Annotated in this window: 98 protein-coding genes, 3 rRNA genes and 2 riboswitches (2 of these 103 running past the window's edge); of the genes, 53 read left to right on the forward strand and 48 right to left on the reverse strand. The window is 69.1% G+C overall.

Features of this window, described 5'->3' with window-relative positions; genetic code table 11:
- Positions 1–289: the final stretch of an aldo/keto reductase gene (locus ACTWNK_RS39665; protein ID WP_474310075.1), read on the forward strand. The gene continues 680 nt to the left of window position 1, outside the view; 289 of the gene's 969 nt are visible here — the last part of the coding sequence; its start codon lies off the left edge, out of view; its stop codon occupies positions 287–289.
- Positions 290–390: 101 nt separating this feature from the next.
- On the opposite strand, the gene thpR is transcribed toward ACTWNK_RS39665, so the two are convergent.
- The 4 genes from thpR to ACTWNK_RS39685 all read right to left on the reverse strand — a co-directional run bounded on the left by thpR (position 391) and on the right by ACTWNK_RS39685 (position 4,412).
- On the reverse strand, positions 391–951 hold the full coding sequence (gene thpR / locus ACTWNK_RS39670) for an RNA 2',3'-cyclic phosphodiesterase (protein WP_474310076.1): 561 nt from the start codon (positions 949–951) through the stop codon (positions 391–393).
- Positions 952–1,031: 80 nt separating this feature from the next.
- Positions 1,032–2,273 (reverse strand): MFS transporter, encoded by a 1,242-nt coding sequence (locus tag ACTWNK_RS39675; protein WP_474310077.1) that lies wholly within the window; start codon positions 2,271–2,273, stop codon positions 1,032–1,034.
- Positions 2,274–2,335: 62 nt separating this feature from the next.
- Entirely contained in the window at positions 2,336–2,776 is a 441-nt protein-coding gene (locus ACTWNK_RS39680) for a MarR family winged helix-turn-helix transcriptional regulator (RefSeq protein WP_474310078.1), read from the reverse strand.
- Between the two features lie 166 nt (positions 2,777–2,942).
- Complete coding sequence (locus ACTWNK_RS39685) at positions 2,943–4,412, reverse strand: NCS2 family permease (RefSeq protein WP_474310079.1); 1,470 nt, start codon at positions 4,410–4,412, stop codon at positions 2,943–2,945.
- Between the two features lie 107 nt (positions 4,413–4,519).
- Between ACTWNK_RS39685 and ACTWNK_RS39690 the strand changes: the two genes are divergently transcribed.
- Entirely contained in the window at positions 4,520–4,798 is a 279-nt protein-coding gene (locus ACTWNK_RS39690; protein ID WP_474310080.1) for a DUF2530 domain-containing protein, read from the forward strand.
- Between the two features lie 133 nt (positions 4,799–4,931).
- Here the strand turns inward: ACTWNK_RS39690 and ACTWNK_RS39695 are convergent, their stop codons facing one another.
- Both ACTWNK_RS39695 and ACTWNK_RS39700 read right to left on the reverse strand, forming a co-directional pair.
- Positions 4,932–7,982, reverse strand: coding sequence for a sacsin N-terminal ATP-binding-like domain-containing protein (locus ACTWNK_RS39695; RefSeq protein WP_474310081.1), 3,051 nt, complete (start codon positions 7,980–7,982; stop codon positions 4,932–4,934).
- Positions 7,983–8,752: 770 nt separating this feature from the next.
- Entirely contained in the window at positions 8,753–9,517 is a 765-nt protein-coding gene (locus ACTWNK_RS39700; RefSeq protein WP_474310082.1) for a DUF3027 domain-containing protein, read from the reverse strand.
- Positions 9,518–9,639: 122 nt separating this feature from the next.
- Between ACTWNK_RS39700 and ACTWNK_RS39705 the strand changes: the two genes are divergently transcribed.
- The gene (locus tag ACTWNK_RS39705; protein ID WP_474310083.1) at positions 9,640–11,232 is read left to right on the forward strand and encodes an MFS transporter; all 1,593 of its coding nucleotides are present in this window, start codon (positions 9,640–9,642) and stop codon (positions 11,230–11,232) included.
- A 91-nt stretch (positions 11,233–11,323) separates the two neighbouring features.
- On the opposite strand, the gene ACTWNK_RS39710 is transcribed toward ACTWNK_RS39705, so the two are convergent.
- Positions 11,324–11,719, reverse strand: a complete 396-nt coding sequence (locus ACTWNK_RS39710; RefSeq protein WP_474310084.1) for a cold-shock protein — start codon at positions 11,717–11,719, stop codon at positions 11,324–11,326.
- Between the two features lie 140 nt (positions 11,720–11,859).
- Positions 11,860–12,480, reverse strand: a complete 621-nt coding sequence (locus ACTWNK_RS39715) for an HAD family hydrolase (protein WP_474310085.1) — start codon at positions 12,478–12,480, stop codon at positions 11,860–11,862.
- 101 nt (positions 12,481–12,581) lie between these two features.
- Here ACTWNK_RS39715 and ACTWNK_RS39720 point away from each other — a divergent pair, with 101 nt between their 5' ends.
- From ACTWNK_RS39720 to ACTWNK_RS39745, 6 genes are all read left to right on the forward strand, one after another.
- On the forward strand, positions 12,582–12,935 hold the full coding sequence (locus tag ACTWNK_RS39720; RefSeq protein WP_474310086.1) for a hypothetical protein: 354 nt from the start codon (positions 12,582–12,584) through the stop codon (positions 12,933–12,935).
- A 44-nt stretch (positions 12,936–12,979) separates the two neighbouring features.
- Complete coding sequence (locus tag ACTWNK_RS39725; protein ID WP_474310087.1) at positions 12,980–13,597, forward strand: TetR/AcrR family transcriptional regulator; 618 nt, start codon at positions 12,980–12,982, stop codon at positions 13,595–13,597.
- Positions 13,598–13,637: 40 nt separating this feature from the next.
- Complete coding sequence (locus ACTWNK_RS39730; protein ID WP_474310088.1) at positions 13,638–15,992, forward strand: helicase-associated domain-containing protein; 2,355 nt, start codon at positions 13,638–13,640, stop codon at positions 15,990–15,992.
- A gap of 50 nt (positions 15,993–16,042) precedes the next feature.
- Positions 16,043–17,521: an AMP-binding protein gene (locus ACTWNK_RS39735; protein WP_474310089.1), complete on the forward strand. Its 1,479-nt coding sequence runs from the start codon at positions 16,043–16,045 to the stop codon at positions 17,519–17,521.
- A 41-nt stretch (positions 17,522–17,562) separates the two neighbouring features.
- Positions 17,563–18,156: an MgtC/SapB family protein gene (locus ACTWNK_RS39740; protein WP_474310090.1), complete on the forward strand. Its 594-nt coding sequence runs from the start codon at positions 17,563–17,565 to the stop codon at positions 18,154–18,156.
- A 71-nt stretch (positions 18,157–18,227) separates the two neighbouring features.
- Positions 18,228–19,874, forward strand: coding sequence for a DNA repair helicase XPB (locus ACTWNK_RS39745; protein ID WP_474310091.1), 1,647 nt, complete (start codon positions 18,228–18,230; stop codon positions 19,872–19,874).
- A gap of 21 nt (positions 19,875–19,895) precedes the next feature.
- Here ACTWNK_RS39745 and ACTWNK_RS39750 read toward each other — a convergent pair whose 3' ends face one another.
- Positions 19,896–20,594: a DUF4097 family beta strand repeat-containing protein gene (locus ACTWNK_RS39750; RefSeq protein ID WP_474310092.1), complete on the reverse strand. Its 699-nt coding sequence runs from the start codon at positions 20,592–20,594 to the stop codon at positions 19,896–19,898.
- Positions 20,595–20,970: 376 nt separating this feature from the next.
- On the reverse strand, positions 20,971–21,372 hold the full coding sequence (locus ACTWNK_RS39755) for a hypothetical protein (protein ID WP_474310093.1): 402 nt from the start codon (positions 21,370–21,372) through the stop codon (positions 20,971–20,973).
- A 28-nt stretch (positions 21,373–21,400) separates the two neighbouring features.
- Between ACTWNK_RS39755 and ACTWNK_RS39760 the strand changes: the two genes are divergently transcribed.
- Positions 21,401–23,428: a HelD family protein gene (locus ACTWNK_RS39760; protein ID WP_474310094.1), complete on the forward strand. Its 2,028-nt coding sequence runs from the start codon at positions 21,401–21,403 to the stop codon at positions 23,426–23,428.
- Here the strand turns inward: ACTWNK_RS39760 and ACTWNK_RS39765 are convergent.
- From ACTWNK_RS39765 to ACTWNK_RS39790, 6 genes are all read right to left on the reverse strand, one after another.
- On the reverse strand, positions 23,399–24,820 hold the full coding sequence (locus tag ACTWNK_RS39765; RefSeq protein WP_474310095.1) for an FAD-dependent oxidoreductase: 1,422 nt from the start codon (positions 24,818–24,820) through the stop codon (positions 23,399–23,401). The two genes, ACTWNK_RS39760 and ACTWNK_RS39765, sit on opposite strands and share 30 nt — an antisense overlap.
- An 83-nt stretch (positions 24,821–24,903) precedes the next feature.
- Positions 24,904–26,529 (reverse strand): chaperonin GroEL, encoded by a 1,626-nt coding sequence (gene groL, locus ACTWNK_RS39770; protein WP_474310096.1) that lies wholly within the window; start codon positions 26,527–26,529, stop codon positions 24,904–24,906.
- Between the two features lie 374 nt (positions 26,530–26,903).
- Positions 26,904–27,104 (reverse strand): cold-shock protein, encoded by a 201-nt coding sequence (locus tag ACTWNK_RS39775; RefSeq protein WP_012895270.1) that lies wholly within the window; start codon positions 27,102–27,104, stop codon positions 26,904–26,906.
- A gap of 299 nt (positions 27,105–27,403) precedes the next feature.
- Positions 27,404–27,679: a MoaD/ThiS family protein gene (locus tag ACTWNK_RS39780; RefSeq protein WP_474310098.1), complete on the reverse strand. Its 276-nt coding sequence runs from the start codon at positions 27,677–27,679 to the stop codon at positions 27,404–27,406.
- Between the two features lie 30 nt (positions 27,680–27,709).
- Positions 27,710–28,963, reverse strand: a complete 1,254-nt coding sequence (thrC, locus tag ACTWNK_RS39785) for a threonine synthase (protein WP_474310099.1) — start codon at positions 28,961–28,963, stop codon at positions 27,710–27,712.
- A gap of 15 nt (positions 28,964–28,978) precedes the next feature.
- Positions 28,979–29,118: riboswitch (SAM riboswitch) on the reverse strand.
- An 84-nt stretch (positions 29,119–29,202) separates the two neighbouring features.
- Positions 29,203–29,757, reverse strand: coding sequence for an RNA polymerase sigma factor (locus ACTWNK_RS39790; RefSeq protein ID WP_474310100.1), 555 nt, complete (start codon positions 29,755–29,757; stop codon positions 29,203–29,205).
- Between the two features lie 58 nt (positions 29,758–29,815).
- Between ACTWNK_RS39790 and ACTWNK_RS39795 the strand changes: the two genes are divergently transcribed.
- Both ACTWNK_RS39795 and ACTWNK_RS39800 read left to right on the forward strand, forming a co-directional pair.
- Positions 29,816–31,249, forward strand: coding sequence for an alpha,alpha-trehalose-phosphate synthase (UDP-forming) (locus ACTWNK_RS39795; protein WP_474310101.1), 1,434 nt, complete (start codon positions 29,816–29,818; stop codon positions 31,247–31,249).
- 26 nt (positions 31,250–31,275) lie between these two features.
- On the forward strand, positions 31,276–32,439 hold the full coding sequence (locus tag ACTWNK_RS39800) for an MFS transporter (protein WP_474310102.1): 1,164 nt from the start codon (positions 31,276–31,278) through the stop codon (positions 32,437–32,439).
- On the opposite strand, the gene ACTWNK_RS39805 is transcribed toward ACTWNK_RS39800, so the two are convergent.
- From ACTWNK_RS39805 to ACTWNK_RS39815, 3 genes are read right to left on the reverse strand one after another with little or no spacing between them, the layout of a single operon-like run.
- A complete protein-coding gene (locus ACTWNK_RS39805) occupies positions 32,417–32,995 on the reverse strand; it encodes a hypothetical protein (protein WP_474310103.1) in 579 nt (192 codons plus the stop codon). The two genes, ACTWNK_RS39800 and ACTWNK_RS39805, sit on opposite strands and share 23 nt — an antisense overlap.
- Positions 32,996–33,030: 35 nt before the next feature.
- A complete protein-coding gene (gene otsB, locus ACTWNK_RS39810) occupies positions 33,031–33,858 on the reverse strand; it encodes a trehalose-phosphatase (RefSeq protein WP_474310104.1) in 828 nt (275 codons plus the stop codon).
- A complete protein-coding gene (locus tag ACTWNK_RS39815) occupies positions 33,855–34,172 on the reverse strand; it encodes a DUF3263 domain-containing protein (RefSeq protein ID WP_474310105.1) in 318 nt (105 codons plus the stop codon). The genes otsB and ACTWNK_RS39815 overlap by 4 nt, the downstream gene beginning before the upstream one ends.
- Before the next feature lie 117 nt (positions 34,173–34,289).
- Between ACTWNK_RS39815 and ACTWNK_RS39820 the strand changes: the two genes are divergently transcribed.
- From ACTWNK_RS39820 to ACTWNK_RS39835, 4 genes are all read left to right on the forward strand, one after another.
- On the forward strand, positions 34,290–35,096 hold the full coding sequence (locus tag ACTWNK_RS39820; RefSeq protein WP_474310106.1) for an SAM hydrolase/SAM-dependent halogenase family protein: 807 nt from the start codon (positions 34,290–34,292) through the stop codon (positions 35,094–35,096).
- 140 nt (positions 35,097–35,236) lie between these two features.
- A complete protein-coding gene (locus ACTWNK_RS39825; RefSeq protein WP_474310107.1) occupies positions 35,237–35,812 on the forward strand; it encodes a hypothetical protein in 576 nt (191 codons plus the stop codon).
- Positions 35,809–37,014 (forward strand): S8 family serine peptidase, encoded by a 1,206-nt coding sequence (locus tag ACTWNK_RS39830; protein WP_474310108.1) that lies wholly within the window; start codon positions 35,809–35,811, stop codon positions 37,012–37,014. The genes ACTWNK_RS39825 and ACTWNK_RS39830 overlap by 4 nt, the downstream gene beginning before the upstream one ends.
- 216 nt (positions 37,015–37,230) lie before the next feature.
- Positions 37,231–37,575 (forward strand): hypothetical protein, encoded by a 345-nt coding sequence (locus ACTWNK_RS39835; protein ID WP_474310109.1) that lies wholly within the window; start codon positions 37,231–37,233, stop codon positions 37,573–37,575.
- Positions 37,576–37,665: 90 nt separating this feature from the next.
- Here ACTWNK_RS39835 and ACTWNK_RS39840 read toward each other — a convergent pair whose 3' ends face one another.
- From ACTWNK_RS39840 to ACTWNK_RS39860, 5 genes are all read right to left on the reverse strand, one after another.
- Entirely contained in the window at positions 37,666–38,688 is a 1,023-nt protein-coding gene (locus tag ACTWNK_RS39840) for an ABC transporter ATP-binding protein (RefSeq protein ID WP_474310110.1), read from the reverse strand.
- Positions 38,672–39,709, reverse strand: a complete 1,038-nt coding sequence (locus ACTWNK_RS39845; RefSeq protein ID WP_474310111.1) for an ABC transporter ATP-binding protein — start codon at positions 39,707–39,709, stop codon at positions 38,672–38,674. The genes ACTWNK_RS39840 and ACTWNK_RS39845 overlap by 17 nt, the downstream gene beginning before the upstream one ends.
- 12 nt (positions 39,710–39,721) lie before the next feature.
- A complete protein-coding gene (locus ACTWNK_RS39850; protein WP_474310112.1) occupies positions 39,722–40,702 on the reverse strand; it encodes an ABC transporter permease in 981 nt (326 codons plus the stop codon).
- Positions 40,695–41,639 (reverse strand): ABC transporter permease, encoded by a 945-nt coding sequence (locus ACTWNK_RS39855; RefSeq protein WP_474310113.1) that lies wholly within the window; start codon positions 41,637–41,639, stop codon positions 40,695–40,697. Before ACTWNK_RS39855 ends, ACTWNK_RS39850 begins: the two co-directional genes overlap by 8 nt.
- Positions 41,640–41,763: 124 nt before the next feature.
- The gene (locus tag ACTWNK_RS39860) at positions 41,764–43,407 is read right to left on the reverse strand and encodes a peptide ABC transporter substrate-binding protein (protein ID WP_474310114.1); all 1,644 of its coding nucleotides are present in this window, start codon (positions 43,405–43,407) and stop codon (positions 41,764–41,766) included.
- A gap of 470 nt (positions 43,408–43,877) precedes the next feature.
- Here ACTWNK_RS39860 and ACTWNK_RS39865 point away from each other — a divergent pair, with 470 nt between their 5' ends.
- The 4 genes from ACTWNK_RS39865 to ACTWNK_RS39880 all read left to right on the forward strand — a co-directional run bounded on the left by ACTWNK_RS39865 (position 43,878) and on the right by ACTWNK_RS39880 (position 46,831).
- Positions 43,878–44,795, forward strand: a complete 918-nt coding sequence (locus ACTWNK_RS39865; protein ID WP_474310115.1) for an ABC transporter permease — start codon at positions 43,878–43,880, stop codon at positions 44,793–44,795.
- Complete coding sequence (locus tag ACTWNK_RS39870) at positions 44,788–45,642, forward strand: ABC transporter ATP-binding protein (RefSeq protein ID WP_474310116.1); 855 nt, start codon at positions 44,788–44,790, stop codon at positions 45,640–45,642. Before ACTWNK_RS39865 ends, ACTWNK_RS39870 begins: the two co-directional genes overlap by 8 nt.
- A gap of 412 nt (positions 45,643–46,054) precedes the next feature.
- On the forward strand, positions 46,055–46,576 hold the full coding sequence (locus ACTWNK_RS39875; RefSeq protein WP_474310117.1) for a YbhB/YbcL family Raf kinase inhibitor-like protein: 522 nt from the start codon (positions 46,055–46,057) through the stop codon (positions 46,574–46,576).
- 99 nt (positions 46,577–46,675) lie between these two features.
- Entirely contained in the window at positions 46,676–46,831 is a 156-nt protein-coding gene (locus ACTWNK_RS39880) for a hypothetical protein (RefSeq protein ID WP_474310118.1), read from the forward strand.
- 1,031 nt (positions 46,832–47,862) lie between these two features.
- On the opposite strand, the gene ACTWNK_RS39885 is transcribed toward ACTWNK_RS39880, so the two are convergent.
- Together ACTWNK_RS39885 and ACTWNK_RS39890 are read right to left on the reverse strand one after the other, a co-directional pair.
- Positions 47,863–48,909 (reverse strand): hypothetical protein, encoded by a 1,047-nt coding sequence (locus ACTWNK_RS39885; RefSeq protein WP_474310120.1) that lies wholly within the window; start codon positions 48,907–48,909, stop codon positions 47,863–47,865.
- A 438-nt stretch (positions 48,910–49,347) separates the two neighbouring features.
- Positions 49,348–50,670: a KamA family radical SAM protein gene (locus tag ACTWNK_RS39890; RefSeq protein WP_474310121.1), complete on the reverse strand. Its 1,323-nt coding sequence runs from the start codon at positions 50,668–50,670 to the stop codon at positions 49,348–49,350.
- A 208-nt stretch (positions 50,671–50,878) separates the two neighbouring features.
- On the opposite strand from ACTWNK_RS39890, the gene ACTWNK_RS39895 reads away from it, so the two are divergent.
- The 5 genes from ACTWNK_RS39895 (at position 50,879) to ACTWNK_RS39915 (ending at position 58,131) form a co-directional block, all read left to right on the forward strand.
- A complete protein-coding gene (locus ACTWNK_RS39895; protein ID WP_474310122.1) occupies positions 50,879–51,439 on the forward strand; it encodes a DUF1707 SHOCT-like domain-containing protein in 561 nt (186 codons plus the stop codon).
- A 140-nt stretch (positions 51,440–51,579) separates the two neighbouring features.
- Complete coding sequence (plsX, locus tag ACTWNK_RS39900; protein ID WP_474310123.1) at positions 51,580–52,611, forward strand: phosphate acyltransferase PlsX; 1,032 nt, start codon at positions 51,580–51,582, stop codon at positions 52,609–52,611.
- A gap of 62 nt (positions 52,612–52,673) precedes the next feature.
- The gene (locus tag ACTWNK_RS39905; protein ID WP_474310124.1) at positions 52,674–54,977 is read left to right on the forward strand and encodes an HAD-IC family P-type ATPase; all 2,304 of its coding nucleotides are present in this window, start codon (positions 52,674–52,676) and stop codon (positions 54,975–54,977) included.
- Positions 54,974–56,701 carry an arginine--tRNA ligase gene (argS, locus tag ACTWNK_RS39910; protein WP_474310125.1) on the forward strand — a complete coding sequence of 576 codons (1,728 nt, stop codon included), beginning with the start codon at positions 54,974–54,976 and terminating at the stop codon, positions 56,699–56,701. The genes ACTWNK_RS39905 and argS overlap by 4 nt, the downstream gene beginning before the upstream one ends.
- A gap of 101 nt (positions 56,702–56,802) precedes the next feature.
- A complete protein-coding gene (locus tag ACTWNK_RS39915) occupies positions 56,803–58,131 on the forward strand; it encodes a hypothetical protein (RefSeq protein ID WP_474310126.1) in 1,329 nt (442 codons plus the stop codon).
- A 608-nt stretch (positions 58,132–58,739) separates the two neighbouring features.
- Here the strand turns inward: ACTWNK_RS39915 and ACTWNK_RS39920 are convergent.
- Positions 58,740–59,123: a cell division protein SepF gene (locus ACTWNK_RS39920; RefSeq protein ID WP_474310127.1), complete on the reverse strand. Its 384-nt coding sequence runs from the start codon at positions 59,121–59,123 to the stop codon at positions 58,740–58,742.
- A gap of 167 nt (positions 59,124–59,290) precedes the next feature.
- Here ACTWNK_RS39920 and ACTWNK_RS39925 point away from each other — a divergent pair, with 167 nt between their 5' ends.
- Together ACTWNK_RS39925 and ACTWNK_RS39930 are read left to right on the forward strand one after the other, a co-directional pair.
- On the forward strand, positions 59,291–60,055 hold the full coding sequence (locus ACTWNK_RS39925; RefSeq protein WP_474310128.1) for a PhzF family phenazine biosynthesis protein: 765 nt from the start codon (positions 59,291–59,293) through the stop codon (positions 60,053–60,055).
- Positions 60,056–61,016: 961 nt separating this feature from the next.
- Positions 61,017–61,301, forward strand: coding sequence for a putative quinol monooxygenase (locus ACTWNK_RS39930; protein WP_474310129.1), 285 nt, complete (start codon positions 61,017–61,019; stop codon positions 61,299–61,301).
- A 250-nt stretch (positions 61,302–61,551) separates the two neighbouring features.
- On the opposite strand, the gene rrf is transcribed toward ACTWNK_RS39930, so the two are convergent.
- The 3 genes from rrf to ACTWNK_RS39945 form a co-directional block, all read right to left on the reverse strand.
- Positions 61,552–61,668 (reverse strand): 5S ribosomal RNA (rrf, locus tag ACTWNK_RS39935).
- Positions 61,669–61,742: 74 nt separating this feature from the next.
- A 23S ribosomal RNA gene (locus ACTWNK_RS39940) occupies positions 61,743–64,846 on the reverse strand.
- A 384-nt stretch (positions 64,847–65,230) separates the two neighbouring features.
- Positions 65,231–66,750 (reverse strand): 16S ribosomal RNA (locus tag ACTWNK_RS39945).
- Together the 16S, 23S and 5S rRNA genes form the textbook arrangement of a ribosomal RNA operon.
- Positions 66,751–67,249: 499 nt before the next feature.
- Here ACTWNK_RS39945 and ACTWNK_RS39950 point away from each other — a divergent pair.
- The gene (locus ACTWNK_RS39950; protein ID WP_474310130.1) at positions 67,250–69,307 is read left to right on the forward strand and encodes a S9 family peptidase; all 2,058 of its coding nucleotides are present in this window, start codon (positions 67,250–67,252) and stop codon (positions 69,305–69,307) included.
- Positions 69,304–70,290, forward strand: a complete 987-nt coding sequence (locus tag ACTWNK_RS39955; RefSeq protein WP_474310131.1) for an aldo/keto reductase — start codon at positions 69,304–69,306, stop codon at positions 70,288–70,290. Before ACTWNK_RS39950 ends, ACTWNK_RS39955 begins: the two co-directional genes overlap by 4 nt.
- Positions 70,291–70,293: 3 nt before the next feature.
- Here the strand turns inward: ACTWNK_RS39955 and ACTWNK_RS39960 are convergent, their stop codons facing one another.
- The gene (locus ACTWNK_RS39960; protein ID WP_474310132.1) at positions 70,294–72,759 is read right to left on the reverse strand and encodes a lysylphosphatidylglycerol synthase transmembrane domain-containing protein; all 2,466 of its coding nucleotides are present in this window, start codon (positions 72,757–72,759) and stop codon (positions 70,294–70,296) included.
- A gap of 165 nt (positions 72,760–72,924) precedes the next feature.
- On the opposite strand from ACTWNK_RS39960, the gene ACTWNK_RS39965 reads away from it, so the two are divergent.
- Together ACTWNK_RS39965 and ACTWNK_RS39970 are read left to right on the forward strand one after the other, a co-directional pair.
- Positions 72,925–74,208: a M28 family peptidase gene (locus ACTWNK_RS39965; protein ID WP_474310133.1), complete on the forward strand. Its 1,284-nt coding sequence runs from the start codon at positions 72,925–72,927 to the stop codon at positions 74,206–74,208.
- Positions 74,209–74,217: 9 nt separating this feature from the next.
- Entirely contained in the window at positions 74,218–76,212 is a 1,995-nt protein-coding gene (locus tag ACTWNK_RS39970) for a molybdopterin-containing oxidoreductase family protein (protein WP_474310134.1), read from the forward strand.
- On the opposite strand, the gene ACTWNK_RS39975 is transcribed toward ACTWNK_RS39970, so the two are convergent.
- Positions 76,199–77,131, reverse strand: a complete 933-nt coding sequence (locus ACTWNK_RS39975) for an N-acetyltransferase family protein (protein ID WP_474310135.1) — start codon at positions 77,129–77,131, stop codon at positions 76,199–76,201. The genes ACTWNK_RS39970 and ACTWNK_RS39975 overlap by 14 nt on opposite strands.
- A gap of 132 nt (positions 77,132–77,263) precedes the next feature.
- On the opposite strand from ACTWNK_RS39975, the gene ACTWNK_RS39980 reads away from it, so the two are divergent.
- Positions 77,264–77,710 (forward strand): hypothetical protein, encoded by a 447-nt coding sequence (locus ACTWNK_RS39980; protein ID WP_474310136.1) that lies wholly within the window; start codon positions 77,264–77,266, stop codon positions 77,708–77,710.
- A gap of 4 nt (positions 77,711–77,714) precedes the next feature.
- On the opposite strand, the gene ACTWNK_RS39985 is transcribed toward ACTWNK_RS39980, so the two are convergent.
- From ACTWNK_RS39985 to ACTWNK_RS40000, 4 genes are all read right to left on the reverse strand, one after another.
- On the reverse strand, positions 77,715–78,179 hold the full coding sequence (locus ACTWNK_RS39985) for an SRPBCC family protein (RefSeq protein ID WP_474310137.1): 465 nt from the start codon (positions 78,177–78,179) through the stop codon (positions 77,715–77,717).
- Positions 78,180–78,224: 45 nt separating this feature from the next.
- Positions 78,225–78,599: a VOC family protein gene (locus ACTWNK_RS39990; protein ID WP_474310138.1), complete on the reverse strand. Its 375-nt coding sequence runs from the start codon at positions 78,597–78,599 to the stop codon at positions 78,225–78,227.
- 27 nt (positions 78,600–78,626) lie between these two features.
- On the reverse strand, positions 78,627–78,950 hold the full coding sequence (locus ACTWNK_RS39995) for a DMT family transporter (protein ID WP_474310139.1): 324 nt from the start codon (positions 78,948–78,950) through the stop codon (positions 78,627–78,629).
- Between the two features lie 32 nt (positions 78,951–78,982).
- Positions 78,983–79,044: riboswitch (guanidine-III (ykkC-III) riboswitch) on the reverse strand.
- 23 nt (positions 79,045–79,067) lie between these two features.
- Positions 79,068–79,886: a class I SAM-dependent methyltransferase gene (locus ACTWNK_RS40000; RefSeq protein ID WP_474310140.1), complete on the reverse strand. Its 819-nt coding sequence runs from the start codon at positions 79,884–79,886 to the stop codon at positions 79,068–79,070.
- A 112-nt stretch (positions 79,887–79,998) separates the two neighbouring features.
- On the opposite strand from ACTWNK_RS40000, the gene ACTWNK_RS40005 reads away from it, so the two are divergent.
- Together ACTWNK_RS40005 and ACTWNK_RS40010 are read left to right on the forward strand one after the other, a co-directional pair.
- Positions 79,999–81,816: an acyl-CoA dehydrogenase gene (locus tag ACTWNK_RS40005; RefSeq protein ID WP_474310141.1), complete on the forward strand. Its 1,818-nt coding sequence runs from the start codon at positions 79,999–80,001 to the stop codon at positions 81,814–81,816.
- A 118-nt stretch (positions 81,817–81,934) separates the two neighbouring features.
- The gene (locus ACTWNK_RS40010) at positions 81,935–82,186 is read left to right on the forward strand and encodes a hypothetical protein (RefSeq protein ID WP_474310142.1); all 252 of its coding nucleotides are present in this window, start codon (positions 81,935–81,937) and stop codon (positions 82,184–82,186) included.
- Between the two features lie 12 nt (positions 82,187–82,198).
- Here the strand turns inward: ACTWNK_RS40010 and ACTWNK_RS40015 are convergent, their stop codons facing one another.
- From ACTWNK_RS40015 to pdhA, 5 genes are all read right to left on the reverse strand, one after another.
- The gene (locus ACTWNK_RS40015) at positions 82,199–82,492 is read right to left on the reverse strand and encodes a Dabb family protein (protein WP_474310143.1); all 294 of its coding nucleotides are present in this window, start codon (positions 82,490–82,492) and stop codon (positions 82,199–82,201) included.
- A 33-nt stretch (positions 82,493–82,525) separates the two neighbouring features.
- The gene (locus ACTWNK_RS40020) at positions 82,526–82,981 is read right to left on the reverse strand and encodes a hypothetical protein (RefSeq protein WP_474310144.1); all 456 of its coding nucleotides are present in this window, start codon (positions 82,979–82,981) and stop codon (positions 82,526–82,528) included.
- A gap of 182 nt (positions 82,982–83,163) precedes the next feature.
- A complete protein-coding gene (locus ACTWNK_RS40025) occupies positions 83,164–84,633 on the reverse strand; it encodes a dihydrolipoamide acetyltransferase family protein (protein ID WP_474310145.1) in 1,470 nt (489 codons plus the stop codon).
- An 11-nt stretch (positions 84,634–84,644) separates the two neighbouring features.
- Positions 84,645–85,622 carry an alpha-ketoacid dehydrogenase subunit beta gene (locus tag ACTWNK_RS40030; protein ID WP_474310146.1) on the reverse strand — a complete coding sequence of 326 codons (978 nt, stop codon included), beginning with the start codon at positions 85,620–85,622 and terminating at the stop codon, positions 84,645–84,647.
- Positions 85,619–86,710: a pyruvate dehydrogenase (acetyl-transferring) E1 component subunit alpha gene (pdhA, locus tag ACTWNK_RS40035; protein WP_474310147.1), complete on the reverse strand. Its 1,092-nt coding sequence runs from the start codon at positions 86,708–86,710 to the stop codon at positions 85,619–85,621. Before pdhA ends, ACTWNK_RS40030 begins: the two co-directional genes overlap by 4 nt.
- Before the next feature lie 419 nt (positions 86,711–87,129).
- Between pdhA and purS the strand changes: the two genes are divergently transcribed.
- From purS to ACTWNK_RS40070, 7 genes are all read left to right on the forward strand, one after another.
- A complete protein-coding gene (gene purS, locus ACTWNK_RS40040; RefSeq protein ID WP_474311128.1) occupies positions 87,130–87,375 on the forward strand; it encodes a phosphoribosylformylglycinamidine synthase subunit PurS in 246 nt (81 codons plus the stop codon).
- 171 nt (positions 87,376–87,546) lie between these two features.
- Positions 87,547–87,984: an ATP-binding protein gene (locus ACTWNK_RS40045; RefSeq protein WP_474310148.1), complete on the forward strand. Its 438-nt coding sequence runs from the start codon at positions 87,547–87,549 to the stop codon at positions 87,982–87,984.
- 146 nt (positions 87,985–88,130) lie between these two features.
- Positions 88,131–88,814 carry a phosphoribosylformylglycinamidine synthase subunit PurQ gene (gene purQ, locus ACTWNK_RS40050; RefSeq protein ID WP_474310149.1) on the forward strand — a complete coding sequence of 228 codons (684 nt, stop codon included), beginning with the start codon at positions 88,131–88,133 and terminating at the stop codon, positions 88,812–88,814.
- Positions 88,811–91,069, forward strand: coding sequence for a phosphoribosylformylglycinamidine synthase subunit PurL (purL, locus tag ACTWNK_RS40055; protein ID WP_474310150.1), 2,259 nt, complete (start codon positions 88,811–88,813; stop codon positions 91,067–91,069). Before purQ ends, purL begins: the two co-directional genes overlap by 4 nt.
- 107 nt (positions 91,070–91,176) lie before the next feature.
- Positions 91,177–93,204: an adenylate/guanylate cyclase domain-containing protein gene (locus ACTWNK_RS40060; RefSeq protein WP_474310151.1), complete on the forward strand. Its 2,028-nt coding sequence runs from the start codon at positions 91,177–91,179 to the stop codon at positions 93,202–93,204.
- 8 nt (positions 93,205–93,212) lie between these two features.
- Positions 93,213–93,875 (forward strand): Crp/Fnr family transcriptional regulator, encoded by a 663-nt coding sequence (locus tag ACTWNK_RS40065; RefSeq protein ID WP_474310152.1) that lies wholly within the window; start codon positions 93,213–93,215, stop codon positions 93,873–93,875.
- 34 nt (positions 93,876–93,909) lie between these two features.
- A complete protein-coding gene (locus ACTWNK_RS40070; protein ID WP_474310153.1) occupies positions 93,910–95,370 on the forward strand; it encodes an MFS transporter in 1,461 nt (486 codons plus the stop codon).
- Here ACTWNK_RS40070 and ACTWNK_RS40075 read toward each other — a convergent pair.
- Positions 95,330–95,902 carry a TetR/AcrR family transcriptional regulator C-terminal domain-containing protein gene (locus ACTWNK_RS40075; protein WP_474310154.1) on the reverse strand — a complete coding sequence of 191 codons (573 nt, stop codon included), beginning with the start codon at positions 95,900–95,902 and terminating at the stop codon, positions 95,330–95,332. The two genes, ACTWNK_RS40070 and ACTWNK_RS40075, sit on opposite strands and share 41 nt — an antisense overlap.
- A 174-nt stretch (positions 95,903–96,076) precedes the next feature.
- Between ACTWNK_RS40075 and ACTWNK_RS40080 the strand changes: the two genes are divergently transcribed.
- Positions 96,077–96,514 (forward strand): hypothetical protein, encoded by a 438-nt coding sequence (locus tag ACTWNK_RS40080; RefSeq protein WP_474310155.1) that lies wholly within the window; start codon positions 96,077–96,079, stop codon positions 96,512–96,514.
- Here the strand turns inward: ACTWNK_RS40080 and ACTWNK_RS40085 are convergent.
- Together ACTWNK_RS40085 and ACTWNK_RS40090 are read right to left on the reverse strand one after the other, a co-directional pair.
- Positions 96,511–98,391 carry an ABC transporter ATP-binding protein gene (locus tag ACTWNK_RS40085; RefSeq protein WP_474310156.1) on the reverse strand — a complete coding sequence of 627 codons (1,881 nt, stop codon included), beginning with the start codon at positions 98,389–98,391 and terminating at the stop codon, positions 96,511–96,513. The two genes, ACTWNK_RS40080 and ACTWNK_RS40085, sit on opposite strands and share 4 nt — an antisense overlap.
- Before the next feature lie 50 nt (positions 98,392–98,441).
- A complete protein-coding gene (locus ACTWNK_RS40090) occupies positions 98,442–100,520 on the reverse strand; it encodes a PhoX family protein (RefSeq protein WP_474310157.1) in 2,079 nt (692 codons plus the stop codon).
- A gap of 137 nt (positions 100,521–100,657) precedes the next feature.
- Here ACTWNK_RS40090 and ACTWNK_RS40095 point away from each other — a divergent pair, with 137 nt between their 5' ends.
- Positions 100,658–101,098 carry a sterol carrier family protein gene (locus ACTWNK_RS40095; RefSeq protein ID WP_474310158.1) on the forward strand — a complete coding sequence of 147 codons (441 nt, stop codon included), beginning with the start codon at positions 100,658–100,660 and terminating at the stop codon, positions 101,096–101,098.
- Here ACTWNK_RS40095 and ACTWNK_RS40100 read toward each other — a convergent pair.
- Positions 101,095–102,951, reverse strand: a complete 1,857-nt coding sequence (locus tag ACTWNK_RS40100; RefSeq protein ID WP_474310159.1) for a DUF4190 domain-containing protein — start codon at positions 102,949–102,951, stop codon at positions 101,095–101,097. The two genes, ACTWNK_RS40095 and ACTWNK_RS40100, sit on opposite strands and share 4 nt — an antisense overlap.
- 140 nt (positions 102,952–103,091) lie before the next feature.
- Here ACTWNK_RS40100 and ACTWNK_RS40105 point away from each other — a divergent pair, with 140 nt between their 5' ends.
- From ACTWNK_RS40105 to purM, 4 genes are all read left to right on the forward strand, one after another.
- Positions 103,092–103,499: a MarR family winged helix-turn-helix transcriptional regulator gene (locus ACTWNK_RS40105; protein ID WP_474310160.1), complete on the forward strand. Its 408-nt coding sequence runs from the start codon at positions 103,092–103,094 to the stop codon at positions 103,497–103,499.
- A gap of 131 nt (positions 103,500–103,630) precedes the next feature.
- Positions 103,631–104,374 carry an SDR family NAD(P)-dependent oxidoreductase gene (locus ACTWNK_RS40110; RefSeq protein ID WP_474310161.1) on the forward strand — a complete coding sequence of 248 codons (744 nt, stop codon included), beginning with the start codon at positions 103,631–103,633 and terminating at the stop codon, positions 104,372–104,374.
- Positions 104,375–104,425: 51 nt separating this feature from the next.
- On the forward strand, positions 104,426–105,859 hold the full coding sequence (gene purF, locus ACTWNK_RS40115; RefSeq protein ID WP_474310162.1) for an amidophosphoribosyltransferase: 1,434 nt from the start codon (positions 104,426–104,428) through the stop codon (positions 105,857–105,859).
- A gap of 40 nt (positions 105,860–105,899) precedes the next feature.
- Positions 105,900–106,925, forward strand: a complete 1,026-nt coding sequence (purM, locus tag ACTWNK_RS40120) for a phosphoribosylformylglycinamidine cyclo-ligase (RefSeq protein ID WP_474310163.1) — start codon at positions 105,900–105,902, stop codon at positions 106,923–106,925.
- Positions 106,926–107,213: 288 nt separating this feature from the next.
- Here purM and ACTWNK_RS40125 read toward each other — a convergent pair whose 3' ends face one another.
- The gene (locus ACTWNK_RS40125) at positions 107,214–107,444 is read right to left on the reverse strand and encodes a DUF3073 domain-containing protein (RefSeq protein WP_474310164.1); all 231 of its coding nucleotides are present in this window, start codon (positions 107,442–107,444) and stop codon (positions 107,214–107,216) included.
- Between the two features lie 149 nt (positions 107,445–107,593).
- The gene (locus ACTWNK_RS40130; RefSeq protein WP_474310165.1) at positions 107,594–108,691 is read right to left on the reverse strand and encodes a Glu/Leu/Phe/Val family dehydrogenase; all 1,098 of its coding nucleotides are present in this window, start codon (positions 108,689–108,691) and stop codon (positions 107,594–107,596) included.
- Between the two features lie 106 nt (positions 108,692–108,797).
- Between ACTWNK_RS40130 and ACTWNK_RS40135 the strand changes: the two genes are divergently transcribed.
- A complete protein-coding gene (locus ACTWNK_RS40135) occupies positions 108,798–109,655 on the forward strand; it encodes a DUF8083 family protein (RefSeq protein ID WP_474310166.1) in 858 nt (285 codons plus the stop codon).
- A gap of 322 nt (positions 109,656–109,977) precedes the next feature.
- Complete coding sequence (gene bldC / locus ACTWNK_RS40140) at positions 109,978–110,181, forward strand: developmental transcriptional regulator BldC (RefSeq protein ID WP_013133571.1); 204 nt, start codon at positions 109,978–109,980, stop codon at positions 110,179–110,181.
- Between the two features lie 178 nt (positions 110,182–110,359).
- Here bldC and ACTWNK_RS40145 read toward each other — a convergent pair whose 3' ends face one another.
- Positions 110,360–111,028 carry a TetR/AcrR family transcriptional regulator gene (locus ACTWNK_RS40145; RefSeq protein ID WP_474310167.1) on the reverse strand — a complete coding sequence of 223 codons (669 nt, stop codon included), beginning with the start codon at positions 111,026–111,028 and terminating at the stop codon, positions 110,360–110,362.
- Positions 111,029–111,173: 145 nt separating this feature from the next.
- Here ACTWNK_RS40145 and ACTWNK_RS40150 point away from each other — a divergent pair, with 145 nt between their 5' ends.
- The 4 genes from ACTWNK_RS40150 to ACTWNK_RS40165 all read left to right on the forward strand — a co-directional run.
- Positions 111,174–112,223, forward strand: a complete 1,050-nt coding sequence (locus ACTWNK_RS40150; protein ID WP_474310168.1) for a LacI family DNA-binding transcriptional regulator — start codon at positions 111,174–111,176, stop codon at positions 112,221–112,223.
- A gap of 325 nt (positions 112,224–112,548) precedes the next feature.
- Positions 112,549–112,797, forward strand: coding sequence for a hypothetical protein (locus tag ACTWNK_RS40155; protein WP_474310169.1), 249 nt, complete (start codon positions 112,549–112,551; stop codon positions 112,795–112,797).
- Positions 112,798–112,970: 173 nt separating this feature from the next.
- Positions 112,971–113,822, forward strand: a complete 852-nt coding sequence (locus ACTWNK_RS40160; protein ID WP_474310170.1) for an N-acetylmuramoyl-L-alanine amidase — start codon at positions 112,971–112,973, stop codon at positions 113,820–113,822.
- Between the two features lie 41 nt (positions 113,823–113,863).
- Positions 113,864–115,343, forward strand: partial view of a beta-N-acetylhexosaminidase gene (locus ACTWNK_RS40165; RefSeq protein WP_474310171.1) — the 5' portion only. The gene runs 134 nt beyond the window's last position; only the first 1,480 of its 1,614 coding nucleotides appear in the window; the start codon lies at positions 113,864–113,866; the stop codon falls past the right edge of the window.

Consider the following 115,343-nt stretch of genomic DNA (forward strand, 5'->3'; position numbering starts at 1 on the left):
GGGCCGTTCCGCCTCCGAGCGCATGGTCAAGGAGCTCGACAAGCACCGCGACAAGATCGAGCAGTACGAGGCGTTCTGCGACGAGCTCGGCGAGGACCCCGCCTTCGTGGCACTCGCCTGGCTGCTGGCCCAGCCGGCCGTCACCGCACCGATCATCGGCCCCAGGACCATCGAGCAGCTCGACGGCACGCTCAAGACCCTGGAGATCACTCTCGACGACAAGGCCCTGGCCCGCCTCGACGAGATCTTCCCCGGCCACCGGACGGCGCCGGAGGACTACTCCTGGTAGTAGACGATCAGCCGAGCAGCGCACCCACCACGACAATCACAAGAAGCAGGCCTAGTACGGCGGGCAACAGCCAGAAACGAGGACGATCCACGTCCTGGAGCCTAACCCGCCCCACGGTGTGACAGCGCCCACTGGCGCACCGACTCGTATCCGGGCTCGGCCCCCAGATGGCTGCGGACCAGATGCACGGCCTGCGCCCGCCACTCCGATCCGCTGAACTCCGCCAGCGCTTCGACCAGCGGGCGCAGGTCGTGCGGCCGTTGTGTCCTGGCCAGGGTGAGATGCGGCCTGAAGCTCCTGCCGTCCGGCTCGACGCCCGCCCTGCGTCCCGCCGACACCAGGGATCCGGCCAGCCAGGTCAGCTCCTTGATGTCGCCGCGCAGGCCGCTCCACAGCACGCGGCCCCGCCCGGCGTCGGGGAAGGCGCCCGCGCCGGTGAGGGCGAGGTCGAGCTCGGCGTGTCTGTCGACCGCCCTGGCCAGCCGTACCTGGAGGCCGGGGACCGCCTGGTCGGGGACCTCGCCGAAGAAGGCCAGCGTCACGTGCCAGCTCGCCCGTTCCGGCCAGCGCAGCGCGGGGTCGCGCTCCCTGAGCGGGGTCAGCGCCCGGTCGACCTGGTCGAGCACGTCATCGGGCGGCACGAGCGCCGCGAACAGCCTCATGCCCCCGATTGTGCCCTGCGCCCCCTCGCTCCCCGCCTCTTCGGACGGCGGCGAGTCGCAGCCTTGCCGTACGCGCTGCTTCAAGCGGCGGCGAGTCGCAGCCGTGCCGTACGCGCGCCGATCACCTTGGTGAGCAGGAGGGCCAGGCCCGTGCCCGCGATGACCAGCAGGCCCGACAGCATCAGCCCCACCCTGGGCCCGCCGAGCTCGGACAGCCAGCCGATCAGCGGTGCGCCGATCGGGGCGCCGCCGGTGAAGACCAGCAGGTAGATGCCCATGACCCGGCCGCGCATCTCGGGCGAGGTGGCCAGCTGCACACTGGCGTTCGCCGCCGTGTTGACGGTGATCATGGCGATTCCGGTCGGGATGAGTAGCAGCAGATACAGCGGGTAGAAGGGCGTCAGACCGGACAGCACCTGCAACACGCCGAAGCTGATCGCCCCCGCGACCAGCAGCCGCTTGGTCGGCCTGGCCCGTCGTGCGGCCAGCAGCCCGCCGCCGAGCGCGCCGACCGCGAACACACTGGAGGCCACCCCGAACGACGAGGCTCCCGCCCCGAACACCTCACGGGCCATCAGCGCGATGGACATCGAGAACGACTGCGCGAACATCGAGACGAAGCCGACCAGCAGCACGGGCATCAGCAGCTCCGGACGGCTCACGACATAGCGCACGCCCTCCCGCAGCTGCCCCTTGGCCCTCGGCACCAGCTCCGCCGGGCGCAGTTCGCCCTTGCGCATGAAGATCAGGCTGGCGATGACACCGCCGAACGTGATCGCGTTGATCAGGAAGATCGGTCCGGTGCCGCCGACCGCGAAGATCGCCACACCGGCGACGGCGGGGCCGATCACACGGGCCAGGTTGAAGATCGAGCTGTTGAGCGCGATGGCGTTGGTCAGGTCCTTCTTGCCGACCATCTCCACCACGAACGCCTGCCTGGTCGGCACCTCGACGCACGAGATGACACCCAGCGTGAACGCCATGACGTACACGTGCCAGACGTGGGCCGCACCGGTCACGATGAGCACGCCCATCGCCAGCGACAGCGCCGCCATGATGGACTGCGCCACGATCAGCAGCTTGCGCTTGGGGTAGCGGTCGGCCAGCATGCCGCCGAACAGACCGAACAGCAGCATCGGCAGGAACTGCAGCGCGGTCGTCAGCCCGAGCGCCGCCGCGCTGCCCGTGGGGTTGACGGCGCTCTTGGTCAGGTCGAGCACCAGCCAGTCCTGGGCGGTGCGCTGCATCCAGGAGCCGACGTTCGACACCACACCACCGGCCGCGAACAGCCGGTAGTTGTGCACACGCAGGGATCGGAACATACCGGTCCTCTGTGAAGCGGCCGCTTCGGCTTCCGCCTTGGCGGCCCGGCGTTCGTCAGGCTCTAGATCTTGCTGAGCTTCTCCAGGATCGGAGCCGCCTGCCGCAGCACCGTCCGCTCCTCCGGCGACAGCTCCTTGAGGCGTTGCGTGAGCCACGCCTCCTTGCTGCGCCGCTCCTGGCTCAAGAGTGTCGACGCGGCCGCCGTCACGCTCACGCTCACCTGCCGCCGATCGCTCGGATGCGGCGTGCGGGCGAGCAACCCGCGCTCCACGAGAGCGGCGATCACCCGAGTCATCGAGGGCGGTTGCACCTTCTCGAGCTCGGCCAATTCGCCGGGGGTTATCCCTGAATGCCGTTCCACGGCGGCGAGCGTCGCGAACTGGGTGGCCGTCAGGGTGTGTGCCGCTGCTTGTCGTCGAAGGCGCCTGGTCAGCCGTGCCAGCGACACGCGCAGGGCTGAGGCCAGGCCTGCGTCGCTGCGCAGGTCCGTCTTGGGAATCATTGCCATAGCTCATTACTCTTGCTAACTATATGGCAAGCCATGGCATTCCTTCCACGTGGCTGTTTCTTTAGGCTTTCGTACCAGGATGCGTGACCCGCCGACGTGCTCCACGCCCCCGCCCATGCGAAAGGCCGCCCTTCGGGAAGAAGGACGGCCTCCCGTACGGCTAGACGCCCAGCAGCGACCGGATCGGCCCGAGAGCGAAGTACACCACGAACAGCGCCGTGACCACCCACAACAGCGGATGCACCTCACGACTTCTGCCCTTGGCCGCCTTGATCAACACGTACGTGACGAAGCCCGCGCCGATGCCGTTGGAGATCGAGTACGTGAACGGCATGAGGACGATCGTCAGGAAGGCCGGAATCGCGATCTCGTAGTCGCCGAAGTCGATCTCCTTGATCGCGGTCATCATGAGGAAGCCGACCACGACCAGCGCCGGTGCCGCCGCCTCGTAGGGCACCACGACCACCAGCGGTGCGAAGAACATCGCCAGCAGGAACAGCACACCGGTCACCACGCTGGCCAGACCCGTGCGCGCCCCCTCGGCCACGCCCGACGCCGACTCGATGTAGGTGGTGTTCGACGAGACCGAGCCCGCGCCGCCCGCCGCCGCGCCGATCGAGTCGACCAGCAGGATCTCGCGCGTCCTCGGCAGCCGCCCCTCCTCGTCCACCAGATCGGCCTGCCTGCCCACGCCCACGATCGTGCCCATGGTGTCGAAGAAGTCGGTCACCATCAGCGAGAACACCAGCAGCACCGCCAGGATCACCGAGACCCTGGAGAAGGCGCCGAACGGATCGAACTCGGTGAACAACGTCAACGGGTTGTGGAAGCCGACGACATCCTTGGGCAGCGTCGGCACGTTCAGCATCCAGCCGCCGCGGTTGGTGTCGGAGTAGCCGCCCGTCTTGGTGAGCGCCTCCACCACCATCGCCAGCACCGTGGTGCCGACGATGCCGATGAGGATCGCGCCCTTCACCTTGCGGGCCACCAGGACGACCGTGACCAGCAGGCCGATGACGAAGACCAGGATCGGCCACGACGTCAGCGCGCCCCCGATGCCCATCTCCAGCGGCGGCCCCGCCACCACCCTGCGGACGAACCCGGCGTCCACGAAGCCGATCAGTGCGATGAACAGGCCGATGCCGACACTGATCGCGGTCTTCAGCTGCGAGGGGATGGCGTTGAACACCGCGACCCTGAAGCCGGTCAGCACCAGGATGGCGATGATCACGCCTTCCAGGAAGACCAGGCCCATGGCCTCCTCCCAGCTCATCTGGGAGGCGATGCCGAACGTCACGAAGGCGTTGAGCCCGAGTCCTGCCGCCATGGCGAACGGCACCCGGCCGACGACGCCCATGAGAATGGTCAGCAGTCCGGCCACGAACGCGGTGCCCGAGGCGATGAGCGGCACGTTCGCGGCGAGGCCGTCGCCGATGAACTGCCCTTCGACGTCCTTGCCGTTGGCGATGATGATGGGGTTCAGCACGACGATGTACGCCATGGTGAAGAACGTGGCCAGACCGCCACGAACCTCACGGGAGATCGTCGAGCCGCGATCGGTGATGGAGAAGAATCGGTCGAGCGCGGTGCGCCCTGCGGGGGATGGTGCGGAGGGGGTTGTATCACTCACGCGCGTAGGGTGACAGCCTTTGCACGCAGCGAAAAGATCCGGTGATCCGATCGAGATACGATTGCCGCCATATCGCGTAAAACCGCACGTCGACTACGCTGGATCACGTGAAACAGCCTCGCCGTCCGGATCCTGAGCCGCTCAAGACCAACGACGCCGCCGCGGTGCTCACCGGCATCGCGATGTGGGCCGTCGCGCTCGTCGTCCTGCTGATCGTCCGTCCGGGCGCCGACCACACCTGGTGGATCTGGACCTGTGTGGCGGGCATCCTGTTCGGCTTCTTCGGCCTGTGGTTCGTCACCCGCATGCGCCGCCGCCGCCGCCCGCCCGCCACCGAGGCACCCGTCGAACCCGCCCTCTCCCCCGACATCGCCACCAAGGACTGACCGCCTCCGCCGATCAGTCGAGATCAGCCTCGGCCCACAGCAACGGCACAGCCTGGGGATCGCGCGGCAGCGCGGCCACCGCGAGCCGGTCGTACCGCTGCGAAGACCGAGCACCTCCGCCGATGAGGCCAGATCAGGCCAGATCAGCCTCGGCCAACAGCAGCGGCACAGCCTCAGGATCACGCAACAACGCAGCCACCGCGAGCCGGTCGTTCCACTGCCCTGACGCCCAGGCCAGTCCTCTGGCCAGGCCTTCGACGCCGGTGCAGTGCACCTGGCCCTCGAAGAAGCGCCACCCGCACGCCACCCCGTCGACCAGCAGCTTGTCGTGCTCGACATAGGTCTGCGGCACGATCGCCAGCAGCGAGCGCACCTGCGCCGGAACCTCACGCACCTCACCGGACGAGGTCACCTCGCCGCCCGTCAGCTCACCGGCCAGCGGCAGGTCGAGCAGCTCCGACAGCGCCTCCGCCAGGTCGAACGGCGCCAGCACCTGGGCCCGGTCGGCCACCAGCGGCAGCAGGTCGGGCGCCTCCACCACCACGGCGTCCTCGGCCGAGGCGACCACGATCTCGCCGTCGAGCACGGCACGCACCGACGAGGGCGGCGCCACCCGCTCCGGGTCGACCGCGGCCAGCGCCATCCACAGCGCCCGTAGTTGCGCCCGGTCCAGCTCGATCGCCGGATCGGCCATCAGCTCCAGCAGCTCTTCGGGGCCGCCGTGCCCGGCCAGCAGGTCGGTCAGCGTCGTGCGTACGCCGATCATCGACAGCGCGACCTCGTCCAGCCCGGCGGGCGCCTCCGCGTACAGGCCGTGCAGGAGCGGGTCGCCGCCCGGCAGGCGCAGCCGCGACGGCTTGCCGCCGCCGAGCACGGGGTGACGCGACAACCACCACGCCGTGTACGACGGCACCTCGACGCTCTCGCCGCCCGCGAGCACCCGCAGCGGCTGCAGCGCCGCACGCAGCGGCGGCCTGGTGAGCAGGGCGAGCGCGGCGGGCCAGTCGGAGACCAGCTCCAGGTCGCGGATCGCGGCGAACTCCGGCACCACCGGCGGCACGTCCAGCTCGGGCAGCAGGTCCAGCACCGCGTCGAGCCAGGCGTCCTCGTCGTCGAGGTCGTGGTCGCACTCGTCGGGGTCGAGCAGCACGTCGGCATCGTTGACCACGGCGAACCCGTCGAGCACGCCCGCCGCGGCCAGCACCCTGGGCCCGTAGGCGTCGACGAGGTCCTGCGCGGCCACACCGAAGTGCGAGTCGTCCTCGATGAGCCCGGCCAGCACGCCTCCGGCCAGCAGGAGTTCGCCGGCCGGATACACCTCGCCGTCGGCGCCACGCAGCGCCAGCTCCGACAGCCAGGGCGCCTCCCCCGCCGTCAGGCCCGCCGCCTCGACCAGGGCGAGCACGGCCCTGGCCACGGGCTCCGGGTCGGCACTGTCCAGCGACTCGGCCACCGCGGCCTTGGTCAGCGGGTCTTCGAGCACCGTGCGCGGCGTCGCCTCGGCCGCGCCCAGCCTGAGCAGCAGCGGATGCGCGGCGTCCGGATGCACGATGCGCAGCCCCAGCGGGGCCAGGTCGAGCGCCGCGTTGAGCACCAGCGTGCCCCTCGGCCCCCTGACCACCCTGCCGTCGGCCAGCGGCACCGGCAGTGCGCCCAGCGCCTCGGGGTCGTCGCCAGGCAGCACGGCGTAGAGCGCACGCCACCAGGCGGGGTCGCGCCCGTCGTCCGCGCCGCCCGCCAGCAGGTCGACCACCTCGGCCAGCTCCACCCGCCGCACGCCGAGCGCCGCCATCGCCGGATGCCTGGCGGGCCAGCCCGCGGGCAGCAGCCCCGGCACCACACCCGCAAGCACGTCGAGCAGCTCGGCCGAAGCGGCCACCACCGAAGCCGAACGCCCACTCACCAGGTACGGCCACGCCGAACCCTCCGGCGCCCGGCCCGCCTCGGGGTCGGCCTGGGCCGTGCGCGGGCGGTCGGGGTCGAGCAGCAGGGCGTCGCCGTCGGCGAAGGGGTCCTTCGCGACCGGCGCGGGCGCCGACAGCGCGGGCAGCAGCGGGGCGTCGGGCAGCAGGCGCAGGATCGCCCGCCTGATCCTGGCGTCGAGCTCGCCCTTGCCCATCATCGCGGGCACCAGGTCGAGCAGGCCGGGAGTACGCGGCAGCTCGCCCAGCAGCCGGACATACAGCTCGGCCACCCGGTCGACCAGGAAGTCGGTCAGCGGCCCCGCCGCCACGTGCCGCCGGTCGGTGGCCAGCGGGAACGACGCGATCAGCAGCGCGGGCAGGTCCAGCGGCTCCTCGCTCGGCGTCGGCGCGTGCACCACGGCGGGCACACTCTTCGGCGGGCGCTGCGGCTCACCGTCCGCCGACACGGGAACGGCCCAGCGCACCGACCAGTACGGCCTGGCACGCTCCTCCGTCGGGCGGTCGGCGTAGAGCGCGGCCACCTCGGCCGGGGTGAACTCCCCCGACTCCGACACCACGTGCCAGCCGTCTGCCGTGACCGTGCGGGACTCGCCCTCCACGTCGATCTCGATCGCGGTCAGCGCGGGCATGCCGAGCAGCAGGGCCGGGCTCGTCTCGCCGAGCATCCGGCGCACGGCCTCGACCGACGCCCGGTCGCGCAGCGGCAGCCTGACCATCGTGTCGAACCCCGCCGGGATGTCGAAAGGCTCACCCGCGAACGGCAGCCGCAGCAGCGGCACATGTCCGTCCCTGTCGGCCAGCTCGACCGCCAGCGCGGGCTCGGCGGCCACCAGGGCCGTCGTCTCGGCCCGCGACCAGCGCACCGTGCCGCTCTCGCGCGACCCCACGGAGGGCGCATCGCATACCGACACGACTGCGGCGAATCCCACGCCGAACCGTCCGACCGCTCCCGCGTCGTCCCGCTTGGCCGACACCCGCAACGTCGACAGGCCCTCGACGCCCGCCGCGTCCAACGGCGCTCCCGTGTTCGCCGCGGTCAGCACGCCGTCCCGCAACGTCAGCCGCAACCTCCCGCCCACTCCGGCCCGCAAGGCCGCATCGGCGGCATTCTGCGCCAGCTCGACGATCAGCCGATCCCGGTAGCCGCCCAGCGCGAAGTCCTCCTCCGCGTTGGCATCCTCACGAAACCTGGCCGGCGAGGCCATCCACGCGGCCATGACGGCCGCTCGCATCCGGTCGGTGCCAAAGGTGTCGATCATCGCTCGATTCCAGTGTACGAAGGGGCCACCGTAGGGTAGCGGGCTCCGCCGACAATCCCTGCCCCGTTGGGGGACGGGGGGTGGGTGTCGGGGATGTCTTGGCAGGTCTCGCCACGCGTTTCGGGCTTGGGCTGGGGTGTGGGCAAGCATGTTGGGAGGGCCGGGCATGATCACCCGGATGCCCAGGCAGGGCTTGCCCCGGGGCAGGACCTGCCTGGGCGTTTCTAGGTTGGGCTGGGGCGTCGGCAAGGACGTTGCGAGAGCCGAAGGCGAGAGCCGAAGGCGAGAGCCCCCGATGTCCAGGTCGGGAGCATGCATGGACGTTCCGCGTTCGGGCCGAGGCGTCGGCAAGCATGGCCTGAGAGCCAGGCATGGGGACCAGGCGTGGGGACCAGGCGTGGGGACCAGGCATGAGCACCCAGGTGCCCGGGGAAGGCCGCCCCGGTATCGGGAGCTCCGTCCCGCGCGCTCAATGCCCTCCAGGAGCCCCCGAACGCCTCCCAGGCAGGCCATCCCGCCCACCAGCACAAACCGGGAAAGGCGACACACCCCGCCCCGCTACGACGACGACAGGCTTGCCCAGCCCTTCGCATGCCCGGCGGAGTCACGCGCCTCCTACGACGACGACAGGCCCCACACCCTGACGCCCCCGCGTCTCGACGTAACGGTCTGGGCCGAAGTCGGCTGGAGGGGCGGCGGCCGGTGGGGCCCGGCCATGTGCACCACAGGGGAGCAGTGGCGGGGCCTGCCGTAGAGGGATAAGGAGAAGGTCAGGGGGTGGGGTCGTCGTCGCTGAGGTCGTAGTCGAGGTCGTCGAGGATGGGGGTGGAGGGCTCGGCGGTGGGTGGGGTGACGGCGGCTTCGGAGTGGGCGCCGCAGCCGTGGTCGGTGGCGACGACCTTGCCGTCGTCGGGGGCGTACTCGTTGGCGCAGACGCCGAACTTCAGCCGCAGGCCCCCCGCGAGCGGCCAGTAGAAGCCGCACGTGGAGCACTGGGCGGGTGCGGCGTGCGCGATGGGGGTGTGCGGGCCGTGCTCGCCGGAGTGCCAGCGGCGCGCGGCCTGGTCGCGGCCGATCGCGGACAGGACACGGGCACGACCGAGGCCGTACTCGAAGATCATCTGGTGGTCGATCTCTTCGTCGGCCTCGGTGAAGCCGGGCACGAGACGGTCGTCGTCGTCGGCCGTGGGCAGCAGGTCGCCGACGCCGAGGTCGCCCGCGCGCACGCGCTCGCTCCACGGCAGCCATTCGGGGGCGAGCAGGGCGCCGGTGCCGGGCAGCAGGACGACCTCGCTGACCGTGACGTTCTTGGCGCGCGAGGCGCGGGTCACGGTGACGGCCCATCGCCAGCCTCGGTAGGCCCGGTCCAGGCAGGCGAAGTAGTGGGTGACGATGCGGTCGCCCTCGCCCTCGTAGCCGAGGTGCTCGCCGGCCTCGCCAGGGGCAGCGATGTCGGCCGCCGCCGATCGAGCCAGCTCCACGGCGGCAACGCAGGCCTGGTCAGGCGCGGAAACGCGTGCACGAGTGCGGGTCATCGGACCGCCTCTGCCGAAAGGTGCTGTTCGCTCACACTTCATTCTCGCCCATGAGCGGACCCCACGGCACCCATGTCGCACCGAGAGGCGCGTGGGACTGGATTCGGGTAAGACTTGTAGGCGTGGCGGGAGGCTGGCAGCAAGCACGTGAGTTCTTACGCCGCGCCGGGCGTGGCGCGGCCGATGCCGGACGCGCCACGGCGAGAGCGAGCCGATCGGCCGCATCGGGCAGTGTCAAGGCGGGACAGGCCACGGCCAAGGGCACCAAGATCGCGGGCCGGGCGGCGGCGAGCGGCACCCGCAAGGTGGGCAGGGCCGCGCGCAGGCTGACCCACGCCCAGGGCGCGGGCCGCACCGGCCTCGGCCATCTCATCGAACTGACGTCCGGCCACAGCGCGGGCGACACGCTGGTGACCGTGGCGCTGGCCGGCACGGTCTTCTTCGGCCTGCCGCTCAACGAGGCCAGAGGCCCGGTCGCGCTCTACCTGCTGATCACGATGATCCCGTTCGCCGTGGTGGCTCCGTTCGTCGGCCCGGTGCTCGACAGGTTCAGGTCGGGACGGCGTTACGTGATGGCGGGCACGCTGTTCGGCAGGGGCCTGCTGTGTTTCGCGATGGCCGCGGCCGTGGGTCCGAGCGACGTGCTGACGTTGTTCCCCGCGGCGCTCGGCGTGCTGGTGCTGTCCAAGGCCTACAACGTGTCGAGGGCGACCATCGGCCCCAGCGTCCTGCCCGCCGACATCACCATGGTCACCGCCAATGCGCGCAACGCGCTGTTCTCGCTGCTCGCCGCCGGTCTGACGGTGCCGGTCGCGGCGGGCCTGACCGCCTGGCTCGGCGCGGCGTGGGTGCTCAGGATCGCGATGGTCGTCTTCTTCGCACTCGGCGTCTATGCCGTACGGCTGCCGCGCCACATCGACTCGCCCGACATGGAGGAGGAGGCGGGGGCGGCCGAGCGCGGCAAGGGCCGATGGCGCACGTTGTTCAGCCTCGGGGCCGCCGTGTCGGAGGCGATGCGGGCCAATGCGGCGATCAGGCTGCTGGCCGGGTTCCTGGTGTTCTTCCTGCTGTTCCTGGTGCAGGACGCCGTGCTCGACGAGATGGAGCCGCAGTTCACCATCGCCCTGCTGGCCGCCGCGGCCGGGATCGGCGGTGTGGCCGGGGCGGGGGTGGCCTCGTGGGCGCGCACGCATTCGCCGCAGCTCATCGTGCTCGGCACGCTCGCCCTCTCAGCGGTGACGGCCGGGGCGACGGCGTTCTACTTCACGGTGTGGACGGCGGTCGCGGTGGCGTTCGTCTCGGCGTTCGCGCAGGGGCTGGGCAAGCTGGCCCTCGACGCGATCGTGCAGCGGGAGATCGGCGAGGAGGTGCGCTCGTCGACGTTCGGCGTGGTCGAGGCGCTGCTGCAGCTCGCCTGGGTGTTCGGCGGCCTGCTCGGGCTGCTGGCCTCGGGCCTGGGCGACAGCCGGATATGGCTGGGCGTGATGGCCGTGATCCTGGCCGGGGTGCTGGTGTGGCTGCTGGTCATGCGCAGGGGCCGGGTCCGCGCCCGCGCACACGCCGCCGCCACCACCGCTGCCACCGCCGCCGAGGCGAAGGCAGCCACGGCCGAGGACGCCGATGTCGATGTCGATGTCGAGCCTCGCCCGTCCGCCGCACCGGCGGCGCTGGAGGCGATCACCCGCACCAAGCCCCTGACAAATCCCCGGACCTGACCACCCCGCGAACGCCGGACGGCACACCGCCGAACGCCGGACGGCACACCGCGCCCAAACACGATGTGCCGTCCGATGCCCGAAATGCGAGTCAGCCCTCCAGGTCGTCGGCGACGGCCCTCAGTACGGACGCGATCTTCTTGGCGTGAGAGGCGTCCGGGTGCTTGCCGCGCTGGAACGACGTCGAGACGTCGTCGAGGAGTTTGATCAGGTCCTCGACGATGACGACCATCTCGTCGGGCTTCTTCTTCTTGCCCTTGGGCTTGGCCTTGGCGAGAGTGGGTGGCTGTTCCAGGACCCTGACAGAAAGGGCCTGCTGCCCACGCCGCCCTTCGGCGACTCCGAACTCCACCTTCTGGCCGGGCTTGAGTGACTCCACGCCTGTGGGAAGCGCAGAGGAATGCACGAAGACCTCACCGCCGTCGTCGCGGGTGAGGAAGCCGAATCCCTTATCGGCGTCGTACCACTTGACCTTGCCGCTCGGCACAGGGGGACCTCGTTCATGCTGGAGTTTGCCAATGAATGGAAGTAGGTTATGCCCACACGGAGCCGGGAGCGACCGTCGAGAAGCACTCGAATTACACGAGTGGGCCGCGTTTCACGATTCAGGCGTCCCGCGCCGCCCTCTCAGACGAGCAGGTCCGCCGAGCGCCAGTCGCCGAACCACGACGCGAACTCCGTCAGGTCCGACAGGACCACGTCCGCTCCGTGCTCACGCAGCTCTCCTACGCTGAAAGGACCCGTCGCGACCGTCACGCTGACGGTGCCTCCCGCTCGCGCTGCCTCGATGTCGGCGACATGGTCACCAACATATGCGGCGGCGCCGAACTCCGCGAGCGCATATCCTTTCGCGGCCCCGAACACCGATCCGACGACGTCGTCCACCACGAATCCCAGCGACTCCACCGTGCTACGGGCGTCGCGCACGTTCTTTCCCGTGACGACGATGACCCGGCCGCCGTCGGCGCGCACCGAGGCGATGGCGTCGTGCGCTCCCGCCATCGCCGTGTGCACGGGCACGCCGAGTTCGGGGTAGATCTCGCGGAACAGTTCCACCGCCCTCGGCACCTGTCCTTCGGGCAGCCAGTTGGCCAGTTCCCGCTCCAGCGGCGGCCCGAGCCGCTCGATGATCGCCGCGCTGTCGATCGGCACGCCGAGGCGCACCGCCAGCTCGTCGTAGACGGCCGCGATGCCCGAGCGCGTGTCGGCCAACGTCATATCCAGATCGAACCCCACCGATTTCCCCACGGAAGCAGCATGCCAAAGACCGGGGCTTTACCCGTAACGGGCCCGGTTATGGGACCGTGTGATGAGGAGAAAGCAATCACTTATCGATCGAGGGAGCGGCGATGGAAAAGACCTCCGAGACGGGCGGCCTCCGCACGCGTCCCGCCCCCGCCAAGGCCCCTGTCCTCAGGCGACGCGCCGTGATCGCCCTGTCGGCGACCGTACGGATCGGCACGAGGCTGGCCGCCCTGATTCTGGTGATGTATGTCATCTTCACCGTCTTCCGGGCCAATCCCGGCAATGCCCTGGTGCGTTCGACCGAGTCGCTCGCCGCCTCGCTCTCCCTCGGCCTCGACGACCTTTTCCTCCTGGAGGACCGGCGTTGGCAGGTGCTCGTCGACTTCGGGCTCGCCGCTCTGGTGTGGCTGGCGGGCGGGTCGGCCGCGGCCGGCCTGATCCGGCGCGCCGCGCCGTGACGGCGATCCGGGCCGTTAAGGTCTTTACGGAGGCAAAGCGAGAAATGACCAGATCGACACGCGAGCGGATCATCGACGAGGCGCTCCGGCTCTTCGCCGAACGCGGCTACTCCGCCACCTCGGTGGCCGAGATCGAGGCCGCATCGGGTCTCTCCCCCGGCGCGGGCGGGCTGTATCGCCACTTCAGGTCGAAGTACGAAGTGCTCGCCGCCGCCATGCACGAGCACGCCGCACGCACCCGCTCGCAGGTCGCCGACAGTCTGGCCGAGCTCACCGCGATGGAGTCCTCCTCCGACCTGGAGGGCCGCCTGGCCCACGTGTGCAGGGCCGGTCTGGCCAAGGTGCGCGAGGAGAACGAGCTGACGCGGGTGTTCTTCCGCGACCTCAGCCAGTTCCCCGAACTCGTCGCGGTCGTGCGCGAGGGCCTGCTGCAGCCGATGTTCGACGCGATCACCGGCTGGTTCCGCGCCCAGCCCGAGTACGCCGGCGCCGACCTCGACTGGAACGGCATCGCCACCGTGCTCGGCGGCGCGGTCGTGCACTACCGCCTGTTCGAGGAGACCGTCGGCGAGACGCCCGGCCAGACGGAGAAGGAGCGTTTCGTCGGCGCCTGGGTGCGGCTGGCCGTCGGCCTGGTGCCCTCCCCGGCCCCCGTCCGCTGACCCCCTCGAACGATCCGGACGGCGCTCTACCATGGAACAGATGAGCGGGAAGTTCACCGAGTGGATCAGAGACCGCACCGACGAGCAGTTGGGTGCGCTCGTCGCCGCGCGTCCCGAGTTGGTCACGCCGGTCCCCGCCCATCTCGAAGGCCTGGTCGTCAGGGCGAGCAGCCCCTCGGCCATCGGCAGGGCGCTCGACCGGCTCGACAGGTTCACCCTGGCCGTCGTCGAGACGATGGCCGTTCAGCCCGAGCCCATGACGCTCAAGACGTTGCGCACCCTGACGAGTCGCGCCCTGCCCTCGGGCGAGTCCCAGCCGGGCTCGGCCGAGGCCGCCGTCGGACGGCTGCGCACACTCGCCCTCATCCACGGCTCCGACCGGGCGCTGCGCCTGGCGCCTGGCGTGCGCAAGGCGCTCGACGACCCGGCGGGGCTCGGCCCTCCGGCAGCCGACGTCTTCAGGCATCACCCGCCCGAGCGGCTCGACGAGATCGCCGACGAGATCGCACCCGGCACCCGGGGCACCGGCAAGGAGCGCATCACCGCCGCGCTCACCGACCCCTCGGCCCTGCTCGACTCGGTCTCCCCGCAGGCCAGGGCCGCACTCGACGCACTCGCCTGGGGCCCGGCCACCGGCAGCGTGCCCAACGCCAGACGTGAGGTGCGCATCGGCTCGGCGCGCTCGCCGATCGAGGAGCTGCTGGCCAGGGCCCTGCTGGGCGCGACCGGCGAGGAGACGGTCGCACTGCCGCGCGAGGTCGGCCTGTTCCTGCGCGAAGGCCGTGTGCACCGCGACCTTTCGCCCGTGCCGCCGCCGCTGACCGGCAGCGCGCGCGACCGGCGCCTGGCCGACCGCACCGCCGCGGGCCAGGCGTTCGCCTTCGTCCGCGCGGTCGAGGAGCTGTGCGAGCGGTGGGGCTTCGACCCGCCGGGCGTGCTGCGCACCGGCGGTCTCGGCGTGCGCGACCTCAAGCGCACGGCCGCGTTCCTCGACCTGCCCGAGTGGGCCGCCGCACTGGTCATCGAGGTGGCACACGCGGCCGGACTGGTGGCGGGCGGCGGCTCGGTCGACGGCGAGTGGCTGCCGACGGCCGGATACGACGCCTGGCGGGTCAAGGCGACGGAGGAGCGCTGGGCGGCGCTCGCCCTGACCTGGCTGCGCACCGACCGGGTGCCCGGCATCGTCGGCGAGCGCGACGAACGCGACCGCCTGCTCAACGTGCTGCACACCGACCTGCGCAGGGCCTCGGCGCCCGAGGTGCGGATCGCGGTGCTGCGCGTGCTGGGCGCGGCGCCCGGCCTCGCGCCCACCGCCGATTCGGTGCGCGAGCGGCTCTCCTGGGAGCAGCCACGCCGCCAGGGGCCGCTGCGCGAGCAGCTGATGGAGTTCACCCTGCGCGAGGCCGAGCAGATCGGCGTCACCGGGCTCGGCGCGCTCTCGGCGCACGGCGAGGCGCTGCTGACCGAGCCCGGCCAGGCGCCCGCCGTGCTCGCTCCCCTGCTGCCGGAGCCGGTCGACCACGTGCTGCTGCAGGCCGACCTCACCGCGGTCGCGCCGGGCCCGCTGACCAGCGACCTGGCCCGGTGGATGACGATGACCGCCGACCTGGAGTCCAAGGGCGGCGGCGGTGTGTTCCGCTTCAGCGAGACCTCGATCAGGCGTGCGCTCGACGCCGGGCAGGGCGCCGAGGAGCTGCTGGCCATGCTGGAGCACCATTCGGCCACGCCGGTGCCGCAGCCGCTGGCCTACCTGGTCACCGATGTGGCCCGCAGGCACGGCCGGATCAGGGTCGGCACCGCGTCGGCCTACATCCGGTGCGACGATCCCGCGATGCTCGACCAGATCACCGCCGACCGCCGATCGGGCGCGTTGCGCCTGCGCCGCCTGGCCCCGACCGTCATCGCCTCCCGTACTCCGAGGGCCACGCTGGTCGACTCGCTGCGGGCGATGGGCTACGCGCCGGTGGCCGAGTCGCTCGACGGCGACGTGCTGATCAGCCAGCTCGACTCCAGGCGGGCCGAGGGGCAGCCGGTCGCCAGGGCGGTGTCGTCGTTCAACGGCCTGGAGCCCGACGTGATCGCCGCCGCCGTGCGGGCCATGCGGGCGGGCGACGCGGCCCACCTGCGACGCGGCGCCCCGGTGGCCGCGCCTGACGGGCAGGTGCCGCGCGGCGCCGCGACCGCGACCATCTCGGCGTTGCAGGACGCGATCCGGACGGGCACCCGCGTGTGGATCGGCTATCTCGACTCCCAGGGCAACGCCACCAGCCGCATCCTGGAGCCCGCCAGGATGGAGGGCGGCTATCTGACCGCCTATGACGAGACCCGCGCCGCCGTGCACCGCTTCGCCCTGCATCGCATCACCGGCGTGACCGACCTGGCCAAGACCCCCTGACCGACCCGCCGCCCATTGACGCGAGCGCCGCCGCCGCTCACCTTGACGGCATGGAGCACACACTGGGCCACCTGGCCGAGCGGTCGTGGGAAAGGTACGGCGAGCGCGACGCCCTGTACTTCGAGGGCGCATGGCATCCGGCGCCCGCTCTGGCGACGCGGGCGCGCAAGCTCTGCGGAGGCCTGATCGAGCTCGGCGTCACACCGGGCGACAGGGTCGTGGTGATGATGGCGACCTGTCCCGAGGTCGTCCTCGTCTACCAGGCGATCTGGGCCGCGGGCGCGGTCGTCACGCCCGTGGTGCCCGCGATCGGCCCGGCGGAGCTGGCCCACGTCCTGCGCGACAGCGGCGCCGTCGCCGTGGTGACCTCGAAGCACGCGCGTGCCACCGTCGAGGCGTCCGGCGGCGCCGTACCCGTCGTGGTGGTGGGTGAGGCCTCGTTCGACGCGCTGGAGGAGGCGGCCGAGCACGGGCCGGTGCCCAGGCGTGCGGGCGACCTGGCCGCGCTGATGTACACAGGGGGCACAACGGGACCGGCCAAGGGCGTCATGCTGAGTCACGGCGGGCTGTGGCAGGTGGCGGGGCAGGCGGCGAGCCTGTCGTTGCGGGCCGGGCTGAGCAGGGCCGTCGTGGCGGTGCCGCTGTCGCACTCCTACGGCCTGCTCGTCACGGTGGCGGGCATGCGGGCGGCCGAGCCGCAGCAGTGGGTGCTGATGCGCGCGTTCGAGCCGGAGGCCTTCCTCAGGCTGGCCGCCGAACAGCGCGCGCAGTACGGCGTGGTCGTGCCCGCCATGATCGGCATGCTGCTGGAGCAGCCGCTCGCACCGCTGCCCGACCTGGCCTTCCTCACCTGCGGAGCGGCTCCGCTCACCCGGGCGGCACTGCTGGAGTTCGAACGCCGTATGCCCGGCACGCAGATACTCGAAGGCTACGGCCTGACCGAGACCAGCGCCGTGACCAGCTTCAACCCGCCGGGCCGCAGGCGCGTGGGCAGCGTCGGCCTGCCCCTGCCCGGCTACCAGGTCCTGGTACGCGACGAGGACGGCCAGGAGGCCGAGCCCGGCGACGTGGGCGAGGTGTGCGTGCGCGGCGAGGCGCTGATGCTCGGCTACTGGGGCGACCCGCCGGGCGCCGACACCTCCCTGACCGACGGCGAACTGCGCACCGGCGACCTCGGCTGCCTCGACGAGGACGGCTACCTCTACATCGTCGACCGCAAGAAGGACCTCATCGTCAGGGGCGGCTTCCACGTCTTCCCGCGCGAGGTGGAGGAGGCGCTCGACGCCCATCCTGACGTCGTGCGCTCGGGCGTCGTGGGCCGCCACGACCCACGGCTCGGCGCGGAGGTGGTCGCCTTCGTGCAGCTGCACCCGGGCGCCAGGGCACGCGCCGAGGAGCTGATCGCCTGGACCCGCGAGCGGGTGGGCCGGGTGAGGTACCCCAGGGAGGTTCACTTCGTCGACACCGTGCCGGTGACCAGCGTGCTCAAGCTTGACCGCAAGGCCTTACGGGCTCGTCTATCCTCGTGACACCTGGGAGTTGTACTGAGATTTCATGAAAAGGTGAAACTGTGACCAGCGGCCCTCCTGAGAACCCGTACGGCCAGCAGCCCTACGGCCATCAACCGTCGGGCGAGCAGCCCCCCGTCCAGCCGTACGGCCAGCAGCCCTCCGGAGACCAGCCCTACGGCCAGCCCGGATACGCCCAGCCCGGCTACGAACAGCCTGGATACGGGCAGCCTGGATACGGGCAGCCTGGATACGGGCAGGGCTACAGCCCCGAGTACGCCCAGGGCTACGGCCAGCCGGGCTATGGGCAGCCCGGATACGAACAGCCCGGATACGGACAGCCTGGCTACGGCAACCCCTACGGCCAGCCCGGCTACGGCTACGCGCCGCCGCGTCCTGGCGGCGACGGCCCGCGCACGCATGCCATCGTGGCCTTGGTCATCAGCATCATCCTGGCGATGAGCTGCTACGTCACCCCGGGCGGCCTGGCCGCGGCGATCCTGTCCGGCATCGCGATGAGCAAGGTGGACTTCGAGCCCGCCCGCGCCCGCAATCTGCTGAAGTGGGCCTGGATCAGCATCGGCATCAATGTCGTCCTGCTCATCATCGGCCTCGGCATCATCATCACCCTGGGCGTCAGCGGAAACCTCAGCTGACCCGAACGAGGACTAACACGAGGCCCCGGGGTGTTGGATAGGGGTCAGCCGCACAATCCCCGGGGGTGCACGTGAACGACGGACCGCTCATCGTTCAGTCCGACAAGACACTGCTGCTCGAAGTGGACCACGAGCGCGCCGATGAGTGCCGCAAGGCCATCGCGCCCTTCGCCGAGCTGGAGCGTGCCCCCGAGCACGTCCACACCTACCGGGTGACACCGCTCGCCCTGTGGAACGCCAGGGCGGCCGGCCACGACGCCGAGCAGGTCGTCGACGCCCTGATCGGCTTCAGCCGCTACCCCGTCCCGCACGCGCTGCTGGTCGACGTGGCCGAGACCATGGCCAGGTACGGCAGGCTCAAGCTGGAGAAGGACCCCGTGCACGGCCTGGTGCTGACCTCGACCGACCGGGCGGTCCTGGAGGAGGTGCTGCGCTCCAGGAAGATCCAGCCGATGCTCGGCGAGCGCATCGGGGCCGACGGCGTCGCCGTGCACCCGAGTGAGCGCGGCAACATCAAGCAGGCGCTGCTCAAGCTGGGCTGGCCCGCCGAGGACCTGGCCGGATACGTCGACGGCGAGGCGCACCCGATCACACTGCGTCAGGACGGCTGGGAGCTGCGCCCCTACCAGAAGGAGGCGGCGGACGCCTTCTGGCACGGCGGCTCGGGCGTCGTGGTGCTGCCCTGCGGGGCGGGCAAGACGATCGTGGGCGCCGCGGCCATGGCACACGCCCAGGCGACGACGCTGATCCTGGTGACCAACACGGTGAGCGTGCACCAGTGGAAGCAGGAGCTGATCAAGCGCACGTCGCTGACCGAGGACGAGATCGGCGAGTACACCGGCTCCAAGAAGGAGATCCGGCCCGTCACCATCGCCACGTACCAGGTGATGACCTCCAAGCGGCAGGGCGTCTACCGCCATCTCGAGCTGTTCGACGCCCGCGACTGGGGCCTGGTCGTCTACGACGAGGTGCACCTGCTGCCCGCGCCCATCTTCAGGATGACCGCCGATCTTCAGGCGCGCAGGCGGGTCGGGCTGACCGCCACGCTGGTGCGCGAGGACGGCCGCGAGGGCGACGTGTTCTCGCTGATCGGCCCCAAGCGCTACGACGCGCCCTGGAAGGAGATGGAGAACCAGGGCTGGATCGCGCCCGCCGACTGTGTGGAGGTCAGGGTCACGCTGACCGACGACGAGCGGCTCACCTACGCGATGTCGGAGGCCGAGGAGCGCTACCGTTTCTGTGCGACCACACCGTCCAAGACCAGGACCACCGAGGCCCTCGTCAGACGGCATCTGGGCGAGCAGGTGCTGGTCATCGGCCAGTACATCGACCAGCTCGACGAGCTCGGTGAGCACCTCAACGCCCCCGTCATCAAGGGCGAGACGAAGATCAAGGAGCGGGAGCGGCTGTTCCAGGCCTTCCGCGACAAGGAGATCCAGGTGCTCGTGGTGTCCAAGGTGGCCAACTTCTCGATCGACCTGCCGGAGGCGGCCGTGGCGATCCAGGTGTCGGGCACGTTCGGGTCCCGGCAGGAGGAGGCCCAGCGGCTCGGCCGTGTGCTGCGGCCCAAGGCGGACGGCGGCGGCGCCAGGTTCTACACCGTGGTCAGCCGAGACACCGTCGACCAGGACTTCGCCGCGCACCGCCAGCGCTTTCTCGCCGAGCAGGGCTACGCCTACCAGATCATCGACGCCGACGACGTGCTCGGCGGGGTCTGAGGCAGGTGACGGGGCCGGGGGTCAGGCGGCGCGCAGGACGCTGATGTCGCCGACGGCCGAGGAGACGGAGATCTTGCGCTGCGAGGCGGGGTCGTCGACGACCTTGACCTTGGTGTCGCCCGCCGTCGAGCCGGTGGAGACGTCGTAGCTGCTCTCGGGCACGGTCACGGCGGCGTCGCCCGCGGCGGTCTCGACCTCGACGTTGTCCGGGATCTGGGTGTAGGCGAGCCGCACATTGCCGGCGCCGCTCTCGGCGATCAGGCGCTTGCCCGCGAGCCCGGTCGCGGTGACGTCACCGGCGCCGCTCTTGACGTCCACCTCGCCGGTCAGCGCCTCCAGCGTGACGTCGCCGGCACCGCTGTCAATCTTGACGAGCAGGCCCTTCGGTACCTCCACGCGGTAGTCAACGCTGCAGTTGCTGAGGGTCTCCTCGCAGGCGTAGGTGACAACAAGGGAGTCGCCCCGCACATCGTGGCTCGCCTGGGGGCGCTTGCTCTGCCAGCGGTGGGTCTCGGTGACCCGGATACGGGTCCCGGTGGTCTCGGCGACCACGACGTCACCCGCTCCCGACCTCACGTCGAGCTTGGCGACGGCATCGGTGACGTCGTAGGAGACGACCTCCTTCGACGTCGGCTTGCCCACGTCCTGAAGGCCACAAGCGGTCAGGGAGAGGGCGGTGAGCAGCAGCGCCCCGGCGGCGACAACGTTCTTCTTCGTCATGTGTGCCAGCGTGTCACCGGTGTGGCCGCACCACATCCGGGTCCGTCCCTGAGGCCGCCCCTGGGACGACCCTTGATCACCCTGGGGTCGGCGGCGGTGGCACTGAGGGGGTGTGAGCTCGCGCGTCAGGGGTGACCTTGGACGCGCGAGCCGCTCCTCCCACGGCAGGTAGGGCCGAGGGACCTAGGTCCACGAAACTCCGCGGGCCGTCGACAATCGAACCACCCCCTCGCGCATACGTGCTCGGGCTTCTCCTCTGCGTGCAACCCACTAGCCCGAGGCCAGTTGCGACATACCCCCATGATCCGTCGAAAGCACTAGAAATGCCCGGCTTTTTCGGTATTTTTCGCTAAGTTGACGCAAAGTACGCCCGCGGCTACTCGGCGAATATTCCGCCCACGAAAAGCACACCCTCAGCGACGATCCACATGCCCACAGCGACGAAAAGCAACGACTCGTACCGCCGGGGCAACAGCCAGGTAGCCACCATGCAACAAGCCGCCACAAAAGCGAAGATCGCCGACAAAGTGGCGATCATTTCCAGGCGATTCGCACACCTGATCGGAGACTCTCCATCGGTGCAGAATGCCGCCAGTCCCCATCCGGCAAAGACCGAAAATCCCCACAACGCCGCAAGAAGAAGGCAGGCGACCGTCGGAAGAGCCGGGGGTATTCCCATCCGCGCACGCGTCACCCCCGTCCCGTACCCCGGGTAAATGCTTTGGAAGCGTTCCGCCAAGGCGATTAGGATGGTCGATTCGCTGCCCAGGACCACCACCTCCGTTCAGAATGGGAGGCGCTTTCGCGTGCCCGGACAACCACTCGCCCCCGACATACCCACCGACGTTCTCAGCGCCGAACAGGCCCACCTGGCCGATTCGCGCGCCGCGCTGACGGCCATGCGCCGGCACGCCCAGTCCCTGTCCGCCGACGCCGCGGGCGACTGGGTCTCACGACAGGTCCTTCAGGGCCTGCTCGACCAGCGGGTGGCCGCACTGGCCGACCACCCCGACACCCCGCTGTTCTTCGGCCGCCTCGACAGGGACGGCTCCGACGACCTGCCCGGCGTCATCTACGTCGGCCGCCGCCACATCCACGACGAGGGCAGCCGCCCCCTGGTCATCGACTGGCGCGCCCCGGTCTCCCGCGCCTTCTACCAGGCCAGCCCCGCCGACCCCATGAATGTCGTACGGCGCCGCCGCTTCGGCTACCACGGCGGCAGGCTGACCGCGTTCGAGGACGAGCCGCTGGCCCAGGGCGGCGAGATCGGCCCCTCCCGTATCCTGACCGACGAGATCGAGCGCCCCCGCACCGGCCCGATGCGCGACATCGTCGCCACCATCCAGCCGGACCAGGACGAGATCGTGCGCTCGGCCCTCGCCCAGACCGTGTGCGTGCAGGGCGCGCCCGGCACCGGCAAGACGGCCGTCGGCCTGCACCGCGCCGCCTACCTGCTGTTCACCCACCGCGAGCGGCTGGCCAGGTCGGGTGTGATGATCGTCGGCCCCAACCGCGCCTTCCTGTCCTACATCTCCTCCGTGCTGCCCGCGCTCGGCGAGGTCAAGGTGGACCAGACGACGGTCCCCGGCCTGCTCGGCGAGCACCACGCGGCCGAGCCGCCCGCCGTGAGCGCCCTCAAGGGCGACGCCCGGATGGCCGCCGTGCTCGAACGCGCCCTGTGGCTGCACATCGTCAAGCCCACCGAAGGCGTGGTCGTCTCCAAGGGCGCCTTCAGGCATCGGGTGCCCGACCACGAGGTACGCGAGATCGTCGCCTCCCTGCGCGGCACCACGCGCTACGGCCCCGGCCGCGCCGCACTCGCCCAGCGTCTCGCGCATGCCGTACTTGTCCGGATGGAACAGCGCGGCGAGTCGCCTGACGACCGGGTGCAGGACTCGGTGGCCAGGTCGAAGCCGGTCAAGCAGCTCGTCGACCAGGTCTGGCCGCGCGTGACACCCGAGCAGGTGCTGTTCAGGCTGCTGTCGGACGCCGAGTTCCTGGCCAAGGCCGCCAAGAGCGACCTCTCCCCCGACGAGCAGGTCCTGCTGGCCTGGCCCAAGCCGCCCAGGAGCTGGAAGTCGGCCAAGTGGGCCCCGGCCGACGCCGCGCTCCTCGACGAGCTGGCCGATCTCATCGAGCGCCGGCCCTCGATCGGCCATCTGGTCGTCGACGAGGCGCAGGACCTGTCGGAGATGCAGCTGCGGGCGCTCGGCCGCCGCTGCCGCAACGGCTCGGCCACCGTGCTCGGCGACCTCGCCCAGGGCACCACTCCCTGGTCGACCAGCTCGTGGACGACCGTGCTCAGGCATCTGGGCCAGCCGGAAGGCGAGGTCACCGAGCTGACACTCGGCTTCCGCGTGCCGCGCGAGGTCCTCGACTACGCCGCCAGGCTGCTGCCGTCCATCGCGCCGGACCTGGCCGCTCCCCGTTCGCTGCGGCCCGGCGCCGGGTCGCTCTCGGTGCGGCGCGGGGTGGCGATCCGGGACGCGATCAGCGAGGTGCTGGCCAGGGAGGGTTCGATCGGCGTGATCGTGCCCGACGCCGCCGTCGCCGAGGTCGACGCGGCACTCGACGGTGTGCCGCACGGCGTGCTCGGTCCCGACTCGACCGATGAGCACCGCCTGCTCGTCATCCCCGCCACGCTGGCCAAGGGCCTGGAGTACGACCATGTGGTGGTCGTCGAGCCGGCCGACATCGTCGCCGCCGAGGAGCGAGGCCTGGCCAGGCTGTATGTCGTGCTCACCCGAGCCGTCACCTCGCTGACCGTGCTGCACGACAGGGACCTGCCCGAGCAGCTCACCGGGTCAGTCCGGCCTGCCGAACCAGCGCTGTAGCGCGGCTTCCAGCGGTTCGGCGCCCGGCTCCCACGCCACGTAGCCGTCCGGCCTGATCAGCATGGCGGCGGGCGCGGGCTCCGCCGTCTTGGCCGTGGTCAGCAGGACGCGTCCTCGCCAGGGCGCGGCGGCGGCGCGCAGGGCGGGATCGTCGGCCAGGTCGAGCAGCACGCCCCTGCCGGGGTGCAGCAGCTCGGCCAGCCGCCGCTCGCCCTGCGCCGTCACCAGATCGCGATCGGCGGCGAAGCCGAGCGTGCCGGGATAGGTGATGTCGACGCCGGACAGCATCCGCGACAGATAGGTGTTGACCTGCTCAAGCCCCATCAGGTCGGTGAACAGCTCGCGCAGCGCGTCCACCGACGGGTCCGGGGCGGCCAGTGCGGTCTGCGCCCTGACGTTCCACAGCACGCGCTCGGCGACCGGGTGCCGCTCGGCGTGGTAGGTGTCGAGCAGCCCTTCGGGCGCACGGCCCGCGACGGTGGCGGCGAGCTTCCAGCCGAGGTTCATCGCGTCCTGCAGTCCGGTGTTGACGCCCTGCCCACCCCAGGGGAAGTGCACGTGCGCGGCGTCGCCCGCCAGCAGGACACGGCCGGCCCGGTAGTGCCTGGCCTGCAGGTTGGCATCGCCGAACCTGGTCAGCCAGCGCGCCTGCCGCATCGGGATCGGCTGTCCGGCGATGTGCTCGGCCTTGGCCCTGAGCTCCTCCAGTGTGAGCGGGGCCCGCCTGTCGGGATGCGGTCCGGTGAACTCGTAGGTGATGATCCGGCTGAGCCCCGCCGGGTTGAGGAATGTCATGATCCAGCCGCGTGGCGTGCGATGCCAGCCCGTCGGCGCCTCGTGCGGCCGTTCCAGCACGACGTCGCCCATGGAGGCGGCGATGGTGGGCCCGTGCCCGTCGAAGGCGATCCCGGCCGCCTTCCTGACCACACTGTGCGCGCCGTCGGCCCCGACCACGTAGGAGGCCGTGATCGGCGTGGGGCCCGCCAGCCGTACGTGGTCGTCGTGCTGGGTCAGGCCGGTGACCTCGTGGCCGCGCAGCACGGTCGCGCCGAGGTGGGCGGCCAGTTCGGCGAACACGTGCTCGGCCCAGGCCTGGGGTGAGGAGACGATCGCCGGGCCCTCCTCGACGACCACGCCGAGGTCGAGTTCGAACAGGCCGGAGAAGTGGAAGGCGAAGCCGCCGACGCCCGCCCTGTCGCCGTTGACGGCCTCAAGCAGCCCCCTGCGCTCCAGCGACTGGGCGGTACGCGCGTGCAGGGTGCCCGCCTTCGACCGGCCCGTCGGCTCGGCCAGGGCTTCGAGCACGACCGTCCTGACCCCCTGCAGGGCCAGCTCGTAGGCCGTCAGCATGCCGACCGGACCGCCGCCCACCACCGCCACGTCATAGTGCATGGTTCGATAGTACGGGATATACGTACGACGACGGCAAAGAAAGGGCCGGTCCCGCGAAGGGACCGGCCACTTCAGAGATGGACTTAGAAGTCCATGTCACCGCCGCCCGGCATCGCCGGAGCAGCACCAGCCTTCTCGGGCTTCTCAGCGATGACGGCCTCGGTGGTGAGGAAGAGCGCCGCGATGGAAGCGGCGTTCTGCAGCGCGGAGCGCGTCACCTTGGCCGGGTCGATGATGCCCGAGTCGAACATGTTGACGTACTCGCCGGTGGCGGCGTTGAGGCCCTCGCCGGGGGTCAGGTTGCGCACCTTCTCCACGACGACACCACCTTCGAGGCCGGCGTTGATCGCGATCTGCTTCAGCGGCTCCTCAAGAGCCTTCTTCACGATCGCGGCACCGGTAGCCTCGTCGCCCGACAGCTCCAGCTTGTCGAACGCCTTGGCGCCCGCCTGCAGCAGCGCCACGCCACCGCCGGGGACGATGCCCTCCTCGACGGCCGCCTTCGCGTTGCGAACGGCGTCCTCGATGCGGTGCTTGCGCTCCTTGAGCTCGACCTCGGTCGCGGCGCCGGCCTTGATGACGGCGACGCCACCGGCGAGCTTGGCCAGGCGCTCCTGGAGCTTCTCGCGGTCGTAGTCGGAGTCGGTGCGGTCGATCTCGGCGCGGATCTCGTTGACCCGGCCCGCGATCTGCTCGGCGTCACCGGCGCCGTCGACGATGGTGGTCTCGTCCTTGGTCACCACGACCTTGCGGGCGCGGCCCAGCAGGTCGAGGGTGGCGGTCTCGAGCTTGAGGCCGACCTCCTCGGAGATGACCTGACCACCGGCGAGGATGGCGATGTCGTTGAGCATGGCCTTGCGGCGGTCACCGAAGCCGGGAGCCTTCACCGCGACCGAGCGGAACAGGCCACGGATCTTGTTGACGACCAGGGTGGCCAGGGCCTCGCCCTCGACGTCCTCGGCGATGATGACCAGCGGCTTGCCGGCCTGCACGACCTTGTCGAGCAGCGGCAGCAGGTCCTTGTTGGCCGAGATCTTGGAGTTGACGATGAGGATGTAGGGGTCCTCGAACACCGCCTCCATGCGCTCGGGGTCGGTCACGAAGTAACCGGAGTTGTAGCCCTTGTCGAAGCGCATGCCCTCGGTGAGCTCGAGCTCGAGACCGAAGGTGTTGCTCTCCTCGACGGTGATGACGCCTTCCTTGCCGACCTTGTCCATCGCCTCGGCGATGAGCGCCCCGATCTCGGGGTCGGCGGCGGAGATGGAGGCGGTCGAAGCGATCTGCTCCTTGGTCTCCACGTCCTTGGCGAGCTTGGAGAGCTCCTCGCTGACGCGCTCGACGGCGGCCTCGATGCCCTTCTTCAGCGACATCGGGTTGGCGCCGGCGGCAACGTTGCGCAGACCCTCGCGAACCAGGGCCTGGGCGAGCACGGTGGCGGTGGTGGTGCCGTCACCCGCGACGTCGTCCGTCTTCTTGGCGACTTCCTTGACCAGCTCGGCGCCGATCTTCTCCCACGGGTCCTCGAGCTCGATCTCCTTGGCGATGGACACACCATCGTTGGTGATCGTGGGAGCGCCCCACTTCTTCTCCAGCACGACGTTGCGGCCCTTGGGACCGAGCGTCACCTTGACGGCGTCGGCGAGCTGGTTCATACCGCGCTCGAGACCGCGCCGCGCGTCCTCGTCAAACGCGATCATCTTGGCTGCCATAAGGCTAGACCTCCCAGATAACAGGGTGGCTTGCAGCGGATCGAGCCGACGCCCGCGACGGCATGGTGGGCCCGCACATCCGTTCGGCAGGCCCCATCGCCTCGATCCCCGTGTTGGCACTCGCCTGTAGAGAGTGCCAACGAACTGTTTAGCACTCTACCTGGTCGAGTGCAAGCCAGCGACCTGTCACCCCAGGTCAGATGGAGGCCGGGCAGACCAGACATTTGGGTCGTGACGCACACGCGGGCCCGATCCCCAGGGGACCGGGCCCGAGCACTAGAGCTGACAAGGAACACATGAGCCGATCAGGACCGGATACGGATCGACACGGACTGCGTTGCCGTGTGAGCCGCCGATGCCGGCCTGACGGATGCTCAGACCGCCCTGACGGATTCCGCCTGGGGGCCCTTCTGGCCCTGCGTGATCTCGAACTCGACCCGCTGGCCCTGCTCGAGAGCGCGGTAGCCGTCCATCATGATTGCTGAGTAATGGACGAAAACATCCTTACCACCGTCTACCGCAATGAAGCCGTATCCCTTGTCCGCGTTGAACCATTTGACGGTGCCCTGCGCCACTTTCCGACTCCTCTTACTGGGCTCCGAACCCCGCCCATTCCTCCGCGAGATCCGCGATCGTCCCGACTTATGGGGAAATCGCCAAGACGATCGTCCTCGACCATACCTGTGGCATGCCGTAGGGCAACAGAGTCAACAAGAAAACTACTTCTCCAGACATTTCCTTTGGTCTTTTGGTTAGTTCAAAATAAAACACTTCAGCGCCAGAAAACACAGAAGACCTCACCGGCTACACGGCGAGGTCTTCCAGGTCGGATCAGTGGGGAGGGCCGGCCGCACGCGACCGGAGCACCTCGGCGTCAGCCGCCCGCGACCGCGGGAATGATGGAAATCTGCACGTTGTCCGGCGTCGCGGTCTCCAGACCGTCGGCGAAACGGACATCCTCATCCCCGACGTAGACGTTGACAAAACGACGGATCTTGCCCGATTCATCCAGAATGCGGGCGCCGATCCCCGGGTAGTCGACGTCGAGCTTGCGCAGAACCTCGCTCAGCGTCGCGCCCTCGCCGCTCACCTCGGAGCTGCCATCGGTGTAGGTGCGCAGAATGGTGGGGATCCGCACGGAAACGCTCATGATTGTTACTCCTAAGGTTCTACAGAGGTCTTACAGAGCGGCGCGGAAGGCGTCGAGCGAGGGCCTGATCACCGCGCTGGGACCCGCGGAGACCGCGTCGAGCGTCTTGAGCCCGTCGCCGGTGTTGAGCACGACGGTCTCGGCGTCGGGGTCGAGCTGACCGGTCTCGACCAGCTTCTTCAGCACGCCGACCGTCACACCGCCCGCCGTCTCGGCGAAGATGCCCTCGGTGGTGGCCAGCAGCCTGATCGCCTCGACGACCTCGGCGTCGCTCACGTCCTCGACCGCACCGCCGGTGCGCCTGGCGATGTCGAGCACGTAAGGCCCGTCGGCCGGGTTGCCGATGGCCAGCGACTTGGCGATCGTGTCCGGCTTGACCGGCTGCACCACGTCGTGCCCGGCCTTGTACGCGGTGGCGACCGGCGAGCACCCGGTGGCCTGGGCCGCATAGATCTTGTACGGCTTGTCGTCGACCAGACCGAGCGCGATGAGCTCCTTGAACGCCTTGTCGATCTTCGTCAGCTGCGAGCCTGACGCCACCGGAATAACGATCTGGTCCGGGATGCGCCATCCGAGCTGCTCGGCGATCTCGTAGGCCAGCGTCTTGGACCCCTCGGCGTAGTACGGCCTGAGGTTGACGTTGACGAAGCCCCACTTGTCGCCCAGCGGGTCGCCGATCAGCTCCGAGCAGAAGCGGTTGACCTCGTCGTAGGTGCCGTCGATGCCGACGAGCTTGCCGCCGAACACGCGGGCCATGGTGATCTTGGCCTCTTCGAGGTCGGCGGGGATGAACACGCACGACTCGAGCCCGGCGCGGGCGGCCGCGGCGGTCACGGCTCCGGCCAGGTTGCCGGTGGACGAGCACGACAGCGTGTGGAAGCCGAAGTTGCGCGCCGCCTCGACGGCGATGGCGACCACGCGGTCCTTGAAGGAGTGGGTGGGGTTGCCCGAGTCGTCCTTGACGTGCAGCGAGCGAAGGCCGAGCGCGCGGGCCAGGTTGTCGGCCTTGACGAGCTTGGTCCAGCCGGGGTTCATGTTGGGCTTGGTCGCCACGTCGACGGGGACGGGCAGCAGCGAACGGTATCGCCAGATGTTGGCCGGTCCCGACTCGATCTGGGAGCGGGTCACGTCACCGAAGGAGTAGGCCACCTCGAGTGGCCCGAAACACTCCAGACAGGCGAAGCTCGGACCGAGGTCGTAGCGCGTGCCGCATTCGCGACAGGAGAGCGCGGCGGCGGGGCCGAAGTCGACCGTGGTGGGGGCTGACGTGGTTGCGAGCGCCATGGAAGCGAGGCCTTTCCCTCATCTTCGCCTGCGACCACCCTGATCACAGGCCGGAATTGGCACCTCGTCCCGGTCGGCCTCGTCACGTCACGAGATCAGTCCGGGAGGTTGCCGGGGCTTCGCAGGGCCGGTCCCTCCACCCCTCTGGATGAGCAATATGAAGTTGTCGAGCTGTCCAGCACTCTACCTGGCCGAACCCGTGAACTGACCATGCGTCTCACTGCATGAGACAAGTCATCTCATTGATAGGCCTCGCCGAGCGCCTGCTGCACGTACTTGCGTGCTTGGTGGATGCGCGACTTCGCCGTGCCGAGCGGGATTCCGAGCTGTTCGGCGACCTCGTTGTAGTCCAGTTGCACGATGTCGCGCAGCACCAGGGCCTGGGCCAGATCGGGCTTGTCGGCCTCCAGCGCCTCCATCACGTCGAGCAGGTCGAGCCGCGATCCGGCGATCACACTGACCCGCCTCGGGTCCGGCTTCTGCTGCAGGACGTCGTCCGAGGACTGCTCGGCCGCGCGCCGCTTGAGCGTGCGGTAGGTGGTGCGCGCGCAGTTGGCCGTCACGATGTGCAGCCAGGTGCTGAACCTGGCCCGCCCCTCGAACCGCGCGATGTTGCGCGCGACGGCCAGCAGCGTGTCCTGGCAGGCCTCCTCGGCGTCCTGCTGGTAGGGCAGGATGCGCGCGCAGTGCCGCAGCACGTCGGGTTCGATCCTCCGCAGCAGCTCGCCGAGCGCCCGGTGGTCGCCACCGGCGGCTGTGCGGGCGAGTTCCTCGGTTAGCTCATCAAGCGCCATAGCTGGGATCCTATGGTCGGGGGTCATGATTGGTTAACCTTCGTCAAAGGTGTGGTCCATGAACAGCGTGCTCGTCGCCTCCAACCGGGGCCCGGTCTCCTTCACCGTCTCCGACGAGGGCGAGCTGACCATGAGACGCGGCGCGGGCGGCCTGGTCTCCGCGCTGTCGGGCGTCGCCGGGCGCGACGGCGTGCTGTGGATCTGCGCCGCGCTCTCCGACGGCGACCGCGTCGCCGTACGGCAGGCCGAGGGTGGGCGGCTGGACGAGGCGGGATACGACACGGGGCCGCTGCGCATGCTGGACATCCCGCCCACGACCTTTCACCGGGCCTACAACGCCGTGGCCAACTCCACCCTGTGGTTCGTCAACCACCTGCTCTACGACATCCCCAACGCGCCGCACTTCGATGCGCGTTTCCGGCGTGAATGGGAGTCATACCGCGACTACAACGGCGCCTTCGCACTGGCGCTGGCCGAGGAGGCGGGGCACGGGGCGCGGGTCATGGTGCAGGACTACCACCTGACGCTGACCCCGGCGATGGTGCGCACCGAGCGGCCCGACCTTCGCATCGCGCACTTCTCGCACACGCCGTGGGCCCCGCCCGAGTACTTCTCGCTGCTGCCCGACGACGTGGCACGCGAGGTGCTCGAAGGCGTGCTGGGCGCCGACCACGCGGGTTTCCTCACCGCGCGCTGGGCGGGCGCCTTCATGGACTGCTGCGCCGCCCTGCTCGGCGCCCGGGTCGACAAGGTCGACGGCACCGTCACGCACGAGGGCCGCACGACGCGTGTCGGCGTGCACGCCCTGGGCGTCGACGGAGACGCGCTGAGCGAGCGGGCCGCCGAGCCGGACGTGGAGCTGCACGTGAGCGCGCTGCGCGAGCAGGTGGGCGAGCGCAGGCTGATCGTGCGCATCGACAGGACCGAGCTGTCGAAGAACATCGTGCGCGGCCTGGCCGCCTATCGCGAGTTCCTCGCCTCGCATCCGGAGTGGCACGGCAAGGTGGTGCATCTGGCCTTCGCCTACCCCTCGCGCCACGACCTGCCCGAGTACCGCGAGTACACCGCCGCCGTGCAGCGCTGCGCCAAGGAGATCGAGGACGAGTTCGCCACCGAGGACTGGACCCCGCTGCACCTGAACGTGCACGACGACTACCCGCGCTCGCTGGCCGCCTACCGCCTGGCCGACGTGCTGCTGGTCAATCCGATCCGCGACGGGATGAACCTGGTCGCCAAGGAGGGGCCGATCCTGTCGCCCGAGTGCGCCCTGGTGCTCTCCCGCGAGGCGGGCGCGGCGGCCGAGCTCGGTCCGCACGCGCTGGTGGTCAACCCCTACGACGTGTGCGAGACGGCGCTGGCGCTGCACGAGGCGCTGACGATGCCGAGGGCCGAGCGGGCACGCCGGGGGGCGGCGTTGCGGGCGGCTGCGACGGCGCTGCCGCCGCGACGGTGGCTGGCCGAGCAGCTTTCCGCCCTGAATGATACTTTTTAGGGGGAATTTTACCGAAGGGTGGCCGGGTGAGCGCGATCCAGACACTCCGCCTCACCCGCGATCGGCCCACCTGGCTGATCTACCTCCAGCTGTCCTGCTTCGCCACCTACATCTACGGCCTGAGCGCCGCCGTACCCCTGATCAGGATCGAGCAGGGCCTGACGAAGGCCGTGGCGGGCCTGCACGGCACCGCGATGGCCGTCGGGGCCGTCGCCGCCGGGCTCGCGCTGCCGTACCTCACCAGGAGGTTCGGGCGCAGGGTGACGATCTGGCTGGGGCTGGCCGGGATGTGCGCGGGGATGGGGCTCGTGCTGGTCCCCGGGCTGCCCGCGACCCTGCTCGGGTACGGCCTGGCCAGCGGGTTCGGGTCGGCCGCGCTCTACGCGATGATGGCGGCGCTGAGCGACCTGCACGGGCCCGCCGGACCGGCCGCGATCAGCGAGGCCAACGCCGTGGGCGTCACCGTCGGGGTGGCCGCCTCCTTCCTGCTCAGCGCCGCCGCCTCCAGCGCGCTCGGCTGGCGTGCCGCACTCCTGCTCACCCCCGTCGGCGTCGTCGCCCTGGCCCTGGCGATGGGCAGGGTGGCGCTGCCCGTCGCCGTCGAACCCGCGCCCTCACCCGGCGGCCCCACACCCTCCGGCGGGTACGGCTGGCGCTTCCATGTCGCCGGTGGCGTGCTGTTCGCCATCGTGGCGCTGGAGTTCTGCTTCAACCTGTGGGCGGCCGAGCTGTTCGCCGCCCGCACGGGGCTGAGCGCGGCCACGGCGGCGACCGGGCTGACGGCGTTCACGGCGGGGATGGCGGCGGGCAGGTTCGGCGGGGCCAGACTGGCCCTGCGGATGCGGCCGGCGCCGCTGCTCATCGGCGCGCTGGCGGTGACCGGCGTGGGGTGGGCGGTGTTCTGGACGGCCGTGCACCCCGTGCTCGGCTACGCCGGGCTGGTCGTCAGCGGGATCGGCGTGGCACTGCACTTCCCGCTGGCCCTGTCCGGCGTGATCGCGAACTCGGGGGGCAGGCCCGACCGCGCCTCGGCCGCCTCCTCGCTCTGGGCGGGCGCGGCGATGGCGATCGGGCCCTTCCTGCTCGGCGCGCTGGCCGACGGGTTCGGCACGCACACGGCGTTCCTCATCATCCCCGTCATCATCGCCCTGGCCGTGGGCGGCGTGCTCAGCGCCAGACGGCCGTCCTGAGCACCTTCGCCAGGCCCGGCGTGTTCCACTGGTCGACCACGAGGACCTTGCTGACGGGCAGGAACCACTCCCGCTGGGTGAAGCCGCCCGACTTGCGGCCGTTCGCCATCGACATGCACACGCCCTTCCAGGCCCGGTAGTCCGCCGTGTGCCCGGCGCCGAACGCACGGTGGCCCTTGGCGATCCGGCCGTCGAAGGTCTGGCCGAGCCTGCGGTTGGTCGGGCACGGCTGCACATCGCTGGCCGGGTAGTACGGCCTGGACGGTTCGTATGCGGTGAAGCCCTCGTGGCCGGTCCTGATGGCCTTGGGGCCGAACACCCAGAAGCTGTCGCAGTGCGGCTGGAAGAAGTTCTTCGACTTCGGCTTGGCGCAGGCGCCCGTCGTGACGCGGATCCAGTCGGTGCCGCGCCCGCTGACCTGCCACGAGGCGGGCAGGTTCAGCACCAGCCCCTTCCTGACCTCCAGGGGCCTGGTGGCCGAGGCGTCGGCGGAGGCGGGAGCGGCGAAGGCGGACACGGTCAGCGCGGCGGCTGCGGCGATAGCGGTGATCGTCATGCGGCGACGGTAACGGGCGCCGCTTGCAACCTGCTTCACCGCCGCCGAAGGGCCTCGGCCAGGCCGTCGAGCAGCTCCACGACCCCGTCGGGCCCGCGCACCACGAGGTCGGCCCGCTTGGCCAGCTCGCCCACCTCATCCGACGAGCTGCACACGGTCAGCCCCCCGATCCCGGAGGCGCGCAACGACTCGACCGCGTCGAAGGCGGGCAGGTCGCCGAGGTCGTCCCCGGCGAACAGCACCGACCTCCCGCCGCGTGCCGAGACGAAGCCGGTCAGCGCCACGCCCTTGTCCATGCCAGGAGGGCGCAGCTCGATGACGTAGCGACCGGGCTCGACCAGCAGGCCCTCGCGGGCGGCGAGCTCGGTCAGCGGTTCCTTGAGCCGGTCGAAGGCGGCTGCCGGGTCGGCGGCCCTGCGTGTGTGCACGGCCAGGGCGTTGCCCTTGTCCTCGACGAAGACGCCGGGCCCGAGGTCGCTCCGTGACAGCTCGGCCCGCACCTCGATCACACCGGGATGCGGGGGCGGCGCGGTCAGCGTGCCCGCCTCCCAGCGCTCGGCGCCGTAGTGGCCGAGCACCACGAGGCCGGGGACGTCGGCCAGGCCTGGCCCGCCCGGCGCGGCGCCGTACTCGACGGCGGTCGCGGCGGGGCGGCCGGTGACGATGACGACGGCGCCGACGAGGGAGCCGAGTGCGACCAGGGCGGCGGGCGCGGCCGGATGGATGCGCGCGGACCCGGGGTCGGCGACGATCGGCGCCAGTGTGCCGTCGAAGTCGAGCCCGACGATCGCGCCCGCGGGGTCGGCCAGGATCATGTCCAGGCCGGCCCTTCCCGCACCGGTGACAGGCGTATGCAGGCTCAAGGACGCATCCCCAGCTTGCGGGCGGCACGCTCGCGCTGGCGGGTGGCGCGCAGTCTGCGCAACCTCTTGACCAGCATCGGGTCCACTTCGAGTGCTTCCGGTCTGTCGATCAGCTCGCCGAGCAGCTGATAATAACGGGTCGCGGAGAATCCGAAACTCTCACGGATGGCCTGCTCCTTGGCGCCCGCGTAGCGCCACCACTGGCGCTCGAAGGCGAGGAGCTCCGTCTCTCTCGCGGTGAGGGGATGAGCGGTCCGGGCGGCTTCGTCGGGGTCCTGGGCAGCACTGTCACCGCTGACCGGTGCAGTGTCCATGGTCTTCCTCCTCAGCTCCGGCGCGCGACGCCTCGTCACGCGCACGCGGCCCGAAGCCATCGTAATGTGCCTTGTGCGGGTGTTCACGGCGGATGCTGAGACGTACAGTCACCTGATGTGACCCCAGTCATCACGCTAATCACCGACTACGGGCTGGACGACGGGTTCGTGGCAGCATGCCACGGCGTGATCGCGGGCCTCGCCCCCTCCGCGCGTGTCATCGACGTCAGCCACCAGGTCCCTTCGGGCGACGTACGGCGCGGCGCGGCGATCCTGGCGCAGACGATCCCCTACCTGCCCCGCGGCGTGCACATCGGCGCCGTGGACCCCGGCGCGGGCACCAGGCGCAGGGCGGTGGTCGTCCTGGCGGGCGGCCGGGTGTTCGTCGGGCCCGACAACGGCCTGCTGTCGTGGGCCGTGCACGCCTGTGGGGGCCCGGACGCCGCCTACGAGATCCTCAACGAGGAGTTCTTTCTCACACCCGTCTCGCCCACCTTCCACGGCCGCGACGTCTATTCGCCGGTGGCCGCGCGCCTGGCGACCGGGTGCAAGCCGCAGGACGTGGGCCCCGAGCTTCCGCTCGAACGGCTGGTCTCGCTCCCGGCCCCGACCTCGACGGTGCGCGAGGGCGTGATCGAGGGCGAGGTGCTCTCGGTCGACGGGTTCGGCAACATCCAGCTGTCGATCGCCACGGCCGATCTGGCCGCGCTCGGCGTCAGGGCGGGCGACAAGCTGGACGTCTGGCTGGGGCGGCGCAGGCTGTCGTTGCCGTTCAGGCAGACGTTCGCGGCGGTGCCGCCCGGCGATCTGGTGGTGTTCACCGACTCGGCCGGGCTGATCGCCATCGCGGTCAACTCGGGCGACGCGGCCCAGCGGCTGGGACTGCCTCCCGGGGCGCACGTGCGGCTGTCGCCGGTGCTTTAGAACTGGACTAATGAGGCGCATGCTTCACAAAGGTTGATTACCCCGCGTATCGGTCTGTTTACCGAAGCGTCGGATTGGGTGGGCAGTCGCGTGCCAGAATGCACCGACCCGAGCGTCCCTCCCCCCTTCATGAGGCCGACGTGATCCGACTGTCCCTGGCATTCGCCGGAATACTCGCCTTCGGGCCGCTGGTCTGGCCAACCAGCGATCCGTCCCTACCCGACCGATGGCGGTCCTGGCCGGTGAGCCAGGTGTTCCCCGCCGAGCTCCCCGGCAGCAGCCCGTCAGGAGCGCACGTCAGCTACCTCCTGGAAGGCGTCGCCCCCGAGGCGCCGTGCGCCCTCGCCCTGCAGCCCAAGGCGGCGGCGAGGCTGCCCGGCTGTATGACCGCCCTGCGCGCCACCTACACCGACAGCACGCGCACGTTCGTCGCGACGGCCGCCATCGCCGTACTGTCGCGCCCGCGCACCCCGGCACGCGTCCAGGCGAGCCTGCGCCCGCCCACGTCGCTGCCGGTCGCCTTCCCGGGGGCCGCCGAACGATTCGGTCCCGACCAGTACGCCGCGGGCTCGGTGCAGGCGGGCAAAGGCCGCTACATCGTGCTCACCGCCGCCGGATACAGCGACGGCAGGCCCTACCTCGGTCAGGTCAGCCCCCGCCTTGCCACGTTCGCCGTCGAACTGGCCAAGGGTCTGTACGGCCGGCTCGTCCGGTGACGCGCCTGCTGGCCGCCCTGCTGCCCGTCACCCTGGCCGCCGGGCTGCTCACGCTCGGCCCCTCCCGCTCCGACTGCGACGGCCTGGCGCACTCGTTCGTGTGCGCGCAGGCCGGGCGCGACGAGGACACCGGGCTCGGCGTCAGGCAACAGCAGTGGCAGCTCAAGCGGCTGCGCGTGCCCGAGGCCTGGCAGATCAGCCGAGGGGCGGGCATCACCGTCGCCGTGCTCGACACCGGCGTCGACTCCCGCCACCCCGACCTCTCGGGAGCCGTCAGGCACGGCCCCGACCTCACCGGCTCCCAGGGCATCAGCACCCGATGGGGCCACCACGGCACCGCTATGGCCAGCATCATCGCCGGACGCGGCCACGGCTCGGCACGCGAGCGCGGTGTGATCGGCGTAGCGCCCGAGGCGACGATCCTGTCGATCAGGGTCACGCTGGAGAACGACGACCCCCTGCGCGAGAAGCGCCGCAGCGGCGGCGACGCCCTGGCCAAGGGCATTCGCTACGCCGCCGACCACGGCGCCCATGTGATCAGCATGTCGCTTGGCGGCGGCAGTGGCTCCTGGGAGGGCTCGGCCGCCGAGGAGGAGGCCGTGCAGTACGCCCTGGACAAGGGGGCCGTGCTGGTCGCCTCGTCGGGCAACGACGGCGGGCAGAACAATCGCAAGAACTTTCCCGCCGCCTATCCCGGTGTGATCGCCGTAGGCGCGGTGAACGAACGGCTGGCCGTCACGTCGTTCTCCAACCGGCAGGAGTACCTCTCGGTCGTGGCGCCGGGCACCAAGGTGGTCAGCGCCGACGGCTCCGACGCCTACACGATCGGCGACGGCACGAGTTCGGCCGCCGCCATGGTGGCGGGCATCGCCGCGCTGATCCGTTCGGCGCATCCCGGCCTGACGCCCCTTGAGGTACGCCGGGCGATCGAGAGCGGCACCGTGCGCAGGCCTTCGGCCGGGCACAGCAGGGCCTATGGGCACGGGGTCGCCAGCGCGCTGCTGGCCCTGCGTCAGGCGGGCAGGCAGGCGGGACACACGCCGCTGAAGGCGTCGAGCCCGGCCTCGCTGTTCGGCGGCACGCCGTACCAGCCGCCGGTGTCGCGCTTCCTCGTCGTGCTGGCCCTGCTGGCGCTGGCCTTCGGGATGTCGGCCAAGGTGTTCATGACACACGGGCGCAGGGGGCGTGGGGCCGTTCCCTAGTGGTCGCCTGTCAAGCGGGACACGCCCGAATCGTGCCTGCTGTCGGCCAAGGAGTGTTTGGTCATGGCTCGACGGACATCGCCACGAAGTGTGGGGGTGTTAGACGTTTGACCTGCGGGTAGAGATACTGCGACTACAGAACGTAGCCATCCGGATGCGGAGTGTGATCGCACTTCGAACGCTCCGCCCGGTGCTTCCTTTCGGGGGGAATATCCAATGATCCGCCGCATTCTCGTCTCGTCCGCCATCGTCGGTGTCGCCTTCTTCGGTGCCGCCGGTGTCGCCAACGCCGAGGTCGAGACCGCAACTCCGACCGCGCAGCAGTGCCTGCTGGGCCTGGAGAACCTGCCGATTCTCAACCAGCTCTGCTCCTCGGTCCCCGGCCTCAGCTCGCTCACGGGCCTCGCCGGTGGCATTCCCGGCCTCGGTTCGCTGACCGGTGGCGGCCTGCCCGGCCTCGGCTCGCTGACCGGTGCCGTCGCCCCGGTGACCGACGCGGTCGCGCCGGTCACCGACGCGGTCGCCGCGGTGGCCCCGGCCGCCGCGCCGGTCGCCCCGTAGCGGTAGTCGCACGAACCGGAAGAGCCCTCCACAGGCGCCTGTGGAGGGCTCTTCTTCATGCTCTTCGCGACTCTTCGTGCCCGCGACCCGCTACGTGGTCGTGGCGTGCACGATGTCGTGGATCTCGGCGAAGTGACACGCGCTCTCGTGCGTGGTGCCCGGCCTGATCTGCAGCAAGGGCTCCTCCTCCGCGCAGATCTCCTGCGCCTTCCAGCACCGCGTGCGGAACCGGCAGCCGGACGGCGGGTTGGCCGGGGACGGCGGGTCACCCTGAAGGATGATCCGCTCCCGGTTGTCCCGGCCCTCCGGGTTCGGCAGCGGCACGGCCGAGAGCAGGGCCTGCGTGTACGGGTGCGAAGGACGGTCGTAGATCTCGACGTCCTTGCCCAGCTCCACCACCTTGCCCAGGTACATCACCGCGACGCGGTCGGAGATGTGGCGTACCACCGACAGGTCGTGCGCGATGAAGATGTAGGCCAGGTTGAACTCGCTCTGCAGCCGCTCCAGCAGGTTGATGACCTGCGCCTGGATCGACACGTCGAGCGCGGAGACCGGCTCGTCGCAGACGATGATCTCAGGCTGGAGCGCCAGACCTCGGGCGATGCCGATGCGCTGACGCTGACCGCCGGAGAACTGGTGCGGGTAGCGGTTGATGTGGTCGGGGTTGAGCCCCACCACCTCCAGCAGCTCCTGCACCTTGCGCCGGCGGTCCCCCTTGGGCGCCACATCGGTATGGATGTCGTACGGCTCGTTGATGATGTCGCCGACGGTCATACGCGGGTTCAGCGAGGTGTAGGGGTCCTGCATCACCATCTGGATGTTGCGCCGCATCCGCTTCAGCTCGGAGCCGCGCGCCTTGGCGATGTCACGACCGCCGATCTTCACCGAGCCCGAGGTCGGCCGCTCCAGCGCCATGAGCAGCTTGGCCAGAGTGGACTTGCCACAGCCCGACTCGCCCACGATGCCCAGCGTCTCGCCCGCCCTGAGGTCGAACGACACGCCGTCGACCGCCTTGATGGCGCCGATCTGCTTCTTGAAGATGATGCCCTGGTTCAGCGGGAAGTGCTTGACCAGGTCACGGACCTCGAGGATCGAATCACCCGTGGGTGCCATCGAGGACCTCCCTCCAGTAGTGGCAGGCGCTGCTGCGCACGCCGCTGATCTCGTAGAGCGGGGGGACGTCGGTCACGCAGTTGTCCTGCCGGTACGGACAGCGCGGATGGAAGGCGCAACCCGTCGGCATGTCGAGCAGGTTGGGCGGCAGTCCCTTGATCGCGTACAGCTCCTTGCCCTTGAGGTCGACCCTGGGGATCGACTCCAGCAGTCCCTTGGAGTAGGGATGGGCGGGCGCCTTGTAGATGTCGTGCACGGGGGCGTTCTCGACGATGCGTCCGCCGTACATGACCGCGATCTTGTCCGCGACGTCGGCGACGACGCCGAGGTCGTGGGTGATGAGGATCAGGCCCATGTTGCTCTCGCGCTGCAACTCCGCGAGCAGCTCCATGATCTGGGCCTGGACCGTCACGTCGAGGGCCGTGGTCGGCTCGTCGGCGATCAGGACCTCGGGGTCGAGCGCGATCGACATGGCGATCATGATGCGCTGGCGCATGCCGCCGGAGAACTGGTGCGGGTAGTCGTGCAGTCGCTGCTTGGCCGCGGGAATGCGCACCCGGTCCATCAGCTCGACGGCCTTCTTCTCCGCGTCCCGCTTGGACATGCCCCGGTGCACCCGGAACATCTCGCCGATCTGCCAGCCCACGGTGAAGACCGGGTTCAGCGACGACAGCGCGTCCTGGAAGATCATCGCGATCCGCTGGCCGCGGATCTGGGTGCGGGCGTTCTCCGAGATGGCCAGCAGGTCGGTGCCGCGGAAGCGGATCTGCCCCTTGGGGATCACCGCGGGCGGCATGTCCAGAATGCCCATGATCGCCTGAGCGGTGACCGACTTGCCGGAACCCGACTCACCGAGCACGGCCAGGGTCTCCCCGGCGTCGAGGGTGTAGCTGACGCCGTTGACGGCCTTGACCACACCGGCCCGCGTGCGGAACTCGACATGCAGGTTGTCGACCGCGAGAAGCGGTCCGTTGCCCGGCCCTCCCTCGGCGGACAACACCTCCGATGACGTCTTCTTCACGTAGACCCCCTTCTACCTGAGCTTCGGGTCGAGCGCGTCGCGTACGGCGTCGCCGAGCATGATGAACGCGAGAATGGTGATGCTCAGGAAGAGCGCCGGGAAGAACAACGGCAGCGGCGCCTCGAGGAACCTGCTCCGCGCATCGGCGATCATCATGCCCCACGAGATGTCGGGCGACTGGATGCCGACACCGAGGAAGGACAGCGCGGCCTCGGCCGCGATGAACCCGCCCAGGTTGATGGTCGCCACCACGATCACCGGAGCGAGCGCGTTGGGCAGCAGGTGCCTGAACATGATTCGCGTGTTGCTCGCACCCAGGGCTCTGGCCGCCACCACGAAGTCCTGACTCTTGGCCGTGATGACCGCGGCCCGCATGATGCGGAAGGTCATCGGCCAGGCCAGTACGGCCAGCGCGAGCACGACCGTCCACACGTTGCCGGTGCGGAAGGTGGCCATGATCAGCAGGGCGCCCAGGATGGCGGGGATCGCGAAGAAGACCTCGGTCACCCGCGAGAGCGTCGAGTCGATCGCACCGCCGCGGAAGCCCGCGACCAGTCCGAGGAACCCGCCGACGATCGCCGTCAGCACCGTGGTCGAGATGCCGATGATGATGGAGTTCGCGGCGCCGTACAGGGTGCGGGCGTAGACGTCGCAGCCCAGGTTGTCGCGGCCGAACGGGTGCCCGTTGCTGGGTCCCTGACGGGCGGTCGACAGCTCGCACGTCTTGGCGTCGAACGGGTCGACCGAGCCGAACAGCGACGGCCAGATCGCCATCACCAGCAGGAAGAAGATGATGGCGGCCGAGACGATGAACAGCGGCCTGCGCCGGAGGTCGTACCAGGCGTCCGTCCAGAGGCTGGCGGGCGCCTTCTCCTTCTTGCGCTTCGTGGGACCGGCCGGAGGCGCTGGGGTGCCCTCGGGGGTCAGAAGCGGCAGGCCGACGGAATCCTCGGTCTCCGGATGTGTGGGGCCCAGCGGCCTGATGTCACTCATAGCGGATCCTCGGGTCGAGCACGGCGTACAGCAGGTCGACGACCAGGTTGGCCAGGATGTAGACCAGGACCAGGATGGTCACGATGCCTACGACGATAGGTTGCTCACGCAGCCGAACGGATTCGAACAACTGGTTGCCGATGCCCGGCAGGTTGAAGATCGATTCGGTGATGACCGCGCCGCCCATGAGAGCACCGAGGTCGGCGCCCAGATAGGTGATGAGCGGGATCAGCGCGTTGCGCAATCCGTGTCTGCCCACGACTCTGCGTCTGGACAGTCCCTTGGCCGTCGCCGTGCGGACGTAGTCGGCTCTCAGCGTCTCCACGAGACTCGTTCTGGTGAGCCGGGTCAGATAGGCGATCGACGTGCCCGCGAGGACGAATCCGGGCAGCAGATAGCTCACCCAGCCGGCGTCGATGCCGGAGATCGGGAAGATCTCCACGCCGAGCCACTTCTTCAGCTCCACGCCCAGATACAACTGCAGGACGAAACCGCTGACCAGGGTCGGGACCGAGATGAGGACGAGCGTCGAGGCGAGGATCGCGGTGTCGCTGAACTTACCGCGTCGCAGCGCCGCCCACAGACCGAGGCCGACGCCGATGATCGCTTCGAGAATGAGAGCAGTTAGCGCAAGATTCAGCGTGACCTGGAACTTGCCTGCCATGATCTGCGAGACGGGCACCTGCGCGAAGGTGGTGCCGAAGTCACCGCGGAAGAAGACGCCGCTGATGTAGTACCAGTACTGCAGGAGCAGCGGATCGTTGAGGTGGTATTGCTCCCTGAGGATGTTCACGACATCCGGGTCCTGCCGCTTCTCGCCCGCCAGCGCCGCGATGGGGTCACCGGGCAGCGCGAAGACGATGGCGAAGATCAGCAGGGTTGCACCCAAAAGGACAGGTATCGCCTGGATTAGGCGCCTGACAACGTAACGGCCCATTCAAGCCTCCCGTACATGCCTGAAGGCAGTCACTCGGAACCCCGTGTTGCGCGGCGCCAAGTGACTGCCTTCACGGCGGGCCATCATGGGACGGGCGGTCCCCCGCCCGTCCCAGGCATCGACGTTAGGCCTTCTCGACCTGAGCCCATTCGACCTGGTTGAGCAGGTTGATCTTCACGTTCTTCACATTGGTGGAGTACCCAGAGTTGTTCCGGTAGAAGTACACCGGGACGTAGGGCATTTCCTTCGTGAGGATGTCGACGGCCTGCTGGTAGAACTTGAGGCCCTCGTCGGCGGTGGCGGCCTGGTCGCCCTTGCCGATCAGGTCGTCGAACTCCTTGTTGGAGTACCCGGCGTAGTTGGAGCCGGTGACGGCCGCGCCGGTCGAGAAGATCGGCGAGAGGTAGTTCTCGGCGGACGGGTAGTCGATCGCCCAGCCCATACGGAACATGCCCGCGTACTTCTTGGCGTCCAGGTCGTCGAGGATGGCCGCGAACTTCTCGAACGGCTTGGCCTCGACCTCGACGCCCAGGTTGGCGCGCAGGTTGTTGGCGACGGCCTCGATCCACTCCTTGTGGCCGCCGTCGGCGTTGTAGCCGAGCTCGAGCTTCTTCGGGCCGCCGGCGGTGGCGTAGAGCTCCTTCGCCTTGGCCGGGTCGTAGGTGCAGGCCGCGCAGGAGCCCTGGCGGTAGCCCGCGATGGCCGGGTTGACGAAGTCGTCGGCGGGCGAGCGGGTGCCGGAGAAGACCGTGTCGGCGATGGTCTTCCTGTCGATGGCCATCGAGATGGCCTGGCGGACGCGCTCGTCCTTGTACTCGGGGTTGTACTTCAGCGGGAAGCCGATGTAGCCGATACCGGCGTCAGGCTGGTCCTGGTAGCGGTCGCCGAGCTCGGTCTTGGCGGAGGCGATGGCCGAGGCCGGCAGCGAGTCATCGATGTCGATGTTGTTGCCGCGCAGGTCGTTGTAGGCCGTCTCGGCGCTGTTGTACAGCTTGAACTGGAGCTTGGTCCAGCCCTTGGGCTTCTCACCGGGGTACTTGTCGTAGACCGTCAGGTCGATCGACGTGTCGGTGCCCTTCTTGTAGGGCTTGTCCAGCTTGAACAGGCCCTGGCCGATCGGCTGCTCGCCGAACGCCTGGGTGACCTTGCCGTCGGGGCCGAAGGCCGCCTTCGGGAGCGGGTAGAAAGCGGTGTAGCCAAGGGTGACCTTGAACTGCGAGAACGGAGCCGTCAACGTGACCTGGAGGGTGGTGTCGTCGACGGCCTTGAGGCCCGACATCTCCTTGGTCGCGACGGCCTTGCCCTCGCCCGGGTTCAGGTCGGCGTAGCCCTCGACGCGGGAGAAGAAGTAGCCCGCGCCCTGGGCGTTCTCCTGGTTGGCCGCGTAGTTCCAGGCGTCGACGTAGTTCTGCGCGATGACGGGCTCGCCGTTGTGCCAGGTGTAGCCCGGCTTGAGCTTGACCGTCCAGACCTTCTGGTCGTCGCTGGTGATCGACTCCGCGGCGTCCTCGATCGCTTCCTTGTTCTCGTTGTAGCTGACGAGAGGAGCGAAGACGGCGGCCAGCACCTCGGAGCCCTCGGACTCGGTGGTGTTGGTGGAGACGAGCAGGTTCTGGGGCTCGCCGAGCTCCATCCTGACAGGCTTGTCGGCAGCGCCGTCGCCCGTGCCGCTGGTGCCATCGGTCGATGCACCGCCGCCACACGCGGCAACCGCGAGGGCCAGCAGCGCGGTACCGGCGACGATCTGTGCGCCCTTAGTAACACGCATTGTGAGAATTTCCTCCCTCTACAGGTGGGCGTAAGCGCTGAGCTGCTAACAACCTTTTTGCAGCCTGACGGAGGTCCTTGTATTCCCCCGGTTTTGGCTGACCTGGTCAAACCAGCTGACGCCCTGCCAGTCGATCGCGACTATCCCTCACTACTTGCCACCAGGGAGTCTCTGGCGCGTTGCAGTTCGGTCACACAAGCGCCCTTCGGGCGTCATACGCATACTTGTCGCTTGTCCACAAAACCCCACTAGTGGACAAAGGGAACAACAAGGTACGTACGCGGCCTGAACGGTTGAGTAAAAATACCCCTGCTTGGACAGTGCTCACGCCATCTCGGCCACGGTGGGCTACGGTTGACCGAGTCTTGACGGTTCCTTGGGAACCTCCGAGCCGAAGATCGCGTCCAAGTGTCCGCGGCCCACCGCCGCGCTAGGCAGCACATCCACCTTCATCTAATAGAGTCCATGCCATGAGCCAGCCGGAATCCGCCGTAGCGGACGCCCAGGCGGGCGGCCCAAGCGGGCAGGAGCCGCTGGCCAAGCTCGCCGAGCGTCACGGTCTTCGGCGTGCCATCGCACGCCCGAGGTTTCACGTCTACCTGCGCCAGTTGTGGGAACGTCGGCACTTCATCCTGACCTACGCCACCTCGCGCAACGTCTCGAAGTACAGCAACTCGGCACTCGGTCAGCTCTGGCAGGTCCTCACCCCCCTGCTCAACGCTGCCATCTACTTCGTGATGTTCGGCCTCATCCTCGGGGGCAAGGGCAACATCGAGAACTACCCGGCCTTCCTCATCACCGGGATGTTCATCTTCACCTACACCCAGCGCTCGGTCACCGCAGGCGCCAAGTCGATCTCCGGCAACCTGTCGCTGATCAGGGCACTGCACTTCCCGCGCGCCTCGCTCCCCCTGGCCTACACCATCCAGGAGCTGCAGCAGCTGGCCATCTCGATGGGCGTGCTCGTCGTCATCGTGCTCATCACCGGCGAGCCGATCACCCTGCTCTGGCTGCTCATCCCGGTCGTGCTGCTGATGCAGACGATGTTCAACATCGGCGCCAGCCTCGTCATGGCCAGGGCCGGCTCCACCATGCGCGACATGAACCAGCTCCTGCCGTTCATCATGCGCACCTGGCTCTACGCCTCCGGTGTCTTCTTCTCCATCCAGGAGAAGGTGGTCGGCTCGGCGGGCCTGCCGCAGTGGGTGGCCGACGTCATGTACCTCAATCCGGCGGCCTCCTACATCGAGTTCATGCGCGACATTCTCATCGAGTCGCACAGCCCCCGGCCGTGGGTGTGGATGAGCTGCGTATTCTGGGCAGTGTTCGCCCTCCTTTTCGGCTTCTGGTACTTCTGGCGGGCCGAGGAGAGGTACGGCCGTGGCTGAGTTGACCGAGGAGCTGTCGCAGGTGAAGGCCGAGGAGCACGGCGCCCCCGCAAAGGACGTCCGGGTTTTCCCCAATCCGCAGAAGTCCGCCAACGACCGCACCGGAACCCCCACCGTCGTCGTCGACGACCTCCACATCGTCTACCGCGTCTACGGCGCGGCCACCGACGCGGAGAAGGGCAACGCGGCCAACGCGCTCATGCGGATGCTCAAGCGCCAGGGCAGGCCGCAGATGAAGGAGGTGCACGCCGTCAAGGGCGTCTCCTTCGTGGCCTACCACGGCGACGCGATCGGCATCATCGGGCGCAACGGCTCGGGCAAGTCCACCCTGCTACGCGCCATCGCCGGCCTGCTCCCGCCGCACCAGGGAGCCGTCTACACCGACTCCCAGCCGTCGCTGCTCGGCGTCAACGCCGCCCTCATGCGCGACCTGACCGGCGAACGCAACATCATCCTCGGCTGCTACGCCATGGGCATGACCCCCACCCAGGTCCGCGCCAAGTACGACGACATCGTCGACTTCTCCGGCATCGAGGACTTCGTCCAGCTGCCCATGTCCACGTACTCTTCCGGCATGGGCGCCCGCCTGCGCTTCGCCATCGCCTCGGCCAAGGCACACGAGGTCCTCCTCATCGACGAGGCCCTCGCCACCGGCGACCGCGAATTCCGCCGCAAGAGCCAGGAACGCATCAAGCAGATGCGCGACCAGGCCGGCACCGTCTTCCTCGTCGCCCACGACAACAAGGTCATCGAGGAGACATGCAACCGGGTGATCTGGCTCCACAAGGGCAAGATCAAGATGGATGGCGACCCGGAGACGGTCATCGCGGCTTACAACAAGGGGTAGCCGGGGGTTGGGGGCTGGCTCGGGTTCTTGGGGCTGGCTCGGCTTCTTGGGGCTGGCTCGGCTTCTTGGGGCTGGCTCGGCTTCTTAGGGCTAGGTTCAGGGGCTGAGGCTTCCTGAGGCTTCCCGGGATTGGGCCTTCCGGAGGCTAGGGGGTGCCAGGGGTGGGCCTTTCTCGGGTTGGAGGGCTTGGGCCAGGGGTGGGGCTTTTCTGAGGTCTGTGCTTGCTCGGAGGCCACGCATTCCTGCCATCAGCCTCCTTCTGGGCCTGTACCTGCCGGTGCGCGAGTCCCGGAGCGCGTGCCTCTCACATGTCCGGCTCGGCCTCGGCTTCCTCCCCCGTCCTGGCCCGGATCGCTGCATGATGGTGGGCGACGAATGACTGTCCGAGCCGCGACATCCATGAGGTGAACCCGTGTCCCAGCGCCCGCCGATCCCCTATGACTTCCTCCCCCAGGTCCCGGCACTGGTCGTCGAGAGTGACGACGTGCGGGACGGTGAGAGCCTGCCCGAGGCCCATGTGTACAACGGGTGGGGCGTGACGGGGCAGAACCTCAGCCCACATCTGCGCTGGTCGGGAGCGCCCGAGGGGACGCTCAGCTATGCGGTCACGTGCTTCGACCCGGACGCTCCGACCACGAGCGGCTTCTGGCACTGGCTGCTGTGGGACCTGCCGGCCGACACCGTCGAGCTGCCCAGAGGGTATGGCGTCGCCGTACCGGACGGTGGGGTGCATGGGCGCAACGACTTCGGCGAGCACGGGTATGGGGGTGCGGCGCCGCCTCCGGGGTTTGCGCATCGGTACCTGTTCGCGGTTCATGCGCTGGGGGTGGCCAGCATCGGCGTTTCGGGTGACTCGCCTGCTGCGGTGGCGGGGTTCACCATCACGGCGAACACGCTGGCTCGCGGGTTTATCGCACCTGTGTACGAAAGCTAGGAGGGCCGTGAGGCGTATCGGCCTGACAGCGGGGTCCGCGTTCGGATAGGATTCGAACGTTGATTCGATCCACGGTACGTGATGGAGTGGAGGCAGCCGATGCACGACCTGTCGACCGCTATCGACCACCTGGCCATCGAGGACCCGGCCGAGGTCCCTCGGGCCCAGTTGGCCGAGCAGCTCATCGATCTGCACTGGCAGATGGCCAGGCTCCAGGCCCAGATAGCCCGCCGCACCGGCCTCCGCATCCCCTGACCCTCACCGGGGGGCCGGTCCGGTACGGCTCGCGCCGCCGGAAGGCCACCGTGGTCCGCCGCCCCCCTCCGTCCATCACGCATACTCCAGCAGGACTCCGCTCCCCGCCGCTACGTCGGGCATGCCCGACGCGTCCGTTGGCTACTTCCCAGTTCGCCGGTCACACGTCCCACTCCGATGGGCACTCTCCTGGCGTACCCCGAAACGCCTTCGGCCCCGCCCCGAAGCGAAAGGCCAGGCCGGGACAACAGCACCCGCAACGCCAAAGAGCGGGCCAGGAGTCTGGCCCGCTCTTGGGATGAAACGCGGAGGAATGTGGGGGTGTGCCGGGCCGCTACGTGCGTCCACGCGTGCGGTGGTCGGAAGTGGGAGGCGACCGGTCGGCACCTGACCTGCGTTCCCACCACACGACCGGGCGTCAGCCGATCACTTCATCCGTTGCCGATCTCGAAGGCTGAGCCGTACGGCCGGACAGCAGGTTCCATCGCCTGCGCCCGGCCGGGCGGATGGTCGCCCAGCCGATCTCCTGTGACGTCCGTCGTGGGACGCCATCACCTACCGGCATGGCCTCGGCCGTACGCCCTGAAGGCGTTGGGCCTTCGGCCTGTCGTGCCGGGCGGAGCACGGCTGTGGGGGCCGGGAGTCGACATCCCGGTCGAGCCGTACGCGCCTGGCACAACGCTCGGGGAGAGCCGTCGGGCCTGTCCGGCTTGGGCCGGCCTGAGGAGCAGAAGACGGGAGACCTCGGTCCCGACCCCTGGCTCCTTCGACCCGCCGCCGCCTCACACACCCAACACACAACCACCAGGCGACCCGACCACCAGGCGACCTCGCCACCTGGCCATTTGCACCACCTGACGACCTGACATACGCCCTTCCAGACGATCGCCCTTCCAGCGATCGCCCAGAAGCGCACGGAACTGAATCAGTGCTCTGAAGGGGATGAGCGTTCTGCGATCTGCGTGCGGTGCTCCGAGCCTCTCGGAATCGCTCGGAGCGTCCGGGCCGAGATCGGGCCCAGGCGACGCGTCCTAGTGCTTGGTCGCGAGACCGGTGACGGCCGTGGTGGTTTCCGACAGAGAGGTGAGGGTCTCCTTGACGGTGGTGGCGGCCTTCGAGGTGTTGGACTCGACGACCGCGGTGGCGGCGTCGACGAGCGGGGCGATCTCGTCGATGGACGCCGTGTCGACCACGCTGGGGAGCGTGTCGACCAGCGGCGCCGCCTCGACGGGGGTGACCACGCCGATGACCGGCGCCAGCTCGGGCGAGCCTGCCTGGGGCACGGCGCGCTTGACGGTCTCGGTGACCTCGCTGACGGCGTCGGCGTCGGCGGCCACGGCGGGCAGGCCCGCGGTGGCGTTCTTGACCGAGACGCCGATGGTGTCGACGGTGTTCTCCAGACCGGTGACCAGGTCGGCGACCGGGCCCTCCAGCGGGAGCGAGCCCCCGGCCAGCTTCTCCAGCGAGACGCCGAGGATTCCGGCGACGATCTCGTCGACGCTCCTCAGCAGACCGCCGACGGTGTCGGCGCCCGTGGCCTGGGTGGTGACCGCTGCCAGCACGTCCTGGCCGTTGAGCAGCGGAGCCGTGAGGCCCTGCGCAGCCCTGAGCACGTCGAGCGACGGCTCCGGGCTGGACATGGGCTCCAGGCGCGAGCCCGAGGGCAGCGCCGCGGCGACCGCGCCGAGCGCGTCGCCCGGCAGTGCCTTGGTGAGGGGCGCGAGCGCGTCACCGGGCAGCGCCTTGGTCACACCGCCGAGCGTGTCACCGGAAAGCGCTCCGGTGACACCGGCGAGCGGGCCGCCCTTGGCTCCGCCGAGCGTCTCTCCGAGCGACCCGGTGAGCGAGCCGAGCGGGCCGCCGCCGAGCGCGCCGGTCAGGGAGTCGAGCGGGCTACCGCCGTTGCCCCCGAGCAGGCCGCCCAGCAGACCCTCCAGCAGTCCGCTGATCGGGTCGGTCCCCTTGGTCATCGTGCCGGCGACATCGCCGGTGTCCTGCGCCTGGGCCGGTGCGGCGGCGACCGCCGCGGCCAGCCCGAAAGTTACGACGGCGACAGCCGCCTTGAGCACTCGATTCATGATTGCCTTCCCGGCTCGTAATCGATTCGCATTCCTGAATTGGTCAGTGAAAACGCGAATCAAAGACCCCCGAAAGCCGGAAGCACGCTGTGGGCACCACACCGACCGCGCCGTCCGGCTGAGCTACTGACGCATTTGTATCACCACCTCAACGGGGCTCCCCGCGCCGGAAACCCCGGCGGGCAAGGGGTTGGAGCCCCAGACGGGCGACAAAACGATCAAGAAACCCCCGGGCGACAAATCCGGAAATGACGATGCGAAACCCGGCGGCCAATCCGGATATTCCGCAGACGTCACCCAACACAATGATCAAGGAACCGCCCGGCCCGAGGACAAGGCACGGGAAAATAAACGTCCCGGGCCGGGGGTTCAGATTTTCCGCTTGCGAGATACCGGCTTGACTGCTCAGGCGAACATCACACGACGTTCACGCGATCATCACGCGGACAAACGGGTATCCCTGGCCGCCGGTTCGAACGGAAAGCGGTCGGCGAATGCGGGCCGCAGATCGCTGAGCCAGGCGGCCCGAGGGTCGTATCGGGCGAAGAACGGCCTGCCGACGAGAGAAGGGTCGCGGGACTGAATGAGATGAAGAACGAAAACGCGCTGCCCGGCGATCTCGGTGATGCCGTCGACGCACACCTTCCCCGGCGTCGCCGACATGGAGGGCCCCCGTACGGTCCTGCACAGTCCCGACACACCGGCATACGCGTCGCGGAAGATCTCGTACGCCCTGGCGAGCGGCACCGCGAAGTAGTCCTGCGGCCCGGTGTCGCGCTCGACGAACATGTAGTACGGGATCATGCCCATCGCATGCTGACGACGCCACATCTCCCGCCAGATCCCGGGATCGTCGTTGATCGACCTGATCAGCGGCGCCTGCGTGCGAATCGTGGCCCCCGTGCCGAGGATGCGCGAGACGGCCGAGTCCAGCAGCGGCGACTCCAACTCCCGGGTGTGGGAGAAGTGGGCCATGAACGCGAGGTTCTTGCCCGCAGCCACGACCTGCTCGAACAGCTGCAGCGTCTCGTCGGCGTCCGGATCGGTGGTGAAGCGCTGCGGCCAGTAGGCCAGCGACTTGGTGCCGATGCGGATCGACTCCAGCTGCTCGATCTCCAGCAGCGGCTCCACGTATCTCCTGAGCACGCCCTCCCCCATGATCATGGGATCGCCGCCGGTGAGCAGCACGCTCGTGACGCTCGGATGGTCGCGCAGATAGGCGACGAGCTGGTCGACGTCGCTGGATGCGAACTTGAGGTCGGCGTCCCCGACGAACTGCGCCCAGCGGAAGCAGTAGGTGCAGTAGGCGTGACAGGTCTGCCCCTGCTTGGGGAAGAACAGCACGGTCTCCGGGTACTTGTGCTGCATCCCCGGCACGGGCTCGCGGCCGATGCGGGGCACGTTGAGGTCGAGCTGCCCCGCGGGATGCGGATTGAGTTTCAGTCGTATCTGCCGGGCCGCCTCCTGCAGCTCGGCGTTGGGCGCCTGGGAGCGCAGCAGGTCCGACAGCCGGTCCACGTCGGCGCGCGGCAGCATGTCGGCCTGCGGGAAGACCAGCCGGTAGATGGGATCGTCCGGCGCGGCCGCCCAGTCGATGAGCTCGTCCACGACGTAGGCGTTGGTGCGAAAGGGCAGCACCGTGGCGACGGCGCGTACCCGAAGACGTTCGTCCTCGTCGAGTCCCGCTCGGGTCAGGAGCTCGTCGAGGTGCTTGGACGTGTAGGCCGTGAAGCGTCGTGTTCCTTCTTGATTCAAGATCACTAGGCGTTTCCCGTCTTTTTGTTCGTCCGGAGGTAAACCTGTTGACCCTGTCGTGCGTCTAGGGCTCTTATACCCGGACGCTACCGGCCATACTTCTGGTTCCCCTGAGGGCAAAGCTTCCAGTGCGCTGTGGAAACTCGCGACATATCGCGTTATCGTGGAGGAAGGCCGGAAAACACGGGCTTCCCGAGCGACGAAGGCGACCACCATGACTGCCGAAGACCCCATCCTGCGCGCCTCGGACGCCGACCGCGACCAGGTCGCCGCCGTGCTCGGCGAGGCTCTGGCCAGCGGCAGGCTCACCAGCCTCGAACACGCCGACCGCCTCGAAGCCGTCTACTCCGCCACCACGATGGGCCAGCTGCAGCCCATCACCCGCGACCTGCCCGCCGTCACCACGTCCGGCGCACCGGCGGGCGTCGAGAGCCAGCACGTCAGCGCCGTCTTCAGCAAGGTCGTGCGCAAGGGCCGCTGGATCGCCTCACGCCACACCACGCTCAGCGCCAGGTTCGGCGCGCTCATCGTCGACCTGTCCGACGCCGTGCTCCCCGGCCGCGAGATCACCATCGAGGCCGCGTCCTCCTTCGGCAAGCTCATCATCCGGGTGCCCGACAACGCGCACGTGATCGACGAGGGCAGTGCGATGTTCGCCAAGCGCCAGGTGTCGGGCGGAACGGGCGGCGACGGCCCGCTCATCCGCATCACCGGCAGGGCCGTCTTCGGCAAGGTGATCGTCTCCAAGGGCCTGTCCGACTGGAACCTCGCCTGACCACCCCTCGGCCGGGCGTAATCTGAACCGCCGGGCCGAATCCGGCATACCCTCCCGACCCGGCGTCCGAGCAGGCCCTCGCCTTGCCTACGATGCGGAAAGACTTCCCGCACGACCGTACCCAGGCACGAGGTGACCGATTGCCGGACACGACCGCACCGCATGCGCCCGTGGCCCTCGACGCCATGGGCGGCGACCACGCGCCGAACGAGATCGTCGCGGGCGCGGTGCACGCGGTCAGGGAGCGCGGCCTGTCGGTCGTCCTCGTCGGCTCACCCCGTGTCCTGTACGAAGCGCTGGCCGACCACGACGCCACCAAGGAGATCCCCATCGTCAGGGCCGAAGAGGCACTGGCCATGGACGAAGGCGCACTCGCCAGCCTGCGCCGCCCCCGCTCCAGCATCGCCGTCGCCTGCCACCTGGTACGGCGAGGCGACGCGTGCGCCGTGGTCTCGGCCGGATCGACCGGCGGCCTCGTCGCGACCGGCAGGCTGCGGCTCAAAGGCCAGCAGGGCCTGCTGAGACCGGCCATCGCCGTGTCGCTGCCCACCACGCCGCACCCCACGGTCCTGCTCGACGCCGGGGCCAACGCCGAGGTCAAACCGGAGATGCTCGTCCAGTTCGGCCATCTGGGCGCCGCGTTCGCCGAACTCGCCTACGACATCGACGACCCCCGCGTCGCCCTGCTCAGCATCGGCAGCGAGCCGGAGAAGGGCGACAAGCTCACCAAACGCGCACACGAGCTGCTCCGCCAGACCTCCGGCCTCCACTTCGTCGGCAACATCGAGGGCCACGACCTGCTCACCGGCGCCGCCGACGTCATCGTCACCGACGGCTTCACCGGCAACGTCGCCCTGAAGACGCTCGAAGGCGCCGTCCGCTACACCTTCGGCGAGCTCAAGGACACCATGCGCGACAGCAGGGTCGCCCGCGTCGGCGCCTTCATGCAGCGCGGCCGTATCAAGGAGCTGTACGGCAGGCTCGACTCCGACGCCTACGGCGGCGCCGTACTGCTCGGGCTCAACGGGACCGTCGTCATCGCGCACGGCAACTCCAGGGCCAGGAGCATCAGCGCGGCCTGCCAGCTGGCCGCGACCGTGTCGGCCAGGGGCATCGTCAACCGCATCGGCGAACGGCTGTCGGCGGGGCATCGGCCGCACCGGCTGTGGTGATCGGGGACGCCCCGCACTGATCACGTAATGTGAGATCCCTACACCGAAGGTGGGGGGAACGTGTGGACGGGCTGACTTCTGCGCAGGTGGCCGAGCTCGTCGCGGCAGGCAGGACCAACGACGCCCCCCGGCGGTCGAGCCGCTCGCTGTCGGCCATCGTCAGGTCCAATGTGTTCACGCTGTTCAATGCCGTCATCGGCGTGCTGTGGGCGCTGATCCTGATCTTCGGGCAGTGGCAGGACGGCCTGTTCGGACTGGTCATCGTGTTCAACGCGGCGATCGGCATCATCCAGGAGCTGCGCGCCAAACGCACGCTGGACAAGCTGGCCGTCGTCAACGAGGCGCCGGTCAAGGTCGTGCGCGACGGACGTGAGCAGGAGATCCACCCGCGCGAGATCGTCCTGGGCGACCTCGTCCTGCTCGGCCCGGGCGACCGGCTGCTGGTCGACGGCGAGGTCGGCTCGGCCGAAGGGCTGGAGATCGACGAGTCGCTGCTCACCGGCGAGGCCGACGCCGTGCACAAGAAGCCGGGCGACGAGGTGCTCTCCGGCAGCTTCTGCGTCGCGGGCTCGGGCGCCTTCACCGCCACGAAGATCGGCAGGGACGCCTACGCGGTGAAGCTGGCCGACGAGGCGAGCAAGTTCGCCCTCGTGCACTCCGAACTGCGCGACGGCATCACCTCCTTCATCAAGTACGTCACGTGGCTGGTCATCCCGATCGGCGCACTGCTCATGTTCAGCCAGATGCGGCTCGATGTCGGCTTCGGCGAGGCCATCACCGGCGCGGTCGCCGGTATCGTCACGATGATCCCCGAAGGGCTGGTCCTGATGACCAGCATCGCCTTCGCCGTCGGCGTCGTACGGCTCGGCAGGCGCAAGGCACTGGTGCAGGAGCTCGCCGCGATCGAGGGCCTGGCCAGGGTCGACGTGCTGTGTGTCGACAAGACCGGCACGCTCACTGCGGGCGGCATGGACCTGGACGAGGTGCTGACCGAGCGCGACGACCTGCCCGTCGCCGAGGCCCTGGCCGCACTCGCGAACGTCGACCCCAGGCCCAACGCCACCGCCCAGGCCATCCAGGTGCGCTACGACACCATGCCGGCCGGGTGGCGGGCCACCAGGAGCGTGCCGTTCTCCTCCGCGCGCAAGTGGAGCGGCGCCGACTTCGGGCCCGAAGGCGCCTGGGTGCTCGGTGCCCCCGACATCCTGCTGCAGCCGGGCGGCCACGCCTACGAACGCGCCGCGGCCCTCGCCGCCACCGGCGCACGCGTGCTCGCCCTGGCCAAGGTGCCCGACCTCGACAGCACCGGCGATGTGGACGTCACCGCCGCCGCCCTGGTGACGCTCAAGCAGCGCATACGCCCCGACGCGCACGAGACCCTGCGCTACTTCGCCGAGCAGGGCGTCACCATCAAGGTCATCTCGGGCGACAACCCCGAAGCCGTCTCCGCCATCGCCACCCAGCTGGAGATCCCCGGCGGCGACCGCGCCGTCGACGCCCGCACACTGCCGATCGACGATCCGGACAAGCTGGCCGACGCCCTGGAGAACAACACCGTGTTCGGCCGGGTCACCCCCCAGCAGAAACGCGCGTTCGTCGGCGCACTGCAGTCCAAAGGACACACGGTCGCGATGACGGGCGACGGCGTCAACGACGTGCTCGCCCTCAAGGACGCCGACCTGGGCGTCGCCATGGGCGCGGGCAGCGCCGCCACCAAGGCCGTGGCGCAGGTGGTGCTGCTGGACAACAGGTTCGCCTCGCTGCCGCACGTCGTGGCCGAGGGGCGCAGGGTGCTGGCCAATATCGAACGGGTCTCCAACCTGTTCCTCACCAAGACCTTCTACGCGATCGTGCTGTCGCTCATGGTCGGGGTGATCGGCGTGGCCTTCCCGTTCGCGCCCAGGCACTCGACGCTGGTCAACGCGCTGACGATCGGCATTCCCGCGTTCTTCCTGGCGCTGGCGCCGAGCAACGAGCGTTCCAGGCCCGGCTTCGTGCCCCGGGTGCTGCGCTTCGCCGTACCCGCCGGGGTGATCTGCGCGTTCGCGGTGCTGGCCTCGTACTGGGCGGCGCACAACGGCACCTCCTCGCTAGAGGCCGATCGCACGGCGGCCGTCATCACGCTCTTCCTGACCACCTGGTGGGTGCTCTTCCTCATCGCCAGGCCGTTGACGTGGTGGCGGGTCGCACTGGTGGCGGCCATGGGCGTGCTGTTCGCGGGGGCGCTCGCCGTGCCGTTCGCCAGGGACTTCTTCGCCCTGTCGCCCGGTGACGTCGGCAACGATCTGGTGGCGCTCGGCATCGCCGCCGTGGCGGCCGTGGCGATCAGCGTCGCGGTCCGCGTCATCGGTAGGCTTAGAGCATGACCGACCCGCAGATTGTGCTCACCGAGCGCGTCCAGCAAGCGCTGGCCACCGCGTTCGGTTCCGAGTACGCCGACGCAGACCCGCTGATCCGGCCCTCCCAGTTCGCCGACTTCCAGGCGAACGTCGCGATGAGCCTGGCCAAGCGACTGCGACGAGCGCCGCGGGACGTCGCGGAGGCCATCGCCGCCGAGCTGGGCGACTTCCCCGGCACGGTCGAGGTCAGCGGACCCGGCTTCCTCAACATCACCCTCGCCGACTCCTGGATCACCGGCGAGGTGCAGAGCGCCCTGGCCGACCCGCGCGCCGGCGTCGGCGTCGTCGCGCCCGCGCAGACGGTCGTCATCGACTACTCCGCGCCCAACGCGGCCAAGGAGATGCACGTCGGCCACCTGCGCACGACGATCGTCGGCGACTCCCTCGCCCGCACGCACGAGCACCTCGGCAACACCGTCATCAGACAGAACCACCTGGGCGACTGGGGCACGCCGTTCGGCATGCTCATCGAGCACCTGCTCGACATCGGCGAGCACGCCGCCGTCGCCCAGCTCGAAGCCGGCCAGGGCACCGAGTACTACCAGGCGGCCAGGGTCAAGTTCGACAGCGACGAGGACTTCAAGCGCAGGGCGCGCGAGCGGGTCACCACCCTGCAGTCCGGCGACCCCGAGACCATGCGGCTGTGGCACGTCTTCATGGACGCCACCATCCGCTACTTCAACAAGGTCTACGCGATGCTCGGCGTCACGCTCACCGACGACGACATCGCCGGTGAGAGCATGTACAACCCGATGCTGGAGCGCACCTGCGACGACCTGGAGGCCATGGGCGTCGCCGTACGCAGCGAGGGGGCGTTGTGCCTGTTCCCGCCCGGTTTCACCGGGTCGGACGACAAGCCGCTCCCGCTGATCATCCGTAAGAGCGACGGCGGCTACGGCTACGCCACGACCGACATGGCCGCCATCCGCCACCGGGTCGACGACCTCAAGAGCGACCGCATCCTCTATGTCGTCGGCGCCGACCAGTCGCTGCACTTCCGCATGGTGTTCGCCTCCGCCGAGCAGGCCGGATGGCTGCCGGAGACGGTCAGCGCCGAGCACATCCAGATCGGCATGATGCTCGGCCAGGACGGCCGCAGGTTCAAGACGCGGTCGGGCGAGTCGGTCAAGCTGACCGACCTGCTCGACGAGGCCGTCGAGCGCGCCGAGGAGAGCATCGCCAGCCGGGGCTACGACGAGACGATGAAGAAGGAGATCGCACACGCCGTCGGCATGGGCGCGGTGAAGTACGCCGACCTGTCGATCAGCCACGACAGCGAGTACATCTTCGACTTCGACCGCATGCTGTCCTTCTCCGGCAACACCGGCCCCTACATGCAGTACGCCACGGCCCGGATCCGCTCGATCTTCCGCAAGGCGGACGCCGACCCGGCACGGGCCGACGGCACGATCGTGCTCGGCGAGCCCGCCGAACGTGCGCTCGGGCTGCAGCTGCTCGGGTTCGGCTCGGTGGTCGAGCAGGTGGCGGAGCTGGCCGAGCCGCACCGCCTGTGCGCGTACCTGTTCGAGACGGCCAGCCTGTTCAGCACCTTCTACGAGGAGTGCCCGGTGGCCAAGCCCGGCGTCGACGAGCAGACCAAGGCATCGCGCCTGGCCCTCTGCGCGCTGACGCTCCGGGTCCTGGAGACCGGGCTGGACCTCCTGGGGGTCCCGGTCCCCGAGCGCATGTAGACATGTCCGCCATTGGGCGCGCCTCCCCAAGGTTGGCGCGCCCACAGGCTAGGCTTTGCGCGGTCATTGAATTGCGGCCGAGTTTCGGGGAGTTCTCTGCCTTGAGCACGGATCTGACCGCGAGCCCCCAAGCCGCGACGGAGCTACATCGCTATGCCGAGGCGCTGCTGGCCCATCTGGCGGCCAATGGGTCCGCGCCACCAGCCACTCCCGCCTTCGCCGATCACGAGGGCTACTGGCTGCCTCCCGCCGTCCAGGCCCTCGTCGCGATCCTGTCGGGCGAGGAGTCCATCGAGCCGCTCGCCAAGGCCGCCAACCGCGACCAGCAGTCGACGGCGCTGTTCCTGTGCCTGGCCCTGGCCGTCGCCGGGCACGGCGGGCGCATCCACGCCTCCTGGCTGGGCACCGCGTTCGGCGAGCTGTCCCTCGACCGACCCGTGACACACGGCCAGCGCTCCCTCTGGCTGGCCGCCGCCCGCGGCGCCTACGGCCCGGCAGGCAAGATCTTCGTACTGCGCCGCCTCGACGCCCTGTCGATTCCCGACGCGGCCGACGTCAGCGAGTGGCTGCGCGCCCTTTCGCCCGGTGAGCCGACCGTCGTGGTGCCGCGCTCGCTCGTCGACTTCCCCGAGCTCTCCGAGATCACCGAACTGGCCGGGCCCGCCCAGTCGGCGGCCAGGTTGTCGCGGTTGCGGGCCCGGTGCACCGAGATCACCTCGGCCAAGCAGGCCGACCAGGACGCCTCCACGCCGCTGGCCAACAGCTCGGGCGCCCCGGCCACCACGTGGGCCGAGGACGAGCCGCTCGCCGTACTCCGCTCGCTCATCGGGCTCGGCGGTCCCGAAGGCCCGATGGGGCCGCTCGTCGGACACCTGCTCGACGACCTGCGTCCCGGCGCTGATCCGCATCTGGCGGCCATCGCCCTGCACGTGGCCGCGCCGATCCTGCGCACCGTCGCCGAGGAGCTCGCCGCAGGCACCCAGGAGCCGCCGCCCACCACGGTGACGGTGCCGATACTCGGCCATCGCATCGTGCTGCGCCCCGAGGGGCCCGACGACACCTCGATGGCCGACGCCGAACGCCGCATCGTCGCCGAGGGCGTGCCGCCGCGGGGCGTTCCCTGGCCTGGGTACCTGCTGCTCGGGCTCGGGGTGCTCACCATGATCGGGATCTTGGCGTCGGTGTTCCTCGTTGTTCCCGGCGTTGCTTTGGTCGGTGCGGGCGGGTATCTGCTGTGGCGTCGGCATCAGGCTGACGCGGTGGATGCCGCTTACGTGGCTACTCGTGTCGGGGAGTTGCGGGAGTTGGCGGAAGGGGCGGTGTGGGCGTTGCACGAGTACGCGCGGGAGTCGGCTGCCCGAGCCGAGCAGGCGGAGACCGACGCCACCGAGCTCACGCGGTTGTTGCGACGGGGGCCTCGGGCGGCTTGAGGGGTGCGGGGTTCGGGGGGTCGGCTTTTGGGGTGTGCTGATCGCCGGTTGCCTTGGGCGGGTGTGACGCAGCGCGGGTGCGTTGGTCGTCGGCGCAGCGGGCGTTGGCTGGTTGGCTTCGGGGCTGCGGCACTGGCTTCAGTGCTGGCCTCGGGGCTGGCTTTGGGACTGGCTTTGGGGCTGGCTTCGCGACCTTGGGCGTAACCGGCTGCGGCTCTCGGCCTTGCCTCTAGGTTCTGGCTCGGCTCGACCTTGCGTGCTTGGCGGCGGCGCCGCAGCTTTTCGCCAGGCTCCGCCCAACCTTGGGGGGCGGGCCTCGGCTTCGCTCGCTCGGTTTTTCGCCCTGGCTGCCCATGGCCTGCGGCCCGTGGGCCTGTGGCCTGTGGGCGGTAGGCGGCGGGACGGCCGATATGCCCGCGCGGCCTGGTGGCCACGCCGGCATGAATGCGCCCGCACCCCGATGGCACGCCGGTTCACGGCATGCCTGCTCGATCACAGGTGTGCTTCACCCCATGCGGGCGCATTCGCTCAGCAGCGGCCGGTATGCCTTGGGGGTAGGACCGGCCACGACCAGCGTGCGCACCCGAAATGGGGGACGCCGCCCAGCGCTACGTGTTCTCGATCTCCACGTGCGCCGGAGCGAGCAGGAACACCCGATCGGCGATACGCTCGATCCGACCCTCACACCCGTAGGCGAGTCCCGCCGCGAAGTCCACCATGCGGGTGGCCTCGGGCATCGGCATGCCGGTGACGTCCATGATGACCGTCTGGCCCTCACGGAAGTGCTGCCCGATCATCGGTGCGTCGTTGTACTTCAGCGGCTGCACCATGACGATCCGAGACGGCTCCACGTTGGCTCGCCATCTCTTCGCAGCCCGCTCCGAAGCCGGAACGAACTCGTCGTCGTCGTACTGCTCGTCGTCATAGGCGTCGTCGTACTGATCGATGCCGCCCAGGCCAAGGTAGCTTGCCACCTTGCGCACTGCCCCCATCGGCTTGTCCTTTCCTCAGGAACTCACCGCAATCGGCTTGTCCCGACACATTGGACGGTAACCGACGATTCGGTATTCGCCATGCGACACGCCCAGTACCTATTCCATCTTGTACGGCTTGCATCCCAGTTGACGAACGGTTATCGCCCCACCATAGAGTCGACGCCATGCGCCTGTTCACGGTTGACGCCTTCGCCGACTCCGCTTTCCAGGGTAATCCTGCCGCGGTCTGTCTCCTCGAGTCCGCCGCACCGGAGACGTGGATGCAGTCGGTGGCCCAGGAGATGCAGCTGTCCGAGACAGCCTTCCTCCTGGGCAATTCGCTACGGTGGTTCACCCCTGAGGTGGAAGTCGCCCTTTGCGGTCATGCGACGCTCGCGACGGCACACGTCCTGTATTCGACCGGCCTGGCGACCGGCACCCTGGAATTCGAGACCAAGAGCGGCACCCTGACCGTGAATCAGACCGGCGACGGGATGATCACGATGGATTTCCCGGCCAAGAATGTGACCCCGGTCACCGCTCCCGAAGGCCTGGAAAACGCACTGGGCGCCCGCGCTCTCTGGGTCGGCCAAAGCGCCTTTGACCTGCTGGTGGAGGTCGAATCCGAAGAGGTCGTCCGTACCCTCGAACCCGATATCGCGGCCCTGTCCGAGATCGACGTACGAGGCGTCATCGTCACCGCGGCCGGCACGGAAGCCGACTTCGTCAGCCGCTTCTTCGCCCCTCGCGTAGGCATCGTGGAGGACCCCGTCACCGGCTCGGCTCACTGCGCGCTGTCCCCCTTCTGGTCGGCCAGACTCGGCCGCCCCACCCTCACGGGCCGCCAACTCTCGCGCCGGGGCGGCACCATCCGAACCACCCTCCGCGGCGACCGAGTGGACCTCACCGGCAAAGCCATCACCATCACCTCAGGCACTCTCCACGCCTAACAGCGCCTCGCGCCCTGTTCCTACCTGCCTGCCCCCCACCGTCCGTAGTAGGCCCCGCCACGAGTTGCAGTTCGATCAACACACCCCACCCCCTTGGAACGCACTTGGAGTTCCGGGCCAAGTCCTGTCAGCCGACCAGCCCAACGAACGCGACAGGCGGCACACGACGACCAGGTGAGATCGAGACGAAGCCAGCCGAAGGCAACCGCCGCCAACGACAGCGCGAGACGAGGAACAGAGCCCGCACACCAACGAGCCGCAGAGCCTCACCTGTCAAGAAGAACCGCCGAAGGCCCCCCACAAGCCCGGAGGACTCCGCTACGCCCTGCGACGCACACGAAGGGTAGCCAGAGGCACACACACCTCTTCCACGACGCCCACGGCCCTCTGAGCCCGCCCCTCCCCCCAACCCACCCAAGCCCCAACCACCCGCGTACGCCTACCTCCCCGCTCTCCCACCACGAACGCCAAGAACCCGAAAAACAGAACACCCCACCCAACGACCTATGCAAGACACCAGCAGGGCCATGAGAAACGACGATCCCCACGGCCCCCAACACGGCCATGCCCCATTCCTCCATCGCGACCTCCCTCCGCAGCGACGACTTCGCGCGGGTCCTCCGGGTCCTCGCGGGGTTCTCGCAGGAGTTGAACGAGGCCGGGCTCAGAGAGGCCAAAGCGTCGGGCGCTCATTCCGTCGACACCCGTTGGCCGCACAGCCAGCAAGTCATGATTGACGCCAGCCACACCCCACACGCACTGAAGACCCAGCGCCCCACCGCAGGAGACCCCAGCGCACGAGCCACGTCAGCACGAGACGCGGGAGCACATGACGCGGGAACGCAGAAACCTCGAACGCGAATCCCCGCGAATCCCCAGAACAGACAACAGGCGACGAACCCCAGAACACCAAATGCCCCAGCACAGCCCGCACGCCAGTTCGTATTCGTATGATGGCGAGATGATCATTATCTCGGGCTGGCTCAAGGTTGACCCCGCTGAGCGTGACGACTATCTGCGGACATGCCTAGACGTGATCGCCCATGCCAGGCGTACGGCCGGCTGTTTCGACTTCTCCCTCGGCGCCGATCTCGTCGAGCCCGACCGCATCAACATCTACGAACGCTGGGATTCCCCCGAAAGCCTCGACGCCTTCCGCACCTCAGGCCCAAGTGACGACCAATCATCGATGATCCGAGACGCCGAAGTGGCCAGGTACGAAATCTCCGGAAGCGGCCCAGCCTAACCCCGAGCACACCACCCGGGCACACCCTCGACGGCCGCCCACGGCCAGCCCGAAGCATGCGTAAGCCCTGCTCAGCCCGCCAATCGCCAACACCCGACGCACGAACGAACACGCGAGCAATCGAACGAGGAACGCACCACCAGCCGCAAACCAGGCAGTGCCCCATTCTTCGGCTTCTTCAGCGCAACATTCTTCGGTACAACGCAAAAAGGGCCACCCCGCACAAGCGGGGTGGCCCTTTTGAAAGATTGTCCGGCGGCGACCTACTCTCCCACACCCTCCCGAGTGCAGTACCATCGGCGCAGTAGAGCTTAACTTCCGGGTTCGGAATGTAACCGGGTGTTTCCTCCACGCTATAACCGCCGTAACACTATGAAACTGTCAAACAGACCAGCTGTTTGTGGTTTCAGAATTGCCTAGTGGACGCGAGCAAGATGCTTTGTGGTCAAGTCCTCGGCCTATTAGTACCGGTCAGCTCCACACGTTACCGTGCTTCCACCTCCGGCCTATCAACCCAGTCGTCTACTGGGAGCCTTACCCACTCTCATGGTGGGAGACCTCATCTCAAGGCGAGCTTCCCGCTTAGATGCTTTCAGCGGTTATCCCTTCCGAACGTAGCCAACCAGCCGTGCTCCTGGCGGAACAACTGGCACACCAGAGGTTCGTCCGTCCCGGTCCTCTCGTACTAGGGACAGCTCCTTTCAAGTCTCCTGCGCGCGCAGCGGATAGGGACCGAACTGTCTCGCGACGTTCTAAACCCAGCTCGCGTACCGCTTTAATGGGCGAACAGCCCAACCCTTGGGACCTACTCCAGCCCCAGGATGCGACGAGCCGACATCGAGGTGCCAAACCATCCCGTCGATATGGACTCTTGGGGAAGATCAGCCTGTTATCCCCGGGGTACCTTTTAGCCGTTGAGCGACGGCGCTTCCACATGCCACCGCCGGATCACTAGTCCCAGCTTTCGCTCCTGCTCGACCCGTCAGTCTCACAGTCAAGCTCCCTTGTGCACTTACACTCGACACCTGATTGCCAACCAGGCTGAGGGAACCTTTGGGCGCCTCCGTTACTCTTTAGGAGGCAACCGCCCCAGTTAAACTACCCACCAGACACTGTCCCCGATCCGGATCACGGACCAGGGTTAGACGTTCAAAACGACCAGAGTGGTATTTCACCAATGACTCCACCACCACTAGCGTGACAGCTTCACAGTCTCCCACCTATCCTACACAAGACGTTCCAAACGCCAATGTCAAGCTGTAGTGAAGGTCCCGGGGTCTTTCCGTCCTGCTGCGCGTAACGAGCATCTTTACTCGTAGTGCAATTTCGCCGGGTCTGCGGTTGAGACAGCGGGGAAGTCGTTACGCCATTCGTGCAGGTCGGAACTTACCCGACAAGGAATTTCGCTACCTTAGGATGGTTATAGTTACCACCGCCGTTTACCGGCGCTTAAGTTCTCAGCTTCGCGACTTACGTCGCTAACCGGTCCCCTTAACGTTCCGGCACCGGGCAGGCGTCAGTCCGTATACATCGTCTTACGACTTAGCACGGACCTGTGTTTTTAGTAAACAGTCGCTTCCCCCTGGCCACTGCGACCCCCACCAGCTCCAGGCGCAAGGCCTATCACCAGCAGAGGTCCCCCTTCTCCCGAAGTTACGGGGGCAATTTGCCGAGTTCCTTAACCACAGTTCACCCGATCGCCTTGGTATTCTCTACCTGACCACCTGAGTCGGTTTAGGGTACGGGCCGCCATAACACTCACTAGAGGCTTTTCTCGGCAGCATAGGATCATCCACTTCGCCACAATCGGCTCGGCATCACACCTCAGGCTGTATGAGACGCGGATTTGCCTACGTCTCGCCCTACATGCTTACCCCAGGAACAACCATCGCCTGGGCTGGACTACCTTCCTGCGTCACCCCATCGCTTACCTACTACCCGATCGGTCCGAGCGTTCACCCCACCCAAGCCCGAAGGCTTTAGGAAAGGCTAAGGACTCTTAGCATCACGAGGTTCAGTATGGGCGCGTTAAAGCGGGTACGGGAATATCAACCCGTTGTCCATCGACTACGCCTGTCGGCCTCGCCTTAGGTCCCGACTTACCCTGGGCGGATTAGCCTGGCCCAGGAACCCTTGGTCATCCGGCGCGAGGGTTTCTCACCCTCGATTCGCTACTCATGCCTGCATTCTCACTCGTGTACGCTCCACGGCTAGATCACTCTGCCGCTTCACCGCAGCACACGACGCTCCCCTACCCATCCACACCTTGCAGTGTGAATGCCACGACTTCGGCGGTGTACTTGAGCCCCGCTACATTATCGGCGCGGAATCACTTGACCAGTGAGCTATTACGCACTCTTTCAAGGGTGGCTGCTTCTAAGCCAACCTCCTGGTTGTCTCTGCGACTCCACATCCTTTCCCACTTAGCACACGCTTAGGGGCCTTAGTCGGTGATCTGGGCTGTTTCCCTCTCGACTACGGAGCTTATCCCCCGCAGTCTCACTGCCACGCTCTCACTTACCGGCATTCGGAGTTTGGCTGACGTCAGTAACCTTGTCGGGCCCATCGGCCATCCAGTGCTCTACCTCCGGCAAGAAACACGTGACGCTGCACCTAAATGCATTTCGGGGAGAACCAGCTATCACGGAGTTTGATTGGCCTTTCACCCCTACACACAGGTCATCCCCCAGGTTTTCAACCCTGGTGGGTTCGGTCCTCCACGAGGTCTTACCCTCGCTTCAACCTGCCCATGCGTAGATCACTCCGCTTCGGGTCTACAGCATGCGACTCAAACGCCCTATTCAGACTCGCTTTCGCTACGGCTCCCCCACACGGGTTAACCTCGCCACACACCATAACTCGCAGGCTCATTCTTCAAAAGGCACGCAGTCACATCACACACCAGACAAGCTGGTGCAAGCTCCTACGGCTTGTAGGCACACGGTTTCAGGTACTATTTCACGACCCCTCACCGGGGCGCTTTTCACCTTTCCCTCACGGTACTTGTTCACTATCGGTCATCAGGGAGTATTTAGGCTTACCAGGTGGTCCTGGCAGATTCACACAGGATTTCTCGGGCCCCGTGCTACTTGGGATCCCCTCAAACAGTCCAAAAGGTTTCGCCTACCCGGCTCTCACGGTCTACGGCGCCCCTTCCCAGAGGCTTCGACTACCCAAAGGATTTATCACTGTCCGACCAGGCGGCAGCCTGATCAAGAGGGTCCCACGACCCCGGACATGCAACGCCTGCCGGCTATCACACATGCCCGGTTTAGCCTCATCCGCTTTCGCTCACCACTACTCACGGAATCACTCTTGTTTTCTCTTCCTACGGGTACTGAGATGTTTCACTTCCCCGCGTTACCACCAACCGCCCTATACATTCAGGCGGAGGCAACACCACATGACTGGTGCTAGGTTTCCCCATTCGGAAATCCCCGGATCAACGTCTGATTGGCGACTCCCCGAGGCTTAACGCAGCCTTCCACGTCCTTCATCGGCTCCTGATGCCAAGGCATCCACCGTGTGCCCTAAAAAACTTGGCCACAAAGATGCTCGCGTCCACTATGCAAATCTCAAACAACAAACAGCAACCAAACCCGGCCCGCCATCAGACCACCACCCCGTTTCCACGAGATGATGCGATCTGGCAGGAGGATGGCCCTGAACGAGGCTCCAACAGACAGCGAGCCCGCCTCAGCGGGCCCGACCGGTCCGTTCCCTCAGGACCCAACAGTGTGTCCGGGACAACCCCACCCCTGAACCGCCGTTCCCACTCCCCAAGGGTGAACCCCCAGGGCGGTACTTGCCGGACAGCGATGACGCCGAACCGAGTAGCCAGTGCTCCACTAATGAGCTGCCGTGTGCAGAACATTCGCCTGCAATCACAGCGTAGACCGGGTTTTGACGACCGGTCAGATGCTCCTTAGAAAGGAGGTGATCCAGCCGCACCTTCCGGTACGGCTACCTTGTTACGACTTCGTCCCAATCGCCAGCCCCACCTTCGACCGCTCCCCCCCTTACGGGTTGGGCCACGGGCTTCGGGTGTTGCCGACTTTCGTGACGTGACGGGCGGTGTGTACAAGGCCCGGGAACGTATTCACCGCAGCGTTGCTGATCTGCGATTACTAGCGACTCCGACTTCATGGGGTCGAGTTGCAGACCCCAATCCGAACTGAGACCGGCTTTTAGGGATTCGCTCCACCTCACGGTATCGCAACCCTCTGTACCGGCCATTGTAGCATGTTTGCAGCCCAAGACATAAGGGGCATGATGACTTGACGTCATCCCCACCTTCCTCCGAGTTGACCCCGGCAGTCTCCCATGAGTCCCCAACCCTCCGAAGAGGTTGCTGGCAACATGGAACAAGGGTTGCGCTCGTTGCGGGACTTAACCCAACATCTCACGACACGAGCTGACGACAGCCATGCACCACCTGTCACCCAGTCCGAAGAGGGCACCATCTCTGATGCTTTCCGGGCGATGTCAAGCCTTGGTAAGGTTCTTCGCGTTGCGTCGAATTAAGCAACATGCTCCGCCGCTTGTGCGGGCCCCCGTCAATTCCTTTGAGTTTTAGCCTTGCGGCCGTACTCCCCAGGCGGGGCGCTTAATGCGTTAGCTCCGGCACGGAATCCGTGGAAGGACCCCACACCTAGCGCCCAACGTTTACAGCGTGGACTACCAGGGTATCTAATCCTGTTCGCTCCCCACGCTTTCGCTCCTCAGCGTCAGGTAAGGCCCAGCAAGCCGCCTTCGCCACCGGTGTTCCTCCTGATATCTGCGCATTTCACCGCTACACCAGGAATTCCGCTTGCCCCTACCTACCTCTAGCCGGCCCGTATCCACCGCAGAACCCGAGTTAAGCCCGGGTCTTTCACGGCAGACGCGACCAGCCACCTACGAGCTCTTTACGCCCAATAATTCCGGACAACGCTTGCGCCCTACGTATTACCGCGGCTGCTGGCACGTAGTTAGCCGGCGCTTCTTCTGCAGGTACACGTCAACTTCGTCCCTGCTGAAAGAGGTTTACAACCCGAAGGCCGTCATCCCCCACGCGGCGTCGCTGCGTCAGGCTTCCGCCCATTGCGCAATATTCCCCACTGCTGCCTCCCGTAGGAGTCTGGGCCGTGTCTCAGTCCCAGTGTGGCCGGTCGCCCTCTCAGGCCGGCTACCCGTCGTCGCCTTGGTAGGCCACTACCCCACCAACAAGCTGATAGGCCGCGAGCCCATCCCCAACCGAAACAACTTTCCACACACAGACCATGCGATCGTGTGTCATATCCGGTATTAGACCCAGTTTCCCGGGCTTATCCCAGAGTCGGGGGCAGGTTGCTCACGTGTTACTCACCCGTTCGCCGCTCGAGTACCCCGAAGGGCCTTTCCGCTCGACTTGCATGTGTTAAGCACGCCGCCAGCGTTCGTCCTGAGCCAGGATCAAACTCTCCAAACAATGCCTGGAAATGTTTCACCCGGCTGATACTGCATGTATCAACCAAAGGAATCCATCACACCCACAATGTGAGCGCGACGGGGTTGTGCATCATGCACTGGCTTTTAACACACTGTTGAGTTCTCAAGAAACGGACGCGTACACCCTCAACCACCAGGTGGCGTTCATTCCGTCGTTGTGTCTCAATCTTAGCTCATCCGCCGTTTTTGTGTCAAACCCGGAGGCTTTGTCACAATCCCGTCAAACACGCTAGGATTTCGATCACCCCGTTTCCGGGGCAACCCCTCTAACTTACCAGCCATCAAACCGTTCTGCGAACCGATCATCAGGACTGCTGAGTTTGTGGGGCCTGCCGTCAGTGGACGTCGCGAACCATGCCGGATTCACCGGAGTGAAGTGGTTGGTTGCGCCGTACCTCGTCGGCTCCTAAACATTAGCAGCCGTCCTGAGCGCTCAAACCACGAACGAGATCACGAACAGGCCCCGACCGTAGACTCGGATGGTGAGCAGCCAGTTGCCGCCAGAGGCGAAGAAGGTTCCCAGCGAGCGTATCCATCACGGCGACACCGTGATCGACGACTACTCCTGGCTAACGAACAAGGACGATCCCGACACGATCGCCTACCTGGAAGCCGAGAACGCCTACGCCAAGGAGACGACCGCGCACCTCGCGGACCTCCAGGAGCAGGTGTTCCAGGAGATCAAGGGCCGCACGCAGGAGACCGACCTGAGCGTGCCGAGCCGCAAGGGCGCGTGGTGGTACTTCAGCAGGACCGAAGAGGGCAAGCAGTACGCCGTCTCCTGCCGGGTCCCGGCCACGGGCGACATTCCACCGACCATCAGCACCGACAGCACGCTGGACGGCGAGCAGGTCCTGCTCGACGGCAACGCGCTGGCCGGTGACAGTGACTTCTTCGCCGTCGGCACCAGCGCCATCACGCCCGACGGCTCCATGCTCGCCTACTCCACCGACTACACCGGCGGGGAGCGCTTCACGCTCAGGTTCAAGGACCTGACCACGGGCGAGCTCCTCGCCGACGAGATCCCGGGCGTCTTCTACGGAGGCACGTGGGCCGCCGACGGCTCGGCGTTCTTCTACACGCGCATCGACGACGCGTGGCGCCCCCACCAGCTGTACCGGCACACGCTCGGCACACCGGCCGATGACGACGTGCTCGTCTACGAGGAGACCGACGAGCGCTTCTGGGTGGGCATCGGCCTGACCAGGAGCGAGAAGTACCTCGTCCTGGGCGTGGGCAGCAAGATCACCAGCGAGGTGCGCATCCTCGACGCCACCGACCCGACCGGCGAGTTCCGCGTGGTCAGGCCCCGTGTGACCGGCGTCGAGTACAACCTCGAGCACGCGGGCGAGCACTTCTACGTCCTGCACAACGAGAACGCCGAGAACTTCCAGCTCGCCACGGCCCCCCTGGACGACCCCGGCGCCTGGACCACCGTGATCGAGCACCGCGACGACACCAGGCTGCTCGACATCGACGCGTTCGAGGGCCACGCGGTGCTGCACCTGCGCCGCGACGGCCTGACCGGTCTGCGCGTCCTGCCCAAGAACGGCGAGGCCTACGAGATCGCCTGGCCCGAGCCGCTCTACGACGTCTCCCCCGCGGGCAACCCGGAGTTCGGCACCAAGCTGCTGCGCCTCGGCTACACCAGCATGGTGACGCCGCCTTCGGTCTACGACTACGACGTGACCACGCGCGAGCTCACCCTGCTCAAGCGCAAGGCCGTGCTCGGTGGCTACGACCCCGGCGACTACGAGCAGTTCCGCGACTGGGCGACCGCCGAGGACGGCACCCGCGTGCCGATCTCCATCGTCAGGGCCAGGACGACGGGCCAGGAGGCGCCGACCGTCCTGTACGGCTACGGCAGCTACGAGTCGTCGATGGACCCGGCCTTCTCGGTGGCCAGACTGTCGCTGCTCGACCGGGGTTTCGTGTTCGCCATCGCCCATGTACGCGGCGGCGGTGAGATGGGCAGGCGCTGGTACGAAGAGGGCAAGCTGCTGCGCAAGCGCAACACGTTCACCGACTTCGTGACCGCGGCCAAGCACGTGAAGGCGGCGGGCTGGAGCTCGGCGGTCATCGCGCGCGGCGGCTCGGCCGGCGGCCTGCTGATGGGCGCGGCGGTCAATCTGGCCCCCGAGGAGTTCGCGGGCGTGGTGGCGGAGGTGCCGTTCGTCGACGCGCTCAACACGATCCTCGACCCGTCGCTCCCGCTGACCGTGATCGAGTGGGACGAGTGGGGCGACCCGCTGCACAACGCCGACGTCTACGCCTATATGAAGGGCTACACGCCGTACGAGAACGTGGCGGCCGTGCCGTACCCGCCGATTTTGGCGATCACCAGCCTCAACGACACGCGGGTGCTCTTCCACGAGCCCGCGAAGTGGGTGGCGAGGCTGCGGGCGACGGCGCAGGGCGGGCCCTTCCTGCTGAAGACGGAGATGGGCGCCGGGCACGGCGGGCGGAGCGGGCGCTACGACGCCTGGCGCGAGGAGGCGTTCGCACTGTCGTGGATCATCGAGCGGGGCGGCAAGTGACGTTCGTCGCGGCCGGGGGCCGATACGAGCGGCAGCCGTACAACAGGAGTGGGCGTAGTGGGCTCAGGCTGCCCGCGGTGTCGCTCGGGCTGTGGCACAACTTCGGCGACGACCGGCCGATCGCGACCCAGCGTGCGATTCTGCGCAGGGCGTTCGACCTGGGGGTGACGCACTTCGACCTGGCCAACAACTACGGCGAGCCCGACGGGTCGGCCGAGCGCAACTTCGGCTCGATCTTCGCCTCGGACTTCCGGGCCTACCGGGACGAGGTGATCGTCTCCTCCAAGGCCGGCTACTACATGTGGCCTGGTCCCTATGGCGAGTGGGGTTCGCGCAAGAGCCTGCTGGCCAGCCTCGACCGGTCGCTGGGCAGGCTGGGGCTGGACTACGTCGACGTCTTCTACAGCCACAGGCCCGACCCGGACACTCCGCTGGAGGAGACGATGGGCGCGCTGGACCGGGCGGTGCGCTCGGGCAAGGCGTTGTACGCGGGCGTGTCGAACTACCCCCCGGAGCAGACGGCACGCGCGGCCAGGATCATGCGCGAGCTCGGCACACCGCTGGTGATCCATCAGCCGTCGTACTCGATCGTCAACCGATGGATCGAGGACGGGCTGCTGGACACGCTGGAGGAGGAGGGGCTCGGCTGCATCGTGTACTCGCCGCTGGCGCAGGGTGTGCTGACCGACCGCTATCTCGGCGGCGACATCCCGGCCGACTCGCGGGCGGCGACCAGCCACTTCCTGTCCGCCGACCAGGTTGACCGCGAGCTGGCCGCAGGCCTGAACGAGATCGCGGCCGCCAGGGGGCAGAGCCTGGCGCAGATGGCGCTGTCCTGGGCGATCAGGGACGACAGGGTCACCTCGGTGCTGATCGGTGCGAGCAGCGTCGCCCAGCTGGAGGCGAACGTCGCCTGTGTGGACGGCCCGCCGTTCACCGAGGACGAGCTGGCCGCCATCGACGAGGTCGCGGCGGCCCGCTAGCCGTCAGAGGGCCTCGTTGCGCTGCAGGTAGGTGAACGAGGCCCACCCCGGCAGCACCGGCAGCCAGAAGGTCAGCAGCCGGTACAGCAGGACGGCCGAGGTGGCGACGTCCTTGTCCAGCCCGGCGACGGTGAGGCCGAACGCGAGCGACGCCTCGACCGCGCCGAGACCGCCGGGCGTGGGCGCCGCCGAGCCGATGGCGTTGGCCGCAAGGAAGACGACGGCGACGGCGGGGAAGTTGAGGTCCCCGCCGAACGCCTTCACACAGGCGTCGAGGCAGACGACGAAGGCGATCGTCAGCAGCAGGGTGCCGAAGGAGCCTTCGAGGATCTTGCGAGGCGTCTGCAGCACGTCGAGCAGCCTGGGCACGACATCGGCGAACAGGGCGCGCACGCGCTTGGTGACGATCCGGCGCAGCGGCGGCACGCCGAGCAGCACGACGACGAGCCCGGCCACCCCGAGCAGCGCGAGCAGCAGACCACGCGACGGCGTGAACGACGTCGTGGTGCTCGACCCGGTGACATAGGCGAAGAACAGCAGCAACGCGATGTGGAAGGCCAGCCCGATGACCTGCGAGGCGCCGACGCTGGCGACGGCCAGGCCGGGCGGCACGCCGCGCTTTTGCAGGTAGCGCGTGTTGACGGCGACGCCGCTGACGGCGGCGGGCGCGACCAGCTTGACGAACGACCCGGCGAACTGCACCAGCACCGTGCGCCAGAACGGCAGCGACTCGGGTACGAACCCGCGCAACATAAACGCCGCGGCCAGATAGCTGACGAACGCGGCGACGAGCGCGAGCAGGCTCCAGCTCCACTCGGCCGTGGTGACGACCTTGACCAGGTCGACCTGGCTGAGCTGCGACAGCACGATGTAGGCGGCGAGCGCGCTGGCGATGACGGTGATGAGCGTGCGCGGCCTGAACCTCTCCAGGCGCACCTCGTCGATCTCGACCTTGGGCCGCAGTGCGGCGACGTGCTCGCGGATGGCGGGCAGCAGTTCCTTGTTCTTGCCGACGGCCGCCCTGGTCTCCCTGGTCAGCGCGATGCGCTGGAGCAGCGGAAGGGCGGCGGCCAGGGCGTCGGAGCCGAGCACGGCGGCGGCGGCGCGCACGGAGCGTTCGGCGCCGACGCGCAACGACAGGTAGGCGAGCAGCTGGGCGACGTCGAGCCGCAGCAGCAGGTCGCCGGCGGCGATCTCGCCGCTTCTGGCGTCCATGAGGACGACACGGCCGTCCTTGTCGACGTGGATGCTGTCGCCGGTGAGGCGGCGGTGCGCCAGGCGTTGCATCTGCAGCAGCAGGACCTGCTCCCAGATCTGGGCGAGCAGGTCGTCGTCGACGTCCTCGTCCGGCAGGTCCTGCAGCGCCTTGGTCGGCAGGTGTTCGTAGGCGAGCAGGGCGGCCTCGGTGCCGATCTCGCTGGTGCCGAGCAGCCTCGGGGTGCTGGCGCCCGCCGCGTTGGCCGCGTAGGCCATGAGCGCTTCGCGTTCGAGCTCGGCGCGCAGCGATCTGATGGCCTTGCGCCTGGTCTCGGAGTTGAGCCTGATGCGCCGCCACAGCCGGTAGAGCAGCCCGGCGACCTGTCTGTCGCGGTCGAGCACGGTGACGTCGAGGCTGGTGCCGTCGCCGAGCCCGACGGCGTAGCGGCGGCTGCCCTGGTGGTCGTCCTCGATGCGGCGGGCGCTGACCGGGGCGAAGTTGAGCTTGCGCAGGGCGAGCACGACGGCGTTGCCGGGTGGCCTGGTGTTGGGGCTGCCGACGCTGTAGAGCGTGCCGAAGCCCACCGCCATGCCGAGCAGGATCGTCACGATGGCGCCGGGCAGGGTGATCTGCGTGCCCGTGTAGAGCGCGAACACATAGAGCCCGATCACCGTCCACATGACCGCACGCCAGGTGGGCCGCCGGGAGATGCGCACGGCGGTGGCGTAGGCGATGACCGAGGTGAGCAGGGTGTTGACCGGCTCGATCGAACGATCGCCCGTCATCAGCCTGCGCAGGTCGTCGGGCCCGGCGGTGATCAGCCATTCGCCGAGCAGGTAGGAGCCGACCATGCCGACGATGGCCGCGATGAGCCCTTCGGCCACCCGGAGCCCGTCGCGGTGGAAGACCCGCTCGACCGCGAAGGCCGCGGGTACGGCGAGCACGGCGGCGCCGCCGAGGAAGGTCGCGATCCTGATGAGCAGATCGGGAGCCCGGGTCGCGCCCTCCTTGACGTCGGCTTCGAGGCCGAGCAGCGTCTGCTTGGCGACGAGGGCGAGCAGGATGACGGCGGCGAGGCCGAGCAGGGTGGCCAGGAAGCGCAGGGCGTCGGACGGGCGGCGCAGGCGCTGCGGGAGCAGGGGTTCGACGACGAAGACGACAGGCTCGGCCGGGCCTGACGGCTCGGGGCGTGCGTCGCCGACGGCAGGCTTCTCTTTCGAGAGTGCCTCCGCTTCGCGCTCTGCCCCGTCACGTTCCCTGATATTCGCCACCGTCAGCGATTCTGCACCTTCTCGTCCCCACCCGTGCGTTCTCTCCCCTCAAGTGTCCCCAACCCAGGTCACGGATGTGGCACCGGGTACAACAAGCAGGTCAACTTCTCCCCCATGTCAGTGTTTCGGGCAGGATGCAGGGGGTCGCGGCCGCACAGTGTCGGCATGATCGCGCATGCCCTTCTCGCCTCCCTCCTGCTGGTTCCCGCCCCTGTGGACGGCGATGCCGTACTCGGTCATCTGCAGGCGTTCCAGGCGATAGCCGATGCCCATGGCGGCAACAGGGCGGCCGGTACGCCGGGCTACGACGCCTCCGCTGACTATGTGGCGGGGCGGTTGCGTCAGGCCGGGTATACGGTGACGCGGCAGCCGTTCACGTTCGACTACTACGAGGAGCTGGCCCCGGCCGAGGTGGAGCCGGGCGGCGGGCACGCGATGGTCTACTCGGGCAGCGGCGACGTCAGCGCCGAGACCCAGGACGCGGCGAAGGGCTGCACGCCCGAGGCGTTCGCGGGCTTCGTGCCCGGCCGGGTGGCCCTGGTACGGCGCGGCGGCTGCCCGTTCGGGGTGAAGGCCGACCACGCGACGGCGGCGGGCGCGGCGGCCCTGGTCGTGGTGAACACCGGGCCCGGCTTCCACGGCTCGCTGAACACGCCCAAGCGCATCCCCGTGGTGAGCGTCAGCGCCGATTCGGGTGCGGAGATCGCGCAGATCGGCAAGGTCAGGGTGGCGACCAGGACGGTGAGCGAGACCCGCCTGACCGACAATGTGATCGCGCAGACGCCGTCGGGCAGCGCGGACGACGTGGTGATGGTCGGCGCGCACCTCGACTCCAGGCCGGAGGGCCCCGGCGTGAACGACAACGGCTCGGGCAGCGCCGTCGTGCTCGACCTGGCCCTGCGCATGGCGCACGAGCGGCCGGACCGCGCGGTGCGCTTCGCGTGGTGGAGCGGTGAGGAGCTCGGCCTGCTCGGCTCCACGCACTACGTGTCCACGCTCTCGCCTGCCGAGCGCGAGCGGATCGGGCTGTACGTCAATCTGGACATGGTGGCCTCGCCGAACCACGTGTTCGGCATCTACGACGGCGACGACTCCGACGGCGAGGGCGCCGGGCCCGGCCCGAAGGGTTCGGCGGCCGTCGAGCACGCCTTCGAGCGCTTCTTCGCCGGGCGCGGCCTGCCGTACAAGGGGACGGACTTCACCGGGCGGTCGGACTACGGGCCGTTCATCGAGGCGGGCATCGCGGCGGGCGGGCTGTTCACCGGGGCCGAGACGCTGAAGACGGCGCGGGAGGCCGAGCTGTTCGGGGGTACGGCGGGCGTGGAGCTCGACGCGTGTTACCACCTGGCCTGCGACGATCTGGACAATGTGAATCGGGAGGCGCTGCGGGTCAATGCCGAGGCGCTTTCCGAGGTGGTCACCGGGTTCGCGTGGAGGCAGGCCCTCTAGCCTGTGGGCATGGCGCAGATTATGGGGGCTTGTCCGCTGGACTGCCCGGACACGTGTTCGTGGGTCGTCACGGTCGAGGACGGGGTGGCGACCAAGCTGCGGGGCAATCCCGATCATCCGTACACGCGGGGTGCGTTGTGTGTGAAGGTCAACCGCTACCTGGAGCACAGCAGGGCCGACGACCGGATCCTGTACCCGTTGCGCAGGGTCGGCCCCAAGGGGGCGGGGCGGTTCGAGCGCATCTCGTGGGAGGAGGCGCTGGAGGAGATCTCCTCCAGGCTGCGTGCGATCGTCGACGAGCACGGCGGCGAGGCCGTCTGGCCGTACCAGGGCACGGGGACGCTCGGCTACATCCAGGGTGAGACGGGCGAGGCCGGGCGCAGGTTCTGGAATGTGCTCGGGGCCTCGCGGCACGATCTGAACATCTGCTCAAGGGCGGGCAACGACGGCCTGAAGCACACGCAGGGCGCCGCCGGCGGGATGGACCCCGAGGACTTCGCGCACTCGCGGCTGATCCTGCTGTGGGGGACGAACACGCTGACCAGCGGGCACCACCTGTGGAAGTTCATCCAGGACGGCAGGGCGGCGGGCGCCCACGTGGTGGCCATCGACCCGATCCGCACCCGGACGGCCGACCAGGCGGACGAGCACCTGGCGATCAGGCCGGGCACCGACGCCGTGCTCGCGCTCGGCCTGCTGAACGTCGTGCTCGAACTCGGCGCCGAGGACGGCGACTACCTGGAGCGCCACACCGAGGGCTGGGCGGAGTTCCGCGAGGAGATCCTCGCCTACCCGCCGAGCAGGGCGGCGGAGATCACCGGCATTCCCGAGGCCGTCATCCACAGCCTGGGGACGAGGCTGGCCACGACCCGGCCGACCGGCATCAGGGCCACGATGGGCCTGCAGCGGCACGCGGGCGGCGGCACGGCCATGCGGACGATCGCCGCCATCCCCGGTGTGACCGGCGACTGGCGTCACCAGGGCGGCGGCGTCTCCTACTCCACCAGCGGCCACGTGAAGCTGAACGTCGACACGCGCCCCGACCTGCTCGCCGCCCCGGTGCGCACGCTGACCATGACCAGGCTGGCCGAAGGGCTCGAAGGCGACTCGGTGAAGTGCCTGTGGGTCTACGGCGCCAACCCGCTCGGCTCCACGTCCGACACCAACAGGATCAGGCGCGGCCTGGAGCGCGAGGACCTGTTCACGGTCGTCATGGAGCAGTTCCCCACCGACACCGTCGACTATGCCGACATCGTGCTGCCCGCGACGATGCAGACCGAGCACATGGACCTGCACGCCGGGTACGGCCATCTGTACCTGCTGTGGAACGAGCCCGCCGTCGCGCCCGCCGGGGAGTGCCTGTCGACGACCGAGACGTTCCGCCGCCTGGCCGCGCACATGGGCCTGACCGAGCCTTCGCTCTACGACTCCGACCTGCAGTTGGCCGAGCAGTTGCTGTCCGGCGGGCATCCGTCGCTCGAGGGGCTCACCGTCGATCGGCTGCGTGAGGAGGGGTGGGTCCGGATGAACTACCCCGAGCCCTTCCTGCCGTACGCCGAGGGCTTCCCGACGGAGTCCGGGCGGATGCGGTTGCCCGGCGCCGGTGAGGCGTACGTGGAGCCGCACTGGGTGAGTGCGGGAGGCGCCGGGCTGACCTTGATCACTCCGGCGGCGCACACGTTCCTCAACACGACGTTCGCCAACAATCCCGAACTGCTGCGCCGGGCGAAGGAGCCCGCCGTACTGGTGCATCCGGCCGATGCCGAGGCGCGTGGCATCGCCGACGGCGCCCGGGTGCGCGTCCACAACGCCTTCGGCGAGTTCGAGGCCAGGGCCGAGCTCAGCGACCGGGTCGCGCCCGGCGTGGTGGCCAGTCCGAAGGGGCGCTGGCCCAAGCTCAGCCCCGGCGGCGCCAACACCAACGCGGTCGTCGAGGAGCGCGACGCCGACATGGGCAGGGGCGCGGTCTACCACGACAACGTGGTGGAGGTCAGTCCGTGCTGAGGAGCAGCTTGTAGCCCTCGTGCGAGGCGGTGAAGCCGAGGGAGTCGTAGAAGCGGTGGGCGTCCTTGCGCGTCTTGTCGGTGGTGAGCTGGACGAGCGCGCAGCCCCTGGCCCTGGCCCTGACCAGCGCCCACCGCATCATCTTGGCGCCGAGCCCCTGCCCGCGCAGGTGCGAGGCGATCCGCACGGCCTCGATCTGCTGCCTGAGCGCGCCCTTGCGCGAGATGCCCGGGATGTAGGTGAGCTGCATCGTGCCCACCACCTCGCCGCCCACCTCGGCGACGATCAACTCGTTGCCGGGGTCGCGCTCGATCGCCTCGAACGCCGCCAGGTGCTCGGCCCCGTAACTCCCGGTACGGCCTGCGGCGACGGCGTCGTCGGCGATCAGCGCGACGACGGCGGGCAGGTCGTCCACCGTGGCCTGCCTGAACAGCAGCGACAGCACGTAGTGCGACTCCATCAGGGCCGGGTTGGACGGCAGCGCCATCGTCCTGCCCGACGGCAGGAAGCCCTTACGGGAGTACAGGGTCCTGGCCGCGACGTTCTGGTCGACGGCCCACAGCCCGATCTCCTCCGCGCCTCGCGCCCTCGACCAGTCGAGCACCGCGTCCACCAGCCTGGCCGCCAGCCCCGCTCCCCTGGCCTCGGGCGCCACCCACATGGACAGCAGGTGGATGTGCGCCGGGTCCTCCTCGGCCAGCCCGCAGACCAGCCCGACGTCGTGCCCCTCCCGCTCGGCGACGAACCACACCGAGCCCGGATTGCTCAGCCTGGCCAGCCACTGCTCCGGCGTCGTGGCCACGGCCTGCGCGTACGTCGACCCGAACGCGTCCGGGCTGTCCTTGAGCGCCCGCAACCTGATCTCCCTGAGCCGCTCGACATGCTCAGCCGAAAGCCGTACCAGATCTGTCTGCGTCATGCGGAAATCATGTCAGGACCACCTGCCGCGTTCGCCCGCCGAATCGGGTGGCGACCCCGATGCGGTGGGTGGGGGAACAATCAGGGTCGTTCCCCGATGCGGACGAGGGCTGTCAAAAGGCACTCTGTAGCTATGAACGAACTCAACCGACGCGAAGAGCTCTCCCTGTCCGGCGCGGCGCTCAGGGGCGCCCCTTGGAAGCAGGCCGCCGTGGCCGGCGGCGCGTTGGCGAGCGCCAGCTTCCTGCTGGGTGTCATTCTGCCGGGCTCGGCCGACCTGCCGTGGGCCCTCGGGCTCGGCATCAGTCTGTTCTCCCTGGTGGCGGCCATCGGTGCGGTCGCCAAGCCGAACGTCGGCGACCGGGTCACCCGCCAGGCGCGGCTGTGGTCGCTCAGGCACCCGTGGAAGTTCGCGCTGTACCCGGCGGGCATCACGGCCGTGCTGAGCTACCCGGTGCAGCTCGTCCTCGACGACGAGGGTGTGTTCGGGGCCGCGTTCGACTCGCTGTGGCACGGCGCGCTCGTGTACCTCATCGCGGGCATCCTCACCGTGACGATGAAGGGCCGCTCCAGGGCCTGACGGCTCAGCCTTCGGCGACCTTCTTCAGGGCTTCGAGGGTACGGCGCATGTTGGCCGTGTTGTGCGTGGCCCGGTCGGCCACGCCGGTGGCCACGCGCCCGACGAACAGCATGAGACGGCCGCGTGTGTCCCAGGTCTTCTGCTCGACCAGGCAGCCCGCGTCGGTGGGCGTGAGGTCGAAGCGCCAGATGGCCACGTCCAGGATGCCCGCGGCACGCACGTGGTAGGCGAACGTCACGCCCGGCTCGGCGGCGGTCACCGTACAGAAGGTGGACCAGCTGCGGGCGCCGTTGCGGTTGGCGCCTCTGAACCTGGCGCCGGGGCTGACGTGACGGATCTTGCCCATCCAGTGCACGCTCTCGCACTCGGCGTTCCATGCCGCCATCGAGTCGAGGTCGGTGACCAGCTCGTAGACACGCTGCGGCGAGGCGGACATCTCAAGGCTGGCGAAAGCGCTCGGCTCGGTCATGCGGCACAGCTTCGTGGAACCGAGCGCCGTTCGGCAAGGGTGAGATCAACTGGTGGACACGGCACGCTCGGCGTCGCTCCTGCACACGCAGAACTCGTTGCCCTCGGGGTCGAGCATGGTGACCCAGCCGGTGCCGTCGGCGTTGCGATGGTCGCCGTCCGGGCCGATCACCGCCCCGAGTCCGAGCAGCCGCTCCACCTCCTGGTCCCTGGTCCGGCCGTCGGCGCCGTTGACGTCGAGGTGCACGCGGTTCTTGACCGTCTTGCCCTCGGGGACCCGGATGAACAGCAGGAACGGCGCCCGCCCGGTCCGCACCAGCACCTCGTCGTCGCCCGGCTTGTCGTCCTCGCCGAGCGGCAGCCCCATGGCCGCCGCCCACCACGAGGCCAGCTCGTACGGCTCGGCGCTGTCAATGGTCACGCAATGGAGCTCAATCATGTGCCCAGGCTAGTGCGCGGCTCCCGCGAGGTTGAGCCCGACGACCCCGGCGATGATGAGCGCTATCGAGCCGATCTTGACCGCGGAGACGTCGTCCCCCATGACGATCATGCCGAGCACGGCCGTGCCGACCGCGCCGATGCCGGTCCAGACGGCGTAGGCGGTGCCGACCTCCAGGCTCTTCAGCGCGTAGGCGAGCAGCCCGAAGCTGGCGATGGCGAAGGCGAAGAAGCCGGCCGACCAGCCCAGGTGCGAGAAGCCCGCGCTCATCTTGAGCGAATACGCCATGACCACTTCGAAGAGGCCGGCGACGATGAGGATGACCCATGCCATGACACACACTCCCGAACGACGATTGTTACGGTTGCGCGTCGTCTTGGCCTGCCGGGTACGGCGCGTCTCGTCCGGGAGCTGGGAAGCTCACCCCGTACAACGGCGCTCCGGCGTGGGCTATTCCTCTTCTTCCTCGTCCTTCACGTCCCACCACAGCGTCACCCAGCGGTCGCGGGGCACCGGCCACATGCCGAGCTCCATCGCGGTCGTGGCGACCTCGTCGGCGCGACCGGGGTCGAGGCACACGCGGTGGCAGACAGAGGCGGCCAGGTCCTCCAGCGAGGCGAACCTCTCGATCGGCGCCTCCCGCTCCTCCACCCGCACGTCGAACCCGAGCGCGGCGGCCAGGGCGACGCAGTCTTCGGCGATCGGCCGCACCGGGCGCCTGATGCCGTGGAAGTGCTGCCACAGCGGGCTGGTCCAGCTCATCGGATGGCGGTTGGACAGCTCGATCACGACCCTGCGCGTGGCGTGGGCGTCGAGTGCGGTCAGGAACTGCGCCAGGTCGGGCGCGTTGTAGACGACGTGTCCCGAGACGACGACGTCGGCGACGGGCACGGCGGCCTCGACGTCCGGCCATCGGCCTTCGACCAGGGTCGCGGGCACGCCGAGCAGGTCGGCCCGTTTGCTGAGCTCGGCCAGCATGGGCGCGGAGGAGTCGACGGCCACGAGCGAGCCGAACCGCGAGGCCATCGGCAGGCTGGAGGCGCCGGTGCCCGCTCCCACGTCGAGCAGCGTGCCGCCGTCGGGCAGCGCCTCGACGACCCGCTGCATCGTGGGCCCCTCCGGCTCGGCCAGCGCTTTGTCGGTGCGCTCGGCGAACCGGTGCGGCGAGTGCCCCCACGGGTCACGCGGTGCCGCGGCGAGGATCTTGTCGGGAATCGCCCACGAGAGCAGGGCTGCCCGCCACCGTTCGGCGAGTGCTTCGGCGTCCATGCGACGAGCGTATGTGCGAAAGGACACGCATATCTGGGGTTACTGGCGGGTAGCATTGCAGGTAAGGTTACTCACCAGTATAAAACCCCTCGGTTCAAGGAGAGCGCAAGCCATGGGCCACTACAAGAGCAACGTCCGCGACATCGAGTTCAACCTGTTCGAGGTGTTCGGTCGAAGTGACGTCCTCGGCACCGGGCCGTTCGCCGATGTGGACGAGGAGACGGCCAAGAGCCTTCTGGCGGAGGTCAACCGCCTGTCCACCGGCGTGGTCGCCGACTCCTTCGAGGAGGGGGACCGCCATCCGCCGGTCTTCGACCCCGCCACCGGCACGGTGACCATGCCCGAAGGTGTGAAGAAGTCCTTCGCCGCCATCATGGAGGGCGGCTGGGCGCACCTGGACCTGCCGACCGACCTGGGCGGCCCCGGCATCCCGCGCTCGCTCGCCTGGTCGACGGCCGAGCTCATCCTCGGCGCCAACCCCGCGCTCTACATGTACGCCGCGGGCCCCAACTTCGCCTACACCCTCTGGCAGCTCGGCACCGACGCCCAGAAGCGTTTCGCCGAACTGGCCATCGAGAACAACTGGGGCGCCACCATGGTGCTCACCGAGCCGGACGCCGGGTCCGACGTCGGCGCGGGCCGCGCCAAGGCGATCCAGCAGCCCGACGGCACCTGGCACATCGAGGGCGTCAAGCGCTTCATCACCAGCGCCGAGCACGACATGGCCGACAACATCTTCCACCTGGTGCTGGCCCGCCCGGAGGGCCACGGCCCCGGCACCAAGGGCCTGTCGATGTTCCTCGTGCCCAAGTACCACGTCGACCTGGACAGCGGCGCCATCGGCGAGCGCAACGGCGCCTACGTGACCAACGTCGAGAAGAAGATGGGCCTGAAGGTCTCCACGACCTGCGAGCTCACCTTCGGCGACAAGCACCCGGCGATCGGCACCCTGGTCGGCGAGGTGCACGAGGGCATCAAGCAGATGTTCATGGTCATCGAGCACGCCCGCATGATGGTCGGCACCAAGGCCATCGCCACGCTCTCGACCGGCTACCTCAACGCCCTCGAGTACGCCAAGGCCCGCGTCCAGGGCGCCGACCTCACCCAGATGACCGACAAGAGCGCCCCTCGCGTCGCCATCACCCGCCACCCGGACGTACGCCGCGAGCTCATGCTGCAGAAGGCGTACGTCGAGGGCATGCGCGCGCTCGTCCTCTACACGGCCACCTTCCAGGACTCCGTGCGGATCGCCGAGCACGAGGGCCGCCGCGACGAGCACGCCGAGGCGATGAACGACCTGCTGCTCCCCCTGGTCAAGGGCGTCGGCTCCGAGCGTTCCTACGAGCTGCTCTCCCGCTCGCTGCAGACGCTCGGCGGCTCCGGCTACCTGCAGGACTACCCGATCGAGCAGTACATCCGCGATGCGAAGATCGACTCCCTGTACGAGGGCACGACCGCGATCCAGGGCCTGGACCTGTTCTTCCGCAAGGTCCTGCGCAACCAGGGCGCGGCGATCGGCTCGCTGTTCACCGAGATCAACGAGTTCGCCGCCTCCGGCGCGGGCAACGGCAGGCTGAAGGAGGAGCGCAAGCTGCTCGCCGAGGCCGCCGCCGACGTCAAGGCGATGGGCGACACGCTCGCCGGATGGGCGATCGGCTCGCTGGAGGCGCCGACCGAGGTCTACAAGGTCGGCCTCAACACCACGCGCTTCCTGCTGGCGCTGGGCGACCTGGTGATCGGCTGGCTGCTGCTGCGGCAGGCCGAGATCGCACTCAAGGCGCTCGACGGCGGCGAGGACCCGTTCTACCAGGGCAAGGTGGCCGCGGCCTCGTTCTTCGCCGCCACCGTGCTGCCCCGCCTTTCGAGTGAGCTGCGCGTGCTGCGCTCGACCGGGCTCGACCTGATGGAACTGCCCGAAGAGGCCTTCTGAGAGCCACCTGCTCCCGCGGCAGGCCGGACCGAGGAGCGGATCCCGATCATCGGGGTCCGCTCCTCGGCACATGGGTATGACCGAAGGCGGACGCGCGCTTTACCCTTCGGAGGTCGTCATGGGAGTCGGGGTCAGCATCTTCTTCCTCACGCTTGGCGCGATCCTGCGCTTCGCCATCGAGCCCGACATCCTGGGCAGCGACGTGCACATTCACGTCATCGGCGTCATCTTCATGATCGTCGGTGGAGTGGGCGTCGCGCTCAGCGTCTTCCTGGGCAACCGGCGCGGGGTCACCTCGGAGGAGCGGCTCATGTATCGCGAGAACCACCCCCAGCCGATGCACCGGGAGAACCACCCCCCGGACCTGTGACCCCCGCAGGCCTCAGAACTCGTACTGCAGGACCGCACGCCCGGCCAGGATCGGCTTGATCCGCTGGGCGACGACCGCCTGGTGCTCGGGGTGGTCGCGGTAGGTCTCGTAGCCCGCGACGTCGTCGAACTCGGCGACGATGGCGAAGTCGTGGTTGCCCTGGGTCAGCCCGAGGTCGTGGCCGAGCACGTAGCTGCGCACCTCGCCGATCACCGCGGGCAGCGCGCCGAGCCCCTCGGCCACCGCCGCCCGCTGCTCGTCGGTGGCGTCTTCGGTCCAGCTCAGCAGCACGATATGACGGATCATGGTGTTCCTCTCGGTCGATGTGCGACGAGAAGCCTATGACGTCAGCGCGAGCAGCTGATCGGTGTGCGAGACGAGGTGCACCCGGCCGTTGACCTCCAGGACCTGCCCCCAGGGCAACTCCTTGTCGACCTGCGTGTCGCCACCGTCGACGATCTTCGTGGGCACCAGCACGCCCGCCTGCTCGGGGGTGAGCCCCTCGGCCAGCTCCGTCAGGCTCGCCGCGCCCTGCCTGACCCGTTCGACCAGCCCGCTCCAGCCTCCGGCCTCGCCCACCGTGGCCCGCAGGACCGCGTCGTCGATGGCGTGCGCGTTGTCGTAGACGACGTCCTCGCCGGCGATCACCTTGCGCGTCGCCTCGGCCAGCAGGGCGTCGTTGACCACGATGTGCGCCAGCACCATCTCGGCCAGCCACTCCCCCGCGGGCGGCGAGGAAGTGCGGCCCCCCATTCGCTCGGCCACCTCGACGAACCGCTCGTAGGCCTCCCTCATCGACCCCACCACCCCTCCTCCCGACCTGTCCCGACATGAGGCACGCCGGGGAGGAAGGCGCGAGGCGGCGAACCCTCCGCCTACCGCCCCTCCCCGGCGTGCGGCCCACGCTAGGGAGGGGCGATTGCGAAGCGGTTGTCGTCGAGTTGGAACAGTCGAGTCGGAACGGTCGAGTCGGGGCGTCAGCTCCAGGCGAGCATCCGCAGCGGATCCCGCAACATGGCCCCGACGTCACGCAGGAACAGCGACCCGAGCTCCCCGTCCACCACCCGGTGGTCGAACGACAGCGCGAGCGTCGTCACCCTCCGTACGGCCAGCTGCCCGTCGACCACCCACGGCAGCTCCCTGACCTGACCGAACGCCAGGATCGCGGACTCGCCGGGATTGAGGATCGGCGTCCCCGCGTCCACACCGAACACGCCCACATTCGTGATCGTGATCGTGCCGCCCGCCATGTCGGCCGGTTGGGTACGGCCGGCCCTCGCCGTCTCGGCCAGCGCGCCGAGGCCCGCCGCGAGCTCGGGCAGCGACAGCGCGTGCGCGTTCTTGACGTTGGGCACCACCAGACCCCTGGGAGTCGCCGCGGCGATGCCCAGGTTCACGTAGTGCTTGACGACGATCTCCTGGGCGCGTTCGTCCCAGGAGGAGTTGATCATCGGGTAACGCCTGGCCGCCACCAGCACGGCCTTGGCCACCAGCAGCAGCGGCGAGACCTTGACCTCGGCGAAGTCGGGCAGCTCGCGCAGCCTGCGCACGGCGTCCATCGTCTCGCTCACGTCGACCTGGAGGAACTCGGTGACATGCGGCGCGGTGAAGGCGCTGGCCACCATCGCCTGCGCCGTGGCCTTGCGCACGCCCTTGATCGCGATGCGCTCCTCCAGCTCGCCGGTGTGGCGCGGGGCGACGGGCGACGCCGCCGGGGCCTCCTGCGTGCCTTGCAGGGCCGCGTGCACGTCGTCACGGGTGATCGAGCCGTGCGGGCCCGAGCCGGCCAGCGCCCTGAGGTCGACGCCGAGGTCCTTGGCCAGCTTGCGCACGGGCGGTTTGGCCAGCACGGCGACGTCGGCGTGCGCGGCGTCGGGGATGGCGACCCGGCCGGGATTGGCGAGCGACTCGGCCGGGATCGACGGCGTGTGCGTGTGCCAGGGCTCGGCCGGTGCCTGCTGCGGCGCCTGCTCGGCCGTACTTTCGACGGGTTTGCGGGGGCGGCGTTTGGTGGAGCTCGCCTTGACGCCGTAGCCGACGAGCACGGGGGTGCGTTCCGGCTTGGGCGCGGGGCTGCCGTGCGCGCCGGGCTCGACCGCGCCCTCGTCGGGCGGCCTCGGCACCATGTCGTCGGCCAGCGCGGCCACCCGCTCACGCTCGGCCGCCTCGGCGGAGGCGGGAGCGGGAACGGCGGCGGCGGGTCCGCCCGTGCCGTCGTCGACGGCGATGATCGGCAGGCCGACGTCGACGGTCTGCCCCTCATCGGCCATCAGCTCGGCCACCACGCCCTCGAACGGGCTCGGCAGCTCGACGATCGCCTTGGCCGTCTCGATCTCGACCACGATCTGATTGATCTTGACGGGGTCACCGGACTTCACGTGCCAGCGCACGATCTCGGCCTCGGTCAGCCCCTCCCCGACGTCGGGGAGCTTGAACTCGCGTCGCATGACTCCCCCTCTCAGAAGGTGTAGGAACGGTCGACGGCGTGCAGCACCCTGTCCAGGTCCGGCAGGTAGTGGTCCTCCAGCCGTGAGGGCGGATAGGGCGTCGATGGCCCGCCGACGCGCAGCACGGGCGCCTCCAGGTGGTAGAAGCACGTCTCGGTGATACGAGCCGCGAGCTCGGCGCCGAACCCGGTGAACACCGGCGCCTCGTGCGCCACGACCACCCGCCCGGTCTTGCGCACCGAGTCCATGATCAGCGGCACGTCCAGCGGGTTGAGCGAACGCAGGTCGACGACCTCGATGGAGCGGCCGTCCTCCTCGGCCACGGTGGCGGCCTCCAGGCACGTCTTGACCATCGGCCCGTAGGCCAGCAGCGTCAGGTCGGTGCCCGGCCGTACCACCTTGCCGGTGTCGAAGGCCGGCCAGTCGGTCGAGGCGGTGTCGACGTCGGCCTTCTCCCAGTACCTGCGCTTGGGCTCGAAGAAGATCACCGGGTCGTCGCAGTGGATGGCCTGCTGGATCATCGCGTAGGCGTCGACGGCGTTGGAGCAGGCGACCACGCGCAGGCCCGCGGTGTGGGTGAAGTACGTCTCGGGCGACTCGCTGTGGTGCTCGACCGCGCCGATGCCGCCGCCGCAGGGGATGCGGACGACGACGGGCAGCTTGAGCGCGCCGAGCGAGCGCAGCGGCATCTTGGCGAGCTGGGTGATGATCTGGTCGGCCGCGGGGAAGACGAACCCGTCGAACTGGATCTCGCAGACCGGCCGGTAGCCCCTGATGGCCAGGCCGATCGCGGTGCCGATGATGCCCGACTCAGCCAGCGGCGTGTCGATGACCCTGTCCTCGCCGAAGTCCTTCTGCAATCCGTCGGTGACACGGAAGACGCCGCCGAGTTTGCCGACGTCCTCCCCCATGACGAGGACCTTGGGGTCGTCCTCCATGGCTTTGCGCATTCCCTCGTTCAGCGCCTTGGCCAGGCTCAACGTCGTCATTCGGCGAACCCCTTCAGATAGGCGTCGAACTCGGCCCGCTCTTCGGCGATCAGCGAATGCGGCTCTCGGTATACATGATCGAAAATGGCCAGCGGTTCCGGGTCGGGCATCTCAAGACAGCGTTTGCGCACGTCACGGCCGAGTGCGTCGGCCTCGGCCTCAAGGGCGTCGAAGTAGTCCTGGTCGGCGAGCTCGTTCTTGAACATGTAGGCCTTGACCCGCTCGATCGGGTCCTTGAGCTTCCACGCCTCCAGCTCCGTCGCCACCCGGTAGCGGGTGGGGTCGTCGGAGGTGGTGTGGGCGCCCATCCGGTAGGTGAAGGCCTCGATGAGGATCGGTCCCTGGCCCTCGCGCACGTGCTTGAGCGCCTGCCGGGTGACGGCGAGGCAGGCGAAGACGTCGTTGCCGTCCACGCGCACGCCGGGGAAGCCGAAGCCGGAGGCGCGTTTGTAGAGCGGGATCCTGGTCTGCTTCTCCAACGGCTCGGAGATGGCCCACTGGTTGTTCTGGCAGAAGAAGACCACGGGTGCGTTGAACACACTGGCCCAGATGAAGGCCTCGTTGACATCGCCCTGCGAGGTGGCGCCGTCGCCGAAGTAGGCGATGGTGGCCGTCTCGGCGCCGTCGCGCTGCACGCCCATGGCGTAGCCGACGGAGTGCAGGGTCTGGCTGCCGATGACGATCGTGTAGAGGTGGAAGTTGTGCTCGCTGGGGTCCCAGCCTCCGTGGTTGACACCGCGGAAGAGGCCGAGCAGGTTCACCGGGTCGACGCCGCGGCACCAGGCCACGCCGTGCTCACGGTAGGTGGGGAAGGCCATGTCGGTGGCGGCGAGCGCGCGGCCCGAGCCGATCTGCGCGGCCTCCTGCCCCTGCAGCGAGGCCCAGATGCCGAGCTCACCCTGGCGCTGGAGGGCGACGGCCTCCAGGTCGACGCGGCGGACGAGCACCAGGTCGCGGTAGAGCGACCTGACCTCCTCCGGGCTCAGCTCGATGTCGTAGTCGGGGTGCTCGACCCGCTCACCCTCCGGGGTCAGCAACTGAACGAGCTCTGGAGGTGCGTCAGCACCATGAGAGGCGTCGGCGGTCACGTGCCACTCCTGTGCGGTCGGGGCCAGTGCGATGGGGTCACCACCAGGCGCTGACCTGACGTTGGGCGTCCGTCCCATCTGGTGGTGGTTCGTACGCGTTTGGGGACATGGTGGCAGAGGTCACAACCCTACGCGCAAGCCCCATTCCCTCCCCGTTCCCACTGCACCGTCAGCCACACATCCCCGCAAACCGCTGCGACCCCGCCCCGACGTGACGAAGAACACAGCCGCCACCGGCCCCTTCTTTTCGGTCCGCCGCATACCGGCCCACCCCTGCCCCGTTGCGGTCGCCCGGCCGTACGGCAGGCGGGGGTGCGAATGCCGCGAAGCGGGACGTGTGCGGGGCTCGTGGGCGGCGTACGGGGGCATGGCACTAGGCTTGCCGGTGCCAACCCCGCTGCCTACCAGGAGGTATGACCGTGGCGCGCGTCATCGTCGACGTCATGCTGAAGCCCGAGATCCTCGACCCCCAGGGTCAGGCGATCGCCCGTGCCCTGCCGCGCCTCGGCTTCGCGGGCGTCTCGGAGGTGCGTCAGGGCAAGCGCTTCGAGATCGAGCTGGAGGGCCCCGCCGACGAGGCCGCCCTCGCCGACGTGCGCAAGATGGCCGAAACGCTGCTGGCCAACACCGTGATCGAGGACTACGCGGTGCACGTCGAGGGGTAGTTCGTCGGTGGTTCGACCCAGGATTGCCCTCGGCCGTCTAAAGTGGCATTCCGTCGTGGCACAATCCCACGGGCTTACCAACACTAAATAACAACAACGTGATTTTGCGGTTAGCCCTGATATCGCGGGGAAATCTACTCCAGGTGAGATTGCGCGCCTCGGAGGGGTCCGGTGGATATTGAGTTCTCGTTGGCTCTGCCCAGGGATGCCATCGGCATCCCGATGGTCAGGCGAGTGGTGGGTGACGCCCTGCGCTCACTCAGCGTGAGCGAGAGCTGCATCGGCGACGTGCTCCTCGCGGTCTCCGAAGCCTGCTCCAACGCCGTGCGGCACGGCGGGCCCGCCAACCGCTACGAGGTGGCGGCCGCGATCGGCTACGGCGTCTGCGACATCAGGGTGATCGACTCGGGGCCCGGCATGCAGGCGATGCCGCTGTGCTACCCGCCCTCCGACACCGAGAACGGCAGGGGCCTGCTCATCATGCGCTCGGTCGTCGACGAGCTGTCGTTCGGCCGCACTCCCGGCTCCGGCACCACGGTGCACCTGCGCAAGCGGCTGTCGTGGGACGACGAGAGCGCGATGCGCACCCGCGAGCTGGCGACCGTCTGACCGGCGGATCCCCGCAGGTGATCGACTCCTCCGGCCGTGTGAAGCCCTCCACCGCCGAGCCGATAACCTAAAGTGCACCGCCGCAGACCGCCGTCCACCCGAGGAGACGGCGGCGCACGCGTGCGCACCTGCTTGGAGGGACTGCCATGAGCTCGGCCCGTGTGGGCGTAGTGACGTTTCCCGGAACTCTCGACGACCAGGACGCCGCCCGCGCCGTCCGGCTCGTCGGCGCCGAGGCGGTGCCGCTGTGGCACGCCGACCACGACCTCAAGGGAGTCGACGCCGTCTTCCTGCCCGGAGGGTTCTCCTACGGCGACTACCTGCGGTGTGGAGCCATCTCCAGGTTCGCGCCGCTGATGGACGAGCTGATCCCGGCCGCCAAGGCCGGTCTGCCCGTGCTCGGCACCTGCAACGGCTTCCAGATCCTGTGCGAGGCGCACCTGCTGCCCGGCGCGCTGACCCGCAATGCCAGCCTGCACTACGTCTGCCGCGACCAGGGCGTCCGGATCGAGACCTCCGCCACCGCGTGGACCGGCTCGTTCGCCCCCGGCCAGGACATCGTGCTGCCGATCAAGCACGGCGAAGGCCGCTACGTCGCCGACGCCGACACGCTGGCCGAGCTGGAGGCGAACGGCAGGGTCGTCGTGCGCTACACCGGCGGCAACCCCAACGGCTCGCTCAACGACATCGCGGGCATCAGCAACGCGGCCGGCAATGTCGTCGGCCTGATGCCGCACCCCGAGCACGCCGTCGAGCCCCTGGTCGGCGCGCCGAGCACCGACGGTCTCGGCTTCTTCACCTCCATCCTCAAGCAGCTGGTGAACGCATGAGCACTGACAACGTCAAGCGGGCGGCCCAGACCCCCGACGAGGCCATGCCCTACGCCGAGCTGGGGATGAAGCTGGAGGAGTACGACAAGGTCAAGGAGATCCTCGGCCGTCGTCCCACCGGCTCGGAGCTGGCCATCTACAGCGTCATGTGGTCCGAGCACTGCTCCTACAAGTCCTCCAAGGTGCACCTGCGCCAGTTCGGCACCAAGGCGCCGGAGTCCGAGGCCCTGCTCGTCGGCATGGGGGAGAACGCCGGAGTCGTCGACATCGGCGACGGCTGGGCCGCCACCTTCAAGATCGAGTCGCACAACCACCCGTCCTACGTCGAGCCGCACCAGGGCGCGGCCACCGGCGTCGGCGGCATCGTGCGCGACATCATGTCGATGGGCGCACGCCCGATCGCGGTCATGGACGCCCTGCGGTTCGGCGCCGCCGACGCGCCCGACACCCGGCGCGTGCTGCCCGGCGTGGTCGAGGGCATCAGCCACTACGGCAACTGCCTGGGCCTGCCCAACATCGGCGGCGAGGTCGTCTTCGACCCGGGCTACATCGGCAACCCGCTGGTCAACGCCCTGTGTGTGGGCCTGCTGCGCAAGGACCAGATCAAGCTGGCCACCGCGCCAGGCCCCGGCAACAAGGTCGTGCTCTTCGGCGCCCGCACCGGACCCGACGGCATCGGCGGCGCCTCGGTGCTGGCCTCGGCGACCTTCGAGGACGGCTCCGAGGCCAAGCGGCCCGCCGTACAGGTCGGTGACCCGTTCATGGAGAAGCTGCTCATCGAGTGCTGTCTCGAGCTGTACTCCGCCGACGTGGTCGTGGGCATCCAGGACCTCGGCGCGGCCGGGGTCTCCTGCGCGACGACCGAGCTCGCGGCCAAGGGCACCGGCGGCATGCTCGTCGACCTCAACCTCGTGCCGCTGCGCGACTCCTCGCTCGTCCCTGAGGAGATCCTCATGAGCGAGTCGCAGGAGCGGATGATGGCGGTCGTCACGCCCGCCGACATCCCGGCCTTCCTCGCCATCTGCGAGAAGTGGGACGTGCCCGCCACCGTCATCGGCGAGGTGACCGACACCGGCCGCCTGGTGATGACGTGGGACGGCGAGGTCATCGTCGACATCCCGCCGGGCACCGCGGCCGACGACGGCCCCGTCTACGAGCGGCCCTTCCACGAGCCGCACGGCCAGCAGGCGCTCAACGCCGACTCGGCCGCCGGCCTGGAGCGCCCGAGCGACCTGCGCGCGACCCTGCTGCAGCTGCTCGGCTCGCCCAACCTGGCCTCCAAGGAGTGGGTGACCTCCCAGTACGACCGCTACGTGCGCTCCAACACCGTGCTGGCCCAGCCCGCCGACGCGGGCATGCTGCGCGTCTCGGAGATCATGGCGGGCGCCGAGGAGACCACCAGGGGCATCGCCCTGGCCACCGACGGCAACGGCCGTTACGCCAGGCTCGACCCCTACGCGGGCGCGCAGCTCGCCCTGGCCGAGTCCTACCGCAATGTCGCCACGTCGGGCGCGAGGCCGCTGGCCGTGACCAACTGCCTCAACTTCGGCTCGCCGGAGGACCCCGAGGTCATGTGGCAGTTCGCCGAGGCCGTGCGCGGGCTCGCCGACGCGTGCAGGACCCTGGGCGTGCCGGTCACCGGCGGCAACGTCTCCTTCTACAACCAGACGGGCGCCGTCGCGATCAACCCGACGCCGGTCGTCGGCGTGCTGGGCGTCATCGACGACGTCGCCCAGCGGATCGACTCCGGCTTCACCGCGCCCGGGCTCAAGGTGGTGCTGCTCGGCGACACCTTCGAGGAGCTCGGCGGTTCGGAGTGGGCGCACGTCGCACACGGCCACCTGGGCGGGCTGCCGCCCGAGGCCCGGCTTGAGGCCGAGCGCGGCGTGGCCGACGTGCTCGTCACCTCGGCGACGCGCGGCCTGGCCCAGGGCGCGCACGACCTGTCCGACGGCGGGCTCGCCATCGCGCTCGCCGAGGCCTGCCTGGCCAAGGGCGTCGGCGCGAGCGTGGCACTGCCCGGCGGGCACGACGCCTTCGTCGACCTGTTCAGCGAGTCGAGCGCGCGTGTGCTCGTCACGGTCAGGCCCGAGGACTTCGACGCGTTCGCCGAGCTGTGCGCCTCCCGCGAGGTGCCCTGCTACGGCCTGGGCGTGACCGGCGGCGACAGCCTGGTCGTGCAGGACGTGCTGGAGATCCCGATCGAGGAGCTCCGCGCCGTGCACACGGCCACCCTGCCCGCGCTGTTCGGCTGACGACGACGCCAAGGGCCCGGGGTCGCTCCCGGGCCTTTGGCGTTTGCCGGAACTCACGGGATAATCACCTTGTTCGGGGGGACGACAGCGAGACGGAGCGCTCCATCGTGCCCACGAACACCTACCTGCCCCCTGCGACCCATCCGGTCAGAGGCGTCGTCTGGGCGGCCCATCTGTCCATCCCGCTGCTCGGGCTGTGGCTGCTGCTGGCCAACCATCCGGGCGGCAATCCGCAATGGCACCACAACGTCAGCCACTTCTGGCTGATCCTGCTGGTGGCGGGCGTGAACCTGGCCATCGGCTCGATGATCAACGAGGCCTCCCGCAGGCGGGCCGACGCCAGGCTCTTCCTGGTCTCGATGGTCTTCCTCACCACGGCCGGGTTCTTCCTGCTGCACGGCCTGGCGACGCCGGAGATCATCCTGCCGAAGGGCTCGCTCGGCTTCGACCTCGGTCAGCCCGTCGGCCTGGCCGTGGCCGCGCTCTTCGCACTCGCCTCGGCCCTGCCGCTCGGCCCCGCCGCCGCCGCTGCCGTACTCGGCGCCCAGAGGTGGCTGCGTGCCGCTCTCGTCGCCCTGCTGGCCGGGTGGGGGCTGATCTCGCTGCTGCCCGGCCTGACGCCGCTCAGCGCGCCCGCAGGCGGTCACATCCCCTGGCTGCCCGTCTTCTCCGCCCCGTTCGTCGTGCTGTACGGCGTGGCGGCGGCGATGATGTTCGCCCTGCACCGCAGGCGGCCTTCGACCATGCTGGTCAGCCTGATCACCGCCTACGCGCTGCTGGCCGAGGCCATGATCGCGGGGATGTCGCAGCACAACTGGCATCTGACCTGGTGGCTGTGGCACGTGCTGCTCGTGCTGGCGTTCGGCTTCGTGGCCTACAGCGCCTATCTGCAGTTCCGCCGTGAGGGTTCGAGCGCGGGCCTGTTCGACTCGGTGGCGCTGGCCGCGACCGTCAGGCGCATCCAGGCCGACTACGAACAGGCGCTGGAGGAGCTCGTCGAGCACGTCCGCAGGGGCGAGCCGCTGGCCGCGACCAGGCTGGCGGGCAAGTTCGCGCTGAGCGAGGGCCAGGCCGCCGTGCTCGACCGGGCCGGAGGCGCCCTGGCGACCGAACGCGAGCTGACCGACAGGCTCGCCGCCCTGGTCGACGTCGGCCGCCAGGCCAGGGTCGGCCTGCCCGAGCGCGAACTGCTCAAGGAGTCGCTCGAACGCGTCAGGCAGGCCTACGGCGACGTCAGGATGGGCCTGGTCGCCGAAGGCGCCGTCCAGGTGGGCGGCAGGACGTTCACCAGCACGGCGCCGATCAGGCTCGACGACGTGGTGCTGCACCCGCTGACGGTCAAGGGGCATCTGGCGGGCGCCCTTGAGGTGCCGATCGGCCGCACGGTGCACGACGAGGCGCTGGCGGCGACGCTGGCCGCGCAGGTGTCGATCGCACTGGAGAACTCCAGGCTGTACGGCGAGCTGGACACGCTGTTCCGTCAGTACATGTCGCCCGACGTCGCCAACGCGCTGCTCGCCGATCCGGCCCAGGCGGCGCTCGGCGGCGAGCTGCGGGAGCTGACCGCGCTGTTCGCCGACCTGAAGGGCTTCACCACCTTCTCCGAGCTGGTCACACCCGGCGAGATCGTGGAGATGCTCAACCGCTACCACACGGCGGCCGTGCCGTGCGTGCTGGACAACGGCGGCACGATCGTGCAGTTCGTCGGCGACGCGCTGCTGGCGCTGTTCAACGCGCCCGCCACCCAGCAGGAGCACGCGGCGGCGGCCTGCAGGGCGGCCCTGGCGATGCAGGAGGCGGCGGCCAGGGTCTCGGAGGAGGCGGCCTGGGCGCAGGCCTCGGGGCGGATGAGGGGCGTGGAGTGGCCGACGTTCCGGGTCGGCGTCAACACCGGGCCCGCGCTCGTCGGCAATATCGGCAGCCCGGAGCTGCGCGGTTTCAACGCCATGGGCGACTGCGTGAACGTGGCCGCCAGGCTGCAGGCGCTGGCCGAACCGGGCACGGTGGTGATCGGCCAGGCGACCCTCGACCTGCTCGGCAGGGACGTCGACGCGGTCGCGCTCGGCGATCTCGCCCTGAAGGGCAAGGAGCAGACCGTTCCCGCCTATGTGCTGCGGCATCTGGCGCGGCGATAATCGGGCCCATGACACCAGAGTCGGGCGAGATCCTCTCCATGCTCACCCCCGAGGAGATCGCCGCCCTGCGCGCCGCCGGACGGCCGCGCCGCTGGGACAGGGGTGTGACGCTGTGCACCGAAGGCGACCCCACCGAGTGGGTGCTGGTGCTGACGTCGGGCCGGGTGAAGGTCTCCTCGCACACCACGAGCGGCACCGAGGTGGTGCTCGCCGTACGGGGGCCCGGTGCGTTGATCGGCGAGATGTCGGCGATCGACGGGCTGCCGAGGTCGGCCACGGTCACCGCGCTCGAACCCGTCGAGGGGTTCGTCGTGCGTGACTTCCCCGCGTTCCTGGCCGAGCACGGCAGGGTCGCGGTGCTGCTCATGCGGCTGGTCACCGGCAAGCTGCGCGACGCCGACCGCAAGCGCATCGAGTACGGCGCCTACGACACGACCGGCCGGGTGGCGGCGCGGCTGGTGGAGCTGGCCGAGACCTACGGCGAGCCGACCAACGGCGGCGTGCTGGTGGCGCTGCCGCTGTCGCAGGACGAGCTGGCCGGATGGACGGGCGCCTCGCGCGAGGCGGTCAGCAAGGCGCTGCGCACGCTGCGCGACAGGGGGCTGATCGAGACGGGCAGGCGCCGGGTGACCATCCACGACCTGGAAGGACTGCGAAAGCGGGCCCGCTAGAATGTGATTCTAGGCCGTAGGCCATAGTGGGGACATGCTCCCCCCTGAGCTCCCCGGCACGCCCGAGCACCGCGCCAGGCTGCGTTACGCCTGGCGGGTGTGCTCGGTCACCAGCCTGGGCCTGGTGCTCATCGGCATCGCGGGCAGCACGCTCAATGTGGCGCTGCCCTCGGTCGTACGGCACTTCGAGGCGGGGCCGCTCGCCTCCGGGTGGATCCTGCTGTCGTTCCTGCTGGTCAACACCGCGAGCCTGGTCTTCTTCGGGCGGGTGGCCGATCTGGTGGGCAGGCGTGAGGTCTACCTGGGCGGGTTCGTCCTGTTCACCGTGGCCTCGCTGCTGGCGGGGCTGTCGCCGGGCGTGTGGTTCCTGGTGGCGATGCGGGTGCTGCAGGCGATCGGCTCGGCGATGATCCTGGCCAACGGCACTGTGATGATCACCGACGCCTTCCCGCGCGACCGGCTGAGCCAGGGCATGGGCGTCTACATCGGCACGCTGTCGGTCGCCCAGCTCGCCGGTCCCACGCTCGGCGGGCTGATCGCCGATGTGGCGGGCTGGCAGTGGATCTTCTGGGTGAACGTGCCCGCCGGGCTCGTCGCCCTCGGGTGGGGGGCCGTCACCCTGCGCCGGACGCCGAGGGGCCCGCGCGAGCCCGTCGACGCGCTGGGCAACGCCCTGGTCTTCGCCATCCTGTCCGCCGCGCTGCTGGCCCTGTCCGAGGCGGGCTCCTCCGGGCTCGGCGGTCCGGTCGTGGCCGGTGCCGCGCTGCTGGCCGTCGCGCTGGTCCCGGTGCTGGTCCTGGTCGAGCGTCGGGCCTCCCATCCGGTGCTCGACCTGCGGCTCTTCGGGGGCAGGACGCTGGCGCTCGCCAATCTGGCCTCCTTCTGCAACGCGCTGGCCAGGGCGGCGCTGATCCTCGTGGTCGCCCTGTACTTCCAGGCCGTGCGCGGCGCCGACGCCTTCACCGCGGGCCTGAGCGTGCTGCCCGTGCCCATCGGCATGGCGCTCGCCTCACCCCTCGCGGGCGCGCTCGGGCGCAGGATCTCGCCCTACGCGTTGTCGATCGGCGGGGCGCTGCTCAGTACGGCGGGGCTGCTGACGCTGACGCTCGGCGTCGATCCGGGCACGCCGTACTGGGTGATCGGGACGGGGTTGTTCGTCGCGGGGTGCGGGAGCGGGGCGTTTCTCACGGGGAACACCACGCAGGTGATGGCGGCGCTTCCCCAGGGGAGCCTGGGGGTGGTCAACGGGTTCCGGCTGATGGTGATGAATGTCGGCATCGTGGTCAGTGTGGGGCTCTCGCTCAGCGTGCTGACCAGTTCGGTCGGCCCCGGGCTCAGGGCGCAGGTCTATGCCGCCACCCTGCCCGGCCTCTCCCCCTCGGCCGTCGCGCAGCTGACCGAGGGGTTCCAGCGGACCTATGCCGTGCTGTTCGCGGTGGCGGCGCTCGGCGCGGTCACGGCCGTCTTCGCGCGGCCATCGCCTCGATCCCGCTGACCAGCAGGTCGACGCCGAAGGTGTCGTAGAGCGCCTGCGTGCCGCCCATGACGAGCGGCTCGGCCACCTCGACCAGATGGGGATAGCTCGCCACGGGCAACGTCTGCAGAGCGAGCCGCTTGGTCCGCGCGGTCTCGGCGTCGAGGTCCCTGTGGCTCGACCCGGCCGCCAGTGCGATGGCGCCCCGCAGCAGGTACTTGGTGATGAGGCAGCTCTCCTCGATCGTGAATCCCGCCGTCCTGGTGAGGGCGAGCCCGCGTTCCCACACGGCGAGGAAGCTGGGCACCGAGGTCTGGTCGACCTGCTCCAGGATCAGCTTGGCGCTCGGGTGGCGGCGCAGCACGCGGGTGAGGCCGACGACCAGGTCACGCAGTTGCTCCTGCCACGGCCTGCCGTCTTCGGGCTCGGGCGCGAAGCTGGCGATCAGATGATCGGCCATGCCCTCCAGCAGGCGGTCCTTGTTCTTGAAGTGCCAGTACAACGCCATCGGCGTCACACCGAGCTCGGTCGCGAGTCGCCGGATGGACCTCACCCGCGATCCTCACCGCCTTCGGCCTGGCCGCCGCGTCGGCGCTGGCGTTCGTGTGGGTGGAGAGCCGCTCGGCCCAGCCGATGATCGACCTGTCGCTGTTCGGGTCGCGAGTGTTCAGCGGCGGCATGGTGGCCATGGGGACGCGCGGGCGACCTGCTCGGGCCGGGGCGCTCGGTGGCGCTCGGCCTGACGATGATGGCGGTCGCGGTCCACGCCCTGTCCACACTCGGCGAAGGCACCGGCTATGCGGCCCTGCTGCCCTGGTTCGCCCTGTACGGCGTGGGCGGCGGACTGCTGGTCACCCTCACGGCCGTGGTGCTCGGCGCGATGCCCGAAGGCCGGGTCGGCGTGGCCTCCGGCGTCTCGAACGTCACCCGCGAGGTGTCCGGCCTGCTCGGTGTGACGGTGCTCGGGGCCATCCTGTCCTCGATCCAGACGCGTGCGATCGAGGACGGCGTCGCCCCGCTGCGGGCCTTCCTGGACGGCTACCGGACGACGTTGCTCATCTCGGTGGCCATCATGCTGGTCGGCGTGCCGGTCAGCCTTTGGGCGCTGCGCGGGCGCACGGCCGTGGCGGAGGCCGGGCGCGAGGAGCACGCGCCGGCCCGCTAGACGGTTTCGAGGACCGGCGGCTCGTCGAACTGGGTGCGATACAGCTCCTCGTAACGCCCGCCCTCGGCCAGCAGCTCCTCGTGCGTGCCCCGTTCGACGATCCTGCCGTCCTCGACCACGAGGATGAGATCGGCCGCTCGCACGGTGGACAGGCGGTGGGCGATGACCACGGCGGTCCTGCCGTCGAGCGCCTCGCCGAGCGCCGCCTGCACCGCCGCCTCCGACGTGGAGTCCAGATGCGCCGTCGCCTCGTCGAGGATGACCACCCTCGGCCTGGCCAGCAGCAGCCTGGCGATCGTCAGCCGCTGACGCTCGCCGCCCGACAGCCGGTAGCCGCGCTCGCCCACCACGGTGTCGAGCCCGTCGGGCAGCGATTCGACCAGGGCGTCGAGCCTGGCCCTGCGCAGGACCTCCCAGATCTCCTCCTCCTGCGCCTGGGGCCTGGCCAGCAGCAGGTTCTCCCTGATCGAGTCGTGGAACAGATGCCCGTCCTGCGTCACCATGCCGAGCGTGGCCCGCAGGGAGTCGGCCGACAGGTCGCGTACGTCGACGCCGCCGATCCGCACCGCGCCCGCGTCCACGTCGTAGAGCCTCGGCAGCAGCTGGGCGATCGTCGACTTCCCCGCGCCCGACGAGCCGACGAGCGCCACCATCCGGCCCGCCTCCGCCGTGAACGACACCTCGTGCAGCACCTCGACGCCGCCCCTGGTGTCGAGCACGGCGACCTCCTCAAGGGAGGCGAGCGACACCTTCTCGGCCGAGGGGTAGGCGAAGCTCACCGCGTCGAACTCCACCGAGACCGGGCCTTCGGGTACGGCGACGGCGTCCGGCTTCTCGGTGATGAGCGGCTTGAGGTCGAGGATCTCGAAGACGCGCTCGAAGCTGACCAGGGCGGTCATGATCTCCACCCTGGCTCCGGCGAGCGCCGTCAGCGGGGCGTACAGCCTGGTCAGCAGCAGCGCCATCGCCACCACCGCGCCCGCGTCGAGCGATCCGGCCAGCGCGTAGAAGCCGCCGAGGCCGTACACGACGGCCAGCGCCAATGCCGAGACCAGGGTCAGCGCGGTCATGAAGACGGCCTGCGACATGGCCGTGCGCACGCCGATGTCACGCACCCGGGTGGCACGGGCGGCGAACTCGGCCGACTCCCTGGCCGGGCGGCCGAACAGCTTGACCAGCGTCGCGCCAGGCGCCGAGAACCGCTCGGTCATCTGAGTGCCCATGGCTGCGTTGTGGTCGGCCGCCTCCCGCTGCAGCCTGGCCATGCGCGAGCCCATCCGGCGTGCGGGCAGGACGAAGACCGGCAGCAGCACGAGGGCGAGCAGGGTGATCTGCCACGACGTGGTGATCATCACAATGAGCGTCAGCAGCAGCGTCACCACATTGCCGACCACGCCCGACAGCACGCCGGTGAAGGCGCGCTGGGCGCCGATCACGTCGTTGTTCAGCCTGCTGACCAGCGCGCCCGTGCGGGTACGGGTGAAGAAGGCGATCGGCATGCGCTGCACGTGGTCGAACACCGCCGTGCGCAGGCCGAGGATCAGCCCCTCGCCGAGCCCGGACGACAGCCACCTGGACACCAGGCCGAGCCCGGCCTCGGCAAGGGCGATCACCGCGATGAGCGCGGCGAGCCCGGCCACGACGCCGAACTCGGCCCGGCCCACGATCGCGTCGATCACCCGGCCGGCGAGCACGGGCGCGACCACCGCCATCGCCGCCATCACGATGCTCAGGACCAGGAACAGGCCGAGCCTGCGGGCATGCGGCCTGGCGAAGGTCGCGATGCGTCGCAGGGTGGCACGGGAGAAGGGTCTACGGTCGTCCTTGGCGTTCGCCAGCGTCGACATCGACTGCCATGCGACGAATTCCATGTTCATGGGATGACCGTAGAACCTCCACAAAGGTTGAGGTCAACCGGTTTTTCCGGTTACGACCCGACCTTGCGGCCCCTCGGGTGCCAGACGACGGCGACCGAAGGCCTGGGCTGCGAGGCGCCGCCGTCCGGCCAGTGGCTCGACGGGCTCTCGGGCGTGGCGCCGTCGGTCTCGCCCGGGTGCTGCACCGCGACGAACACACTCAGCTGGTCATCGGTCACGAACGGCCCGCAGGTCTCGGCGCCGACCGGGACACTGAGGAACTGCCTGACATATCCCCTGTCCTTGCCGCGCACCGGCGTGACGAACAGGCCGTCGTGCGCGCCGAGCTGTGCGCCGTCGGTGGAGATCCACAGGTTGCCGTCGCGGTCGAAGGCCACATTGTCCGGGCAGGAGATCTGCGAGACCTTAGTCTTGTCGAAACCGGCGAAGTACGTCGCCGGGTCCTTCGGGTCGCCGCACACCAGCGGCAGCGCCCACGCGAACGCCGTCGCGCCCGCGTCGTTGCGCTGCTCGACGATCTCCAGGATGTGGCCGTGCTTGTTCGACGGGCGCGGGTTGGCCTCGTCGACCTGGGCGATCGTCCGGTTGGAGTTGTTGGTCAGCGCCACGTAGATCGCACCGGTGACCGGGTTGCGCTCGACGTCCTCGGGGCGGTCCATCTTGGTCGCGGCCACCTTGTCGGCCGCCAGGCGGGTGAAGATCAGCACTTCGGCTGCCGTCATGCCGGGCACGTGGCTGACATTGCCGCTGACCAGCGGGATCCACTCGCCCGCTCCGTCGAAGGCGCCGTCGGCGGGCAGCTTGCCCGTGCCGTCGATCTCGGTCTTCGGGCTGTCGCCGGTGAGCCTGGCGACATACAGCGTGCCCTCGTCGAGCAGGGTGCGGTTGTGGCGGTCGAAGCCCTGGATGTAGCGCTTCTTGGAGACGAACTTGTAGATGTACTCGAAGCGGGAGTCGTCGCCCATGTACGCGACCAGGCGGCCGTCCCTGGCGATCGAGGTCGTGGCGGCCTCGTGGGCGAAGCGGCCGAGCGCGGTGCGCTTGATCGGCGTGGAGTCGGGGTCGAACGGGTCGATCTCCACGATCCAGCCGAAGCGGTGGGCCTCGTTGGGGTGCTTGGACAGGTCGAAACGCTCCTCGACCCGGTCGAAGCGGCGGCCGGACGTGCCGGTCGGCATGCCGTACCTGGAGTTGTTCGGGGTGGCCGCGGCCTTGACGAAGTACTGGTTGAAGTTCTCCTCGGCGGTCAGGACCGTTCCCCAGGGGGTGGTGCCTCCGGCGCAGTTGTTCAGCATGCCGAGCGGCTTGACGCCCGCCGGGTCCGCGGCGGTCTTCAGCAAGTCGTGGCCGGCGGCGGGGCCGGTGAAGCGCATGGGGGTCTGGGCCGTGATGCGGCGGTTGTAGCGGCGGCTGCCCTGGGTGACCAGGCGCCACTGGCCGGTGTCGCGTACGCGCTCGACCTCGACGACCGAGCCGCCGTGCGCGGCCATGGCGATCCTGATCTGCTCCTCGGTCGCGGCGGCGCCGGTGGTGTAGCCGCGGAACATGAGGTTCTCGTCGGTGTACTCGTGGTTGACCCACAGCAGCGCACGGCGTGCGCCCATCGGGAACAGCGTGACGAAGTCGCAGTTGTAGCCGAACTGCTTGGCCTGGGCGGCGGCGGTCTGGCGTTCGAAGTCGAAGGCGGGCGCGCCGGGCAGCACCGGGTCACCCCAGCGCACCACGACCGACTGCTGGTAGCCCTCGGGCACGGTCAACGCGTCGGCGGTGTTCGGGGGCACCGGCTTGAACCGCAGCTGCACGCTCCCCCACTGCCCGGCGCCGATCTTGTTAGGCTCGATGTCGGCCGGGACGTCGGGCAGATGGTTGGGCTGAGGATCGGCGAAGGCGGGCAGCGCTCCCGCGACCCCGGTGCCGACGACGAGCGCGCCGAGCGCACCCGCGCGCAGGGCGCCGCGACGGGTCATGACCTCGGCGACGACATCACCGAAGTACGTGTTGCCACTGGTGTTGGCCACGTCGTGGGCGCACGCGTTACCGCAACGGAATGCGCAGGTCAGCGCGCTCCTGCCGCCCTTGTGCGGCGTCGAGAGCAGCGGCAGCAGCCTGCGCGGCGAGGGATTCGCCACAGTTCCTCCAAGATTGTGCGCGGTCGTTCCGCCCGGACGCTACGGCGACCGGCGAAACCGGAGGTGAACGACGATGTCCTCCGCGATGAACGCTTCGCCGAACGGGTTTCGGCCGGTCCGCAGGGGAGAATGGACGCGTGCCGCCTCGCAAACTCGACCCCGCCAAGCTGCGCGCCGCCTTGGAGTCGCAGCTCGTGGCCCTCGACCAGCCCGCATACGACGGTCCCGCCGCCTCGCTCGCCGACGCGCTCGTCACCGCCGTGCTGACCGCCTACGACCGGGGGGTGGCGCCCGAGCGTGACGCCGCCCGCTTCGCCGTACGTCATCTGCTGGAGCGGCTCGCGCTCGCCGCGCCCGGGCGCACGGTGGAGATCCGCGTGCCGCCGTATGCCGCCGTGCAGGCCGTCGACGGGCCCAGGCACACGCGTGGCACACCGCCCAACGTCGTCGAGACCGACCCTCGCACCTGGATCGAGCTGGCCGTCGGCCGGTTGAGCTGGCAGGAGGCCATGGCAAAGGGCGCCGTCTCGGCGAGCGGCGCCCGTGCCGACCTGTCGGGGGTGCTCCCCGTCCCCTAACGCGTGACCGTGATCCAGGGCAGCTTGTTCTCGATGCAGCGCTCGCTGAGCTGCGGCGGCAGACCGGCGCACTCCTCGAAGTAGTTCTGCAGCCAGATCACGCCGATCAGGGCCAGGATCAGCGTCGCACCGCTCAGGATGATGCCCGCGATGGCCCTGCCCTTGTTGGTGCCCCTGGTGAGCGCCACGATGCCCAGCACCAGGCCGACGATCGCGGTGAGCACACCCGTGAAACACACGAACAGCAGGAACAGGCTCGCCACACCGAGGATCAGCGAAGCCGTCGCCAGCCCGCCTCCCGGCTTCTGCGGCTGCCATCCCACTCCGCCGCCCTGCGGTGGGCCCGGGGGGCCCGGGTAGGGCGGTGGCACGTATCCGGCGGCCGGGCCGCCCGCCTGTGCGCCGTAGGGGGCGCTCGGGTGTGCCGGCTGCTGGCCGGTGCCGTACGGGGTCGCGTACGGGCTGCCCGGCTGGGCTGTGGGGCCCTGCTGTGCGGCGCCGGGATGTGGTGTGGGGTACGGGGTGGCGGCGTCCGGGGCGGTGAAGTCAGGCCTGGGAGCGCCGGTCGGGGGTGGAGTCGCCTGGGCGTGTTCGTCCCCTGTCGGCGCGCCGTAGGTCTGTGGTGCGCCGTAGGCGTCGGTTCTCGGTGTGTCGGTCTTCGGGGTGTCGATTCTCGGGGTGTCGATTCTCGGGGTGTCGATCCGCTGGGTCGCGTCGGGGTCGGCGTGGCCCGCCGCCGCAGCCCCTGCCGCGGCCGCCGCCGGTGCGCCCCAGCCGGTGGACTCGCCGCTCGACGCCGGGTCCGCGTAGGGCTCGTGCTCCGGCGAGTGGCCGCCGTACGGGCTCGGCTCGACCGGTCTGACCGGCTGCTCGCCGAACGAGGCCGCCTGGCCGTACTCCTTCGGGCCGCCTTCGTAGGGCGAGTCGAACGAGAGCGTGGGCTCCTGCACGGCCGGGAAGCCGTGCGGCGGGGTCGGCGGGTCGTAGCGAGACGTCCACGAGCCCGACGTCTGGCCCGGCTGCTCGACGGGCGGGGCGGGAGGCGCCGGGTCGGCCTCACCCGCCGACTCCCAGCCCGGGTACGCGGGCGTGGCGCCCGGCACCGGGTAGGAGCCCGTGTCCTGCGTGCCCGTGTCCGGCGTGTTCCCCTCGGCCTCGAACGTCTGGGTCTCGCTCTGCGTCGACCACACGGCGCTCTTGTCGTGCGGCGCATTCGCGTCGACCAGTGTGTCCTCACGCTCGGGCAACTCCCCGCCCGACGCACTCTGCCACGTCGTCTCCGGCGCCTCCGGCAGATCGGGATGCGCGGGTACGGCGGGCTCCGACGGGATCTCCGGCCCGCCGGGCGCCGGGGCGTGCCACGGCTCCCCCGGAGTGTTCGGGTCGGCCGGGCGCTCGGGGTGCTCGGGGTGGCCCGGCAGGTCCGGGTGCTCGGTCGGGCCGGGCTGCCACGGCTGCGGCGGTCCCGGCGCGGGTGGCTCCCACCGCGTCGGCTCCGGCACCACGGGCGGCTCGGGCGCGATCGGCGGTTCCGGCGCTATGGGCGGTTCCGGGGTGATCGGCGGCTCGGGCGTGATCGGCGCTTCGCCCGCGGCCTCATAGGCGACCGGCGCGGCTTCGCGTGCGTCCGGTGTGCCCGGAGGGTCCTCAGCAGGCTCGGGTGTCACCTCGGACGCCGTCCGGGGTTGTGGTGCCTCGTGCGGAGCGGAGGCGTCGGGCTCCGGGGGCTCCTCGTGTGGGCGCGCTGCGGCGGCAGGCCGGGCGGCCTGCGGTTCGTCGTCCTGTGCGGGGCGGCCTTCGGGCGGGTCTTCGTCCCACGGGCGAGGCTGCTTCGGGTCCCCAGGTGTGCTCACGTCTGCGTCTCCCGACGTCGTCATGCCGGATACCCCACCCTTTCCTGCCGCGCGTCACCGAAACGGCCCGACACGGCAAATCCGTGGCGATCCTTGGGTCACGGTGCCGCCATGGCGCAGGTGGCGGGCAGGATGGGGGCATGCTGGAGGACACCCTGACCTACGCGCTGATCCATGTGTTCAAGGCGCATCGCCACCAGATGGCCGCCGACCTGGCGCCACTCGGCCTGCACACGGGTCAGGAGCTCCTGCTCTCGGCGCTGTGGCACGAGGACGGCCTCAGCCAGACCGACCTGGTGTCCCGGCTGGGCGTGGAGCCGCCGACGGTGACCAAGACCCTGCAGCGCCTCGAACGCTCGGGCCTGGTCCGCAGGGAGCCCGACAGGGAACGCGGACGCGTGATCAGGGTCTACCTGACCGACCGGGGCAGGGAACTGCGCGAGCCCGTGGAAGCCGTATGGCTGCGCGCCGACGAACGCATGGTGTCCTCCCTCAGCGAGACCGACAGACGCGAACTCACCCGCATGATCAACACCATCCGCCCCTAACTCTCCGGTCGCTCACGCCCCCCACTGTTCGCTTTCAGCGAAACAATCCCCTCTTTTCCTACCAGCTTCTCATGTGATCTCATCCTTCTTAGCCGACTAAATTAGCCAGCTAACATAAGGGAGACAACCCCATGCGAGCACTTGTCACAGGAGCCTCGTCCGGCATCGGCGCGGCCGTCGCCCGCACGCTCGCCGCGTCCGGCGCCGAGGTCGTCCTGACCTACCGCTCGAAGGCCAAGCAGGCCGATGCCGTCGTACAGGAGATCGAGCAGGCGGGAGGCGTCGCCAGGGCCCTGCCGATGGACCTGGCCGACCACGGGAGCGTACGGGCGGCGGCCGAGGCTGCGGGGCCGGTGGACGCGCTGGTCGCCAATGCCGTGCACTGGGGCGAGCGGCGCTTCGGCGTCAGGTTCGAGGACGTGCCCGTCGAGGACTGGTCGCTGGCCCTGCACGCCAACGTCGTCGGCAACGCCGTACTCGCCCAGTCCGTGCTCGGGCCGATGCGGGCGGGCGGGTTCGGCCGGATCGTCTTCATCTCCTCCGGCATCGCCGAGGAGGGCGTGCCCGGCCCCGGCCCGTACGGCACGGCCAAGATGGCGCTGCACGGTCTGACCAGGGCGCTGGCCTGGGAGGCGGGCGGCGACGGCATCCTGGTCAACGCCGTGGCCGTGGGCCTCACGCTGACCGAGAGGCAGGCGCCGCTGCCCGAGGCGCTGACCGACGCGATCGCCAGGCGTACCCCGGCGCAGCGGCTTTCCACACCCGAGGACGTCGCCTCGCTGGTGGCCTTCCTCGCCTCGGCCGCCAATCGCAGCCTCACGGGCGAGATCATCCGCGAGGGGTCGAGTGCGGGGCGATCCGGTCACACACAGTGATGTACCACCCGGGTGTGCGAGCACGGAGTGACCCGACCTAGACTGAAGCACGTGCTGAAGGGCGACGGCCGGCTCGGCCATGACCTGGACCCCCACGACCGCGCACCGAAAGACGCCTGTGGCGTCTTCGGCGTCTGGGCGCCAGGCGAGGAAGTCTCCAAACTCACCTACTACGGGCTGTACGCGTTGCAGCACCGCGGCCAGGAGTCTGCGGGCATCGCGGTCAGCGAGGGCAGCCGCATCCTCGTCTACAAGGACATGGGCCTGGTGGCCCAGGTCTTCGACGAGTCGGTGCTCGGCACCCTGCGAGGACATCTCGCGATCGGGCACTGCCGCTACTCCACGACCGGCTCCAGTGTGTGGGAGAACGCGCAACCCACCCTGAGCTCGACGGAGGTCGGCGGCCTGGCCCTCGCCCACAACGGCAACCTGATCAACACCCCGGAGCTGGCCCAGCGGCTGGCCCCGGGCACCACCAGGGCGACCACCGACACCGAGGTCCTGGCCAGCCTGCTCGCCCAGGACCGCACCCAGTCGGTCGAGGACGCCGCCGCCGAGCTGCTTCCGCAGGTCAGAGGCGCGTACTCCCTGGTGTTCATGGACGAGAAGACGCTCTACGCCGCCCGTGACCCGCAGGGCATCCGCCCGCTGGTGCTCGGCAGGCTGGAGCGCGGCTGGGTCGTCGCATCGGAGACCGCGGCGCTCGACATCGTGGGCGCCACGTTCGTCCGCGAGATCGAGCCCGGCGAGATGCTCACCATCGACGAGCGCGGCGTGCGCTCGCGCAGGTTCGCCCTGGCCGACCCCAAGGGCTGCCTGTTCGAGTACGTCTACCTGGCCAGGCCCGACACCACGATCGCCGGTCGCGGCGTGCAGACCACCCGCGTCGAGGTCGGCAGGGTGCTGGCCCGCGAGCACCCCGTCGAGGCCGACCTGGTCATCCCGACCCCCGAGTCGGGCACCCCTGCCGCCGTCGGCTACGCCGAGGAGAGCGGCATCCCCTACGGCCAGGGCCTGGTGAAGAACTCCTACGTCGGCAGGACCTTCATCCAGCCCTCGCAGACCATCCGCCAGCTCGGCATCAGGCTCAAGCTCAACCCGCTGCGCGAGGTCGTCGCGGGCAAGCGCCTGGTCGTCGTCGACGACTCCATCGTGCGCGGCAACACCCAGCGCGCGATCGTCAAGATGCTGCGCGAGGCCGGGGCCGAGGAGGTGCACGTGCGCATCTCCTCGCCGCCCGTGTCCTGGCCCTGCTTCTACGGCATCGACTTCGCCACCAGGGCCGAGCTCATCGCAGGCTCGCTCTCGGTCGAGGAGATCCGCGCCTCGCTCGGCGCCGACAGCCTCGGCTACATCTCGCTCGAAGGCCTGACCAAGGCCACCACGATCCCTGCGGACAAGCTGTGCAGGGCCTGCTTCGACGGCTCCTACCCGATCCCGGTCGACCAGGACAACGTGGGCAAGTACGTGCTGGAGGCGCAGTGAGCGCGCCGACGACCTCCACACGACCGACACAGGAGTGCATGTGACCAGCTATGCCGCGGCCGGCGTCGACATCGACGCGGGCGAGCGAGCCGTCGAGCTGATGAAGTCCAAGGTCGCCAGGGCCAGACGGCCCGAGGTGGTCGACGACGCCAGCGGCTTCGCCGGTCTGTTCGACGCCTCGGCCCTGCTGAGGTACCGCAGGCCGCTGCTGGCCAGTTCGACCGACGGCGTCGGCACGAAGGTGCTGCTGGCCCAGCAGCTCGGCAAGCACGACACGATCGGCATCGACCTGGTCGGCATGGTCCTGGACGACCTGGTCGTCTCCGGCGCCGAGCCGCTGTTCATGACCGACTACATCGCCTGCGGCAAGGTCGTGCCCGAGCGCATCGCCGAGATCGTCGGCGGTGTGGCCGAGGGTTGCAGGCTGGCCGGCGCCGCGCTGGTCGGCGGCGAGACCGCGGAGCACCCCGGCGTCATGGGCGCCGAGGAGTACGACCTCGCGGGCGCGGGCACCGGCGTCGTCGAGGCCGACGAGATGCTCGGCCCCGACCGGGTGCGCGAGGGCGACGTCGTGCTGGCGATGGCCTCGACCGGCGTGCACTCCAACGGGTACTCCCTCGTCCGGCACATCATCAAGCAGGCCGGGCTGTCGCTGGAGTCCCAGCCGGCCGAGCTCGGGCGCACGCTCGGCGAGGAGCTGCTGGAGCCGACCCGGATCTACTCGCTCGACTGCCTGGCGCTGACCGCGTCCGCCGAGGTGCACGCCTATGCGCACATCACCGGCGGCGGGCTCGAAGGCAACCTGTCGCGCTCGCTGCCCGGTCATCTCGACGCCCTGCTCGACCGGGGCTCGTGGACGCCTCCGGCGATCTTCGAGCTGCTCGCCGGGCACGGCGGGGTGGCGCAGAAGGACATGGACCGCACCTTCAACCTGGGTGTCGGCATGGCGGCGGTCGTCGCGGCCGACGCCGCGGACGCGGCCCTGGCCCTGCTGGCCGCCCGAGGGCTGCCCGCCTGGGTGCTGGGCGAGGTCGTCGCGGGCTCGGGCGTGGCGCGTTACCGCTGACCGATCGCCCGTGACACGGCGAAGCCGGGCCTCGGCGCACACTCCCCGACCTGTCGAGGGGTACGCACCGGGACCCGGCGCCACCACTTGTCCAGCTGTGCGATTTGTCCAGCTGTGCGATGTCACGTGCCCGGCAACGCCGAGCCGCGGGCGTCGACGACGAGAAGAGGCCCCGGCGCGTCGGGCGCACTCGGGGCTTCCTGTGCCCGGCCTACCGGCTGAAGCGCACGGAAGAGACACCCGGCGCCAGGCACCGGGTGTCCCGTCCTACGTCAACCTGAAGACCGGCTATCGGCCACCGGACGTACGGTCGTCGCCGTCGTCTCCGGAGCCGTAGTCATCGGCGTAATCGGCATAGCGATCCGCCAGCTCGTCGTTGGCGTCGTTGGCGTCGTCATTGTGGTTGGAGTCTCTGACTCCGAGCTCGTCGCGAAGACGCTCAAGATCCGTGCCACCGCTGTTGTACTTCAGCTGGCGAGCAACCTTGACCTGCTTGGCCTTTGCTCGGCCGCGCCCCATTGGCTCGACCCCCTCGTGTGGGGTCGTCCCCGACCCCTCGTCGCTAACGCACCACACACTGACGCCTCTGACTTTGGGCGTCAGCCTCTCGTTCGCTATTACCGTACCTGTTTTGCGCCCAGGTCGGTACGCCGTAGGGGCGTGGGGCGTCAACCGCCCAGCCAAATGCCCCTAATTCGCCCGACTTCCGACATTCGACGCTCCGCCAGCCTATCGGCTGCGACAGCGGGAGGTACGCCCTCCTCCGCCGCGATGCCGAAAATCTTCAGGGTCGTGTCGAAGATCCGCGTCGCCTTGGCCCGTGCCCGGTCCATGTCGAAGCCCTCGATCTCGTCCGCGACCTGGATGACGCCACCGGAGTTGACCACGTAGTCGGGAGCGTAGAGCACACCGCGCTCGGCGAGCTGCTTCTCCACGCCGGGATGGGCCAGTTGGTTGTTCGCACCGCCACAGACGATCTTCGCGCTCAACGTGAGCACGGTCTCGTCGTCGAGCGCGGCGCCCAGGGCACAAGGGGCGTAGACGTCGAGCGGCTGGGCGATGAGCTCGGCCTTGCCGGCGACGACCGTCACCTCCGGGTGGCGCTGACGCACCCGCTCGGCCGCCTGCTCGCTCACCTCGCAGACGACCACGTCGGCGCCGTCCTCGCGCAGATGATCGACAAGACGGTGGCCGACCTTGCCCACGCCCTCGACGCCGACCAGGCGCCCGCGCAGCGACGGCGAGCCGTACAGGTGCTGGGCCGCCGCCCGCATGCCCTGGTAGACGCCCCACGCGGTCAGGATGGAGGAGTCGCCCGCGCCGCCGTGCTCGACCGTGCGGCCGGTGACGTAGGTGGACTCGCGGGCGACGAGGTCCATGTCCTCGCTGTAGGTGCCCACGTCGCACGCGGTGTAGTAGCGCCCGCCGAGCGACTGCACGAACCTGCCGTAGGCGCGCAGCAGCGCCTCGCTCTTGTCGCGGGTGGGATCGCCGATGATGACGGCCTTGCCGCCGCCGAGGTCGAGCCCGGCCAGCGCGTTCTTGTAGGCCATCGCCCTGGAGAGGTTGAGCACGTCGGCCAGCGCCGCCTGCTCGCTCTCGTACGGGTAGAACCTGGTGCCGCCGAGGGCGGGCCCCAGGGCCGTGTTGTGGATGGCGATGATGGCTCGCAGGCCACTGCGCTCGTCGGAGCAGAAGACGACCTGCTCGTGCGCGGCCTGACCCTGGTTGGCATCCTTGTGGGACACCCCGAAGACGTCGGTCACTGTAGTGACTCCCTGTCCAGTCCACCGCACCTTCGCGGCGGAGATCACCTCTCAGCGTAGGGCCCAGAGCGATGCGAGCCGAGCCTTGGCGTGACACGATGCCACCGTGCTGCCCTACGCCGCGTACCTCCGCGTCTACGAGCCGCTTGCCGCGTTCCCCGAGCAGGACCGCCCGACCTGGCAGGCATACGCCGAATCTCGCGATCGTCCGCGCCGTGCCACGGCCCTGCACTCCGAACACGGCGAGTCACTCAGACGCCTCGTGGCGGTGCCGCCGCACCCCGTTCCCTCCCAGGAGAGCCCCAACGCGTATCTGAGACGCGTGGAGGACAGGTTGTACGTCTGTCCTTGGCAAAGCCGGTTACGGTCGTGGCTGGCGTTCTCAGCGCTTCGCGGCAGCACTCCCGTGAAGCTGATGGACCGGCTGATCCCCAAGGCGATAGCCGAGCGGACCGCCGACGAGTTCGACGCACACAAGCGCAAGGGCGGTTCGGCGGCCCTGCGCACCCACATCAGGACCACCACCTGGCACGTCCCCACGGCCTGGTTCGTGCCCTTCGACAGCACCGAGCGCTGGCTCGTGCTCGGATCACCCAAGCAGGACGTCACCACCGCCACCGGGCGCAACCTCATCTACGTCACCTCGATGGCGCAGGCGCGCCGCAGGATGGCCAGGGCGCTGCAGGTCATCCGCAAGAACGTCGGCGAGGTCGCGACCGGCCTCGCGGTCGAGGAGATCGCCCGCTGGCTGGAGGAGTTCCACCCGCACTCGCTGGTCGAGCTCGACTACGGCGGCCTCGTGCACCTGATGGACGACGAGGCCCTCCAGGCCGACCAGTCGGTGGCCGAACTGGCGGCCGCTCTCACGGGTTTGGACACAGGACAGGAAGAACTTGCCTTCGCGATGTATCAGCGCGTGATCATGCGCTGGAAGTCAATGCAACTCCTGGAATCTGCCAACTAGGTGCCAAATCGTCCGTCTGACCTGCATGGGAGAGTCAGGCGGGGCGGCTGCTTGCTTCTGCGAACTGAGTAGTTTGCCGTTTTCACTGCGATACCACGAAACGTGTCGCTAGAATCACCGAGCGTGACATCGCCACGTGAGCAACAGGTTGAGCCAAAGAAAGACTCGCCAATCGCTCTGCGTGGCGGTATGGTCACTTCGGGTGATGCCGCATATGGTCCAGAAAAGCCGCACGCACTGGGCCATAGGGGGACATCCGTGACACGCGCACAAGCAGTCGCAGGATCGCTAAGCCGGTCCACACGGAGGAGAGGCCGCACAAATGTCAGCTCGTACACCCGAGGCCGAGCCACTGCTCACGCCCGCTGAGGTCGCCACCATGTTCCGCGTCGACCCCAAGACCGTTACGCGGTGGGCCAAGGCGGGCAAGTTGACGTCGATTCGCACCCTCGGCGGGCACCGGCGTTACCGGGAGACCGAGGTTCGCGCACTGCTGGCGGGGATTCCGCAGCAGCGCTCGGAGTAACACCGGGGTCGTCACGGACCTAGGGGGGTCCACGGTGGGCCAGGGCAACCGTCCGGTCCACCAGCGTGACGACGCCATGTCGCCCGCGCGTCGGGGGACGCACACGGGAGTTGGCGCCGCCCGCCCGGCGCCATTCTTCCGGTTCACGGCTCTTGCGCCGGGCAAGGACCGCGCAGTTTCAGATCGGCTGCCTGTCGACCAGACCCGCGCGCAGTCTTTCGATCGCGGGATCGTGGACCGCCGCCACGGCGAGCAGGGCCAGCATGTGATCGACCAGCATGCGTTCGAGCGCGGGCCGGTCGATGTCACGGTGCTCAAGCCAGTCGAGACCGGCGGTTTCGACCAGGGCGATCCACGAGCGCAGTGTGGTCCGTAACACCGGACTCGGCTCCACCACCCGCATCTGTTTCTGGATGAGCCGAAACAACCGTCTGCGCACACCGTCGACGATCTCGCCAACCTCGCCCGCCCTGTTGGCCGGGCCACCGCGCAGCAATGCGGCGAAACCCGTCGCGTGCTCTTCGACGAAATCGAAATACCGGGTCAGTCCACCGGCGAGATCGTCCAGCGGCCTGCCGCGATCCTGAGGGCGCAACCGCGCCTCCAGTTGCTCGGCCGCGCTCTTCAAGGCTGCGACATAAAGCTCCTGCTTACCGCCGAAATAGTGGTAGACGAGAGCACGGGAAGCACCGGCGGCCGAGGCCACATCGTCGATCGAGACATCTTCGGCGTCGCGTGTGCTGAACAACTCCAGGGCCGCCGCCATCAGCTCTTCGCGGCGCCGGTCCACACTGAGCCTGCGTCGCGCCGGCCGAGTGCCGCTCTCGGCCGACTTTCCTGGTGTCACATGTGAACATTATCGGAGTCCCCGCCTAATAGCGGCCCTGCGACAACGCCGTCAATCTTTGCCATTGATGACGAAGGCCGTACCCTGCGGCGAACTCGATCGTTTGGTGAGACAGGTGCCCATCCACGCATCGCGGGGGAGACACATGTCAGGACCGCCAGTCAAGACCAGCATCACCGAGATCGAGGCTCTGCCCCGACCTCGTCCGACCATCCGCAACGTCGCCGAACGCGCCGGCGTCTCGAAATCGCTGGTGTCACTCGTGCTACGCGGCTCACCCCACGTGAGCGAGCACCGACGCCAGGCCGTGCTCACGGCAGCGAGGGAGCTCGGCTACCGGCCGAACGCCGTCGCGCGCAGTCTCGTCGAAGGGCGTACCCACCTTGTAGGGGCGCTCGTCGCCGATCTGCACAACCCGTTCTATGCGGAGTTCCTCGACGGACTGCAGGAGAGCCTGCACGGCGACGGCTTACGCATGCTCATCGGCAACAGCCAATGGGACCCGGCGTTCGAGGACGAGGCCGTCGAGGCCTTCCTTGAGCTCAGGGTCGACGGACTCATCCTGCTCGGCATCCCGCCCACCAGCGAGACGCTGATCGAGGCCACGTCCTATACGCCCACGGTCGTCGTGGGTGAGCGCGAGATCGAACTCGACGGCGTCGACATCGTCGTCGACGACGACGAACTCGGCGCCAGGCTCGCCATCGACCACCTGGTCGAGCTGGGCCACCGCCGTATCGCGCACATCGAAGGCGCCCGCTCCTCCTCGGGCCGATTCCGCTGCGAGGGGTACCTCACCGCGATGCGCAGGCACAACCTCGCGCAGTACATCGTGGTCGAGACCGGCGACTGCACCGAAGAGGGCGGCAGGCGTGCCGCCATGGCCCTGCTCACCGGCGAGCCGAGGCCGACGGCGATCTTCGCCGCGAACGACATGGTCGCGCTCGGCGTGCTGTCGGCCGCCAGCGAGCTCGGCCTGCGCGTGCCGCACGACCTGTCCGTGGTGGGCTACGACAACACCCACCTGTCGGCAGTGCACCACATCTCGCTCACCACGATCGACCAGCCTCGCCGCACCATGGGGCGCTCGGCCGCAGCCCTGCTCAGCGACCGCATCGGTGACCCCGGTAAGGTCGCGCGGCTGCGCCAGGTGACCCCCGAGCTGATCGTGCGCCGCACCACAGGCCCCGCCTGACGCACCTCACAGGCGCCATGCTCAGCTTTCGCACTTCGTACGGCCGGCACATCGCCGTGCCGGCCGGGCACAGGTTCCACCGCTTTCCGCACCACCCCAGCACGTACCCATTCACGGCACCGGCACCGCCCAAAGCGCCCGAGGTACGACGGAGTCCACGCACCTCCGTCCTGCCTCGCGGCGCTTTTGCGTTGCCCGGGCCGGGCTGCGCCGTGCTCGGGCTCGCCTAAGTCCTGGCCAAAGCTGAGTCAATCCCCCGCAGCCGATCGGGCCCGCGCCTGTTTACTCGTCCACGTCATGACGTCTGATCCGGGGGGAACAAGTCATGCGTGATCCAGAACTGGTGTCCTGCGCCCAGCGCGCGGCGGCCGAGCTCGAACGCGCCTGGTCGCACTGGCGATCGGCGCGGGGCAGGGGCGCCGACGTGGGGGCCGAGTCGGTCGCCAGCTATGTCGCCCACTCCCTCGACCACCCGTGGGGCCGCCCGCGTGTGGTCCTCGGCCTCGACGCCGAGGACGCGAGGGAACTCGCCGCCCTGCTGCAGCGCCAGGAGGTCGGCGAACACGTCTGGTAGCCGGCCTGCTTCCGGCCGTCGGCAGGTCGCCCCCACCACCTGTCCCCGAGGCCATACCTGTGTGGCCTGCCACCCCGTATCACCCGCCCCCTCCCCACATCTCCCGCCCGCGCTCGTGGCCGTCCGGGCCGAAGGCGGCAGGCCTGCCCGTCGCGTCACGTAAGTTGGAGCGCATGCGTGTGACGAGCCGAGCCCTGCCCATGACCGTCCTCGCGCTGTGCGGCCTCGGCGCCGCCGCGTGCGGAGGCACTGCCAGCGGCGCGTCCGCGGTCCCCGCGAGCGACGCCGCCACGGTCGCCCAGGCGCCCGCGGTCGCCGACACCACCACCCAGGCGCAGTCCGGTGCCGCGACGAAGCCCGCGGCCAAGCCGCTGCAGGGCAAGGTCGTCGTGATCGACCCCGGCCACAACGGCGGCAACTACAAGAACCCCTCGGCCATCAACAAGAAGGTCAACGTGCTCACGCAGTGGAAGGCCTGCGACACCACGGGCACCGCGACCAACGACGGCTATGCCGAGGCCGCCTTCACCTGGGACGTCTCCAACCGGCTCGCCAAGATCCTCAAGTCGCGCGGCGCCACCGTCAAGCTCACCAGGGCCGACAACGACTCCACCGGCCCGTGCATCACCCAGCGCGCCGCGATCGGCAACAAGGCCAAGGCCGACGCCGCCGTCTCGGTGCACGCCGACGGCGCCGCGCCCGGCAATCACGGCTACCACGTGATCATGCCCAAGAAGATCAACGGCCCGGTCGACCCGGTCGTCGACGACTCCCGCGAGCTCGGTGTGGCCATCCGCGACGCCTTCGCCAAGGGCACCGGCCTGCCGTACTCCACCTATATCGGGAAGAAGGCCCTCAACTTCCGCAGCGACCTGGGCGGGCTGAACCTGTCGACGGTGCCCAAGGTGTTCATCGAGTGCGGCAACATGCGCAATGCGGGCGAGGCGGCCAAGTTCCGGGACCCGGCGTTCCGGCAGAAGATCGCACTGGCGCTGGCCAACGGCGTGCAGTCCTACCTGGGGTAGGGCGTGCGGCGTGTGCCCCGCAAAGTGACATCATGAGCGACATGACTGAGTTGCTCCCTCGCCCTCGTGTCGCCCATCCGCTGTCCGGCTCCTACGAGCTCACCGTGGCCGCCGTCGTCTCGGGTCCGGCCGACCTGGTGGACGCCGTACGGCTGGCGCTGACCGTGCTCGACCTCAGGCCGGGCGACTCCGGTGCGATCGACATCCGCCTTGATCCCGCTCTGGGCGAGGAGGGATATCGGCTCGTCGTCGGCTCGCGCGGGGTGGAGATCACCGCGGGCGGCCGCTCCGGTGCGTTCTACGCTGGGCAGACCTTGCACCAGTTGCTGCCGCCCGCGACCTACCGCGCGGCCGTCGCCCGGTCGGCGTGGACGATTCCCGGCATCAGGATCGAGGACTCCCCCGCGCTGGCGTGGCGCGGCATGCACCTCGACGTCGCCAGGCACTTCCAGCCCAAGCGCGAGGTGCTGCGCTTCATCGACCTCATGGCCGCGCACAAGCTGAACCGCCTGCACCTGCACCTGGTCGACGACCAGGGCTGGCGGGTGGAGAGCCCGGCCTACCCGCTCCTGCACGAGATCGGCTCGCACCGCGCCCGCACCATCCTCAGCCACTACCGCGAGGACGAGGTCTACGACGACGTCCCGCACGGCGGCTACTACACCCTCGACGACCTGGCCGAGATCGCCGCATACGCCAGGGCCAGGGCCGTCACCGTCGTGCCCGAGATCGACGTGCCCGGACACGCCACCGCGATCCTTTCGGCCTACCCGGAGTTCGGCGCGACGGGGGCCGAGTTCGAGGTGCTGGAGCGCTGGGGCATCTCGCCGAGCATCCTCACGCCGCTGCCCAAGACCGTCGACTTCCTCACCGTCGTGTTCGGCGAACTCCTCGACGCGCTCGGCGAGACGCCGTACTTCCACATCGGCGGCGACGAGTGCGTGCTCGACGACTGGAACGCCTCGCCCGAGATCAACGCCTACCGGGAGTCGCTCGGCCTGGCCACATCGGCCGAGCTGCACGCCTGGTTCCTGCGCCGCCTGGCCGACGTGCTGGCCGAGCGAGGGGTGCGGGCCGTGGTGTGGGACGAGGCCTTCGTCAGCGGCGAGCTGCGCCAGGACACCGTCGTCATGCCGTGGCGCGGGATGGGCGTGGCCCGCCGTGCCGCCGCGGCCGGGCACGAGATCGTCGCGACCCCGGTCTTCCCCCTGTACTTCGACTACGCCGAGGCGAGCTCGACCGACGAGCCGCGCACGATCGGCGACCCGATCACGGTCTCGGACGTCGTCGTGTTCGACGTCGCGCCTGAGGCCTGGTCCGACGAGGAGCGGGCCAAGGTGATCGGTGTGCAGGCCCAGCTGTGGTCGGAGTGGATCTCGGACCAGCGGCTGCTCGACTACCGCGCGTGGCCGCGTGCCAGTGCGCTGGCCGATCTCGCCTGGTCCGGCCCTTCGGCCCCCGACGACTTCCTGCCGCGCCTGGAGTCCCATCTGGCCAGGCTCGACGCCCTGGGGGTGGAGT

The organism is Nonomuraea sp. IBHARD001 (assembly GCF_056106265.1).

Coding starts and splice junctions, on each gene's coding strand:
- thpR (WP_474310076.1), bottom strand. CDS start 951: ATGAGGCTGTTCGCGGCGCTCGTGCCGCCCGATGACGTGCTCGACCAG.
- ACTWNK_RS39675 (WP_474310077.1), bottom strand. CDS start 2,273: ATGTTCCGATCCCTGCGTGTGCACAACTACCGGCTGTTCGCGGCCGGT.
- ACTWNK_RS39680 (WP_474310078.1), bottom strand. CDS start 2,776: ATGATTCCCAAGACGGACCTGCGCAGCGACGCAGGCCTGGCCTCAGCC.
- ACTWNK_RS39695 (WP_474310081.1), bottom strand. CDS start 7,982: ATGATCGACACCTTTGGCACCGACCGGATGCGAGCGGCCGTCATGGCC.
- ACTWNK_RS39700 (WP_474310082.1), bottom strand. CDS start 9,517: ATGACCCGCACTCGTGCACGCGTTTCCGCGCCTGACCAGGCCTGCGTT.
- ACTWNK_RS39720 (WP_474310086.1), top strand. CDS start 12,582: ATGGAAAAGACCTCCGAGACGGGCGGCCTCCGCACGCGTCCCGCCCCC.
- ACTWNK_RS39725 (WP_474310087.1), top strand. CDS start 12,980: ATGACCAGATCGACACGCGAGCGGATCATCGACGAGGCGCTCCGGCTC.
- ACTWNK_RS39730 (WP_474310088.1), top strand. CDS start 13,638: ATGAGCGGGAAGTTCACCGAGTGGATCAGAGACCGCACCGACGAGCAG.
- ACTWNK_RS39735 (WP_474310089.1), top strand. CDS start 16,043: ATGGAGCACACACTGGGCCACCTGGCCGAGCGGTCGTGGGAAAGGTAC.
- ACTWNK_RS39750 (WP_474310092.1), bottom strand. CDS start 20,594: ATGACGAAGAAGAACGTTGTCGCCGCCGGGGCGCTGCTGCTCACCGCC.
- ACTWNK_RS39765 (WP_474310095.1), bottom strand. CDS start 24,820: ATGCACTATGACGTGGCGGTGGTGGGCGGCGGTCCGGTCGGCATGCTG.
- groL (WP_474310096.1), bottom strand. CDS start 26,529: ATGGCAGCCAAGATGATCGCGTTTGACGAGGACGCGCGGCGCGGTCTC.
- ACTWNK_RS39780 (WP_474310098.1), bottom strand. CDS start 27,679: ATGAGCGTTTCCGTGCGGATCCCCACCATTCTGCGCACCTACACCGAT.
- thrC (WP_474310099.1), bottom strand. CDS start 28,963: ATGGCGCTCGCAACCACGTCAGCCCCCACCACGGTCGACTTCGGCCCC.
- ACTWNK_RS39790 (WP_474310100.1), bottom strand. CDS start 29,757: ATGGCGCTTGATGAGCTAACCGAGGAACTCGCCCGCACAGCCGCCGGT.
- ACTWNK_RS39795 (WP_474310101.1), top strand. CDS start 29,816: ATGAACAGCGTGCTCGTCGCCTCCAACCGGGGCCCGGTCTCCTTCACC.
- ACTWNK_RS39805 (WP_474310103.1), bottom strand. CDS start 32,995: ATGACGATCACCGCTATCGCCGCAGCCGCCGCGCTGACCGTGTCCGCC.
- ACTWNK_RS39815 (WP_474310105.1), bottom strand. CDS start 34,172: ATGGACACTGCACCGGTCAGCGGTGACAGTGCTGCCCAGGACCCCGAC.
- ACTWNK_RS39835 (WP_474310109.1), top strand. CDS start 37,231: ATGATCCGCCGCATTCTCGTCTCGTCCGCCATCGTCGGTGTCGCCTTC.
- ACTWNK_RS39840 (WP_474310110.1), bottom strand. CDS start 38,688: ATGGCACCCACGGGTGATTCGATCCTCGAGGTCCGTGACCTGGTCAAG.
- ACTWNK_RS39850 (WP_474310112.1), bottom strand. CDS start 40,702: ATGAGTGACATCAGGCCGCTGGGCCCCACACATCCGGAGACCGAGGAT.
- ACTWNK_RS39855 (WP_474310113.1), bottom strand. CDS start 41,639: ATGGGCCGTTACGTTGTCAGGCGCCTAATCCAGGCGATACCTGTCCTT.
- ACTWNK_RS39860 (WP_474310114.1), bottom strand. CDS start 43,407: ATGCGTGTTACTAAGGGCGCACAGATCGTCGCCGGTACCGCGCTGCTG.
- ACTWNK_RS39865 (WP_474310115.1), top strand. CDS start 43,878: ATGAGCCAGCCGGAATCCGCCGTAGCGGACGCCCAGGCGGGCGGCCCA.
- ACTWNK_RS39880 (WP_474310118.1), top strand. CDS start 46,676: ATGCACGACCTGTCGACCGCTATCGACCACCTGGCCATCGAGGACCCG.
- ACTWNK_RS39885 (WP_474310120.1), bottom strand. CDS start 48,909: ATGAATCGAGTGCTCAAGGCGGCTGTCGCCGTCGTAACTTTCGGGCTG.
- ACTWNK_RS39895 (WP_474310122.1), top strand. CDS start 50,879: ATGACTGCCGAAGACCCCATCCTGCGCGCCTCGGACGCCGACCGCGAC.
- argS (WP_474310125.1), top strand. CDS start 54,974: ATGACCGACCCGCAGATTGTGCTCACCGAGCGCGTCCAGCAAGCGCTG.
- ACTWNK_RS39920 (WP_474310127.1), bottom strand. CDS start 59,123: ATGGGGGCAGTGCGCAAGGTGGCAAGCTACCTTGGCCTGGGCGGCATC.
- ACTWNK_RS39925 (WP_474310128.1), top strand. CDS start 59,291: ATGCGCCTGTTCACGGTTGACGCCTTCGCCGACTCCGCTTTCCAGGGT.
- ACTWNK_RS39930 (WP_474310129.1), top strand. CDS start 61,017: ATGATCATTATCTCGGGCTGGCTCAAGGTTGACCCCGCTGAGCGTGAC.
- ACTWNK_RS39950 (WP_474310130.1), top strand. CDS start 67,250: ATGGTGAGCAGCCAGTTGCCGCCAGAGGCGAAGAAGGTTCCCAGCGAG.
- ACTWNK_RS39965 (WP_474310133.1), top strand. CDS start 72,925: ATGATCGCGCATGCCCTTCTCGCCTCCCTCCTGCTGGTTCCCGCCCCT.
- ACTWNK_RS39970 (WP_474310134.1), top strand. CDS start 74,218: ATGGCGCAGATTATGGGGGCTTGTCCGCTGGACTGCCCGGACACGTGT.
- ACTWNK_RS39975 (WP_474310135.1), bottom strand. CDS start 77,131: ATGACGCAGACAGATCTGGTACGGCTTTCGGCTGAGCATGTCGAGCGG.
- ACTWNK_RS39980 (WP_474310136.1), top strand. CDS start 77,264: ATGAACGAACTCAACCGACGCGAAGAGCTCTCCCTGTCCGGCGCGGCG.
- ACTWNK_RS39985 (WP_474310137.1), bottom strand. CDS start 78,179: ATGACCGAGCCGAGCGCTTTCGCCAGCCTTGAGATGTCCGCCTCGCCG.
- ACTWNK_RS39995 (WP_474310139.1), bottom strand. CDS start 78,950: ATGGCATGGGTCATCCTCATCGTCGCCGGCCTCTTCGAAGTGGTCATG.
- ACTWNK_RS40000 (WP_474310140.1), bottom strand. CDS start 79,886: ATGGACGCCGAAGCACTCGCCGAACGGTGGCGGGCAGCCCTGCTCTCG.
- ACTWNK_RS40005 (WP_474310141.1), top strand. CDS start 79,999: ATGGGCCACTACAAGAGCAACGTCCGCGACATCGAGTTCAACCTGTTC.
- ACTWNK_RS40010 (WP_474310142.1), top strand. CDS start 81,935: ATGGGAGTCGGGGTCAGCATCTTCTTCCTCACGCTTGGCGCGATCCTG.
- ACTWNK_RS40015 (WP_474310143.1), bottom strand. CDS start 82,492: ATGATCCGTCATATCGTGCTGCTGAGCTGGACCGAAGACGCCACCGAC.
- ACTWNK_RS40020 (WP_474310144.1), bottom strand. CDS start 82,981: ATGAGGGAGGCCTACGAGCGGTTCGTCGAGGTGGCCGAGCGAATGGGG.
- ACTWNK_RS40025 (WP_474310145.1), bottom strand. CDS start 84,633: ATGCGACGCGAGTTCAAGCTCCCCGACGTCGGGGAGGGGCTGACCGAG.
- ACTWNK_RS40030 (WP_474310146.1), bottom strand. CDS start 85,622: ATGACGACGTTGAGCCTGGCCAAGGCGCTGAACGAGGGAATGCGCAAA.
- purQ (WP_474310149.1), top strand. CDS start 88,131: ATGAGCTCGGCCCGTGTGGGCGTAGTGACGTTTCCCGGAACTCTCGAC.
- purL (WP_474310150.1), top strand. CDS start 88,811: ATGAGCACTGACAACGTCAAGCGGGCGGCCCAGACCCCCGACGAGGCC.
- ACTWNK_RS40065 (WP_474310152.1), top strand. CDS start 93,213: ATGACACCAGAGTCGGGCGAGATCCTCTCCATGCTCACCCCCGAGGAG.
- ACTWNK_RS40070 (WP_474310153.1), top strand. CDS start 93,910: ATGCTCCCCCCTGAGCTCCCCGGCACGCCCGAGCACCGCGCCAGGCTG.
- ACTWNK_RS40085 (WP_474310156.1), bottom strand. CDS start 98,391: ATGAACATGGAATTCGTCGCATGGCAGTCGATGTCGACGCTGGCGAAC.
- ACTWNK_RS40105 (WP_474310160.1), top strand. CDS start 103,092: ATGCTGGAGGACACCCTGACCTACGCGCTGATCCATGTGTTCAAGGCG.
- ACTWNK_RS40110 (WP_474310161.1), top strand. CDS start 103,631: ATGCGAGCACTTGTCACAGGAGCCTCGTCCGGCATCGGCGCGGCCGTC.
- ACTWNK_RS40125 (WP_474310164.1), bottom strand. CDS start 107,444: ATGGGGCGCGGCCGAGCAAAGGCCAAGCAGGTCAAGGTTGCTCGCCAG.
- bldC (WP_013133571.1), top strand. CDS start 109,978: ATGTCAGCTCGTACACCCGAGGCCGAGCCACTGCTCACGCCCGCTGAG.
- ACTWNK_RS40150 (WP_474310168.1), top strand. CDS start 111,174: ATGTCAGGACCGCCAGTCAAGACCAGCATCACCGAGATCGAGGCTCTG.
- ACTWNK_RS40155 (WP_474310169.1), top strand. CDS start 112,549: ATGCGTGATCCAGAACTGGTGTCCTGCGCCCAGCGCGCGGCGGCCGAG.
- ACTWNK_RS40160 (WP_474310170.1), top strand. CDS start 112,971: ATGCGTGTGACGAGCCGAGCCCTGCCCATGACCGTCCTCGCGCTGTGC.